This window comes from Macrococcus brunensis (genome assembly GCF_004359615.1).
Lineage (GTDB): Bacteria > Bacillota > Bacilli > Staphylococcales > Staphylococcaceae > Macrococcus > Macrococcus brunensis.
In genome coordinates, this window is the sequence record NZ_SCWA01000004.1 from 57,672 (window position 1) to 164,981 (window position 107,310).

A 107,310-nucleotide genomic window follows, 5' to 3' on the forward strand; every position below is an offset into this window, starting at 1 on the left:
CGTCTGTTTCTTTAGATAAAGCTACACTTGCTGTTTTTTCTGTCTCTTCAGTTGCCGGCTTCTCTTCTTTCGTTTCCTGTCCACATGCTGTCAGAAGCAGAGTGCCTGCTAAAACTGCGGGAAATAAAATCGATTTATTCATATGTATGCTCCTTGTGAATGATAATCATTTTCATTTAAAGTATTAAACGTTTCGTAAGCGTTGTCAATAGTAAATAAAATTTCAAGGCTATTTCACTTCATTAGGGGTATAGATAAGAGTTAATAATAAAGGAGGCAATAACATGACAGAATTATTCAATGCATCAGAACTGAGTCCGACTGAAAAAAGAGGGCCAGGAGTAGTAGGTATCATCGAATTCGCTGTAGGCGATCAAAAAGAATTCACAGGTGAATATATTCCGACTGATATGCGATTCTTTATGGTAGCAGATATGAACGGCCAGCCGTATCAGCGTGTGATCAGCTATGATGATATTAAAGGTGTAGAAGTAGAAGATAGTGCTTTGACAGTGAACTTTGATATGGGACCGATTCGAATTCGTGATATCGGTAACGGCACAGCACAAGTATTCGCGGATTTTGTCAATGAACAGCTGGATAAACGCAAATAAAAAAAGCCCCGTGGGGCTTTTTTTATTCGACGATTTCGAGTGCGATTTCCATCATTTTAGTAAATGATGTCTGGCGTTCTTCTGGCGTTGTTTCTTCATGTGTTAGTAAGTGGTCACTCACTGTGAAGATACCGAGCGCTTTAACATCTCCGCCTGCATAAGCAGCGTTCAAGTAAAGACCAGCAGATTCCATTTCTACTGCTAAGATACCCATAGAGCGCCATTTGTCTGTTGCCTGTTCGTTAGCATTGTAGAAAATATCTGATGATAAGACATTACCTACGTGATTCGGCACACCTTTTTCATCTGCTAATTGTTTCGCACGTGCAAGTAAGCTGTAGTCAGCGATAGGTGCGAAGTGACCTGGCAGACCGTATTGTGCGACGTAGTTAGAATCTGTAGATGCACCTTGTGCTATGATGACATCATAGACGTTGATACCTTCCTGCATCGCACCACATGAACCGACACGAATCAGGTTCTTCACGCCAAATGTGTGAATGAGTTCGTAAGAATAGATACCGATTGACGGGATACCCATACCTGTTCCCATAACAGAGATTTTTTTACCTTTATAAGTTCCTGTGTAGCCGAACATATTACGCACTTCATTGAACTGAACGACATCTTCTAAATAAGTGTCTGCAATGAATTTCGCGCGTAACGGGTCGCCGGGTAAGAGAATCGTTTCTGCGATTGGATTATTTTCTGGTTTGATATGAGGTGTAGATTTAGTCATAGCTCATTCTCCTTTAGTTAAGTTGTGTTCAACTTCAGTCTACCGATTGGTTATTCTTTTTTCAAGAGAAGACCTGATTCGTGTTTAATCCATCTGATACGTGCAATACTATTACATATAAGGAGTGATAGTAATGACAAATGAAAATCCATTAACTAAGCACTATAACGGTAAATTCGAGAAGCAGGAACAGCAGGCCCCTGGTCTACAGCAAAAAATGACACCAGTGCCGGACTGCGGTGAAACATCATATAAAGGGACAGGCAAGCTGACAGGTAAGAAAGCACTTGTAACAGGCGGTGATTCAGGTATTGGCCGTGCAGCTGCCATTGCCTACGCGAAGGAAGGCGCAGACGTCGCAATCAACTATCTGCCATTTGAAGAAGCAGATGCACAGGAAGTTAAAGCCGTCATTGAAGAAGCGGGACAGAAAGCTGTCTTGATTCCTGGCGACTTACGCGATGAAGCATTCAATAAAGAACTTGTCGAGCAGGCTGTCAAAGAACTTGGCGGTATCGATATTCTCTGCAGTGTGGCAGGTGAGCAGACAGCAGTGGATCACATCGAAGATTTATCGACTGAACAGTTACGTTCGACTTTTGAAACGAACGTATACTCTTTAGTCTGGCTCATCCAGGCAGCATTGCCTCATCTTAAAACAGGCGCTTCTATTATTACGACTTCTTCTGTACAGTCTTATAACCCAAGTAAAAACTTGGTTGACTATGCAGCAACGAAGAGCGCCATCGTTTCTATTACAAAATCACTGGCAACTCAGTTCGGCGAAAAAGGTATCCGTGTGAACTCTGTCGCACCAGGCCCTATCTGGACTGCGCTTCAGATTACAGGCGGACAGCCACAGGAAAAAATTCCTGAGTTCGGTCAGAAAGTGGATCTAAAGCGTGCCGGTCAGCCGGTTGAACTGTCTGATGTCTATGTATTTTTAGCATCTGACAGCGCAAGCTATGTGACAGGCCAGGTTTATGGTGTCACAGGTGGCGTACAGATCAACTAAACAAAAAGAAGCAGTTTTTAAACTGCTTCTTTTTTATGTGTTTTTTTGAGGTTCTGTATGATGAGCATGAGTATGAATGAGAAAACAATCATGAGCGCCACCCATAAACCGGCCAGGAACAGTTCGTTATTGTCGATCGCGATGTAGATGGCAGTCGCCATCGTCTGCGTGACACCTGGAATATTGCCGGCAAAAATTAATGTCGCACCGAATTCTCCCAGAGCACGTGCAAATGAAAAAAGTATCCCTGTTAATAATGCGCCTTTTGATAAAGGGAGAATAATCTTTTTAAATATAGTTAGATGACCTGCGCCGTCGACTTTGGCGGCATCCAGCACATCTGTTGAGACATTATCAATGCCGATTTTAAGCGATTGATACATGAGTGGAGTGGCGACGACTGTAGCTGCGATAATCGCCGCATAAATGGTAAAGACAGGGCTGAAACCCAGCTGTCCCAGTCCTTGTTTGCCAAACAAAAGTAACAGTAAAAAGCCGACAACAGTGGGCGGCAGTACCATCGGCAGCATAATGAGTGTTTCAACGACCGATTTCCCGGGGAATGGGCGAGCGGTCAGCAGAATGAACAGAATACTGATGATTAAGCTTCCTAGTGTAGCGATGAGAGAGACTTTAAGCGACGTCAGTATCGGTGACAGAAATGTCTCACTTAACAATAAATCCATATGATTGATAAACTTTCTTTGCTGCATCGGATTGAAGATAATCATAAAATGCATGCGATGATTGATTATCTTTTATGAGTGCGAGCGGATAAGTGATGGGACTATGTAGAGCGTCCTGGATGTCAGTTTGTTTCAGCTGAGTTCCTTTGGCATCTGTAGCATAGACGATTCCGGCATCTGTATTACCTGACTCAACATAAGTAAGTGCTTGCCTGACGTCTTTTGTGAAGACGATTTTTTTCTGTACATCCTGCCAGGTGTCTGCTTTTGTCAGCGCTTCTTTAGCATAAGCACCGGCAGGTACCGTTTCAGGCGTTCCGACAGCGATTTTTTTGATGGATGCCTGCTTAAGACTGTTTAAGTCTTTGACGTCTGACTTACTGACGATGACAAGTTTGTTTTCCAGGATGGTCTGCTGATTTTCTTTTTTAACAGTACCGGCTTTCACCAGATCATCCACTTTACTTTGTGCGGCAGAGAAGAAGAGGTCGACAGGGGCACCTGCTTTAATCTGATTGGCGAGTGAGCCTGAAGCCCCGTAATTGAATTTGATATCAACATCGTAATCTTTTTCATAGTTTTTTTCAATTACCGAAAGAGCATCTTTTAAACTGGCAGCGGCGGACACTGTAATCTCTGCTTTTTCTGCTGGTTTATCATTACTGCAGCCTGCAAGCAGTAAAAGTGAGAGTGCTAAAGTTGTTTTTTTCATGATGAACCTCCATTCATGTAATTGACCCTATTGTATCGCATATGGAAACCTTTAGGAATATACTTTTAAAGCATGCATTCTGAGTTTAATTGTCTGAAAGCGGGTATAAGGTAAAAGGTCAAAAAAATATAAAGAGGTGTCCAACTATGAAGGCAGTTACGTTCCAAGGCAAAAAGAAAATGGAAGTCAAACAAGTTAAAGATCCGATTATTGAAGCACCTACTGATGCGATTATTAAAATTACAGCGACAGGTATCTGTGGCTCTGACTTGCACTTATATCACCAAGGTGATCTGATGATGGATCCTGGATTCGTGATTGGTCACGAACCGATGGGTATCGTTGAAGAAGTCGGCAGCCAGGTCACTAAACTGAAAAAAGGGGACCGTGTTGTCATCCCGTTCAATATCGGCTGCGGTGAGTGCTACTACTGTACACACGATATGGAATCACAATGTGACAATTCAAATGAAGAACAAGCGAACTGGAAAATGGACAATGGTGGGTTGTTCGGTTTCGGTAAAATGCATGGTAACCACTGGGGTGGTCAGGCTGAGTATTTAAGAGTCCCATTTGCTGATTTCTCTTCATTTGTAGTGCCAGACAGCGATATGAAAGATGAACAGGTACTCTTCTTATCAGATGTCGTGCCGACTGCTTACTGGAGTGTTGAACATGCAGGCGTTAAAGCCGGAGACACAGTTATCGTTTTAGGCTGCGGTCCAATCGGTCTGATGGCTCAGAAATTTGCGAAACTGAAAGGTGCAAACCGTGTTATCGCTGTCGATAATGTAGAACATCGTTTAGAACATGCGAAGAAATACAACCAGGTTGAAGTCTATAACTTCGATAAAGAAAAAGAAATCGGTAAATTACTGCGTGAAGATACAAAAGGCGGCGCGGATGTCGTGATTGACTGTGTGGGTATGGACGGACAAGTGAAGTTAACTGAACGTGTCTCAAACTTAGTGACGCCACAGCGTGGTTCAATCAGCCCGATTGAAACAGCTGCTGAAGCAGTTCGCAAATTCGGTACGATTCAGATTACAGGTGTCTATGCGACTCCGGCAGCGAACTTCCCGTTACCGCTTATCTTCAACCGTAATGTTATCGTCAAAACAGGGCAGGCACCTGTTATCCACTTAATGCCTAAACTCTATGAGATGATTCGTGACGGCGTCTTTGATCCGACAGAAATCATTACACATAACATGTCATTAGACCAGGCATCAGAAGCTTATGAAATCTTTGATGAGAAGAAAGATAACAACATCAAAGTAGTACTTAAACCTTAAGATTTAAAAACCGACTTTTGAAGTCGGTTTTTTTGTTTGGGTGATTTTAACAGTGGTAGTATGTCTATGAGGTGATAAAAATGGATCGTGAGTTATTTGTAACAAACGATATTGAACAAGAGTGGATTAATAAAATCCGGCAGAACCGGGAATGGATCGAACAGACAGCGAGAGAAGCAGATACAGCGGGGAAGCTGAATCACAGGTTAATCGACTGGCTGATAACAGAAGGATACAGCAAGCTGTCTTTACCGGAAAAGTACGGTGGCTATGGCTTAAGTATCAAGTCTGTCATTTTACTGCAGGAAACGCTGGCCAGCTACGATGAGTCGACAGCTTTATCCATCGGCTGGCATCTGGGAATTGTCGGCGAAGTATTCCAGTTTAAGCTGTGGTCTGATGACATGATGACAGAGTTTGCAGAAGCAGTGCAAAATGGCGCACTGTCTAACCGTGTTGTTTCAGAGGCGCAGACTGGCAGTCCGACAAGAGGAGGTCGTCCTGCGACGCATGCAGTTCGTCAAGGAGAGGGCTGGCTATTAAATGGTGTTAAGACTTATACATCGATGAGCCACAGATTGACACATTATATCGTCGGTGCTTACGTGGAAGAAAAAGAAACACTATGCTTTTTCTATGTGCCGGCAGATAAAGAAGGCTGTCGCATTGAAGAAAGCTGGGACGTGACGGGTATGCGGGCGACCGAAAGTCATGATCTGATACTTGACGATGTCTATGTAGAAGACCGTTATTTAGTAGAAGCAGGGCGCGACAAAGTGGATAATCCATGGCTCATGCATATTCCGGCAGTCTATCTAGGTATCGCTCAAGGCGCAAGAGACGACGCAGCTATTTTTGCGCATAGTCATTCACCGAATTCAATTGAAGGGACGATAGCAGATATTCCGCACATCCAGTCGAAACTTGGTGAGATGGAATTGAAACTGATGACAGCGAGACACTTCCTTTATCATGCTGCTGATCTCCATCAATCAGGCGCGCGTGGTCTGGCGCCGACTTTCGGTGCAGCAAAACATATTGTCGTGAATAACGGCATCGACATCGTGGATATTGCGATGAGGATAATAGGTGGGAAGAGCCTGGAGAAAGCAGGCATCATCGAACGACGTCATAGAAGTATGCGTGCGGGACTTCATAATCCACCTATGGATGACGCTGTTATCCGTATGCTGGCAGCAGAGACACAGGACATCAGTCGATAATGTCTTAATTTTATTGTAGAATGAGGGTTCAAAACTGTAATAGAATTGAGGGTTTTTGATGTACAGCCGAAATATCGGTCGTTTGTGTTTTGTGTTATACCTGTTGATTTCGTTTCTTATTCCCACCCAATATTTATTTATGGTGCAGAATTTGATTCTGGCTTTTATCCCTTATGAAATCAGCCAATTGTTACCACTCTTTAAACCGAAAAGTAGAAGGGAATGGCCGCTTTTCCTGGTCGTTTCACTAGTGTTTGTACTGATGTCACCTAATATTTTTTATGTGGTGACAGACTTGATACACTTAAATCTCTATTCATTTGATTTTCTTAAGACATTAAATTTATCTGAGTGGATAGATTTTACTTACCTTTCAGCGGGTGTGATGTTAGCACTATATTATTATGTGCAGGTCATTTTAACGTTATACCATCTGGTTTCAGATCGATTACTTCAGCGAGTCGTTATTTTGATGTTCATGATTCTCTCGAGCGCGGGTATTTTTATTGGTCGCTTCCTACGCTTCCACTCTGTGCATATCTTAACGAACCCGTTGCAGGTCATTGTTGATTCTTTAAGCGCTTTAAATAGTGAGGCTATTTTATGGATGGCACTGATTACAGGACTTCAGTTCCTTCTGATGCTGTTAGTGAAAGGTGTGAGGAAAATATGATTGATATACAGACAGCGTTTCTTTCCATCATCATTCTCCTCTGCCAGTGCTATATAGGGTACACGATTTTTCATATTACTCATGAGAAAGTCGCGGCACTAATCGCCTCGGCATTACCACTTGGTTTGGGTTTATATTTCGTTCAAGTTGGACTGCTGGAGCGTATTTTTCCCGGCTGGCATCTTCCGGATAACGATAGATACTGGCTGCAGTGGAGTTATGCTTTCGTGATGATTCAATATATCGCAGCGGCTATCATATATATGGACTTTTTTACCTATAGCTAGTCTAAGAACACTGCCCCGAAGCAGTGTTCTTTTGATTAAATTCATAAAAATGTTGCACGAACGCAAGGATACAGGTATGATTAGCCTTGTATTATTAATGAGAATGAATCTCAATTGGAGGAAAACAATGAAGAAGTGGTTATTCGTTTTAGTAGCATGTTTAATGACGCTTGCTGCATGTGGCAACAATGCAGATAAAAAAGCTGAGGATACAGAAAAAAGCAGTACAGTTGATTACAAATTAGATAATGGCAAAACAATTAAGATTCCTTCTGAACCTAAACGCATTGTGTTAATGGGCGCAAGCTATACAGGTAACTTACTTGATTTAGGTGTCAAACCAGTAGGGGTTGACGAATATGCATTCCAGTCAGAAATTCTGGCTCCGAAACTTAAAGGCGTTGAAAAATTAGGCGCTGGTGATGTTGAGAAAGTTGCGACGTTAAAACCGGACTTAATCATCTCATTTGATACAGATAAAAATAACTCAAAATATGCTAAGATTGCACCGACAATTCCGGTTGCGTATGCCAAACATAACTACCTGCAGATTCATGAGGAACTCGGCAAAATCGTAGGTAAAGAAAAAGAAGCGAAAGTATTTGTAGATAAATGGAAAGAAGAAACAGCGAAAGACGGTAAAGAAATCAAAGCCAAGTTAGGCGATGATTTAACTTATACGATCTATCAATTCTTCCAAAAAGAGATATATGCATATGGCGATAACTGGGGACGCGGTTCTGAGATTATCTACCAGGCATTCGGACTGAAGATGCAGGAAGATGTTGTCAAAGACGTTAAACCGACAGGCTGGAAGAAGATTTCAGCGGAGGAAATCAGCAAGTATGCAGGTGATGTCGTACTTTATTCAAGCGATGCAGGTAAAGATGCGAACAGTGTTGTTAAATCAAATGTCTGGAAAAACATGGACGCTGTGAAAAATAATCGCGTCGTGCAATATGATGCAGAAGATTTTTGGTTCAATGATCCGATTTCACTGGAGCATCAACGTAAAGTACTGAAAGAAGAACTGCTGAAACTGAAATAATAGAAAGATGCACGGCAGTGCATCTTTTTTTATTTACAATGTAAACTTTATATTTTAATAGGTTAACAATTAAGTTATAATCAGTTTATTGTCGAAAGGAGATTGAAGATGAAAACGAAAGATTTAGTAATTATTGCGATGTTTACAGCACTTATTGCAGTGCTTGGTTTACTGCCAGCCATTAACTTAGGTATTGGTGTACCCTTTACTTTTCAGAACTTGGGCTATATCCTCGCAGGATGTCTGCTGGGAAGTAAGCGCGGCGGATTAAGTGTATTATTATTTGTTATTTTAGTTGCGCTCGGACTCCCACTCTTATCAGGCGGACATGGTGGCTTTGGATTGTTCTTTGGACCGACAGGTGGCTATATTTTATCATTCCCACTTGTTGCTTATCTGATTGGTTTACTTACTGAACGTCAGTTTCATCAAATGAGTGTCTGGCAGATTTTCCTGATCAATGGTCTGATCGGCGCATTACTCTGTAATTTGATTGGTGGAATTTTTATGGCCTTTAATTTACATATGCCGATTTTAAAAGCTTTAAAAACCGTTATCGTCTTTATACCAGGCGACCTTGTTAAAGGATTGATTGCAGCTATTCTGGCAGTTCGCCTGCGAAATATTCCATCCATCAAACGCTACTTAAATACGCTATAATTCTCTTAAAGGGGATGATAGGATGGTTTCATTTAAAGATACAAAACAAGTAGCAGAAGTATATAGTAAGAATACACGTTATACTCATTTCCATACACCAAGCCAGTTGATTCGTTACTACTCTAATTACTTTGAGTATCAGGTCATGCCGTCACTTGAAACATTTAAGGATGACGAGAAAATGCAGACTGATTTTCACGAGCAACGCGGGCAGAAGCATCTCTTATTTATCTTTCCTGAAAATGTACCGTTACCACAGGATATCAAGGACTATGCTGAAGACGCGGGCTATACAGTAGAGAAAATGGAACTTTATCAGACAGAACAGCTGACGCTCGGTAAGCGGGCAGGAGAAGTGAAGATAGTAGGGGACGATCAGACGTTTAGAGATTTTCTCTCTGTCTGTCGTGTCGGTGAGCTCGAATATGGTGAAGAATTTGCTGACCTCAAAATTGATATGCATACAGCTGACAGGGCTGATGATACAGTCATTCAGCTGGTGGCGTATGACAACGGACAGCCGGTCGGTAAATTAGAAGCGATATTAAACGGAGAGTTAATAGAGCTCGATGATTTTTACGTGCTAGAGACGTCCAGAGGAAAAGGGATAGGGACAGCCTTGCAGGAGAAGGTGCTTGATTATGGTCAGTCCCTTATCCTGATAGCAGATGGAAATGATACACCACGGGACATGTATGAACGCCAAGGTTATCGTAAAGTCAGTGAACGATATGAATTACTGAAAGTCAAAAGCTCGAGCTGAAATCGCTCGAGCTTTTTTTAGATGACACGCTCTGGATGGCTGTAAATATTAAATGTCTCGTTTCTGATGAATCCGACCGCTGTAATATTTAAGTCATCTGCAAGTTTGATTGCAAGGTCAGTCGGTGCTGATTTAGAGAGAATGATACCGACACCAATTTTAGATGCTTTAATCAGGATTTCCGAGGAAATACGGCCTGAGAAGATAAGGACTTTATCACGAATTGGAATACGCTTTTCAATACAGTAACCAAACAGTTTATCGAGTGCATTATGACGACCGATATCTGACCGGTGGATGTAGAAGTCTTTACCATCACTGATTGCTGCATTGTGAAGGCCGCCTGTCTGCTTAAAGTCTGTGCTTTGTTCCTGTAGGGCATCCATCATACTGAAGATTTCCTGTGCTGTGATCTTTGTCTCGGTCATAGAGACTTTAGAAGTCGCTGCATCATTAACGAAATAGAACTGGCGGCTTTTCCCGCAGCAAGAACTGATCATCCTTTTCGTATACTGGCCGTAATGTTGTTCAATTTCTCTGTTCAAAGTGATATGGCAGAATCCTTTGCTGTCGTCAAGATGAATGTTTTGAATATCTGCTCGTCTGAAAATAACACCTTCAGACGCTAAAAAACCAAGAACGAGTTCTTCCAGGTTTGTAGGACTGCAGACGATAGTCGCAAATTCCTGCTGATTGACATAGAGTGTCAGAGGAAATTCAGTTGCGATATCATCGCTTTGATCTATAAATGCACCGTTATGATACTTAATAATCGGCTGGTTGAAAGTAATATCTTCAGGCAAGTGACGCGCCCCCCTTTATATGATTATTATACATGAGGAGAAGAGAGAAAGTGTCGTGCTTTACGCAAAAAGTGCGACACTTTTCGATGATTTCAAGTTATTTCAGGTAGAAATGTCGTACTTTCTTTAGTTTTCACGACATTTTTAAGGCTGTAGCAATACTTTTCCTGTCTTTCGCAGTATTTTTGCATGAAACGTTCAATCGTTTTCCGGTTCAACCCAGTCCATTCAACTAGAGTTGTTATTTTCAATGGGCCCACTTTTAATATTTCGAGTTCATCAATTACTCTGAAAATAGTCGAGTCTAATTTTTCAGTGTAACCACAGTAGCAGGAAGTATAATGCATATTTTTTACATGACATAAGCTGAGTTTCCTGCATTTTGGACATCTCATTTCTTTCTTCATTTCTGTAACAGGATAATATTTAATTCGCTGATATTTATTATGTGTCCTATGCTGTTTGATCAGATACGCAGCTAACTCGTAATCTTCACGAGTGACCTCGCTATTCTTGAAATAATCAATCACTCCATCAAGCTGATGATGGAACAATACATTCGAATGTCCACGCCATCCTTCAACTCTGAAACTCGGATTTATAAATACAACCCGACTGATGACCTCATAACGAGTCGATCGGACGAGTTCTTTCAGCTTATAGTCTGCACGCATAAGCTGGGACAGTACATCTTTATATACATAGCCATGTTCACTGACTAAATTTCCGTGCATAAATGAATAATTCCCGCTAAAATTCTTGATTTCAAAGTGATAAATCCGGCCATCACTGATAAACAGAAAATCAAATTGCACAGACCCTTTCATTTCCACACTTACATCCCATAACTGCAGGCACGAAAGACTCTGAGTCATCTCATAAAAAAGCTGCTCTCCGTCCAGACCCTTCACATAATTTCTCAGTACGCGGTCATCATATTCATCCAGTAATATTCGTCCATCTGCTGCCAGAATATACTTTATATAAGTATCCTGCGCATGCTTTTTCAGAAACATCTCCCACCTCCCAACTTCATCCTAACCGGGACGCTTACACCAGGCAAAAAGCAGAAAATCCTCAATTCTCCTTCCAAACACCACTGTTTCTCATCAAAAAGTCACGTTTCATTAAATTCTGCATCATAATCCGTTCTTTTCAGCAAATTTATCATTTAAGGGAATCCCCCTATATCGATAGGTGTTTCCCCAATAGGTTTCGTTTGTGAATTCTTTCATAATGATGAGTAAGAGGACAAAACTGTCGATAAGGAGTTGGAAAAATGGCAATTGGAACTGGGTTACGTTTTTTTAAGCCAACAGAAAGATTCAACGGAAACTGGTCAGTACTTGAAGAGAAAAGTAGAGAGTGGGAAAAAGTTTACCGTCAGCGCTGGAGTCACGATAAAGTCGTCAGAACGACACACGGCGTGAACTGTACAGGATCATGTTCATGGAAAGTATTCGTCAAAAACGGCATCATTACTTGGGAGAATCAGCAGATTGATTATCCGTCCTGTGGACCTGATATGCCTGAATTTGAACCGCGTGGCTGTCCACGTGGCGCATCATTCTCCTGGTATGAATACAGCCCGCTGCGTATTAAGTTCCCTTATGTGCGCGGCGTTTTATGGCGTCTCTGGCAATCAGCACTTGAAGAATACGGTGACCCTGTCCGTGCCTGGCAGTCTATCGTAGAAGACGAAGAAAAAGCACGTAGCTACAAACAGGCGCGCGGTAAAGGGGGACATGTACGAGTGAGCTGGCAGCAAGTAACACAGCTCATTGCGGCACAGCTCATCTATACGATTAAGAAGTATGGTCCAGACCGTATCGCCGGTTTTACACCAATCCCTGCGATGAGTATGATCTCTTATGCGTCTGGCGCAAGATTTATATCTCTGTTAGGTGGCGAAATGCTGTCATTCTATGATTGGTATGCCGATCTTCCGCCTGCATCTCCGCAGATCTGGGGAGAACAGACAGATGTGCCGGAATCGAGTGACTGGTATAACGCTGGATACATCATTATGTGGGGCTCAAATGTCCCGCTCACTCGTACGCCTGATGCTCACTTCATGACTGAAGTTCGTTACAAAGGAACTAAAGTCGTCTCTGTTGCACCTGACTATGCTGAAAATGTGAAGTTCGCTGATAACTGGCTGGCACCGCATCCTGGGACTGACGCAGCTGTCGCTCAGGCAATGACACACGTTATTCTGGATGAATTCTATGAAAAACGTCAGGAACCGATGTTCTTAAATTATGCAAAACAATATACAGATATGCCATTCCTGATTCGTCTTGATCCGCACGAAGGTTCGCTAAAAGCAGGACGCTTCTTACGTTCAAGTGATTTTGGTGACACTTCAGAACATAGTGAATGGAAACCGGTTGTCTTTGATCATCTCTCCGACCAGATTGTGGTCCCGAATGGAACGATGGGGCAGCGCTGGGAGAAAGATGTGAAATGGAACTTAAAACTGGAAACACCGGACGGTACTCAAATTGACCCGGCATTATCGCTGAAAGAAAAAGATGCGCAAGTAGTCGAAATAGTATTCCCGTTCTTTGATAACGCAGGAAACGGCACATTCAAACGTCCGATTGCTGTCAAACAGCAAGTACTAGCTGACGGTGAAACAGTCTATTACACAACGATTTATGACTTGATGCTGGCACAGTACGGTGTTAACCGCTATAACACGGCACTTGAAGCAAAAGGTTACGATGATGCCGAGAGCATTTACACGCCTGCATGGCAGGAAGGTGTTGCAGGTGTCAAAGCTTCTATTATTACGCAGATTGCCCGTGAATTCGCACAGAATGCAATTGATACAGGAGGCCGCTCAATGATTATCATGGGAGCGGGTATCAACCACTGGTTCAACTCCGATACAATTTACCGTTCTGTTCTGAACTTAGTGACACTCTGTGCAACACAAGGTGTGAATGGCGGCGGATGGGCTCATTACGTCGGTCAGGAAAAATGTCGTCCGATAGAAGGCTGGTCAACAATCGCATTCGCGAAAGACTGGCAGGCACCTCCTCGTCAGCAGAACGCAACAAGCTGGTTCTATTTCGCGACTGACCAATGGAAATACGAAGAGTCAGGCGTGGATATGCTGACTTCACCACTTGCTGAAAATGTGAAACACCAGCATCCAGCTGACTATAATGTAACAGCTGCTCGTCTCGGCTGGTTACCTTCATATCCTCAGTTCGACCGTAACAGCTTACTGTTCGGTGAGGAAGCGCGTGATGCAGGAGAATTCGATAATGAAGCGATCTTAAAACGCGCTGTAAACAGTGTCGCTTCACGTGAAACAAAGTTCGCGGTCGAAGATCCGGATAACAAGAAAAACCATCCTAAGACACTCTTTGTCTGGCGCTCAAACTTGATTTCAAGTTCTGCAAAAGGTCAGGAATATTTCATGAAACATTTACTAGGTACTAAACATGGTCTTTTAGCTGAACCGAATGAAACAGAAAAGCCAGAAGAAATTGTCTGGCGCGAAGATACAGAAGGGAAGCTCGATTTACTGGTCGCACTCGATTTCCGTATGACCGCGACACCGTTGTATGCGGATGTAGTATTGCCTGCTGCTACGTGGTACGAGAAGCATGATATTTCATCTACTGACATGCATCCCTTCGTCCATCCATTCAATCCGGCAGTTGACCCGCTCTGGGAATCACGTAGTGACTGGGACATCTACAAAACAATTGCTAAGACATTCTCTGAAATGTCAGAACGCCATCTGCCAGGCACATTTAAAGATGTCGTGACAACACCGCTTGCACATGACTCAGTACAGGAGATTGCGACACCAATGGGTAAAGTACGCGACTGGACAAAGGGCGAAGTAGAACCGGTACCAGGTAAAACAATGCCAGGATTTGCTGTTGTAGATCGTACTTATACAGAAACTTATGACAAGTACATTTCTGTCGGCCCACTTCTTGAAAACAGCAAAGTCGGTGCACACGGTGTCTCCTTCAGTGTTAAAGAACAGTACAACGAACTGAAATCAATGGTCGGTACTTACTATGATGAGACCATTAAAAATGGTTTACCTAAAATAGATACAGCACGCCGCGTCGCTGATGTCATCCTCAATGTTTCATCTGCTACGAATGGTCGTGTATCACAGAAATCTTATGAGGTGCTCGAAGAACAGACAGGGATGTCACTGAAAGATATCTCAGCAGAACGTGCGGCAGAAAAAATCACATTCCAGAACATTACGGCTCAGCCACGTGAAGTCATTCCGACAGCTGTCTTCCCGGGTTCTAATAAAGACGGTCAGCGTTATTCTCCATTTACAACGAATATCGAACGTCTTGTACCATTCAGAACGTTAACAGGGCGCCAGAGTTACTATATCGACCATGAAGTGTTCCAGCAGTTCGGCGAAGCACTGCCTGTCTACAAACCGACATTACCGCCAATGGTCTTTGGTACTAAAGACAAACAGATTAAAGGTGGCGTCGATAGTTTAGTACTGCGTTACTTAACGCCGCATGGTAAATGGAATATCCACTCAACTTATCAGGATAATCTCCATATGCTGACATTATTCCGCGGGGGACCGACCGTCTGGATGAATAACGAGGATGCTGCTTCTAACGACATCAATGACAATGACTGGTTGGAAGTCTACAACAGAAACGGACTTGTAACCGCTCGTGCAGTTGTCTCACATCGTATGCCACGTGGCACGATGTTCATGTACCATGCACAGGATAAACATATTGAAACACCAGGTTCAGAAATTACAGATACACGCGGTGGCTCACATAACGCACCAACACGTATTCACTTAAAACCGACACAACTTGTCGGTGGATATGCACAAATCAGCTATGGTTTTAACTACTATGGACCGATCGGTAACCAGCGTGACGTCTATGTAGCAGTACGTAAGATGAAGGAGGTTGACTGGCTTGAAGATTAAAGCTCAAGTAGCAATGGTCATGAATTTAGACAAATGTATCGGCTGTCATACATGTAGTGTGACCTGTAAAAGTACCTGGACAAACCGTCCAGGTGCCGAATACATGTGGTTCAATAACGTAGAAACAAAACCAGGTATCGGATATCCGAAACGCTGGGAAGACCAGGAGCAATATAAAGGCGGCTGGCGTCTTGGCCGTAACGGTAAACTGGAACTGAAATCAGGTTCTAAACTTTCCAAAATTGCGCTAGGTAAAATTTTCTACAATCCGGATATGCCGGAAATGAAAGATTATTATGAGCCTTGGACCTATAACTATCGTCATTTGACGACAGCAAAAGAATCACAGCATTCACCTGTTGCGAAAGCAGAATCAATTATTACCGGTAAAAAGATGAACCTTGAATGGGGTCCTAACTGGGAAGATGATTTAGCAGGTGCACATATTACTGGACCGACAGATCCGAACATCCAGAAGATTGAAGAAGAGATCAAATTTAATTTTGAACAGTCATTCATGATGTATTTACCTCGTCTCTGTGAGCACTGCTTAAACCCAGCCTGTGTTGCGAGCTGTCCGTCTGGTGCGATGTATAAACGTGATGAAGACGGCATTGTTCTTGTCGACCAGGATGCATGTCGTGGCTGGAGATACTGTATGACTGGTTGTCCTTACAAAAAAGTCTACTTCAACTGGAAAACAAACAAAGCGGAAAAATGTACATTCTGTTTCCCACGTGTTGAAGCAGGTCTGCCAACTGTATGTTCTGAAACATGTACAGGCCGTATGCGTTATTTAGGTGTCATGCTGTATGATGCTGATAAAGTACTTGAAGCAGCTTCAGTAACAGACGAGAAAGATTTATACCAATCACAGCTTGATCTTTTCCTGGATCCAAACGACCCTGAAGTCATCGCACAGGCTGAACGTGACGGTATCGCGCAGGACTGGATTGAAGCGGCGCAGAACTCACCGGTCTATAAACTGGCGATTGAATATAAACTCGCATTCCCGCTTCATCCGGAATACCGTACGTTACCTATGGTGTGGTACTGCCCACCACTCAGCCCGATTATGAACTACTTTGAAGGTAAAGATTCAATCAAGAATCCGGACATGATCTTCCCAGCGATAGAAGAAATGCGTCTGCCTGTTCAGTACTTAGCGAACATGCTGACAGCAGGGGATACACAGACAGTGAAAGAAGCACTTCAACGTATGGCAATGATGCGCAGCTATATGCGTGCAGCGTCCAGCGGCAAAGAATTCGATCTGACAAAACTCGACCGTGTCGGTATGACTGCTGAACAGATCAAGATGATGTACCGTCTTCTTGCGATTGCAAAACACGAAGACCGATTTGTCATTCCGACTTCTCATAAAGAAGGTTACGTGAATACGTATAGCGCTCAAGGTGGCGAGGGCTATACGAGTGATAACTTTGGTGCAGACTGTGATGGCTGTGGCCCGGTTGCAGTCGGTAAGTCAGGTAAGGAAGTCTATGAAGATAACTTCTACGGAGGTATCTGGCGTGATTAATCTCGATAAACTCTATCAGTTTAAAAAATCATTTGGATTTTTTAGCCACCAGCTGATCTATCCTGAAAAACTGAACTTTCATCCCCGGGAATTTGAAGGTATCTTTACGCCTGAACATCCGGCATATGAAGCAGTGAATCAGTACTGGAAAGACATGCATGAAATCAGTCTGTCAGAAATTCAGGAAGTGTATACACATACGTTTGATTTTGAGCAGAAGACGACGCTTTATATGACATTTGTCAAGTTCGAAGATAAAAAAGAGAGAGGACAGATGCTGGCACGTCTGAAGGTCCTCTATGAAATGTTCGGTTTAGAGATGCCTTCTTCTGAACTCTCTGACTTTCTGCCGCTGATGTGCGAATTTATTTATGCGGCTGAATGGCGCGGAGATGACCGGGCAGAAGAAAGCATGAATTTAGTGCTGATGGTTATTGAGGATGGCACTTATAATCTGCTTCAATCTCTGGAAGCGATAGGAAGTCCTTACTACAATCTCGTCCTGGCGATACGTGAGACATGTAAAGCCTGTTTGAAAGAAGGAGTGGAGACACATGCTTGATCAATTTATCTGGGTCATCTTTCCTTATCTGTGCATTGCTATCTTTATCATTGGTCATATCTTCCGTTTTCGTTACGATCAGTTCTCCTGGACAGCAAAATCCAGTGAGTTCATAGAAAAGAAAAGTCTGATGTGGGGCAGTCTGCTCTTTCATTTAGGCATTATTCCAGTGATAGCAGGACATGTCATGGGACTCGGTGTTCCTGCTAACTGGTTACGTGCAATTGGCATCAGCGACCATATGTATCACATTGGCGCTGTTTATATCGGTAGTATCTTCGGTATAGTGACCTTGATCGGCATGCTTCTTTTGACAGCGCGCCGTATTACGAATGAAAGTGTTAGAAAGTTAAGCACATTATCTGATATACTCGTTAATATTCTATTACTTCTTATTGTATTTTTAGGTTGCTATTCTACAATCGTGACCAATGCGACGTTGCCAGACTTTGATTATCGTCAGACTATCTCTGTCTGGTTCCGCGGATTACTTGCGCTTCGTCCGGAAGCAAGCTACATGCTGGATGTGCCTTTGGCGTTTAAATTGCATGTACTGACTGGATTTTTAATAACCGCACTCTGGCCATTTACGCGACTTGTTCACGTATGGAGTGTACCTGTTAATTATGTGGGACGCAGTCATATTCTCTATCGTAAACATAAAGTCTAGATAGGAGGGGCTGAAGATGCCTTTCGATTTTCAATATCATTTAAACCAATTAAGAACTGAAATGAAAGTGGATTTCGCAGGCATCGCTATGCCGGCGGATTTAATCATGCAGAATGATATCCGCTGGCTCCATGTTTCGGGTGCGGATAATGAACGTTATCAGCGCATTCATCTGCAAAAAGGTAAAGGCATCGCAGGTATCGTCATGAAATCGGGCCGAAACTGGCTGGAACGAGAAATCAACAATCAAACCTTTACAGAGGACCTTTTCAACTATCCGATTATTCGCTCGGAGAAGCTGACCAGTTTTCTGGCAGTGCCGCTCTGGAAATATAACCGGGTAGCCGGCGTGCTTTTGATCGGCAACCGGACGCATCGTCATCTTGCAGAACAGATTGAAGATGACATGGAACACTATTTGGCAGAAGGCTTTGGTCCATTTTACGGAAAGGATGTTTTTAACAGTGAACAGCCCGTCCTTAAATAAATGGATGCTGCAGTTTTTTGAAGAGTCATCAGATCTCATCCTGTTTTTAAGTCAGTCCAATCAGATTCTGTATATGAATCAGGCGGCAAAAGAGGTACTGACGACTCAGGATAATATGCAGCAGATTATTGATGTCCTATGTTCTTATTGTCAGGGCTACACAAATGACGCGGAGATGATGACTTGTGTGAATTGCTTTGCGAAGCAGCACCAGGCTTCTTCTGAGACATTCCAGATTTATATGAAAGACAAATCACAGCATATTGTTCCTTATTCTGCTTCTTATGTTGAATTATCAGGTGATGATTCCGTCAAAGTGCTGAGTCTGCAGAATATCTCCCCGCAGTTAAAAACACAGGCGATTCATCATCAGAAAAACCTGACCCAGAAGATCATCAACGCGCAGGAAAGTGAACGTAAGAGAATATCACGGGAACTCCATGACAGCGTTGTACAGGAACTGCTGAATGTGGTCGTCGATTTCCGTCTTCTTAAATATAAAAAAGAAGAAGAGCTGTCGAAGCATATTCAACTGATGGGCGGTACGATGACGAGACTGATTGATGACATCCGAAATCTTTCTCTGGAACTTCGACCGTCAGCACTCGATGACTTCGGCCTTGAAGCGGCTTTTCGTTCTCATTTTAAACAGCTAGAGAAAAACTATGGTTTAGAAGTGGAGATGATGTCTGATTTAGATGGACATCGTTTCAGCAGCGAGATAGAAACTGTGGTCTACCGTGTCACGCAGGAGGCCATTCTGAACGCGCTGAAATATGCCGAGACTGATATCGTCTATGTCACACTTTCTCATGACGAGCATGAACTGACAGCTGAAATCGCTGATCAGGGCAAAGGTTTTGACATGGATGCACCGCCGCAGGGGACAGGTCTAGGTCTTTTTGGTATGCAGGAGCGTGCGGAGATTGTCGGAGGACATGTACAGATCAACAGTGAATCGGGCAGAGGCACACAGGTCATGCTGACGATTCCGGTAGGAGGACACTCATGAATATAGTGATAGCAGACGATCATGCAGTAGTAAGGACTGGATTTTCGATGATTCTCAACTATCAGGAAGATATGGAGGTCGTCGCGACAGCTGCAGACGGCATCGAGGCACATCAGATGGTAGCGAAACACCGCCCGGATGTCCTGATTCTGGATCTGAGCATGCCGCCTGGTGAGTCCGGCCTGATTGCGACAGGGAAAATCAAAGAAGATTTTCCTGAGACTAAAATTCTGATATTAACCATGTACGATGACGAAGAATATCTGTTCCACGTTCTTAGAAACGGCGCAAACGGCTATATCCTTAAAAATGCACCGGACGAAGAACTGCTGCAGGCCGTCAGAACAGTTAATGCAGGCGGTACTTACATCGACCCGAAGATGGCGACATCACTGGTCAACGAACTGATGACGCATGACAATGCTAATAACAAGAACGATCCATTCAAGATTCTCTCTAAACGCGAACTTGAAATACTGCCTTTAATCGCTAAAGGCTATGGCAATAAAGAAATTTCTGAAATGCTTTTTATCTCAGTCAAGACCGTTGAAGCCCATAAGGCACGGATCATGGATAAACTAGAACTTAAATCAAGACCTGAACTGGTTGAATATGCAATGAAGAAAAAACTACTGGATTTCTAAAGAAGGTATAGAATGTTCAATTCGAAAATGAAAGCTTTACGCATACTGGAAAATGAGCACCTATTAATCAGACATCTGATGCAGGAATGGTTTGAAGAACTTCAGGCAGCGACTCATGCGGAATCAGAGATGGTTGCGAGACTTCATATGAAGAAAATCAAGGATTTGCTGGTTGCATTTGCATCTGTTCTGACAAAACATCAGCAGAAAGAAGAGCGATTCTTCTTTCCGATTCTCGGTGCATACGTCGGCACTAATCAAGGGCCGGTTGTAACAATTGAAGCAGAGCATGATGAGATGAATCAGTATTTTGAGCACTTCATGTCTCATCCTTCAGTGGAGTTATCGCTTGAGCAGATGAAGCTGTTACTGAAAGACTTGAATGAAGGCTATGAAATCTTGATGGTCCATATGTATAAAGAGGAAAGTGTACTCTTTCCGATGGCTGAAAAAGTATTTAAGATCAAAGACGAAGAAACCTTGCTGGATGCCGTAAATACGAAAATCTATTAAAAAGAGAGTTTATCTGTTGAAGATAAACTCTCTTTTGACTTATAGGGAAATTATCCCGGTTATTGGGGCAGTTCCCTAATAGGAGAAAGCTGAGCTTAACCTTAAAATATATTTGTATAGTAAATCACAAACTTATAGAAAAGGTGAAGCATATGAACAGATCAACAGGTAAAATCCAGCTGCCACTTCAAACATTCAGTTTAATGGCAGGATTTATGGCATGGACGATCATTGCACCATTACTGCCATTTATGTCTCAGGACTTCTCAATTCCTGAAAGTGAAAAAGCAATGATTTTAGCAATTCCCGTTATTTTAGGTTCCGTTCTTCGTATTCCAATGGGCTATTTCGCTAACTTAATCGGTGCAAGAAAAGTCTATCTATTCAGTTTAGTATTCCTGCTCGTACCGATATTCTTTTTAAGTGAAGCATCCTCTACAACAGCATTGATGATTGCAGGCTTGTTTCTTGGGATCGGCGGCGCGATTTTCTCTGTCGGTGTCACCAGCGTTCCCAAATATTATCCGAAAGAAAAACACGGATTTGCTAATGGTGTTTACGGGATGGGGAACTTAGGGACAGCAGTATCAGCCTTCGCAGCGCCCGCTATTGCGGCAAATATCGGCTGGAGCAACACTGTAAAGTCTTATTTAGTCGTGATGATTATTTTTGCACTGCTTAACTTCTTTTTAGGTGACAAAGATGAGCCGAAAGTCAAACAACCGTTGATGCAGCAGATTAAAGGGGTGCTGCCAGACTATAAACTCTATTTACTCAGTTTCTGGTACTTCATTACCTTTGGTTCATTTGTCGCCTTCGGATTATTCCTGCCGAACTTCCTGGTCAATAACTTCCAGTTAGACAAAGTCGACGCGGGTATCCGTACAGGAACATTTATTGCACTTGCGACGTTCCTTCGTCCTGTTGGTGGGATGTTAGGAGACAAATTACGCGCGATGGATGCGCTGAAAGTGACTTTTATCGGTCTGATTATAGGCGCCGCGCTTTTATCTATCAACCATCAGATTTTCTTCTTTACAGCAGGCTGTCTGATTATCGCAGCATGTGCGGGTATCGGTAACGGGCTCATCTTCAAAATGGTTCCCTCATACTACACAACTGAAGTGGGGACAGTAAATGGTATTGTCTCAATGATGGGTGGTCTAGGTGGTTTCTTCCCGCCGCTGGTTATCGCAGCAGTAACAGCTGCATTTGGTACAAACAAGCTTGCTTTCTTCTTCCTCGCATTGTTTGGTATAATAGCTTTACTCACTATGATGTGGATGGATAAAAAAGAACAGAGGGTTTAACTATGAATCGCTATGACAGACAGGAAAAATTTAAAGGCATCGGCCAGCAAGGGCAGGCATTAATCAAGGAAAAGACGGTCGGTATTATCGGCATTGGGGCGCTCGGCACGCACACTGCGAACACACTGGCCCGAGCCGGTGTCAAGAAACTGATTCTCGTCGACCGGGATTATATAGAAGCATCGAATCTGCAGCGCCAGACACTTTTCAATGAACAGCATGCGGTGGATATGACGCCGAAAGTCATAGCGGCACGAGACGAGCTGCTGAAGATCAGATCAGACCTTCAAATAGAGACTTATATTGAACATTGCGATGCGCCGCTTTTAGAAGCGGCGTTTTCAGCATGTGATCTATTAATTGACGGCAGTGATAACTTCGATGTTCGTCAAATAATGAATGATTTCAGTTACCGCTATCAGATTCCGTGGATATACGGGGCTTGTGTGGAATCTACTTATGCGGCATGCCCATTTATCCCGGGACTGACGCCATGCTTTAACTGTGTCATGGGCATATTGCCGGTGATGAACCGGACATGTGATACTGTCGGGGTCATCGAACCTGCTGTAGGCCTGGCTACAAGCTATCAGGCGATGTATGCGCTGAAGATTCTGGCAGAAGAACCCATCGACCCGCGACTGATATTCGGTGATGTCTGGACGCTTGAACATAGCGCCATGAAGTACAGCAGGATGGGCGAGGCGAAGTGTCCGACATGCGGCGAGCGACCGACGTATCCACATCTGCAGAGTAGAACGATTCAGACGATGCTCTGTGGTCGTGACACTGTACAGTTTGCTTCACCTGTTACCGACATTACTCAATTGACTGAATTTCTATCAAAACTGAACATCCCATTTCAGGAGACACCTTACTTTGTGCGCTTCTTTGTCAATGATAAGCCGGTGATCTGGTTTAAAGGTGGCCGACTACTCGTTCATGAAGTGAAAACAGTCGCTGAAGGACAGAAGATCTATTATCAATTATTCGGATAGGGGGATTATGATGCATACCAATGATTATAGAGAGATAACAGCAGCCGTCATTACGGTCAGTGACACCCGTACAGAAGAGACGGATAAAGGAGGACAGGCTGTCATGGATCACCTGAAGGATAGCAAAATAGAAACAGCGGTCTATCAGATAGTGAAGGATGACTTTGAAGAGATTCAGTCCGCTGTCACCGCTGCACTTAAACAAGTGGACGTCGTCATCACAACGGGCGGTACAGGCGTCGCTAAGCGTGATGTGACGATAGAAGCGGTACGACCGCTGATGGACAAAGAAATGGAAGGCTTCGGAGAGATTTTTCGTTACTTAAGCTACACGGAAGACGTAGGGACGAGAGCGATACTGTCTCGTGCATTCTGTGGTACAAAAGACCAGACAGTCGTCTTTTCGATACCAGGCTCTGTCGGTGCAGTGAATCTGGCAATGAAAAAGCTCATTACACAAGAAGTCTTTCACATTGTGCATGAGCTGAATAAATAATTAGCGGCTGAAGTCACCGTTTTTACCGCCGGACTTGGACTGGAGGTAAGTCGGGCCGATGATCATCCCTTTATCGACTGCTTTTGTCATATCGTAGACTGTCAGTGCAGTAACAGAAGCACCGGTTAAGGCTTCCATCTCAACGCCTGTCAGTCCTTTTGTTTTGACGGTACAGGCAATCTGCAGAATGTAGCGGTCATCTGAGTTCTGCCAACTGAAGGAAATATCGATGCCGCTTAAGCTTAACGGATGACACATCGGTATAATGCGGGACGTGTCTTTCGCAGCCATAATACCGGCTACTTGCGCCACGGCGAGAACGTCACCTTTCTTAGCGGTATGATTCGTAATCTGCTGGTAGATGACTTCATTTACTTCAATTGAGCTGATGGCAGTTGCCGTTCTGGATGTCACTTCTTTATCAGAGACATCAACCATACGGGCACGTCCTTCGTCATTGAAATGTGTTAATTGATTCATTCGCTTCACCCTTTCGTTTATAATTATTATAGCTTATCAGTAAAGAAAGTGGGATGACTATGCTGGAAAAAAGAACGCCGCTCAATGTGCAGGAAGCCATTGAACGCTGTATAAATAAAAGTCAGAAAATGCTGATAGTAGATATTTCGATTGACGACAGTCTCGGCTATTATCTTGCGGAAGATATCATCGCGACATATGATATTCCGATGTTTGATAAGTCGCCGTATGATGGCTATGCCATCAGAAGTGCAGCTTCCAAAGGCGCAAGCGGAGATAACCGGCTGTCATTTAAAAAAATCGATCATATAGGTGCTGGAGCAGTCAGTGAATCTGTACTGTCAGACAATGAAGCAGTGCGCATTATGACAGGTGCACAGATTCCTGAGGGCGCAGATGCAGTCGTCATGCTTGAGCAGACAGTTGAGACAGACGATGGCTTCACGCTGCGTAAATCTTTTGAATCGGGCGAAAATATCTCAAAACAGGGCGAGGAATGTACAAAAGGTGAAGTTGTTCTGACAGCAGGCACAAAAATCACGCCAGGTGTTATTGCCGTCCTTGCTACTTTTTCCTATCAGTCGGTTAAAGTCAGACGAAAACCGACTGTTGCTTTAATCGCGACAGGGAGTGAACTGGCCGCACCGGATGAAGAACTGGCTCCCGGGAAAATACGCAATTCAAATGGACCGATGATAGCGGGTCTTCTGCATGATATGGCAATTGAAACGGAAAGTTACCGCGTAACAGAAGACCATTATGAGCATCTTCTGGCAATCGTTGAAGAAGCGCTCAGTCAGCATGATATTGTCATCACAACGGGCGGGGTTTCTGTCGGTGACTTCGACTTTATGCCAGCTATTTACAAGGCATTGTCAGCAGAAGTCCTGTTCAATAAAGTGGCCATGCGTCCGGGCAGTGTCACAACAGTTGCTGCGAAAGGCAGTCAGCTGCTGTTCGGCCTCTCTGGTAATCCGAGTGCCTGCTACTCCGGTTTTGAACTGTTTGCGAAGCCTGCGCTTAAAGAAATGATGGGCGCAGCAGACGTTCACGCTCCCGTCATCAAAGCACGACTTTCGTCTGACTTTACGAAAGCTAATCCTTTCACACGTTTTATCCGTGCAGAGCTGGATATCGTGAGCGGCACTGTGCGTCCTGCCGGCTTCAATAAAAGTAATGCAGTGATTGCGATTGCTCGAAGTAACAGTATGATTATTCTGCCGGGCGGAACAAGAGGATTTAAAGAAGGCGACTTAGTGGACGTCATGGTGACACGTCTGTCTGATGTGGGGTACACATGGTAAAAATACTGCAAGTCGTCGGCTATAAGAAAAGTGGTAAGACGACAGTGGTCAATCAGCTTATCTTAGCTGCCAAAGCACAAGGCATGACGGTCAGTGTCATTAAGCATCATGGTGATAAGTCCGGACAGGAAATCGATATTCCGCTGAAAAGAGATCATATTACCTTTATGACAAGCGGTGCGGATGAAAGTATTGTTGAAGGCTATGACTATGTTCATAAACTGTCGAAACCCAAGTCACTTGAACGTATCATTGCAGAAGATGTTACATCATCACCTGATCTGATTTTAATCGAAGGATACAAAGAGGCTGACTATGATAAACTAGTATTACTCAGAGATTCAGCAGATTATGAATTGCTGGAACTTAAGAATATCATATGCACCATTAAGACAGAGGACATTTCATTGACTGATTTCAGTCAATTTTTATAAAGGATGAAGCACATGAAGCAGTTTGAAGTAGTAGAATATGAATTGATTCCGGATGACTACCGGCTTTTTACAGTGAATCCTAAACAGGGTGCTGTCTGTTTATTTGTCGGTATCGTCCGCGAGTGGACAAAAGGTATCCGTACAGAATATCTGCACTACGAAGCATACGTGCCTATGGCGGAGAAGAAACTCGCTGAAATCGGAGACGAGATCAACGACAGATGGCCGGGCACAGTTGTCAGTATCGGACACCGCATCGGTGCGCTGGATATCTCTGATATTGCTGTCGTCATCGCTGTTTCGTCACCGCACAGAAAAGACAGCTATGCCGCAAATGAATATGCGATAGAACGTATTAAAGAGGTCGTGCCTATCTGGAAGAAAGAAATCTGGGAAGACGGCGAGGAATGGATAGGCGGCCAGCGGGGCTATCATTCTTCTTATAAGGAGGAACAATGATGAAAGTCTTATACTTTGCCCATACGAAAGAAATCGTTGACCGGAGAGAAGACCAGTTCACGTTTTCTGAACCGATCAGCGTCAAAGCATTTCGTGAACACCTGTACATGACGTACCCGAAACTGCAGAGTGAGAAGTTTCAGGTGGCTGTCAATGAGGAGTTCGTGAAAGAAACAGACCTTATTATGCCGTATGACACAGTAGCTCTCATTCCACCTGTGAGTGGTGGATGATTGGGGTCATACTCGCTGGCGGTGAATCGCGCAGATTCGGCAGCCAGAAGGCCTTGTACGAGCTGGAAGGCAAGCCGTTCTATCAGCATGTTTATGACACGCTTGTGGCCAGCAGTCAGTTCGAGCAGGTCGTCATCAATACAAATGCGCAGCTGAAAGATGCCTTCAAACAGGAGGTCATAGTGGATGACAGCCGCTATCAGGGTCTCGGCCCTATGGCAGGTATTTATACAGTGATGGCTGCAGTGCCGGATGACGCTTATTTTGTCGTTTCTGTTGATACGCCTTTTCTGACGACGGAAGCTGTGAATTATCTGATTGAACATTTCCAGGGGAATACGACTGTCTACCGGGATTATGAGCAGATTCACGCGACAATTGGTATTTATCCGCACAAATTAAAAAAGACGATTAAACAATATTTAGATCATAGAGACCTTAGACTGAGAGCATTGTTTGACGAAGAAACAACTTATATAGATGTAAGTGCAGTACCGGGTCATTGGTACCAAAACATCAACAGACCGGAGGATTTGAAAGGAGTGTGAAGGCATGACAGAACAAATAACAGATAAGCTGGGGCGGCCAATCAGGGACTTAAGAATCTCAGTAACAGACCGCTGTAACTTCCGCTGTACTTACTGTATGCCAAAAGAAATATTTGGTGATGATTATGTCTTTATGCCAAAAGATGAATTACTCTCCTTTGAAGAACTCATCAGAATTGCACGTCAGTATGCGGCTCTCGGCGTTAAGAAAATCAGACTGACTGGCGGTGAACCGCTGTTACGACGTGATTTACCACTGTTAATCCGGGAACTGAACGAGATTCCAGGTATTGAAGATATCGGACTGACAACGAATGGTCTTCTTCTGAAAAAACATGGACAGGCACTGTATGATGCAGGCCTCAGAAGGTTGAACGTCAGCCTGGATGCCCTTGATGAAACATTTGAAGCGGTGAACGGCCGGGGCATTAAAGCAGATACTATACTCGAACAGATTGATTACGCGAAAAGTCTCGGCTTTGATATTAAAGTCAACATGGTGATTCAAAAAGGAATGAATGAGCATCAGATGGCGCCGATGGTCGAGTATTTCAGAGACAAAGAAATTACACTGAGATTTATCGAGTTCATGGATGTCGGCAACGATAATGGCTGGAACTTCGATAAAGTCATTACGAAAGATGAAATGATTGACCAGCTGACAGAAACATTTGATATACAACCTGTGCCGCCTAAATATTTCGGGGAAGTCGCAAAATATTATCAGCATGTTAATGGCGCAAAACTTGGGTTCATCACCAGTGTCTCGGAATCATTCTGTTCCAGCTGTACACGGGTCAGACTCAGTTCAGACGGCAAGATTTTCGGCTGTCTGTTTGCGACAGGTGGCTTTGATCTGAAACAGTTTATCAGACAAGGTGTCACAGACGAAGCATTGCGCGAGCAACTGATTCAGTTGTGGTCAAAACGCAGTGACCGTTATTCAGATGAACGGACAGAAGAAACCGTTAAAAATAGACAGAAAAAGAAAATAAATATGAATTATATTGGAGGCTAAGGCCTCTTTTTTTATTATATTCATATAGTGACACCGAGTTTTAGAAGTTTAATTTATCTTAATTAAATATTTAATCTATATAATAATATAGTAAATAGTAGCTGTTATTAGTATCAGGTATAAATTACCTGTGCTATTCATGTCAAATGAGTGTATAATAGAGAAGTAATCTAGCTGATTTTATTTCTGTTATTTCCATCACAGTATCACGGTTTCATATTATTTTTTTGAGGTGAATTATGGAAAGAGAAAAAAAGTTACAGCTTAGAAAGTCAGTTAAGCCTTACGAACAGACCAGCCTTCAGATCAGTACGATTCAGATTCTGAATACATTGGTACCTTATATTCTACTGATTGTAATCGGATTCCTACTATATAATGTCCATCCTATTCTGTCAGTTCTGTGTGGTACGATCGGCGCTTTCTTTCTGGTCCGCAGTTTCATTATTTTTCACGACTGTACACATGGCTCGTTCTTCAAGAACAAGCAAGCCAACAAGATTCTTGGCAATATTACAGGTTTTCTGACGTTATTTCCATATGAGAAGTGGCGCAGGGAACATATCACGCATCACGCGACAAGCGGTAACCTTGATAAAAAAGGTACCGGCGACATCTGGATGATGACCATTGAAGAGTATAAGGAGGCAACGCCTGCTAAACGTCTGGCATACCGCCTTTATCGCCATCCATTTGTGATGTTTGTACTTGGGCCTATCTATCTGCTCTTCATCACTAATCGTGTCAATGTGAAAGATGCGAAGTCAGCAGAAAGACGGAATACACATCTTCATAATTTAGCGGTTATCGTTATCTATGGTCTGCTGATCTATTTACTCGGACCAGCGCGATTCTTCAGTGTGATGGGGCCTGTCCTGTTTATTGGAGGGATGCTCGGTATCTGGATGTTCTATATCCAGCATACATTTGAGGATTCATATTTTGAAGATGAAAGCCAGTGGGATTACGTTAAAGCAGCAGTAGAAGGCAGCTCATACTACCGACTCCCTAAACTGTTTCAATGGCTGACAGGGAATATCGGCTATCATCACGTACATCACTTAAGTCCGAGAATACCGAATTATATGCTTGAGAAAGCACATAATGAAGTGACACCTCTGCAGCATGCGACGACGATCGGTATCCGTAAAAGTTTCGAGTCTCTAAAATACAAACTGTATGATCCGGAACAGAAGCGTTTCATCACATTCAGTGAATATAAAAGATTCGCTAAATAACAAGAACCCTTACCAGCTGGTAAGGGTTCTTCGTTTATTGACGTTCAAATAATCTGGCATTACGTCCGTGCAGTAAGTAGTAGAGGATAAGACCGACAACAGCGAGAATAGCCATCAGCTGGTATAAACCATGCATACCGACTGAAGGAATCAGATAACCGAGTCCATAAGGGCCAAATCCAAGTGCGAAATCCAGAAAGATGAAATAAGTTGATGTAGCGAGCCCGATTTTATGCGCATCAGTCACTTTAATCGCAACAGCCTGTGCAATGGACTGAATATTACCGTAGCCGAGACCGATGAAGATAGCACTGAGGAGGAGCAGTAGGGCGCTATGGGTCACACTGAGAAGCAGCAGGCCAATAGCGAAACTGATAAATGCCGGAATCATGACAACATTAGTTCCTTTAGTATCCATCAGCCGACCTGTAATCGGACGTGAGATCAGTACAGCGATGGCATAGACTAAGAAGAAAAAGCTGCCGGCTGCGACTAATCCATTTTCTTTAGTGAAAAACGAGATAAAACTTAAAATACTGGAGTAGGCAGTTGCTGCTACGAGTACAACCACCGCAATCGGTAATGCATTCTTATCGATGAAGTCGCCGAGACGGAACCCTTTATCCGCTGAAGTCTGTGGCGTCAGGTTCTCATTTACTTTGACGAATGAGAGCATGAGTAATGCTGCTACTGCCAGCACGAAGCAGACGATAAAAAGCTGCGGGAACGAGATAAAACGTAGTAAAGTTAAGCCGAGAAACGGGCCGACAGCTGTAGATAACACTGTACTCATACTGAAATAACTGATGCCTTCACCACGACGGGTAACAGGTGTAATGGAAGCAGCGATAGTACCTGTTGCGGTAGATGCGACGCCACTACCGATTCCATTGACGAGTCGCATGACAAGCATCAATGTTAAGTTGCCGGAAAATAAGTATAGTCCTGTTGTAATCGTAAAGATAATCGTACCGATGACCAGAATTTTCTTCTGACCGAGGATATCGATATATTTACCCGCCCAGAAACGGCCGATCAAACTGCCGACGATAAATATCCCTGAGACGAGACCTGCAATGCTTTGGTTGACATGATATTCGTCGACCGCATAACCGCCGATGGTCACTAATAATAAATACATGGATAACATAATAATGAAATTGATAAGAGAAACTAAAATGAAGTTCTTTGTCCATAAGGGTTCTTTAATAGGGGTATGCAATTTATTCATCCTTTCCTTTTTGCAGGTGCTGATAGATAGTGGAGAGTTCATTTGTCACTAAATCAAGCTGTTCGACATCTGCCAATATTTCTGTCTGTTTTTGAATCACTTCATGCAGCATAGTGGTATAGTGTTCGCTGCCTGCTGTGGTCAGCGTCAATATTTTTTCGCGCTTATCTTTTCCTTCAGAAGTTTCAATCAGATTCAGTTCGATCAGACGACGAATGACTTTAGTAGCTGTGGGCTTTTCGATACGACGACTCCGCGCAACTTCAACAAGTGTAGTCGGTTGCTGCTTCGCGATTTCTTTAAAAACAAGCCATTGCGCTGAAGACAGCTGGTGCTTCGTCAGGACCTTATTCATGTCTTCTACATAAAGACGACGGACATCCAGTATTAAATCGAAGAATCGTTGAGATTGTTCCATAAAAATTCTCTCCTTTAATTAGTTAGCCTAACTAACTATATCAAAAAGATAAAAGATGTCAATAAAAAAAGATGGATACCGTAGTATCCATCACATCATGTTATTAGATGAAACGTGTATTGACGAATTTTTCAATGACATATTCTTTAATACCTAAGTGGCTGTTTTCACGGCCGAAACCGGAATGTTTAACGCCACCGAATGGTGTCTCTGGTTGTGAGATAGCAGTAGCATTGATACCTACTATTCCATATTCCAGGCGACGAGAAATTTCCTGAATCACTTTTGCTGAAGAAGCAAACGCATAAGAAGCGAGTCCGAACTCTGTATCGTTTGCCATTTCAATCACTTCATCAAGCTCTTTGTAGCTGATTAAAGGAACGACAGGGCCGAATGTTTCTTTATAGAAGATATCCATTGAGCGGTCGACACCGTCAAGAACAGTCGGTGCATAGAAAGTTCCCTTTGCATAGTCACCTTCAGTAAGACGTTCGCCGCCAAGAAGGATTTTAGCACCTTTAGAAGTGGCATCGTCCAACTGTTCCTGGATTTTATCAATAGCATCTTCACGAATCAATGGTCCAATGTCGCTGGATTCGTCCATCCCATTACCGACTTTAAGTGTTTTCACTTTTTCAACTAAACGTTCTGTAAATGTATCTTTAATACTCTCGTGGACAAAGATACGGTTAGGTGAGACACAGACCTGACCATTGTTACGGAATTTTGCCGATGTCAGTCCTTCAACAGCCGCATCGATATCTGCATCGCTATGCACGATAAACGGTGCATGACCGCCTAGTTCAAGAGAAATCTTCTTGAGCGTATCTGCAGATTGTTTATAGAGTTCTTTACCGATAGGTGTTGAACCTGTGAACGTGAGTTTACGTACTGTATCAGAATCTGTCATTGTTTTACCGATCACTTCTGAACTACCCATCACCAGGTTAACAACACCAGTCGGTAATCCAGCTGCTTCGAACTGTTCAAAGATAGCAAGAGCCGTCAACGGTGTGTCACCAGAAGGTTTGAGAACAATCGTGTTTCCGGCAGCAAGAGCAGGCGCCAGTTTACGTGTGACCATACCAGCCGGGAAGTTCCAAGGTGTAATGGCACCCACGACACCAATTGGCTGATAAACGATTTCAAATTTATGATCGTTTGGTGCAGGAATCAGTTCACCGTATAAGCGACGGGATTCTTCAGCGTTCCATCTGAATAAGTCTGCACCGCCTACAGATTCTACTTGTGATTCTTTAAACGGTTTACCTTGCTCAATCGTCATCACTTCAGCGATATAATCTGCATTTTCTTCAAGTAAGTCTGCTACTTTATTCAGCAGTTCGACTCTATCTTTCAGCTCCATATCACGCCACGCCGGGAATGCTTTTTCAGCAGCTTCTATTGCACGCTTAGTTTCTGCTTCACCTGCTTGTGCGACTTTGGCAATGACTTCGCCTGTTGCCGGGTTGATGACTTCTTTCGTTTCTTTGCTGTCACCCTCTACCCACTGACCATCTATAAATAACTGAGTGTGTACTTGTTCAATAACGTTACTCATGTAAGAAACCCTTCTTTCATAATAGTTATATTTTAGTAATTCCCGCTTCACCTGCCATTAAACGTTAAGGTATAATGCCTGTATGAATAAGAGGAGGCTCTCGATGGAAGAAGTAAAGAAAGTAAAATGGTCTTTAGTAATTGTACTTGGTCTCCTAGCAGCGTTCGGTCCGCTGTCCTTGGATATGTATTTGCCGGCATTACCGCAAGTAGCGGATGATCTATCAACGTCTGCCTCTACAGCACAGCTCAGCTTGACCGCATGTCTGATAGGACTGGCACTCGGGCAGGTACTTGTAGGTCCATTGAGCGATGTGATTGGTCGTAAAAAACCTTTAATTACCGTTTTAATTGTTTATGCGTTCGCATCTCTGCTCTGTGCTTTTGCGGATAATATTGTCTTTTTAGTTGTTCTAAGATTTATTCAAGGTGCGAGTGGTGGTGCAGGGGCTGTCATTTCCCGGGCTATTTCCAGTGATATGTATCAAGGTAAGGCACTCACGAAATTCTTAAGTATGCTGATGCTGGTGAATGGTCTTGCACCTATCTTAGCTCCGGTTATTGGCGGACTGATTCTCAGCTTCTCGACGTGGCACATGGTGTTCTATATTCTGGCAGCTTACGGTGCACTGATGGTCATATTGAGTCTGCCACTTGATGAATCGCTCCCACCTGCTGCCAGACGGGAAGGTGCGTTTTCTGTAATATTCAGCGACTTCAAAGCGCTATTTAAAAATAAACGTTTTGTCATTATGCTGCTCCTGCAGTCACTCACTTACGGCGTGTTATTCAGTTATATTTCAGCTTCACCTTTTATCACCCAGAAGATTTTCCATCTGAGCGCTCAGCAGTTCAGCTATATGTTTGCAGCGAACGGAGTCGGTCTGATTATCGCGAGTCAGCTGACGGCGAAACTGGTCGACCGCTATGATGAGTTCACTATACTCAAGTTCGGTCAGATTGTACAGCTTACTGGCATGCTGCTCACAGCTGCCGTTCTTCTCCTGCATCTGCCGGTCATGCTGCTCTTTGTTGCTTTCTTCTTGCTGATTGCACCAGTCAGCATGATTGGTACAACAGGCTTTTCAATCGCGATGCAAGTCCAGAAGCAGGGTGCTGGCAGTGCATCTTCAATACTCGGTTTAATGCAGTTTATGATGGGTGCCTTGTTGTCGCCGCTCGTCGGTGTGATGGGCGAAACATCTGTGATTCCGTTTATCGTTATCATCTTGATTTGTACAGTAAGCGCGCAGATTGTCCGAATGATGAACCGCAAATATTTTATGGATATTATTCAGGACTAGAGAACTAGGACAGTGTTTGTAGTCTGAATTGACCTGAAGCTACGTAAAGTCCTGCAAAAGCAGTTAGCGGGACTTTACTCTTCGTAAGGCATGATTCCATGCACATATTTAGTGAAAAAAAACAGCGCTCATCTCTAATGATATTCAGAGATGAGCGCTGTTTTAGTTTTCAAATGACCTGTGTCCTGTAATTTTAAATCAGGAGCTGCACCGCTGCATATAATGCAGCGAGATGAGCGCTTAGGAATAAGAGATAATAGATAAAAACAGGTAGACGGGTCATCTGACCTAATAAGGCGCCGTCCCATGTCTGATTACGGTCATGAAAATATAAAGCACTGATTGTAAATGACGTAAGGATGGTATCTGCCAGGAGCACTGCAAGGATCAGTTGATAGATGATATCGTTCAACAGCGTATACTGATACTGTGGATTAGCCATCATAAAATACATAAAGGTCCCCAATACAATTAAGACAATCAGTGGCAGCCATTTTCTCGAGGTTTTTATAAAATAGTAAGTGAATATCATGATGAGTGTCAGCCAGAAGATAACAGGTTGATGGTATTGTAAAGAGAGGATGCCTGTTAACAACATCATCGGTGGAAAAAGATAACCACCTATCATCGTCATAAATTGATTGAATGCATGTCTTGTGCGTGTGACTGCATAGCCTGCACGGCCTGTTGTTTTTCTCTCGTAGCGGTTCGTGACGATAATAATATCTTCTACTTTTCCGCCGGTCAGCTGGCAGAACAGAGCATGGCCGAATTCATGAAGTAAAGTCGGGATAATATGAATCCAGCGAAGTAAAAAATGCTGCTGGAATCTGATGTTGATCAGTGTATAGAAAATGGCGATGCCAATAATAAACCAAGGATATAAAGTAATAGGGGATAATAAGAAATCAAACATTAAATCGCTCCTTTAACAAAAATCTAACATATAAAAAGATGCATCTCATCGGTCGTGAGATGCATCTTTCAAATATTTATGATGTTTTTTTCTTCTTTGGCATGAAACTATAAATAAGTAATGCCAGACCTGAAAGAATAGAAAGAGTGGTTAAACCGATAATCCAGCCGAAATGATCTTTAAAAAACTTCTTCATGGCATAACGGTTATAATCTTCATAAGTGACTGTAGCGGGTTTATCATTACTGTCGACAAACTGCCGTTTATAATCATATTGAACGATACCATTTTCATATTTAAATGTGCCTTTTTGCTTCTTGTCTACAATATCGTAAAGGTCTTTTGCAACATAAACTTCCTGATCCCCAAACTGATGTTTACCTTTGGCCAGGACTTTCTGATAGGAATAGCGCCCGTAAATTTCATCCATGATGGCATTTGCCATAATATTGCGGTTAAATTCTGCAGGAGGATCATACCAGTCCATTACACCCATCATCGTCAGGATGATACGCATATTATTTTTATGACCCGTTATCGTAGTGTTAAATCCAGCCGTATCGCTTGATCCGGTCTTTAAGCCATCTACACCTTTATAACCGAGTTTAGCACCTTCCAGGGAATGATTGTATGTATGGAAAGTTTCTTCGTCCTGTGTGCCTTTTTTTATCGTCACTTCGACTTTTTTTGTGTATTTCAGAATATCAGGAAATTCACTGATTAGATGTTGTGTCAGAATAGCATAATCTTTCGCGCTTGAAATATTATCATCGTCTTCAGGATAACCTTTTGCTTTGTACTGCAGCAATAAGTTATTAGGCGCCCCGACAGGATTATAATAATGTGTATGTGTCATGCGCAGTGTTTTCGCCTTCTGATTCATTTTGTCGATAAATGCGGTATCATCTTTATCAACGAGTGAAGCAAGCATATAAGTCGCTACGTTTGATGAATCTGTTAAAGCGGTCTGCAGGAGTTCATCGACGGTATAAGACGCGCCAAGACGCATATGGTTGTTGCTGAGCATCGGTAATTGCGAAATCGCATAGAACTTATCATTGACTTTAACTTTAGTGTTTTTGCTGAACTTGCCTTGCTCCATTGCCTGATAGACGAGATAAATCGTCATCAGCTTAGACATTGAAGCAGGTGGCCACTTTATATTTGGCCGGTCTGCATAGAGAATCTGACCATTTCGTGCAGCGATGACCATAGTACCATGAGGTGCATACTGCTCGCCGATATAAACGCCTTGTTCGTTAGCGATTTCGACTGGGGATTTTGCGTAGGCTGAAGAACAGAATAAGGCAGTGATTATCATAAATGAAAGCAGTGTTTTGATATAGGTAGACATGATTAAACCTCGATTAGTATAGGGGATGTTTTAATCTTATCACATCTTGCAGTAAGCGTGAGCATTTATTCTCAACCCATGATATAGAGGATAGTAAGAGGAAAACCGACATTTATTATTCGATTTTCAAACGATTTCATGACATCTATAAAAAGCATCGTTCGTTTATTAATAAAAAAGATATATTCATACCCTAAAATCAATGCTATAATCTTTCTATCAAAATTAAAGGTGGAAAAAATGAATCTATACTTACTGCTTAATATTTTAGGTCTCTTTGTATTCATACTCGTTGCTTATCTTTTTTCACGCGACAGAAAAAATATCAACTGGAAAGCAGTGGCGATTATGCTTGTCGTCAACTTATTCCTGGCTTGGTTCTTCACACAGTTCCCTTGGGGACGTATTGCTGTAAAATGGGTAGCAGATGGCTTCAGCTGGATGCTGAATGCGGCTTACGTAGGTATCGGTATGCCATTTGGCAGCTGGACAGCGCCGGGTCCTGGCAAAATGGATATGGCTGTCTCTGCTTTACTGCCGATTCTCTTCATTGTGCCGCTCTTCGATATCCTCATGTATATCGGTGTTCTGCCATTTATCATTAAATGGTTCGGCTGGCTGATCTCTAAAGTGACAGGCCAACCAAAGTTCGAATCATTCTTCTCTGTAGAGATGATGGTATTAGGTAATACAGAAGCACTTGCTGTTTCTAATGCACAAGTACGTGAAATGAGTCAGGCGCGTGTACTGTCTATTGCCTTAATGTCGATGAGCTGTATTTCAGGTTCTATCGTCGGTGCTTATGTGACAATGGTTCCAGGTGAACTCGTTCTGACGGCTATTCCGCTGAACATCATCAATGCGATTATTATCGCAACGATCTTAAACCCTGTTCGTCTGACGCCGGAAGAAGATTATATCGTTGAAATCAAGGAAGAAAAACGTCAGCCATTCTTCTCATTCTTAGGAGATTCTGTGCTGGGTGCTGGTAAATTGATTTTAATCATCATCGCATTCTTGATCGCATTCGTATCACTTGCTCATTTCATTGATATGTTACTGTCATTACTTGACCGCTTCACAGGTATGGAAATTCGTTTAGCGACAATCCTTGGGCTGATCATGGCACCATTTGCCATGTTACTCGGCTTACCATGGGATCAGGCCTTAACAGTAGGTGGTCATATGGCGACTAAAATCGTAACGAACGAATTCGTTGTTATGATCGGTATCCAGGATGCACTGAAAACAATGCCTGAACATATGAAAGCAGTCCTTGTTACGTTCCTGATTTCGTTCGCCAACTTCTCAACAGTCGGTATGATTATCGGAACATTGAAAGGAATTGTCGATGTGAAAACTTCTGACTTTGTCAGCAAGTATGTACCGATGATGCTTTTAGCAGGTATTCTTGTTTCATTATTATCAGCTGGCTTTGTCGGATTATTCATCTGGTAATTTTACAACAACTTCATAAAGAATCAATAAGAGGTTAATAATCGGGATGTATACTTAAGGTGCTAGAGAAAATGAAAAAGGAGGCTTTTTCATGACTAACCGAGTGCTGAGAGACTTACGTCGCAGATTAAAACAATCCCTGATTCCTAAAATGCCGACGACTGCATAAATAGACTGACCATTTGGTCAGTCTATTTTTTGTATTTGAGGGTATGGGATAGTATTGATGAAGTAAAGGAGAGGCTTAGATGAATATCAGTGGCAATAAAGTAGTGTTAGTGGGGAACGGCGCAGTGGGCTCGAGCTATGCGTTCAGCATGATGAACCAAGGTCTCTGTGATGAATTTGTGATTATTGATCTGAATAAAGACAAAGTGACAGGCGATGTCATGGACTTGAATCACGGTGTACTCTATGCACCGAGTCCGACTAAGATTAAAGCGGGTGATTACAGTGATTGTCATGACGCGGCGATTGTCGTTCTATGTGCAGGGGCGGCTCAGAAGCCGGGTGAAACAAGACTAGACCTTGTGAACAAGAATCTGGCCATTTTTAAGTCAATTGTTGATGAGATCATGGCTTCTGGTTTTGATGGCATTTTTATTGTCGCGACTAACCCAGTAGATATTCTAACGTATGCAACCATGAAGTTTTCAGGGCTGCCGACTCATCAGGTAATGGGTTCAGGAACGATTCTTGATACCGCACGCTTCCGTTATTTACTGAGTGAACGGTTCAATGTAGCACCTGCCAGCATCCATGCCAATATCATCGGTGAACACGGCGATTCTGAACTTGCTGTCTGGAGTACGGCAAATATTGCCGGCATGTCTTTAAAGGATTATCTTGAAAAGCACCCGGAACATGACGGAGAATTAGAGACGATTGTGGATGATGTCAAAGAGGCAGCATATCGTATCATTAAAGCAAAAGGCGCTACTTTCTACGGGGTCGCGATGGGACTGATGCGTATTACTAAAGCGATATTGAATAATGAAGAAGCGGTACTGACCGTCTCTGCTTATTTAGACGGTGAGTATGGACATAAGGATATCTATATCGGTGTGCCTGCTATTATCAATCGTCATGGAATCAGACAAGTGATTGAATCCAGACTGAATGACGAAGAAAAAGAACAGCTTGATCAGTCTGTTGCGACGCTTGTCCAGTATCTGCCTCGCTGAACAAAACCTGTCCGGGTTGTTTAACAAGCGCCTGATAAGGTAAAGTAGTCATGGACTATAGTTAAAGGAAAGCGAGGATTTATATGAAGATTTCTCTGAAGACCGTATTAGTGGTCATGTTAGGTTCATTTCTTTTTTCAGTGGCAGTGAATATGTTTATTATTCCTGCCAATTTAGGTGAAGGCGGTGTGACAGGTATGTCACTCATCTTCTTATATGCATTCGGCTGGTCGCCCGCTATTACAACATTCGTCATGAATATGTTGCTGCTGGCAGTCGGCTATAAATTTTTATCAAAACGTTCAATGGTGCTGACGATTGTCTCGATTATCTCTTTATCCGTCTTTCTGAGACTGACAGAATCTTGGCAGCTGCACCTGGACGAAGTACTGGTCGCACCTATATTTGGCGGATTTATCATCGGTATTGGTATCGGTCTGATTGTTATGGTAGGCGGCACAACTGCCGGTACAACGATTTTAGCGCGTATCGCCCATAAGTATCTGGACGTCAGCACTTCATATGCGCTTTTATTCTTCGATTTAATCGTTGTTGCGATTTCACTTACAGTTATGCCGATTGAAAAAGCACTCTTAACAACGCTAAGTCTTTATATCGGTACAAAAGCGATGGACTTCATGATTGAAGGAACAAACCCGAAAAAAGCTGTCACGATTATTTCGCAGAATCCGGAACCGATTGCAAAAATGCTCGATGAAGATATCGGTCGCGGTGTGACACTCTTAAGTGGTAAAGGCTATTATACGAAACGTGAGACAGACGTACTTTACTGCGTCATCAACAAATTACAACTGACAAAGACAAAACGGATGATCAGAAAAATCGATCCAAATGCATTCGTTGTAGTCCACGATGTCAGAGATGTACTCGGTAACGGCTTTATTACAGAAGACTAAGGAGGCAGTCATGAAATTCATGAACTTAGGCAGTCGGGAAAATGCCAGTCGATATGTTGCAGTTGAAATGTTTAAGGAAATTCATTTTAATGAATGTACACTCTTAGGCTTGGCAACAGGCGGTACGATGGAAGAGATGTACCAGGAATTAGTAGAGCTCCTAAAGCGTCATCAGACGGATATCTCCTGTCTTGAGACATTTAATTTAGATGAGTACTTTAACCTTGATATCAGCCACCCGAATAGTTACATGAGTTACATGAAAAAGCACTTCTTTGATCCGATTGGGATGCAGAATTCTCAGTTCCATCTGCCGGACAATGATCTGTTTGATGTAGAAGAGGACAATCTGCGTTATGACGCAGCCATTCGTGATAAGGGACCTCTGCATATTCAGCTCCTCGGTATCGGTGTCAACGGTCATATCGGCTTTAATGAGCCGGGGACACCATTTGATAGTAAGACAAGGGTCGTTGAACTTTCACCGGAAACGATTGAAGCGAATGCCCGTTTCTTTGATAAGCAGGACGACGTACCTGTCCAGGCGGTGTCGATGGGGATAGAGACGATTCTCTATTCTAACCGCATTCTGCTCCTTGCGTTGGGTGATAAAAAAGCAGATATCATGGCTAAACTGTATCATATGACAGAACCGGATATCGCTGTTCCGGCGAGCAGTCTCCTGACGCATCCGAATGTAGAGATTATTATGGACGAAGCTGCTGCTCAGTATATTACGTTTAAATAAAAAGATTCCATTAAGCACATGCTTAATGGAATCTTTTTATTTAGAGCATATTTGACAGCAGTTCCTCATTCTTCTCTTTAAAAACTTCATTATGGCTGGAAACTGTGCCCGCCTCACTTGCTGTTGGATCAATATAAGTCTTTGCAAGGTTCGCAGCATTTGCCGCATCATGGAAACAGCCGGCCATCAGCTGAACTTTGCTATCGTGTGACAATATATCACCAACTGCGTAGACACCTGGAACCTGCGTCGAAGAATCTGCATGACCTTTAATATAGAAATTATCTTTACGTTCGAGCTTAATGTCACATTGATCGAGCAAATCGCTCTCCATATGGAAGCCATGGTTGATGATCACATCATCTACTGCGATTTCCCGAGGTTCACGTGTGCGGCAATGCTGGATGATAACAGATTCAATCGCATCACCTTCAGCCTGCAGAGAATGGATGGAGTGACTCATAATTTTTTCGACACCCCGGTCATCGAGCTTACGGACCATTTCTTCATGCCCCTTGAAATCATCTTTTCGGCATAGTATGGAGACGTGTGCAGCAAACGGTGCGATGGCATATGCCCAGTCGACTGCTGCATTGCCGCCGCCTGAAATAAGCACACGTCTGTCTTTAAAACGGCTGAGTGATGGTACAACATAATGGAGGTTCGCCACTTCATACCGTTCAGCACCTTCTATCGCCAGTTTCATCGGCGAGATAATACCACTGCCAATAGCGATGATAACTGATTTAGATAAGTAGGTGTTTTGATCAGTTGCTACTTCAAAGAGCTGTTCTTCTTTTTTCGTTATATTCATGACTTTCTCGCTCAGATGGACCTCTGGCTCAAAAGTCAGACCTTGTGTGATCATATCGTCTACAATCTCACCGGCTGGTTTGGGGGCAATGCCGCCGATGTCCCAGACAATTTTTTCCGGATAGAGATTGACTTTACCACCGAGTTTATCCTGGTATTCGATGATGCGGACTTTCATGCCACGTAATCCTGCATAAAAAGCAGTATACAGACCAGCCGGGCCACCACCGATAATCGTTATATCTAATAATTGACTCAAAATAAAGTCTCCTTACTGCGTTAAGTTGCGTTGTTCACCATTATACTATAAAATGAGTGCATTGATAATGATTATCACTTAAAAAGTGAAGGCGGTTTAAAATGGAAAGATTATCTGGAGAAAAAATAACAATCAGCTACGGCGAGCGCGACATCGTCAAAGAACTGTCAGTCCATATTCCTGACGGTAAAGTTACATCCATTATCGGACCTAACGGTTGCGGTAAATCCACCCTTTTAAAGGCGATGGCCCGCATTATCCCTGTTAAGGATGGGCGAGTTGTGCTTGACGGTAAAAACATACATCAGCAATCAACGAAAGAAGTAGCGAAAAACATTGCCATACTCCCGCAGTCACCTGAAGTAGCAGACGGACTGACAGCAGGCGAACTGGTCAGCTACGGGCGTTTTCCATATCAGAGCGGTTTCGGTCGACTGTCAAAAGAAGATAAAGAAGCCATCGACTGGGCGCTTCATGCGACAGGTACATATGAGTTCAAACATCGTGCTGTCAATGACTTAAGCGGTGGACAGCGTCAGCGTGTCTGGATTGCGATGGCACTTGCACAGAAGACAGATATCATGTTCCTCGATGAACCCACTACTTATCTGGATATCTCCCATCAGCTTGAAATACTTGATCTCGTGCAGACATTGAACCGTGAACAAGGGACAACGATTATTATGGTCTTACATGATATCAATCAGGCGATTCGTTTTTCGGATCATTTAATAGCCATGAAAAAAGGTGACATTATTCAGCAAGGTTCACCGGCAGAAGTCTTAACGCATGATGTACTGGAGGAAGTCTTCAATATAGATGCAGAGCTCAGCCAGGATCCTCGTACAGGAAAGCCTCTGCTCATTACTTACGACTTATTATGTAAACACTACACGAGGATTTAGTGATGAAGTTAACACTCAAACCTATTGTTCTCAGCTTTTCTATCTTTCTGGCGATTGCTGTGATGTTGATTATTTCGTTCTGTCTAGGTACTACGAACTACTCTGTGCAGCAAGTCTTTGATGCATTTTTTTCTTATCAGAACACTGAAAGCCAGAATATCATCAGGGATATCAGAGTGCCGCGTGAGTTAGGTGCACTGCTTGTCGGTGCAGCTCTGGCCTGCAGCGGAGCCATTATGCAAGGTGTGACGAAGAATGCACTCGCTGATCCGGCGCTACTTGGACTGAACGCAGGTGCTGCCATGATGATCAGTATAGCGATGGCCGTTTTCAAAGAGACCAACTTCCTGCTGCTCATGACAGCGGGCTTCTTAGGTGCGGTCATCGGCGGTACACTTGTCATGGTGATCGGCAGCTCTAGACGAGGTGGTTTCAATACGATGCGTATTGTTCTGGCAGGTGCGGCTATCTCGGCTTTACTAACCGCACTGGCTGAAGGTATCGCGTTATTCTTCAGATTGAATCAGAGTATTACATTCTGGTCAGCAGGTGGTGTAGCGGGAACAACCTGGCAGCAGCTCAAGTTTGCGGCACCCGTTATTCTCATTATTATCGTGATTGCTTCACTGACTGGCAGACAGCTGACGGCACTCAGTCTCGGTGAAGAGATGGCACAAGGCTTAGGTGTAAATACGCATCGTATCAGGGTGATTTTCTCTGTCATGACGATGCTTCTGGCAGGGGTGGCTGTATCACTAGTCGGTTCTCTGGCTTTTGTCGGGCTGATGGTCCCTCATATCGTCAGATTGCTTGTCGGAACAGACTATCGTCTCATACTGCCGTTCTCAGCGCTGGTCGGCGGACTGTCGATTGTAGCAGCTGACACTGTTGCACGTCTTGCAGGCGAATCGCCGCTCGGGGCTATTATTTCAATCATTGGTGTGCCGTTCTTTATTTATTTAGTAAGAAAGGACGGTAAACTCTTATGATAGAAACACATAAAAAACGCAGACAGCTGATTATTTTAGTGGTTCTTTGCATAGTGGCACTGTTAACGATGGCGTTCAGCATGACGACCGGAGACTTTAAAATGACGGTCCCGCAGTTCTTCCGTACATTGTTCGGTAACGGAGATGCGACAGATACGATGGTGCTGTTTGAGTTCAGAATGCCGCGTCTTGTCGTGACTATACTAAGCGGCATGGCACTAGCTGTCAGCGGAGCGCTGTTGCAGAGTATTACGAAGAACCCGCTGGCTGATCCGGGTATTATCGGCATCAATGCGGGTAGTGGCTTCTTTATTGTCCTTTTAATCATGTTTATGCCGGTCGACAGCAGTACATTCGTTTATATACTACCGTTATTCAGTATGATCGGCGGTTTGCTGACCGCTTTATTCATATTTATCCTGAGTTATAAGAAGAACGAAGGCATTCAACCGGTCAGAATGATTTTAATTGGTGTAGGGATGGCGACAGCTTTGAGTGGCGCCTCCATTATGATGACGTCGACCTTTAAAAGTGACCAGATGGAGTTCATCTCTGCCTGGTATGCAGGTTCTATCTGGGGCGATACATGGCCATTTGCCATCATGCTTGCAGTCGCAGTCTGTATACTGTTGCCGATTGTCTTTATGAAGGCTAATACACTTAATATCCTCAACACTCATGAACATATCTCGACTGGTGTTGGTGTCGGTGTGAACAGACAACGGATGATTCTCGTCTCTATCGCTGTATTTTTAAGTTCTTGTGCAGTCGCAGTCAGCGGAGGTATTGGCTTTATCGGTCTTCTTGGACCCCATATCGCACGCAGTTTAGTCGGACCCAGACACCAGATGTTTATGCCGATAGCGCTGCTGATCGGTGCTATTCTTCTGGCACTGTCCGATACACTGGGGCGAATTCTTCTGCAGCCGGCGGGTATCCCGGCAGGTATTATTGTGAGCATTATGGGCGCCCCTTATTTCCTCTATCTGATGAATAGAAGTGCGCAGAATGAATATTAGTGGTTATTTATTGGTATAGTAGAATTATAACTATACGTTAATGGAGTGATGAAGATGAAAAATCATCCTTTAGTCAAAGCATACAGAAAGTTTGTCGCGAACCGTACATCGCATGCGATCGGCTTTATCGGCCAGCCTGATGCCGGTAAGAGCAGTCTGATTAATCAGCTGCTGCCAAAGGCTAAAGCTTATACCGGTGTCCATACCGATGCGACGCTGACGGCACAGTCCTACCTGCATCCTGTCTACGGCGAACTCGTTGATTTCCCGGGCGTCGGTACGGAGGAAATTACGCTAGTACAATATAAGAAAATCATTAAAACAAGTGGTATTCAGCGTTTCTATTATATTTTAAGCAGCAAAATCAGAGAGACGGATATGGACCTCATCAAGTATTTGGCGAAAGAAGGAAAAGAGATTCATTTCGTCTATAACAAAGTCGATGCCTTGATTGATGTCAATCATTCAGAAAGCAGTGAGCTGCTGCGCCATACTAAAAATACGGAACTCAAAGTGATGCTGCGCGGTGTATTGAAAGAACAGAAAGACTATTTGTTCACGAGTGCTTTAACAGGCGAAGGCATAGAGACTTTAAGAGAACAGATTCATAAGCAGATGGAAGAGATGTACGAAACATATCTCAAGTACTACCAAAGTGAAGAGATGAAGGATAGCTATCTGAACTACAAAGTGAACTCAGTCTTCCCCAAACTTTTTACGCCTGCACTTAAAGAAGTCATCTCCCATCAGAACTATACGACACTCGAGCGAACGATTCGCAGCCACTTCAGAGTTGAAGCAGACGACGTCTATGACAAATTTCATCAATGGCCGTCTATAGAGAAGCATGTGAAGGAGATTGAACAGCAAGGGTCAACACTAACGAAGATGATGGACATGACAAAGATGGCTCAGATGGTCCGCAGTGCATTTAAATTAAAATCAATCAATCCTATTCAGGCTGTCTTCAGTTCCCTGGTCGAAGCGGGTATGGCACAGGCACTTCCTGCTGTGCAAGCTATGATTCATTATACGAATGATATGAGAGAGGTCGCAAAGTATATTTTAGATAAGTCGACGCCTCTTTACAGATAAAGATGCTCTTCGGAGCTTCTTTTTTTTATGATTTTATGCAATCGTTTGCAAAAAAAGTGTTGACGCTTAATTGATAGGGGTGCTAAGATGAATTTAATGATGAAAACGTTTTCTAATAATATATAGCTAAAGGAGATTAAGAGATGAAAAAATCGTCATTGTTAATACTTGTTCTATCTTTAATTTTTGCTTCAGTTCTCGCAGCCTGTGGTAACTCAGGTTCAGGTGGTGGTACTGCTAAGAAGGGTGACGGCGATCAGGTTACAGTCAATGTCTTCCAGTTCAAAGTAGAGTTCAAACAACAGTTTGAAGAAATGGCTAAGAAATATATGGCTGACCATCCAAACGTTAAAATCAACATTGAAACAGTCGGAGGCGGTAACGACTACGGTCAGGCATTAAAAGCTAAAATCGCTTCTAAAAACGAACCAGATATTTTCAATATCGGTGGTCCGGAAGATCTGAAAGTACACGCGAACCGTTTAGCAGATTTATCTGATATGAAATCAACTAAAGCGGTCATCGATGAAGCTTTACTTGCACCGGTTCAAAAAGACGGTAAAACTTATGGTATTCCAATGAACCAGGAAGGTTATGGCTTAATCTATAACAAAGAAATCTTCGAAAAAGCAGGCGTTAAAGCAGAAGATATCAAAACGTTAGACGATTTAGAAAAAGTAGCACAAACAATCGATTCTAAAAAAGATGAATTAAAATTAAGCGGCGTCTTTGCTTTACCAGCGAAAGAAAAATGGGTTTTAAGTGACCACGCAGCAAGCATGTTCTTAGCTAAAGATTTCGACAATGACATTCAGAAAACAGCAGAAGCTAAAACATTACCATTCACTCAAAAAGATCAGTTAAAACAATACTTAGATATCCAGAACAAATACTCTAAACAGCCTGTTGCCTCTCTTGATTACTCTCAACAAGTAGAAGAATTATTCTCTACTGGTAAAGTAGCGATGATTCAACAAGGTAACTGGGCTTATCCAACAATTGAAGGAGTTAACCCAGAAGTAGCTAAAAACGTCGGCATCATTGCTGTACCAACAGGTTCAGGTGAAGCGACAATTCCAGTAGGGGTTGCCAATAACTGGGCAGTCAACAAAAAATCAGATGAAAAAGTTCAAAAAGCAGCTAAAGAATTCTTAGACTGGTTATACACATCTGATGAAGGTAAAAATATTGTCATGGAAGACTTCAAGTTCATTCCAGCTTATAAAGACTACGATACTTCTAAAATTGCTGACCCATTATCAAAAGAAATCTACAAGTATTCAGAAGAAGGTAAAACATCTGCATGGGTATTCAAAGGTTATCCAACAGGTTACACTGACGATGCTTTAGGTGCTTACTTACAAGATTACTTAACAGGTAAAATTTCATTTGATGAAGCAATCAAAAAATCTCAAGATGCTTGGGAAAAAGCAAGAAAATAATAGTTTAAAAAGGGGGTCACATTGCGTGCACTCCCTTTTTAAAATCTGAGGTGAAAAAATGAAGACAAAAAGTTTTGCGTTCTGGCTGTTCCTCCTGCCTGTACTCGTCGCATTGTTAATGGTCATCATCGTCCCGTTTTTATATGGTATTTATTATTCATTTACCAACTGGAATGGTGATACATCGCAGGTGCCTGACTTTATCGGCTTTGATAACTACATCAACCTGCTCAGTGATGACACATTTAAAAACGCGCTCTGGTTTACGTTCAAATATTCTATAGCAGCCGTATTCATCATTAATATTATCGGTTTAGGACTGGCACTGTTAGTGACAAGTCGTATTAAATCAAGAAACTTCCTTCGTACGATTTTCTTCATGCCGAACTTGATCGGTGGATTGATCTTAGGTTTCATCTGGCAGTTCATCTTCACGAAAGTATTTGCTTCTATCGGTGAGGCAATTGGTTCTGAATGGATGCAGGGTTGGCTCAGTGATACGACGACCGGCTTCTGGGGTATGGTCATTCTGTCTACTTGGCAGATGGCAGGTTATATCATGATTATCTATATCGCTTATCTGGAGAATGTGCCAGCTGACTTACTTGAAGCAGCAGAAATAGACGGTGCGAATGCGTGGCAACGCTTCAAAAATATCACGTTCCCGCTTGTGGCCCCTGCTTTTACAGTCAGCATGTTCCTGACATTATCAGGTGCATTCAAGATTTACGACCAGAACTTATCACTGACGAACGGTGGTCCTGGTAACTCAACGAAAATGGTGGCGATGGATATTGTCGATACAGCGTTCAAAATGAACTTGATGGGTTCTGCCCAGGCGAAAGCGGTCATTTTCTTCCTGATCGTTACAGCTATCAGCTTAATCCAGGTTTACTACAATAAGAAAAGAGAGGTGGAGATGTAATGAAAGCAAAATGGTATATTCTTGAGGTTATTGCACTCGTTATCGGTCTTCTCTGGTTATCACCTTTCTACTTAATGATTGTCAATGCCTTTAAAACAAAGCTTGAGATTTTCGATAATACCCTTGCATTACCGAAAGAAAAGACTTTCCAGAACTTTATCGATGCATTCCAGCAGCTGAACTTTGCACAGACGTTCCTGAACTCTGTTCTTGTATCGGTTGCCAGTGTTGCGCTGATCATTATCTTCTCCAGCATGGCGGCCTATGCACTTAGCCGTAACAAAGGAAAAGCATCTAACTTTATTTTCTTCGTATTCGTAGCAGCGATGCTCGTACCGTTCCAGTCTGTAATGATTCCACTCGTTAAGATTTTCGGGGATCTGCAGAGCTTGAATATCTGGGGGCTGATGTTTATGTACCTCGGTTTCGGTGCAAGCTTATCTATCTTCCTGTATCACGGTTCACTGCAGGGGATTTCAAAATCGCTCGATGAAGCCGCAATGATTGATGGCGCGAGCAAATGGCAGATTTACTGGCATGTTATCTTCCCACTCTTAAAACCTATCTCAGTGACAGTCGGTATCCTGAACGTCATTTGGATCTGGAATGACTATCTGTTACCAAGTTTAGTGCTCGGTCCTGGTCAGGAAACAATTCCGCTGAAGTTATTCTTATTCTTCGGTCAGTATACGAAGCAGTGGCATTTCGCACTGGCAGGCTTAACGATTTCAATTATCCCTGTTATCATCGGTTACTTCTTTGCCCAGAAACAAATCATCAAAGGTGTTTCTGACGGCGCAGTGAAATAAGATGGTAACGATTAAAGATGTCGCGAAAAGAGCGAATGTCGCACCTTCCACTGTTTCCCGGGTCATCAGTAACAGTGATGCAATCAGTCAGAAGACGACTGAGAAAGTCCGGAGAATCATGGAAGAGATGGGCTACATCCCGAACGTTTCTGCAAGAAGACTTGTCACAAAGCAATCGAATACCATTGGTCTCCTGCTCAAATCATCTTCTAAAGAGATGCGGCAGAATCCATTTTTCACAGATGTACTGATGAGTATCTCGAAAGTCTGTAAAGACAACGGATATTCAACGGTCATCTCGACAAGTAAAGAAGAAGCTGAACTGCTGCACGAAGTAAAAGAAATGGTCAGCAGTAATGCAGTTGACGGCTTTATCGTCCTCTATTCAAAAGAAGAAGATGCAGTCCTGGATTATCTGCGCAAGCTGGATTGTCCTTATGTCATCATCGGTAAGAAGCTGAATCAATCCACAGATATTTTTATTGATAATAATAATGTCGAAGCATCGTTTAAACTGACACAGTATTTAATCGATCTGGGCCACGAAAAGATTGCCTTTATCGCAGAGAATAAGACATATGCAGTTAACATAGACCGTCTGACAGGTTACAAGCAGGCCTGTACGGATGCGGGTCTTGAGCTTTCTGTTTTTGAAGGCGCTGCAGGAACAGAAGATGTGAAGCATATCGTACAAAATATGCCCGAGGAAATAACAGCGATTATTACATCGGACAGCATGATGAATCTGAATGTCTTAAGTGAGCTTTATCTTTTAGGCAGACGCATTCCGGATGATATACAGACGGCTACTTTTAATGACTCCTATCTGAATGAAGCGGCATGCCCGCCTCAGACAGTGGTCGATATTTTTCCGGAGCGTCTTGGTCAGGAAGCAGCCAGCCGATTAATTGAATATTTATGTCATCGTGATATGCTGAAAGTGAGTAAAATGATTCCCACTCGTATTATTGAACGACAGTCTACAAAACGATTAAAGGAGAGAGACAAATGAAAGTGACAGTATGGAATGAATTCAGACATGAAAAAGAATCAGAGAAAGTCAGAAGCGTTTATCCAGAAGGTATTCATCAGCAGATAGCATCGTTTATAGAAGATGCTGAAGTCACAACAGCGACACTGGACGATCCGGAACATGGTCTGACAGAAGAAGTACTGAACCAGACAGATGTCTTGATCTGGTGGGGCCATAAAGCACATGACGAAGTGCAGGACGCGATCGTTGACCGTGTTCATAAGCGTGTTTTAGAAGGCATGGGACTGGTGGTCCTTCATTCCGGGCATTTCTCTAAAGTCTTCAAGAAGCTGATGGGCACTGGCTGTGACCTGAAGTGGCGTGAAGCAGGGGAAAAAGAACGAATCTGGACCGTGATGCCGAACCACCCGATTGCAGAAGGAATCGGTGAATATTTTGAGCTGGAACAGGAAGAAATGTACGGCGAGCATTTTGATATTCCGGCGCCGGAGGAACTCATATTCGTCAGCTGGTTCCAGGGCGGTGAAGTGTTCCGCTCAGGCGCAACCTTCAAACGAGGAAACGGTAAGATTTTCTATTTCCGTCCCGGTCACGAAACGTATCCGACTTATTACAATGAGAACGTACAGCGCGTCATCAATAACGCAGTGAAATGGGCACGTCCAACAACGAATGCGTATCCGACATACGGTAACTATCAGCCGCTTGAAGACTTGGGTAAAGGGGAGAAGACAGATGTTTAAAGTAGGAATCATCGGTTGCGGCAGTATCGCAACACATCGCCATATCCCCGAGTATCAGCAGAACAAGAACGCTGAGATTATCGCTTACTGTGACGTCGTCAAAGAACGCAGCGACGAGCTCGCGGCAGAATTTGGTGGCACAAGCTACAGTGATTATCATGAACTACTGCAGAATCCCGATGTCGAAGTCGTCAGTATCTGTACACCCAACTATCTGCATGCAGAGATGACAATAGCAGCACTTCATGCAGGCAAGCATGTTCTCTGTGAGAAACCGATGGCAACTTCACTTGAAGATGCAGATGCCATGATCAAAGCAGCAGAAGAAAACGGCAGAACATTGATGATCGGACATAACCAGCGTATCAACGAGGCGCATCAGCAGGCGAAAAAAGATATCGCTGCAGGCAAGCTCGGTAAACTCTATTCGTTCAAGACGACGTTCGGTCACCCGGGACCAGAGGACTGGAGTGTCGACGGACCTGATAGCTGGTTCTTTGACAAAAAACGTGCATTTATCGGGGCGATGGGAGACCTTGGTGTGCATAAAGCAGACTTAATGCGTTATATACTGGGGACCGAATTCACAGAAGTCGGTGCGATGATTGAGACATCTGCGAAAAAAGCAGATGTTGATGACAATGCAGTGCTAATTCTGAAGACAGCTGACGGTATTATCGGAACATTAAGTGCCTCATGGGCTTACAATGGTCAGGAAGACAACAGCACGATTATATACGGCGAAAAAGGTATTCTGAAATTGAACGCAGATGACGTCTATACTTATCAGTTCGTCAGCTCAGATGGTCAGATTGAAAAAGAACAGCTCGGTGAAATACAGACAAATGAAGAAGGCGGTCAGAAGAATTCCCATACGATTGATGCATTCATCAAAGCGCTGACAAATAATGAAGCACCGATCTGTGACGGATACGAAGGCCGTGCATCGTTGAACGTCATCATTAAAGCGATAGAATCAGCACAAACTAAATCGATTACACTTATTTAAGGAGCGTTTGTTATGACGAAAGTCAGACTAGGTATAGCAGGTGTCGGCGGTATTGCGACAGACAGACACATTCCGACATTCAGAAATTTTGAACAGGTTGAAATCACACATGTCTATGATATCAATACGGAGCGTGCAATGATTGTCGCCAACCAGTTTCAGATACCGCACGTCGCTTCCAGTTATGAAGAGATGCTTGACCATATTGATGCGGTCGTTATCACGACACCGAACAAGTTCCATGCGCCACTGACGATAGCAGCACTTGAAAAAAATATCTCCGTGATGTGCGAAAAACCGATGGCGACGACGCAGGCAGAAGCAGATGCCATGGTTAAAGCGGAAGAAAAGAGCGACGGTGTACTCCATATTGCTTACCATTATCGCTTTATGAAAGAAGCGATTGCAGCTAAGAAAATCATCGATAAGGGCATTATCGGTGAGCCGTTAGTCGTCCGGGTCAAAGCCATGCGTCGACGTAAAGTACCAGGCTGGGGCGTGTTCACGAACAAAGAACTACAAGGTGGGGGTGCCCTGATTGATTACGGCTGTCATTTACTGGATCTTGCGATGTGGCTGACAGGGAATCAGAAACCAGTCGAAGTATCAGCGCAGACTTACAATAGCCTGAGCCGTATGCCGAACCCAGTCAATGAGTGGGGAGTGTTCAATCCGGAGACGTTTGAAGTGGATGACCATGTGACAGCTTTCATCCGTTTTGAGAACAACGTGACAATGCTCTTTGAGACGAGCTGGGCTGCTAACGTCGAGAGTGACGAAGAGCATATCAGTATTTCCGGTACGAAAGGCGGTCTGAATGTCTTCGAAATGAAAGTCAACCAGGCAGACGATACATTGATGACGACGCTTAATATAGACTATATCCAGATTGATCATCCGTTCCAGCATCTGCAGGCAGAGAACTTCATTTCAGCGATTACTGACGGGACGCCTTTACGCGTGCAGTCAACAGAAGCAAAAGACGTCTCAAGTGTAATAGAAGCGATTTATTTAAGTGCACAAAAACAGCAGGCGATTCGAATAGAGGGGGAGTAATAATGAAACTAGGTGTATTTAATCCACTTTTCAATGACAAATCTTTCGAAGAGATGCTTGATTATGTTCAGGCATCAGGTGTAGAAGCAGTAGAAGTAGGCACTGGCGGCTATCCAGGCAGCAAACACATCGATGTTGACCAGTTACTCGAAGACGAAGCTGCACGTGAAGCTTATTTAAAAGCATTTGCAGAACATGGTCTTTTTATTTCATCATTCAGCTGTCACGGCAACCCGATTTCTCCGGATGCTGATTTCCGTAGAGAATCAGATGAGACGCTCCGAAAAACAATCAAACTGGCGGCGCTGATGAATGTGCCGGTCGTCAATACTTTCAGTGGAACAGCGGGCGAGTCAGAAGAGGCGAAGCAGCCGAACTGGCCGGTTGTCGCGTGGCCGACAGAATATGCAGATATCTATAACTGGCAGTGGGAGAACAAATTGATTCCGTACTGGCAGGACATCGCAGAAGTTGCGAAAGAAGCGAACGTCAAAATCGGTTTAGAGCTACACGGCGGTTTCCTTGTTCATTCGCCGTATACTTTACTTAAACTAAGAGAAGCAACGAATAAATTTATTGGGGCAAACCTTGATCCGAGCCATATGTGGTGGCAAGGAATTGACCCGGTGGCAGCGATTAAGATTTTAGGTAAAGAAAATGCGATTCATCACTTCCATGCGAAGGACACGTATCTCGATCAAGACAACATCAATATGTACGGTCTTTTAGATATGCAGCCTTACGGTGATGTTAAGACGCGCAGCTGGACGTTCAGAAGTGTCGGCTGTGGTCATGATATGACAGAATGGACACAGATGATGAGTGCGCTTAGAACATATAACTATGATTATGTAGTCAGTATAGAACATGAAGATCCGCTGATGTCGATTGAAGAAGGATTCCAGACAGCAGTCCGTAACTTAAAGCAAGTCATCATTAAAGAGACACCGACAGATATGTGGTGGGCTTAAGGAGGAAATTAAATGGCAGAACTTAAACTGGATCACATCCAGAAAACATACGACGGTGGTAATACAGTCGTCAAAGATTTTAATTTACACATTCAGGATAAAGAATTCATCGTCTTTGTCGGTCCGTCGGGTTGCGGTAAGTCGACCACACTGCGTATGATTGCGGGATTAGAAGACATCACAGGCGGTGACTTATTAATAGACGGCGTTCGCGTGAATGATGTACCCCCTAAAAACCGTGATATCGCGATGGTCTTCCAGAACTACGCACTTTATCCGCATATGACCGTATTTGATAACATGGCATTTGGTCTTAAATTACGTAAGATGCCAAAAGATGAAATTAAGACTCGTGTCCACGAGGCAGCAGAAATTTTAGGTTTGACGGAATACTTGAATCGTAAACCTAAAGCGCTGTCAGGTGGTCAGCGTCAGCGTGTGGCATTAGGACGTGCGATTGTCCGTGAAGCAAAAGTCTTCTTAATGGATGAACCGCTGTCAAACCTTGATGCGAAACTCCGTGTACAGATGCGTGCTGAAATCTCTAAACTGCATCATCGCCTGCAGACAACGACAATCTACGTCACCCATGATCAGACAGAAGCGCTGACAATGGCGACACGTATTGTTGTTCTTAATAAAGGGGATATCATGCAAGTCGGCACACCGAAAGAAGTCTATGATTACCCGGAAAATATCTTTGTTGCGGAATTTATCGGCTCACCGCCAATGAATATCTTCTCAGCACAGCTGCGAGGTAACCAGCTGCATATTGGTGAGTATTCATTCGATGTGCCGGAAAGCACACTTCGTACGTTAGAAGCAAAAGGCTACAAAGATAAGCCGGTTAAGTTCGGTATTCGTCCAGAAGACATCCATGATGAACCCGTCTTCATTCAGTCATCTGAAGGCACTTCATTTGAGACAAAAGTAACTGTCAGCGAACTACATGGTTCAGAAGTCATGGTGTACAGTACATTTGAAAATCAGGAGTTTATTTCTAAGCTGGATGCGCGTAATGACTATCAGCCGGGAGACATCATTCGTCTCGCGATGGATATGAATAAAGCACACTTCTTCGATGCTGAGACAGGTGAACGTATTCGCTTGGCAGCAGAAGAACGCAGACGCGAAGCGAAAGTTAAAGTCGACCAAGTTTAATGTTTGAAATGAGGATGAATAGCTGTTAACATGCATAAATGTTAATGGCTTTCTTTATGGCTGAATACAGGAGGATATAACAAAATGGAACGTATCTGGTGGAAAGAAGCGGTATGCTATCAAGTGTATCCACGTAGTTTTAAGGATTCAAATGGCGACGGAATTGGTGATATCAACGGTATCACAGAGAAACTGGACTATCTGCAGGATTTAGGAATCGATGTCATCTGGGTCAGCCCGATCTATAAGTCTCCAAATGATGATAACGGCTATGATATCAGTGACTACCAGGCTATTATGCGGGATTTCGGTACAATGGAAGATTTCGACCGCCTGCTTTTAGAAGTGCATTCACGGGGGATGAAACTGATCATGGATCTTGTCATCAACCATACAAGTGATGAGCATCCATGGTTCATTGAATCACGTATTTCAAAAGACAATCCGAAACGTGACTGGTACATCTGGCAGGACGCTAAAGACGGTAAGGAGCCGAATAACTGGGCGAGTATCTTTGAGGGTTCTGCCTGGGAGTATGATGTCACGACTGATCAATATTTCATGCATGTCTTCAGCCGTAAACAGCCCGATTTAAACTGGGAAAACAAAGAGATGCGCGAAACTATCTATAATATGGTCAACTGGTGGCTGGATAAAGGTATCGACGGATTTCGTGTTGATGCGATCAGCCATATCAGAAAATCATTTGACAAAGGGGATCTGCCGAATCCTCATAACCTGAATTATGTCGATTCATTTGAAGCGCATATGAACCAGCCGGGTATTCATCAGTATTTAGAAGAGCTGAAAGAAAAGACTTTCTCTAAATATGATATTATGACGGTCGGCGAAGCGAATGGTGTCACGACTGAAGATGCAGATGTATGGGTCGGTGAAAAAGAAGGTAAGTTCAATATGGTCTTCCAGTTTGAACACTTAAATCTCTGGGACCACAATATCGGAACAAGCTTTGACATTCTGGGTTACAAGAAAGTACTGGCGAACTGGCAGAAAGGACTTGAAAACAGAGGCTGGAATGCGCTTTTCATTGAAAACCATGACCGACCGCGTGTCTCTTCTACATGGGCAGATGACAAAGATCACTGGTATGAAAGTTCGACCAGCCATGCGACAGTGTATATGCTGCTGCAAGGCACACCGTTCATCTATCAGGGCCAGGAAATCGGTATGACGAACTATCCGTTCAAAGACATCACAGAATTTGATGATGTCCATGCGAAGAACATCTATAACAACGAGCTCATCAATGGCGCGTCTAAAGAAGAAGTGATAGAGATGCTGCAACGTATCAGCCGTGATAACTCACGGACACCGATGCAGTGGGATGCATCTGACAACGCAGGCTTTACGACAGGACATCCATGGATGAAAGTCAATCCGAACTATCCTTATTTAAACGTTGCACATCAGCTTGAGCGTGAAGATTCGATTCTTAACTTCTATAAAAAACTCATCAAGTTTAAAAAAGACAATCTGATTATGACATATGGGACGTTCGACCTGGTGTATCCGGAGCACGAAACGGTATTCGCGTATACAAGAACACTGGGAGACGAAAAAGTTCTTGTTATCGGTAACCTGGATAATCAGAAAGTAGAGCTTGATGACTCTGAAAACCTTGAATTCAATGCAAAGCAATTAATCATTTCGAACTACGATTACGGTTTTGACATTAAAACAAGCAACAGCATTCAGTTACAACCCTATGAAGTCCGCGTCTATCGCCTGGCGTAATATGATGACTCTCTTCTGCAGATGCAGAAAGAGGGTTTTTTACATATTTAATAATATGTTTACATTATCTACATATTCACTCCATATTCAATTGATAAAATAATAAAGCATTTAATCATAAGAAGAGGAGTAACGGGATGAAATCAACTTTCAAAGCATTTTTATCCATCATGATGGTTCTGTCACTTGTATTATCATTTGCAGGACAGCAGGCACAGGCAGCAGGGAAATTAATTATTTCAGAATACATAGAGGGTTCAGGCTACAATAAAGCGATTGAAATCTATAACCCGACGTCAGAAGCAGTCGACTTATCAACATATTCACTCGTTAATTTTGTTAACGGTGCGAGCGAAACAACAGGTACTGTAGCAGAACTTAAACTGAGCGGCACTTTAGCACCTGGTGACGTTTACGTCATCTCTCACCAGAGTGCAGCAGCAGAAATCTTAGCTCAGGCAGATTTAAAAACAGGTTCGACAGCTGTTAACTTTAACGGTGATGACACACTCGTTTTATTCGAAAACTACAATGCGACGACTAAGACAGGCGAAGTCAATGATTCTATCGGTCAAGTTGGTGTAGATCCAGGCACAGCATTTGGTACGACGACTTCAACTTTAGATATGACGTTAGTACGTACAGCGGCTAACCTCACAGGGGATACAGATATCCATAATGCTTATGACCCGGCAGCACAATTCACAGCTTTACCAAAAGATACGACTTCAGAACTTGGCACGTTCAGTGCACAAGTGACACCACCGGCACCAGAAGTCCCTCAAGCTGAATATCATGTCAATGTTGTACGTGTAGTCGATGGTGACACAATCAAGATTTCTCCAAGTATTATGGGTTCAGATACGATTCGTTATGTGAACATCGACACACCAGAAACGTATCATCTTACTTCTTATGATCCAGCTCTAATCGATACAGACTTAGACCAGAACCAGAAATATCACGGTGAACAAGCAAAGAAAGCATTAAATGAAATGCTGGCACCCGGTACACCGATTGCAGTTAAAGTAAACCCGGATAACATTACAGATGCATATGGCCGTATTTTAGGTCAGGTCATCAGAGAAAGTGATAATCTGAATACAAACTTAGAGCAAGTGAAACTGGGTATGGCTTCAACTTACTTCATCTGGCCAGTCGCTAATATGGATGACTACAATATGTTCCAGGCTGCCGTAGCAGAAGCACAGGCGAATCATTTAGGCATCTGGCAGACAGAGCATCCACTTAAAGAACTTGCATTTGAATTCCGTGCACGTTATGACAAAAAAGGTCTTCAACGCTACGTCGGAGATTCAGAAACTAAACTTTACTATGCACCAGAAGACTTTGCGAAAGTGCCCGTAGAACGTCGTATTTTCTTCGCACAGGAAGAAGCGATTGCACAAGGCTACAAAGTAGCACCAGATACAACTCTTCCTACTGAACCAACAGTAACACCAGCGAAAGAAATGACGATTCAGGAAGCAAGAACAGCGGGTAAAGGAACAAATGCAATTGTAACAGGAACAGTGACTGCGATCGATGGCTACAATATCTATATTCAAGATGAAACAGCAGGAATGGTTGTACGCAGCAAAACAGTTAAGCCGGCGATCGGTGATGTGATAACTGCAACAGGCACAACGACTGAATATTACGATTTATACCAAGTAGAAACAGAAGATGTGAAAGTGACTGGACAAAAAACAGTTCAACCCTCTGTTACAGCACTTGATCAAATCGGTGAAGACACAGAAGCAGAATATATTGCGATTGAAAAAGTGAAAGTAGAATCAGTGAATACGTATAATGAATATACAGTATCTGATGCTGCAGGCCATACTTTCCTTGTTAAAACAACACAACCACTTGAAATCGGTGCAACTTATGACCGCATCGAAGGTGTTGTGACTTACAGCTTCAATGCTTATAAATTACTGCCTACATCAATCACTAAAGTAACAGAAGTACCAACGACAGAAGTGCCAACAACAGAAGTACCGACAACAGAAGCACCAACAACGGAAGTACCGACGACAGAAGCACCAACGACAGAAGCACCAACAACAGAAGTACCTGCTGTTCAACATGATGTAAGAGGCTTTGTCTTCTTTGATCAAAACAGCAATGGTAAATTTGATAGACCAGACCGCAAGTTAAAGAATGTAAAAGTTGATATTTATCAGAATGGACAATTAGTGAAAACAGTTAAAACTGATAAAGATGGTCGCTATTCAGTTACTGTCAACGAAGGCACTTATGTCCTGAAGTTTGATGCGCCAGGTAATTTAGTGGAGACATTTGCTAATCAGACAAGTGACGATCTGGATTCTGATATTAAAGATGGTAAAGTAACTGTTAACGTAACGAAAGATATGGAAGACGTTACAGCTGGATTTGCGAAAAATATCGGTAAATTTTATAAATAAGAATTTTGTTGAGAAAACACCTTTTCAGGTGTTTTCTTTTGTTTTCTTCCTTACAATAGTTTTGAGGTGAAAGAGATGAAATTACAATGGGACCATATTATTCACTATATAGACGGACTTGATTCATTTGAGTTTCCAGACCAGCTCCTTGATATACATGAAGGTGGCAGACATGAACAATTGGGTACATTTAATTATTTGAGCTATACGGATTTAAGTTATATCGAGTTCATAGATGTATTTGATAAAGAACGTTTGAAGAAGTCTGTAACGGGGGAGCAGCGTCTGAGTTTTGCTGCCACGTTAGAGAGAACAGTCTACCAGGAAGGCTGGAAACGGCTCTGTTTTCGAACGGATGATATAGAAGCCTTGAATGATCATTTCATTTCATGCGGATTGTCGACGATTGGACCGAGTCAAATGTCCCGCACTAAACCAGATGGACAAGTCATCAGCTGGCAGCTTCTTTATATTGATGACGACAGAATGGACAGAGAGTTACCTTTCTTCATTCAATGGGGGGAAGAGGATGAGAGTAGACACGAACAACTGGCGCCTTTGTTTCAGCCGCTTCGTGTCGTGGATATCACCTTGATGACGCAAAATAAAAACCAGTTCATCCAAAACTGGACAGACTGGTTTAATGCAAAGTATGATGGTAATCAGCTGTTAATACCGGATGGGCCCATCTTCACGCTGATGGAAGGCGATAAAGAAAGTATTGAAGCCATCACAATTGCGGGAATAGATCATCCTTCTATAGAAGTACACGGTGCCACATATCATTTTCAGGCATAAACATAGTCGTAAATATGCAGAACGATAAGTGAAACATGAAAGGCTACGATTAAAAGTGTTATAATAGCGAACGTAAAGTTAAGTCGGCTTTTTCTGACGATGAGAAAGAGAATGCTGATAATCGCACCGAGTGCCGCGACAATGATATTGAGATCAATTCGGTCAACGGACTGGTGTCCCTGAATGATAAAAATAAAAATTAAGTTCAGAAGCGCAATAACTGCAAGTAATATATTTCTAAACATAATAGCCTCTTTTCTTTAGGATAGGGTTATTATAACAGAACGATAGTGAACATGCTTGAAACGTGAAAGGAAGAAACAAACAATGATCGAATATAGAACAATCAGCGATAAAGAGCACGATACATTTGTCAAAACTCATCCCCACGGCGACTTACTGCAACTATCAAAGTGGGCTGAAGTGAAAAAGTCGGCCGGCTGGTATAGTAAACGTATTTCAGTCAGTCGAAATAACAAAACAGTCGGTGTCGCCCAGCTGTTATTCAAAAAAGTACCTAGAATGCCGTATACACTGTGCTATATTTCAAGAGGTTTTGTCTGTGACTATCATGACCACGAAGTTGTGGAAGCCTTACTGGAACAGGCAGTTGAAGTGGCCCGTCGTGAACGTGCGTATGCTATCAAGATTGATCCGGACGTCGAAGTGACAGAAGCACAAGGTCTTGTCGAGTTTATGGAGTCTATCGGATTCAAGCATAAAGGGTTTGAAGATGGTCTGAGCAAACATTATATTCAACCGCGTATGACGATGATCACCAATATCGATCAAAGTGATGAAGATTTGATTAAGAGCTTTGAACGCAATAATCGCTCACGGGTGAAACTGAGTCAGAAAAAAGGAACAGAAGCCTATATCGCAGGACGTGATGAGCTGCAGACATTCGCAGATTTAATGCAGGAGACCGGTTCAAGAGATGGTTTCCTGACACGTGATGTTTCTTATTTTGAGAATATCTATGATGCGCTGAATCCAGATGGTGATGCGGAACTGGTACTTGTCAAACTAGTACCTGGTCACGTACTCCCTAAATTACGAGAAGAACTGGCACTGCGTAAAGAGAAAAAAGAACGACTCGTGACAAAAGAGAAGAACCAGAAAGTTGAGAATCAATTAAAGGATCTGGAAATCCAGATGGCTAAACTGGAGAAACAGATAGAAGAACTGACCGAGATGGAGAAAACAAATCCGGAAGGTAAAGTATTATCAGGTTCTATACTGACATTCGCCGGTCACAAAGCCTATTACCTTTATGGCGCATCAAGCAATGAGTACCGCGACTATCTGCCGAATTACAATATGCAGCTGACGATGATGCGTATTGCACGTGACAGAGGCGCGAAAACTTATGACTTCGGGGGGACAAGTAATCATCCGGATAAAGACTCTGAATACTTTGGTCTCTGGCAGTTCAAAAAAATGTGGGGGACAAGACTCAGTGCGAAAATCGGAGAATTTGATTATGTTCTGAATCCTTATGTGTATCAGCTTGTTGAACAAGTAAAACCACAGATCATGAATTTGAAACGTAAAATAGGTCGCAAATAAAAAAAGTCTTATCCAGCTGGATAAGACTTTTTTTATTTTATATCGAGATAAAGATAAGGATCGATAAATGTGATATATATAAGGAAAAGCAGACTTACAAATGCTGTAAGTGTCAATATAATCGCCAGGATGCGATACATTAAATCTTTTTCAGTTAGATTCACTTTACTGAAGTAATAACGTAAACCGATGAATATTGAGATGAGACTGAAAAGAATCCAGAAGTAACTCGTGAAGAAAATAATACCACTATTGATGAAATAACCGGCGATGAAAACAAAGTGCATCAGGATTGACAGAAGCATCAGTACTTTTTGCATAAAATCCCTCCACCTTTTATTTTAGTTGAAAATTAGTAATAAAGGAAACTGAAATTAGGACATTCCAACCATAAAGGAAAGAGTGGGGAATTTTGGTTTTATTATTAGTAAAGCCCATATATTTAAGTTATATTACTAAGTAGGACAATCATTATAGGAGGCAAGATGTGGTAAAGAAAATAATTGATTTCTCGTTACATAATAAACTGGCACTGTGGCTGATGACCTTACTCATTGCAGCAGCAGGTATTTACTCGGCTATGACTATGAAAGAGGAGATGCTCCCTAGTATTTCATCTCCTGTTCTTACGGTCACAACCCCTTATCCTGGTGCGACACCAGAAGCAGTACTCGACAACGTGACAGATCCGATAGAAAAGAAAGTGAAGAGTATGGAAGGTGTCGACACGGTTTCCAGTCAGTCGATGCAGAACGCTTCAGCTATTACCTTACAGTACGATTTTGGTACGGATATGGATAAGGCAGAGAAGAAAGTTCAGGAAGCAATTGATTCACTTGATCTGCCTGAAGAAGTTCAGGATACAACAATCGACCAAATCTCAATGTACACATTCCCAATCATCAGTTATTCGTTTTCAAACGACGAGAATGATATTAAAGGTCTGACGAAAAAGATTAAAGACGATTTAATTCCTCAAATTGAAGGGGTAGAAGGCGTTTCAAGCGTTTCGTTCTCCGGTCAGCAAGTTGAGCAGGTAGAACTTCAATTTGATGAAGATAAGATGAAGAAAAAAGGTCTGACTGAAGAGTCAGTGCTTCAGTTCATTAAAGGGGCGACAGCAAATGCGCCGCTTGGTCTCTATACGTTCGGTAATGACTTGAAATCTATCGTCGTAGATGGCCAGTTTACATCTGTAGATGCCCTTAAATCACTCAAAGTACCTGCCACAGGTGCTCAAGATGCCCAAGCTGGTCAAGGACAAGCTCAGCAGGGCGCACAAGCACAAGGCGCACAAGCACAGGGTGCTCAAGGTGCAGATGCACAAGCACAGATGTCACCTGAAGCTCAAAAAGCAATGGCTGAACAGATGAAAAGTGCGAAGATCCCGACTGTTAAGTTAGGCGATATCGCAACAATCAAAAATGTTGAAAGCCGTGAATCGATTTCAAAAACGAATGGTAAAGATTCTTTAAGTATCCAGCTCGTGAAATCTGACAACGCTAATACAGTCAGCGTGGCAAACGATGTTAAGAAAGTTGTAGATGACTACGTCAAAGAAAACAAAGACATCAACGCACTGTTGCTGATGGATCAGGCAAAACCTATTCAGGATTCAGTTAAGACGATGGTAGAAAAAGCTGTTATCGGAGCTATTTTTGCAGTCATCATGATTCTGATTTTCTTACGTAATATCCGTTCAACATTTATCGCTGTCGTGTCTATCCCGATGTCAATTCTGATTGCTCTTCTGATTCTGAAGCAGTTAGGTGTAACGTTAAACATCATGACACTGGGTGCGATGACAGTGGCAATCGGTCGTGTTATTGATGACTCAATTGTTGTTATCGAGAATATATTCCGTAGAATGTCGAGTAAGACTGAACCTCTCCGCGGAGCTGCATTAATCGCAGATGCGACTAAAGAGATGTTCATGCCGATCATGTCTTCAACAATGGTTACAATCGCAGTGTTTCTGCCACTCGGACTTGTTTCAGGTTCAATCGGTGAACTCTTCCGTCCGTTCGCACTCACTGTGGTATTTGCGCTTCTCGCATCATTATTAATCGCGATTACCATCGTGCCGATGCTCGGTCATATTTTCTTCAGAAATGGTATTAAAGGCCATCACGACGAGAAACCAGGCCGTATTGCTCACTTCTACCGCAACATTTTAGAATGGGCACTGAACCATAAGTGGATTGTCGGTATTTTAAGTACATTATTATTAATCGGTAGTTTGATGCTGACACCACTTGTAGGTACATCATTCATTTCTACGGGTGAAGATAAGTTACTTGCGTTAACTTATAAACCGGAGCCAGGTGAAACAGAAGAAGAAGTGGTTGATCATGCAGACGAGATTCAGAAAGAACTCGCAAAGAATAAAAACGTTTCAAATATTCAGTACTCAGTAGGTGGTAAAAATCCATTCAGCCCAGTTGCTTCTAATGATATGGCGATGATGGTTGAATATGATAAAGATACACCGAACTGGGATTCTGAAGCAGAGAAAGTACTGAACAAAATTGCAACTTTCGACCATCCAGGTTCATGGAAAAACCAGGACTTCGCAACAGGTGGGACTTCTAACAGTGTCTCTGTATCTGTTGTCGGACCAACGACAGAGGCTATCCGTGAAACTGTAAAAGACGTTGAAGATGTCATGAAGAAACAGAAAACTTTATCAAATGTGGATTCTTCTCTTTCTAAAAGTTACGAAGAATATACGATTAAAGTAGACCAGAACAAACTGGCTGAAAGTGGTCTGACAGCGGGACAAGTCGCGCTTGCCCTGAACCAGCGTTCACCTGAGACGGTCGTAACGAAAGTGGGCAAATCAGGTGATTCAACAGACGTGATTCTGACGAAAGATCAAGACACAAAATGGACTGAGTCTAAGCTTGAAAATACTAAACTCACTTCTCCACTTGGACGTGAAATTAAACTCAGCAGTGTCGCTGAGATTGAAAAAGGACAGTCATCAGATACCATCATGCGTAAAGATGGCGACGTTTCTGCTACTGTAGACGGTAAGATTAAAGCAGATGATGTCGGTAAAACAACAGCAGATGTATCAGAAGCTATCAGCAAGATTGATAAACCGGATAACGTTAAGATTAATGTCGGCGGTACAAGCGAAGATATCGGAGAAAGTTTCTCTCAACTCGGACTTGCGATGCTTGCAGCAATCGGTATCGTCTATCTGATTCTTGTACTGACATTTAAAGGGGGGCTTGCGCCACTTGCTATCCTCTTCTCATTACCATTTACGATTATCGGGGTGATAGTAGGACTGCTCCTGTCAGGTGAAACATTATCAGTGCCATCTATGATTGGGGTACTGATGTTGATCGGTATCGTGGTCACGAATGCCATTGTACTGATTGACCGTGTCATCCATATGGAAGCGAGCGGTTTACCAACACGAGAAGCTTTACTTGAAGCAGCTTCTACACGTGTGAGACCGATTCTGATGACAGCACTTGCGACTGTCGGAGCGTTATCACCGCTGCTCTTTGGTGGCGACGGATCAGTACTGATCAGTAAATCACTCGGTGTTACGGTTATCGGTGGTCTTGTATCATCTACTGTCCTGACACTGATTGTCGTACCAGTCGTGTATGAACTCCTGATGAAGCTAAAAAACAGACGAAAAAAAGTGACGACTGAAACAGTCGTCAGATAATAAAGAAACGGTTAGTCGACTAGACTAACCGTTTTTTTTATAGCATAAATGAAGTAATGATAATCATCACTGCAAGCATTGCAGTGAAAATATGCAGAATCTGCAGTGCCTTTAAATCACTGATTTTAAACTTGAAGGCTGTGATTTCAATATTGATGACAAGTGCAGCAACGAGTAAGATGACCCATAATGAACCGCTGTGGCCGATGAGCATGCTGGCAGCGAAAACGATTAATGCAGCACCGAATATCATGCGCGCAATATCTGTCAGTTTAGTGTTATAGAAATAGATGCTTAAGAATGCAATAAGTAAATAGATGACGATGAATAACGTCAGTAATAGAATCATGCTGTTTTTCCTTTCGAGAAGTATAGAGCGATTAAAATAAGTGCGATCAGACTTGTACCGGCGCCAATGAAGAACGGCAGACTCAAGCTGTATGATAAGAGTCCTGTGAATAACAGAGGTCCGATAATACGGCCGAGACTATCAAGCGAGTAACTGACACCTGTCAGTTTACCCATGTTCTGTGATGAGGTCGACTTCGTCAGTGTAGACGTGAGAAGTGTACGGACTAATGCATTGCCTGACATCAGAAGAACAAGGCAGATGCCAGCATAGTAGATGTTAATGGTAAACGGCAGCATCACAAAAGCGATCATGGTCACAATCTGACCGAGGACCATAATACCTCGTTCCTGACCATGCTTCACTTTACGCAGGAATCCTCCTTGCAGTAAGGCATTCACTAAGCCGCCGATCATAAACAATATGCCCATCTGCATCGGTGTGATGTCAATCCGTTCGATCTCAAGTAACTGGAACGAACTTTCCATACCACTCATCGTCATCGTCACAATAAATGTACTGATGAGGAGTATGATGATAGGGACCGTATAGTTCAGTCTGCCGCCAGTCTGTTTACCGGTCTCATGGAAGTGCGTCTCCGGTAATTTTGCAGCGACTGCGACTATAATGGCAAGCAGGATCGCAGAAGTAACGAAATATGGCAGCTGATAAGAATAACCAGCGAGCAGCCCACCGACTGCAGGCCCGAATATAAATCCGAAGCCAATCATCATACCCATTAAGCCCATATAGCGATTCCGTTCCTCTGAAGTCGTCACATCGGCTACAATACTTGTAGTTGTACTGAAGCAGGCCCCAGAGAACAGTCCGCCGATAATACGCGAGATATAAAGCATTGTCAGATTGTCGATGAACAGGCCGAATGTCAGGAAGCTGATCGCAAAGCCGGTCAGACCGATAAGTAGAATCTTCTTGCGCCCGATTTTATCTGACAACTGGCCCCAGAATGGTGCCGCGATAAAAGAAGCGATTGAATAAATCGATAACAGTAAGCCCATATGAAAGGCATTCAGGCCCATATCTTTAACGAGGGCCGGGATAACAGGAATAACGATACTGAAGCCAAAATAAATAAAAAACTGTATGGCCATCAATATGGAGAAGAATGATTTAAGTTCAGGCGTCGAGCTGCTCGCGGATCTCTCTGATTTCGTGTTCGAGTTCAATTAAGCGTTCCTCCAGTTTATCCGCTGAGTTTCCGGTTGATTGTACTTTCTCAATATCACCTTGAATGCGGACGTATTCATGTTTAAGTTCTGTAAGCTGATAATTTAAATCCATGATGAACTCCTTTAGTTCTAGTGTATAACTATTATAAGCTATAATGAAGAAGACTTAAAAGAGGTGGGATTGAAATGACGAAAAAACTGAAAACGAATGCAATCCGTAAACTGGATCAGCTGAAATTAGAGTATGACATGATCCATTATAACAGTGACGAAGCAGTGGACGGCATCAGTGTCGCTCAGCAGATCGGCGAAGACGCATCAGTCGTTTATAAGACACTGGTGACGCATGCGGGTGCAGATTTATATGTCTTCGTTATTCCGGTAGCAGGTGAACTGGATATGAAAAAAGCAGCACAGGCAGCTGGCGTCAAGAAGCTTGAGATGCTGCCGCTGAAAGAACTGCAGCCGAAGACAGGCTATGTGCGCGGTGGCTGTTCGCCTGTCGGCATGAAGAAATTATCCCCGACATTTATCGACCAGCCCGCTGCCGACCTGGAATATATGATAGTCAGTGCCGGACAACGGGGGACACAGATGAAACTCGGTCCTGCTGATTTACAACAAGCGGCACACGCCCAGTTCAGTGAGGTCTGCCGATGAAACTGAAAGATAAATTAGTCCGGCTATCTATACGAGGAAAAAGGACCATAGTGATTTCAGATATTCACGGTGAACTGGAATTATTTAAAAAGTTGCTTGAGCAAGTCGATTTCAGCAGAGACGATATACTCATCGTCAACGGAGATATACTGGATAAAGGCCGGAATAGTCTCGGCACGATGAAATATATCAGGCAGCTGACGGGAGCGGGGAACGTCTACGTGATAGAAGGCAACTGCGATCGCTTTTTCGATGAACTGGAAGAGGAGTGGCTCTATCCTTATATGGATTACCGCTATACAGTCGCGCATGAATTTCTGAAGGAAACCGGTACGACGCTGACCGATTACAAGACGCAGCACGATTTTGCAGAAGCGGTTCTCGACGTATACAGTGATTATCAGACATGGTTCAGAAACTTGCCGACTGCGATTGAGACAGAAGATTACCTCTTCGTGCATGCAGGGATAGAAGACGATTATCTCGAGACACCGCGTGAAGTGGCACTGACGATGCCTGAGTTCTATTTATCAAATCATCACTTAGATAAGAAAGTCGTTGTCGGACACTATCCGGCAGCCAATTTTGCAGAAGCAGGACTTTATAGTCACGGGATAAAGGTGAACGATGAGCGACGAATCATCGCACTGGACGGTGGCAATCAAGTGAAAGAATCCGGACAGCTGAATGCGCTGCTGATTGAAACAGATGGCACTCTTACTATGCAGGCAGTAGACGCACTTGAGTCTGCTCTTGTCATTCAGGACTTTGAAGTGACATTGCAGGAACCGCATACGTTCACATTTCCGGATTACAATATCCGAGTGATGGATGGGGATGACTATTTTACTTTTGCTGAACATGTATCGACGGGCACACAGTTTATGGTCAAGACAGAATGGATCATAGAAAAGGAAGGTCAGACTTATCTTAAAGATGACTACACGGATTACTTTGTAGATGTCAAAGCAGGAGAAGAAGTCAAAGTGGTCGGTCAATATGCCGGTTATACGTTGATCAAGAAAGAGAGCGTCGTCGGCTGGGTGCCGGAGGAAGTGCTGGACACTTCCTCTTAGTAAGGCGTCTGATATTTTTCGTTACGGTTATAGTAACGGTAACGTGTGATCAGCATGGTGCCTGCAGTGACGAGCAGAATCGGCAGGATGACTGTATAGAGCATCATGAGTCCTGACAGAATCAGCATGACAGCACTTGCGATGATATAACGCTTCATATAGAGGATACCAAGCAGATTAAGAAGAAGCGGAATGAAGATGATGACACCAAAAGGCAGCAGGACTTCTTTTAAAGCAGTCGTTGCTTCAGTCACATCATCTGTTCTTGCACTTAGAAAATCCTGTATGATAGCCTGATCGGCAAGAAGATAGATTGCTATGACACAGATGAAGATAAGGGTCTGGATGATAACACCGACAACAGCAAGTGTTCTAGGTAATTGAATAAACTCTTTCATAGTTACACCTCTTTATTTTCATCTATCATAACAAAAAACGCGCTGAATTGTTGAAATTCAGCGCGTTTTTTATTTTAGCCTTTACCGCCCATGAATGACGGATACTTTGTCATACCGCCATCGACGTAGATGGTTTCTCCTGTAATATAGCTGGCATTCTGACTGGCAAGGAATGTCGCAACAGTCGCAACTTGCTCAGGTTGACCGATCATACCCATAGGAATCATTTTCTCAGTCTGAGCGAGTGTCTCAGGATCTGTGAACTTGTCACGCGTATGTGCCGACATAATGGCACCAGGTGAGATATTATTGACGCGGATTCCTTTAGGCGCAAATTCCATACTCATCGTTTCCATCATCAGCTTCATACCGCCTTTACTTGCAGCATAATTGACGTAATTCGGCCACGGGATGATGTCATGAACGCTGGAGATATTGATGATATTTCCTTTGATATCATGCTCAATGAAGTATTTAGCAGCTTCCCGGCTGCCGATAAAAGCACCTGTCAAATTGATATCCATGACGCGTTTGAATTCTTCTGCTGTCATCTCAACAGTCGGAATCGCTTTTTCTGTGCCGGCGTTGTTGACCATGATATCCAGACTGCCAAATTCATCAATAGCGGTCTGAATAAGCGCGAGAATATCTTCTTCATTTGACACATCCGCTTGCTTAGTGACGGCCTGTCCACCATTTTGTTTGACTGTTTCAGCGACCCTCTCTGCTTCTTCTTGGCTGGAGTTATAATTGACGACCACTTTTGCTCCGTTTTTACCGAATTCTTCTGCCATCGCTTTACCGGTACCACTTGAAGCACCTGTAATGACGACGACTTTATCTTTTAAATCAGAATACATTGAATTTCCTCCTTATTATTCTTTTGCATAACCGAGTAAAAAGGCAGCGGCAATAATCAGGACAATACCGATAGCGATGCTGATGTACTGCTTCTTCGTTTTCTTTTCTTTGAGTAAAAAGATTCCGCCGAGCGTAGAAACAACGACGAGCATCTGTGAGAATGAGAAACTAGTGGCAACGCCTACACGAGGCTGTGAATAGAACATCGCCATGTTACCCAGCGCCCAGACGATACCCGGTAGAATGTTCTTCAGAACAGCTTTCTGTCCAGGGTTATGTTTGAAACTTAAGAGTAATCCGCCGAGTACCATACCGATAGCCTGCGGGAATAAAGCATCCCAGCCTTCGACCCCGAAGAACTGGCCGATGACGACATAAGTGATATAGCCGATACTTGAAATGAGCAGAATCGGAATCGCTTTGGCGAGTCCGCCTTTTTTATCTTCGTCGTCTTTATCGCCTTTCAGCGAAGTGAGAATAACTCCGCCAACTAGTAAGGCAAGTGCTGTAAGACCGAGTATAACGGACGTGGTACTACTCCATTCATTGAAGAAGAGGACCGAAATTAAAGTAGTGCCGACGAGCTGCATCCCTGTAGAAATGGGCATTGTACGGGAAACGCCGATCATATCGACACTCTTCAGCTGGTTACCCTGACCGAGTGCCCAGAAAGCACCAGAAACGGCACCGACCAGCAGTATCTTCCAGCTCAGCTCCGGCTGAACGAAGATATAGACGCCGATACCAATCAGAAAAGCACCGATAACTGTTCCCATAATCTGCTCATAAGGCGAGCCGCCGACTTTGACGTTGATGAGAACGACGCTTCCCCAGAGAAGCGCCGGTAATAATGCGATGAGAATATCCATTAAAAGCTCCTTTACTATGCTGTTAGTTTTTCATTCCCTTCATGACACCTGTAAAACATACGTGATACGCAAAAAAGACGACCTTAAAGGTCGCCCGAGTCAATCGTATATTTAAAGTGATGCATTTCGTCAGTCTTCTTGAAACCGAGTTTCTCGTAAAATTCAATCGCACGTTTTCGCTTATCTTCAACAACGAGCTGGATGGCTATCGCCTGATGTTCGTTAAACGCATGCTTCGCTGCATGTGCGACCAGTTTGTGACCGATACCTTGCTGGCGATAATGTTTATGTGTCTCTACATGATCGATATAGCAGACAGCCTGGTCATTCACTTCCAGAATAACATAGCCTTTGACGATTCCTTCACTGAGTAACAGGAAGAGTTCATAGTGATCATCAAGAGAATCAAGAATCTCTTTTTTCTTCTCAGAGACGTCAACATATAGGTTTTTCAGCAGTTCACAGAAACTCTTCTTATAGATAGGGCTGTATTTAATGACTTGTCTCGTATCGATGTCATCAGTCAGTTGTTCTGCTGTCATCGTGTACTGCGTACCTAAGTACTGGGTTTTCAATGATTTCATCGCCTGCTGACCGAACTGGTAGCGGTCATCAATATAGAATTCATATGTTTTGATATCCGGATGGCGATGAGTTAAAGTGCGCCACATGTCATAAATCGCATCCAAATTGAAATCAGTCGTCAGCGGGCCGATTACTTTCGCGGAATCTTCTTCTCTGATTATGCCGATAAATGTCTGATCTTTCATGATGATATCATCGTCAGCCAGGTTACTAAGTAACGTTTCGATCGCTTCAATAGACCGCGGAAGATAGCCCACGCGGTGCTCGGGTGTCTGATTCAATCTATGAATAAACTGAGCTGTCTTTTTAATATCCATATCACTCGCTCCTTCTTTCAAGAATAGAGAGGATGCCTTTGTTGTAAGGGAAGTCTGCATGTTTTAAATGTCGTTCTTTCGCTTCAGCTGTTGCGTTACTCACTAAATACCCATGTTTGACTGCATTTAGCATCTTAATATCATTGCCGCTGTCACCAAACGCATAAGTCTCGTCAAAGTCGATGTCATATTTCTGGATAAGATAACGCACGATGGCATCTTTACCCGCACTCTCCGGGAAAAAGTCCACATCGTAACAGTCAGCAGGGTCACCGATCAACGGATTGCATTTACTGATGTTGACGATTAAGTGCTGTGCTTCTGCCGTAGCGCGTATCTGCTGGAACCGGCGTTCGTCTTCCTCTCTATTTGTTTCACGATAATAATAATTACGTGAGAAAGGCGCATCTACAAAAAGTTCCTGTACCATCAGCTGGATGTCACGGTCTGCAAGTGATTTTTCAACATCCAGAATCGTCGACTTTGTAAAACCTTGCTGCATCAGCATCTTTTCGTAGTCAAGGTCATAAATTTCTTCGCCGTCTTTATAATAGTAGAGTTCTGTACCAGAATTACAGGCAATGAAGTGAGGATATTCCATCTCCATTTCGTCTAGACAGCCTTTAATCATATCAAGCGTGCTGGCGGAGACGATACCGAACAGCAGGTGGCGTTCTTTGTTCAGATAATCCATGAGTGCTTTAACGTCTTTAGCATTATTTCGGTCATGGGCGAAGTAAGTTTCATCAAAATCAGAGCAGACAAGTGTGCGGATTGATTCAGGAAACAGCATGCAGAAAACCTCCTTATTTTCAAATAGCATACAGTACTTAAGATGTGAACTCAACTGAAAGAATGCTATAATGATGCAATGACTTTACGAGAAGGAATGATAGGATGAAATCAGTCGTACTTGCTGAGAAGCCGTCTGTTGCGCGTGATATTGCACGTGTCCTCGGCTGCAATCAGAAAAAAGAAGGCTATATGGAAAACAACCGTTATATCGTCACATGGGCATTAGGTCATTTAGTGACGAATGCAGACCCGGAACAATACGACAATAAGTATAAGACATGGGACTTAAACGAACTGCCGATTCTGCCGAAGTATATGAAGACGGTCGTCATCGGTAAGACGCGTAAGCAGTTCAATACAGTGAAACATCAGATAGAGCGCAGTGATGTCAATGAAATCATCATCGCGACAGATGCCGGCCGCGAAGGAGAACTGGTGGCACGACTCATACTGGAGAAGTGTAAAGGGGAAAAACCTGTTAAACGTCTCTGGATCAGCTCGGTCACTGATAAAGCGATTAAAGATGGCTTCAATCAATTAAAAGACGGCCGCCAGTATCAGGGGCTGTACGATGCTGCTTTGGCACGAAGTGAGGCTGACTGGATTGTCGGTATCAATGCAACACGTGCACTGACGACTAAATATGATGCACAGTTATCTACAGGTCGCGTTCAGACGCCGACATTGCAGATGGTCAAGCTGCGTCAGGATGAAATCAATCAGTTTAAGGCGCGTAAATATTACGGACTTGAAGCAGTTATAAATGGTACGAAGTTCAGCGGGCCAAATCAGATTTTTGATGAAAGACAGATAGATGAGCTGCAGAAAAAGCTGCAGGGACTTGAAGCGGTCGTGAATGCTGTCGACAGTCAGGAGAAAAAGAAATATCCTGATAAACTGTATGACCTGACATCACTTCAGCAGGAAGCTTATAAACGCTACAAATACTCTGCTAAAGAAACGCTGAGTACGATGCAGAACTTATATGAAAGCCATAAACTGGTGACGTATCCCCGAACAGATGCCAACTATTTAACAGAAGATATGGTACCAACACTTCGTGACCGCGTCGCAGCACTCAGCGGCACGCAGTTCAGACCTGTTGTCGTTGAACTGATCAAGACACAGATTAAAGGCAGCAAACATTTTATTGATGATTCAAAAGTATCCGATCACCATGCGATTGTGCCGACAGAAGTCAAGGCGCGTCCGGGTGATCTGACGCTCCGCGAACGTCATATATATGAGCTGATTGCAGAACGGTTCCTGAGCGTACTCTTAAAACCTTATCGTTATGAACTGCAGACCGTGAAAGTGACGATCGGCGACACGGTCTTCACTGCGAAACACGAACGACCAGTCGAACTTGGTTTTAAAGCTTTATATGAACAGCTGACTGAAAGAGCTGCACTGGCATTCAAAAAAGGTGACCGCTTAAATGCAAAGCTAACGAAGACATACGGTGAAACAACACCGCCTCCATATTTCAATGAGGGAACGCTGCTGAAAGCGATGGAAAATCCTGCAGCTATCTTCAAGCTGGATAAAGAAAGTCGTTCAACCCTGAAAGAAACAGGGGGTATTGGTACCGTAGCGACAAGAGCAGATATTATAGAGAAGCTTTATAATCTGAATGCCATTGAATCGTCTGACGGCAAACTTCGCGTCACTAATAAAGGGAAACAGCTGCTGGAACTTGCGCCTGCTGAACTGAAATCGCCGGAACTGACAGCAGAGTGGGAACACAAACTGACGCTGATTGAACGCGGTAAATACAACCGAAAAGCGTTTATCGGTGAAATGAGAACATTTACGGAACAGCTGATTCAAGGAATCAAAGACAGTGAAGATAAATTCAAGCATGACAATCTGACGTCAACTGAATGTCCGACGTGTGGTAAGTTTATGCTCGAAATCAAGACGAAGAATACGAAGATGCTGGTCTGTCAGGATCCGCAGTGTAAGACGAAGAAAAATGTCCAGCGTAAGACGAATGCCCGCTGTCCGAACTGTAAGAAGAAGCTGACGCTCCATGGCAAAGGACCGAAGGCGATGTACAGCTGTACATGCGGATTCCATGAGACGCAGGAACAGATGGATAAGAGATTCAGTTCCAAGAAAACAGGAAAAGTATCACGTAATGACATCAAGAAGTATACGCAGAAAGAAGAACCAGTCAATAACCCGTTTGCCGATGCATTAAAAGGATTGAAATTATGAGACTGCCTATAGAGGTAGTCTTTTTTAGTTAAATAACGAACAAAAAAGGATTATTTATTATGAATGTTCGATTTCTTATTGCTTTTTACTGAGTCGCGTAATAGAATATACAAGTATTTTAAAAAAGAACGTAAGGAGTTAATATGAAGAATTATTTTAAATTCGATGAACTCGGCACTAACTATAAGCGCGAGATTCTCGGTGGTCTTACTACTTTCTTATCAATGGCCTATATTCTAGCTGTCAATCCAGCGATGTTATCACTTAAAGATGTGCCTGATCTGCCAGACGCAATGCGTATGGATGCAGGCGCAGTATTCGTTGCAACGATCCTTGCTTCAATCGTCGGCTGTCTCTTCATGGGACTTATCGCCAATTATCCGATCGCACTCGCACCAGGTATGGGACTGAATGCATTCTTCGCGTTCACAGTTGTTCTGACATACGGTATCCCGTGGCAGATTGGTCTGACAGGTGTTCTCTTCTCAGGACTGATTTTTGCGCTTTTAACCATGAGCGGCTGGCGTGAAACGATCATCAACGCCATACCGTTCGAACTGAAGATGGCCGTCTCAGCAGGTATCGGTCTCTTTATTACTTTTGTCGGATTAAAAGGTGCAGGCATTGTCGCGCCAAGTAAAGCGACATTGGTAACAATCGGTAACATCCACGACCCGCATGTCCTACTTGCAGTCGGGGGTATCGTCATTACTGTCATTTTAATGGCACGTAAAGTACCAGGCAGTATCTTTATCGGGATGATGCTGACAGCTATCTTCGGTATGATATTTGGTCTGATTGATCCGCCAAAACAGATCATCAGCCAGGTTCCAAGTGTTGAACCGACATTCGGTAAAGCATTTGAAGCGTTTCAGGATCCTGGCCAGTTACTGACATGGCATTTCGTTGCAGTCGTACTGACATTCCTTTTCATCGATTTCTTTGATACAGCAGGGACATTAGTGGCTGTAGCGAACCAGGCAGGGTTTGTTAAAGACAATAAATTACCACGTGCTGGCCGTGCACTCTTTGCGGATTCACTCGCGACAATGACTGGTGCAGTCTTCGGTACTTCAACAACAACTTCTTACATTGAATCATCAGCAGGTGTAGCAGTCGGTGCACGTACAGGTTTTGCCAGTGTAATCACAGCACTTTGCTTTGCATTAGCCTTATTCTTCTCGCCACTGATGGCGGTCGTGACGAGTGCTGTAACAGCACCGGCACTCGTGATTGTTGGTGTACTTATGGTCTCTAACTTAAGTAAAATCGAATGGGACCGTTTTGAAATCGCGGTACCGGCATTCCTGACGATGATCATGATGCCGCTGACATATTCAATCGCAACAGGTATCGCCTGTGGATTTATCTTCTATCCGATTACAATGATTATGGCAGGCAGAAGAAAAGAGATTCATCCTATTATGTATGTACTCTTTATCGTGTTTGTTCTTTACTTCATATTTGTACAACATTCATAAGAATGGCTGCGGCCATTCTTTTTTTGTTTTGGTGCGAGATAGGGGTGGGGGGCATGTCGAGTTACCAGCGATAAACGGCAAATATCGCTGATAACTCAGGATAAAGAGACTGAACCAGGGAGTTACCAGCGATAAACGGTAAATATCACCAATAACTCAGGATAAAGAGGCTGAACCAGGGAGTTACCAGCGATAAACGGTAAATATCACCAATAACTCAGGATAAAGAGGCTGAACCAAGGAGTTACCAGCGATAAACGGCAAATATCGCTGATAACTCAGGATAAAGAGGCTGAACCAAGGAGTTACCAGCGATAAACGGTAAATATCACCAATAACTCAGGATAAAGAGGCTGAACCAAGGAGTTACCAGCGATAAACGGTAAATATCGCTGATAACTCAGGATAAAGAGGCTGAACCAAGGAGTTACCAGCGATAAACGGTAAATATCACCAATAACTCAGGATAAAGAGGCTGAACCAGGGAGTTACCAGCGATAAACGGTAAATAACGCTGATAACTCCAGTCTTTGCATAAATATCCCCGCAAAAAAATCGACCGCCCTTAGTTAAGGACAGTCGATTTTTCTATTCATATCTTCTATTCACTGTTTTATCTGTATCCCCACCGTAGTAGACGTGTGTGTTACCGACTTGTTTCGGGAATGACATGACGCGGATGATGAAGTAAATCATAATAAATGTCATCACCCAGTGAAGAATCATTGCAACGATAGGAACGAATGATATGAGACTGAAAACAATCCCTACAATCGGTACCCATAAAAGTTCTTTAGAACGTCCATATTGATCAGCAAGCATCGCGGCAATCATAAGACCATAAATGATTAAACTAGTACCAATTGGAGCCCAGGCTGTAGATAACACATACAGGTCGCCGATAATCGGTAAGCCAAAAAATGCTTCACGCATCAATGCGATAATACCTAGTACTAAGAATAAAATACGAAATGAACTTTTCATTAAATAACCTCCTTGTTTGTCGTCTTCCATCCATACATGCTCTTTCTAATGGAAGATACTTCTATTATACTATCTTTGGCAAAATTCCTTAATTATAATGACTTGCACCCAGCACTGATAATCGGTAGAATATAAAAATACGGTTTGAAAATAAAATCAACATTTCTAGTGTAAAGTGTTGATTTTTACAGTGAAGTCCTGTATTATATCTACTGTTGGACTTTTAAAAGCGATGAAGCGAGAGGTTACTGACACACCCGGCCGCTTTGCCATGGCGATGTGTGAGACAATTTTCGTGGAGAAGTCTATCAAACCAAAATAGACGATATCAAGAGGAGGTAAAATAATGGCAAAACAAAAAATTCGTATTCGTTTGAAAGCTTATGATCACCGTGTGATCGATCAATCAGCTGAGAAGATTGTAGAAGTAGCGAAACGTTCAGGTGCTGAAGTATCTGGTCCGATTCCGTTACCAACTGAAAAAACAGTTTATACAATCATCCGTGCCGTGCACAAATACAAAGACTCACGTGAGCAATTTGAGCAACGCACACACAAACGTCTTATCGACATTGTTAACCCTACACCTAAAACAGTTGATGCTCTTATGGGCTTAAACTTACCGTCAGGCGTAGACATCGAAATCAAATTATAATTTAAAGTAGGAGGTGCGACTTTCGATGACCAAAGGAATCTTAGGAAGAAAAGTGGGAATGACTCAAGTATTCGCTGAAAACGGTGAGTTAATTCCAGTAACTGTAGTAGAAGCAGCACAAAACGTTGTATTACAAAAGAAAACTGACGAAGTTGATGGTTACTCATCAATTCAAATCGGTTTCGAAGACAAACAAGCATACAAAAAAGACCGTAAGTCTAATAAATATGCAACTAAGCCAGCTGAAGGCCATGCTAAAAAAGCAGGCACAGCGCCTAAGCGCTTCATTCGTGAATTCAGAAACGTAGATGCTTCTGAATACGAAGTAGGTCAAGAAGTCACTGTGGATACATTCCAAGCTGGTGACATCGTTGACGTGACAGGAACTTCAAAAGGTAAAGGTTTCCAAGGCGCAATCAAACGCCACGGACAGTCACGTGGACCAATGAGTCACGGTTCTCGTTACCACAGACGCCCAGGTTCAATGGGTATGGCATCTGACGCTTCTAAAGTATTTAAAGGTAAAGCATTACCAGGCCGTATGGGCGGTAATACTGTTACTATGCAAAACTTAGAAATCGTTAAAGTTGATGTTGAAAACAACGTTATCTTAGTTAAAGGTAATGTTCCAGGACCTAAAAAAGGATTAGTTAAAATCCAGACTTCAATTAAAAAAGGCAATAAATAATAGCTGAAAGGAGGACATAACATAATGGCTAATTATGATGTATTAAAAGTAGATGGATCTAAAGCAGGTTCAATCGAATTAAACGACAACGTATTCGGTATCGAACCTAATCAACATGTATTATTCGAAGCAATCAATCTTCAACGTGCTTCACTTCGTCAAGGTACGCACTCAGTAAAAAACCGTTCAGCAGTACGCGGTGGTGGACGTAAACCTTGGAAACAAAAAGGAACTGGCCGTGCTCGTCAAGGTACAATCCGTGCGCCACAATGGCGTGGTGGTGGTATCGTATTCGGACCAACACCAAGAAGCTACTCTTACAAAATGCCTAAGAAGATGCGCCGCTTAGCGCTTCGTTCAGCATTATCAGCTAAAGTAAGAGACAACGAATTCACAGTTCTTGATGCATTAACATTCAATGCTCCAAAAACAAAAGAATTCAAATCAATGGCAACGACACTTGAATTGCCTAAAAAAGTACTTTTCGTTATTGACGCTGAAGACATTAACGTGTTCTTATCAGCTCGTAACATCCCTGGTGTGACAGTTGTAACTGCATCTGGTCTGAACGTTTTAGATATCGTTCATGCTAACCAAGTAGTGATGACTCAAGCAGCAGTTCAAAAAGTAGAGGAGGTGCTCGGTTAATGGAAGCTCGCGATATCATTAAGCGCCCCGTAATCACTGAACGTTCATCTGAGCAGATGGCTGACGAGAAGTATACATTCGATGTAGACACTCGCGCTAACAAAACTCAAATCAAAATTGCGATTGAAGAAATCTTCAACGTTAAAGTTGATAAAGTGAACGTAATGAACTACAAAGCGAAAAAGAAACGTGTAGGTCGCTACACTGGCTACACAAACAAACGTAGAAAAGCAATCGTTACATTAAAAGAAGGATCAATCGATTTCTTCAACTAAAAATAAACATTTACCATTAAGGAGGTAAAACGACAATGGCAATTAAACATTATAAGCCAATAACAAACGGTCGTCGTAATATGACAGGTTCAGATTTCGCTGAAATTACGTCAACGTCACCTGAAAAGTCATTACTTGAGCCCCTTCCGAGAAAAGCGGGTCGTAACAACCAAGGTAAATTGACTGTACGTCACAGAGGTGGCGGTCATAAACGTCAGTACCGTGTTATTGATTTCAAACGTAATAAAGATGGTATTCCAGGTAAAGTCGCTACTATCGAGTACGATCCAAACCGTTCAGCGAATATCGCATTAATCCACTACTTAGATGGTGAAAAACGTTATATCATCGCGCCTAAAGGCTTAGTTGTTGGTCAAGAAATCAACAACGGTCCAGAAGCAGATATTAAAGTAGGTAACGCATTACCACTTATCAACATCCCAGTCGGTACAGTTATCCACAATATCGAGTTAAAACCAGGCAAAGGTGGTCAGTTAGTACGTTCAGCTGGTACATCTGCTCAAGTACTTGGTAAAGAAGGTAAATACGTTCTTGTTCGTCTTAAATCTGGTGAAGTTCGTATGATCCTTTCAACTTGCCGTGCTACAATCGGTCAAGTAGGTAACGAACAACACGAACTTATCAACATCGGTAAAGCCGGTCGTTCTAGATGGAAAGGCAAACGCCCAACTGTTCGTGGTTCTGTAATGAACCCTAACGATCACCCACACGGTGGTGGTGAAGGACGTACTTCAATCGGACGTAAATCTCCAATGTCTCCATGGGGTAAACCAACCCTTGGTAAGAAAACTCGTAAAAAGAAAAACCGTTCTAACAAACTTATCGTTCGTGGACGTAAGAAATAATAAAATCAACTTGCTGACTGCGGCATAAGCCGCAGTGTACAGCAGGATAAGAGGGAGGCGCCACAATGGCTCGTAGTCTTAAAAAAGGACCTTTCGTTGACGATCACTTAATGAAAAAAGTTGAAGCAATGGAAGCAAACACTAAAAAATCAGTAATTAAAACTTGGTCTCGTCGCTCTACTATTTTCCCTAACTTCATCGGCCACACTATCGCAGTATACGATGGACGTAAACACGTGCCTGTATTCGTAACTGAAGATATGGTTGGACACAAATTAGGCGAATTCGCACCTACACGTACTTACAAAGGTCACGGTGCAGACGACAAGAAAACTAAACGCTAATTTCATATTTAAGGAGGAGAAACCATGGAAGCAAAAGCGGTAGCAAGAACAATCCGTATCGCACCTCGTAAAGTGAGATTAGTTTTAGATCTTATCCGAGGTAAAGAAGTTGGCGAAGCAATTGCCATCTTAAAATTAACAAATAAAGCATCTTCACCAGTAGTGGAAAAATTATTAATGTCAGCTTTAGCAAACGCTGAGCATAACTACGAAATGAACATCGACACTTTAGTGGTTAAAGAAGCATATGCTAACGAAGGTCCGACTTTAAAACGTTTCCGCCCACGTGCACAAGGCCGTGCGAGCGCGATCAACAAACGTACTAGTCATATCACTATCGTAGTAGCAGATAAAGAAGCTAAATAATTAATATCTCATTAAGGAGGGAATACAGTGGGTCAAAAAATTAATCCTATCGGACTTCGTGTCGGTATCATCCGTGACTGGGATGCGAAATGGTATGCAGAAAAAGATTTCGCTACTCTGTTACACGAAGACTTAAAAATTCGTAAATATATCGCAGAAAACTTAAAAGACGCTTCTGTTTCTCGTGTAGAAATCGAACGTGCAGCTAATCGCGTTAATATCGCTATCCACACTGGTAAACCTGGTATGGTTATCGGTAAAGGCGGTTCTGAAATCGAAAAATTACGTAACAACTTAAACGGTTTAACTGGCAAACGCGTACACATCAACGTTGTTGAAATCAAGAAAGTTGATATGGATGCAACACTTGTTGCTGAAAACATCGCTCGTCAATTAGAAAACCGTGCATCATTCCGTCGCGCTCAGAAACAAGCAATTCAACGTGCTATGAAACTTGGTGCTAAAGGTATCAAAACTCAAGTATCAGGTCGTTTAGGTGGTGCGGATATCGCACGTGCTGAGCAATATTCTGAAGGAACTGTTCCACTTCATACATTACGTGCTGACATCGATTACGCACATGCTGAAGCAGACACTACTTATGGTAAATTAGGTGTTAAAGTATGGATCTACCGTGGAGAAGTTCTTCCTACTAAGAAGTCTAGTGAAGGAGGAAAATAATAATGTTATTACCGAAACGTGTAAAATACCGTCGTCAACATAGACCTAAAACAACTGGTCGTTCAAAAGGCGGAAATGAAGTAACATTTGGTGAATATGGTTTACAAGCAACAACAACTGCTTGGATCACATCACGTCAAATCGAATCTGCCCGTATCGCAATGACTCGTTACATGAAACGTGGCGGGAAAGTTTGGATCAAAATCTTCCCACATACACCTTACACTAAAAAACCTTTAGAAGTACGTATGGGTTCTGGTAAAGGTGCCGTTGAAGGATGGGTAGCAGTAGTAAAACCTGGACGTATTATGTTTGAAATCGCTGGTGTTCCAGAAGAAACAGCTCGTGAAGCATTACGTTTAGCATCTCACAAACTTCCAGTGAAAACTAAGTTTGTAAAACGTGAAGAATTGGGTGGTGACACAAATGAAAGCTAAGGAAATTAGAGATTTAACCACTTCTGAAATTGAATCAAAAGTAAAAGCGCTTAAAGAGGAACTTTTCAACCTACGCTTTCAGTTAGCTACAGGTCAACTTGAAAATACAGCACGTATTCGTGAAGTAAAGAAATCAATCGCGCGAATGAAAACTGTTGTACGTGCAAGAGAAATTGAGCAACAAAAAACTGAACAAAAATAATTGAAAAGAGGAGGACACTCTAGTGAGCGAAAGAAATTACCGCAAAGTTTACACTGGTAAAGTTGTATCTGACAAAATGGATAAAACAATTACAGTGTCAGTAGAAACTTACAAAACACATTCTTTATACGGCAAACGTATCAAGTATACGAAAAAATATAAAGCACATGATGAAAACAATACAGCTAAAATGGGCGATATCGTAAGAATTATGGAAACACGTCCTTTATCAGCTACAAAACGCTTCCGTTTAGTTGAAGTAGTTGAAGAATCAATCATTATTTAATCAATATAAGATAAAGGAGGTAACTCAGAATGATCCAACAGGAATCACGCTTAAAAGTAGCAGACAACTCTGGTGCCCGTGAAGTATTAACTATTAAAGTATTAGGCGGATCTGGCCGTAAAACAGCTAACATTGGTGACGTTATTGTATGTACTGTTAAAAATGCTACACCAGGTGGCGTTGTTAAAAAAGGTGACGTTGTTAAAGCAGTAATCGTTCGTACTAAATCTGGTGTACGCCGTAACGACGGTTCTTACATCAAATTCGATGAGAACGCTTGTGTTATCATCCGTGACGACAAAGGTCCTCGTGGAACACGTATCTTCGGACCAGTTGCTCGTGAATTACGTGACGGCAACTTCATGAAAATCGTTTCATTAGCACCTGAAGTATTATAATAACCACTAAAAATTGAGGAGGTGTCTCGACATGCACGTAAAAAAAGGCGACAAAGTTATCGTTATCACAGGTAAAGATAAAGGTAAAACAGGAACTGTAATTGAAGCACTTCCTAAAAAAGATCGCGTTGTAGTTGAAGGTGTTAACATCATCAAAAAACACCAAAAACCAACACAAATGAATCCTGAAGGCGGAATCGAAGAGCGCGAAGCTGCGATTCATGTATCAAACGTTATGTTACTGGATCCTAAAACAAACAAACCAACACGTGTCGGCTACAAAGTAGAAGACGGTAAAAAAGTTCGTGTTGCGAAGAAGTCTGGAGAAATCATTTAATAATCTTGGAAGGAGGTTCTCACTTTGACTCGTTTAAAAGAAAAGTTCAATAATGAAATTACACCTGAATTGATGAAAAAGTTTAACTACGCATCAGTAATGGAAGTACCAAGAATCGAAAAAATCGTTGTGAATATGGGTATCGGTGATGCTGTTCAAAACTCTAAAGTATTAGATACTGCAGTTGAAGAACTTCAAGCAATCACTGGTCAAAAACCAATGGTTACTAAAGCTAAAAAATCAATCGCAACATTCCGTTTACGTGAAGGAATGCCTATCGGTGCGAAAGTAACGTTACGTGGCGAAAGAATGTACGAATTCTTCGACAAATTAGTAAACGTTTCACTTCCTCGTGTACGTGACTTCCGTGGTATCTCAAACAAAGCGTTTGACGGCCGTGGTAACTACACTTTAGGTGTTAAAGAACAACTCATTTTCCCTGAAATTGACTATGATAAAGTAAGTAAAGTACGAGGAATGGATATCGTTATCGTTACAACGGCTAACACTGACGAGGAAGCTCGTGAATTGTTAACTCAATTCGGTATGCCATTTCAAAAGTAATCTCTAATCTAATAGGAGGCTAAAACTTAATGGCTAAAAAATCAATGATCGTTAAACAACAACGTGAACCTAAATTCAAAGTTCAAGCTTATACAAGATGTGAACGTTGTGGACGTCCACATTCAGTTATCCGCAAATTTAAACTTTGCCGTATTTGTTTCCGTGAATTAGCTTACAAAGGTCAGATTCCTGGCGTTAAAAAAGCAAGCTGGTAAAATCAAAGAGTTGAAAGGAGGAAATTTTAATGACTATGTCAGATCCAATCGCAGATATGCTAACACGTGTGCGTAACGCAAACATGGTGCGTCACGAAAAATTAGAATTACCTGCATCAAACATTAAAAAAGAAATCGCTGAAATCCTTAAACGTGAAGGATTCGTTAAAAGCGTAGAATATATCGAAGATGACAAACAAGGTGTTATCCGTATGTTCCTTAAATACGGTTCAAACAACGAACGTGTTATCACTGGTTTAAAACGTATCTCTAAACCTGGTTTACGTGTATACGCAAAAGCTGATGAACTTCCTAAAGTATTAAATGGTTTAGGTATCGCATTAGTTTCAACTTCTGAAGGTGTTTTAACTGATAAAGAAGCGCGTCAACGTAATATCGGTGGAGAAGTATTAGCTTACATCTGGTAAGAATTATTAAAGAAGGAGGTGCCGACAGATGAGTCGTGTTGGTAAGAAAATTATTGACATCCCAGCTGGTGTAGAAATCAAAATTGATGGACACACACTGACAGTTAAGGGTCCTAAAGGTGAATTGACAAGAACATTTAACGAAGAAATGACTTATAACTTAGAAGACAACACTTTAGAAGTTGTTCGTCCTTCTGATTCTAAAGCACATAAAACAATCCATGGTACAACGCGTGCATTAATCGCTAACATGGTTGAAGGTGTGTCTAAAGGTTTCGAAAAGAAACTTGAATTAATCGGGGTTGGTTACCGTGCGCAAATGCAAGGTAAAAACTTAATCCTTAACGTTGGATACTCTCACCCAGTTGAAATCGTAGCAGAAGACGGTATCACATTATCTGTTGAGAAAAATACTAGCGTAAAAGTTGAAGGTATTTCTAAAGAGCGCGTTGGTGCGATCGCATCAAACATCCGTGCTACTCGTCCACCTGAACCTTATAAAGGTAAAGGTATCCGTTACGAAGGCGAATACGTTCGTCGTAAAGAAGGTAAAACTGGTAAGTAATTAACTTAAAGAAAGGAGTATTCACATGATCTCTAAAATCGATAAGAATAAAGTACGTTTAAAAAGACATGCCCGTGTTCGTGCGAAACTTGCAGGTACAACTGAGCGTCCACGTTTAAACGTATACCGTTCTAACAAACACATTTATGCTCAAGTAATTGATGACGCTCAAGGTGTTACAATTGCTCAAGCATCTACTCAAACTTTAGACTTAGATGCAACATCAAACGTTGAAGCAGCTAAAAAAGTAGGCGAAGCAGTCGCAAAAGCAGCAGTTGAAAAAGGTATCACTGCAGTTGTCTTTGACCGCGGAGGGTATTTATACCACGGCCGTGTTCAAGCTTTAGCTGAAGCAGCTCGTGAAAACGGACTTCAATTTTAATAAAAGGAGGGACACTTAATGCGTCGTGAAAGAGAAGTAAAAGAATTTGAAGAACGCGTAGTTACGATTAACCGTGTTTCTAAAGTAGTTAAGGGTGGACGTCGTATGCGTTTCACTGCACTTGTAGTCGTTGGAGATAAAAACGGTCGCGTAGGTTTCGGTACTGGTAAAGCTCAAGAAGTACCAGAAGCGATCAAAAAAGCAATCGAAGATGCGAAGAAAAACTTAATCACTGTTCCTCGTGTAGAGGGTACTACTCCTCACCAAGTAACAGGTCGTTTCGGTGCTGGTAGCGTATTAATCAAACCAGCTGCACCTGGTACAGGGGTTATCGCTGGTGGTCCAGTGCGTGCCGTACTTGAATTAGCAGGTATCACTGACATCTTATCTAAATCTTTAGGTTCAAACACACCAATCAACATGGTCCGCGCGACTGTTGAAGGTTTAAAAGAACTTAAAGTGGCTGAAGAAGTAGCACAATTACGTGGAAAAACAGTCGAAGAACTATTAAATTAAGGAGGGCATACAAATGGCTAAATTACAAATTTCCCTCACTCGTAGTATCATCGGTCGTCCTGAAACACAACGTAAAACTGTTGCTGCTTTAGGTCTCAAAAAAATGCATCAGACAGTTGAAGTTGATGACAACCCTGCGATTCGTGGGCAAATCAATAAAGTAAGTCACTTAGTGACAGTTAAAGAAATTTAATTTCTATTATTAATTAAGGAGGTGCCGTAATGAAATTACATGAGATGAAACCTGTTGAAGGTGCTCGTAAAGAACGTAACCGTGTAGGCCGTGGTATGGCTTCAGGTAACGGTAAAACAAGTGGCCGTGGACACAAAGGTCAGAAAGCTCGTTCAGGTGGTGGCGTACGTTTAGGCTTCGAAGGTGGTCAATTACCATTATTCCGTCGTCTTCCAAAACGTGGTTTCACTAACATCAACCGTAAAGAATATGCTATCGTTAACGTAAGCGAATTAGATCGTTTCGAAGAAGGTACTGAAGTAACTCCAGCTTTATTACTTGAAACTGGTGTTGTAAGTGCTGAAAAATCAGGAATCAAAATTCTTGGTAACGGTGAACTGTCTAAAAAGCTTACAGTCAAAGCTCATAAATTCTCAGCTTCAGCGATTGAAGCAATTGAAAGTAAGGGCGGAACTCACGAGGTGATCTAATGTTTGAGACACTCAAGAATTTCTTCACAACAAAAGAAATTCGTAGCAAGATATTGTTTACACTCGCAATGTTATTAATCTTTAAGATCGGAACTTACATTCCGGTCCCGGGTGTTAACCCAAGTGCTTTTGATACACAAACAAACGCTGGTGTAACTGATTTATTCAACACATTCGGCGGGGGCGCACTAAAGAATTTCTCCATTCTTGCAATGGGGATCATGCCTTATATCACGGCGTCTATCGTTATGCAGCTTCTGCAGATGGATGTTGTACCGAAACTGACAGAATGGTCTAAGCAAGGTGAAGTAGGACGTAAGAAGATTAATCAGGTTACGCGTTACTTCACAATTATCTTAGCGTTTATTCAAGGTTTAGGAATGAGTTATAGCTTTAACAACATGCTTGGAGGCCAGTTGATTCAGAATACATCGATCTGGAGCTTCCTGCTGATTGCACTTGTTTTAACTGCTGGTACTGCATTTTTAGTGTGGTTAGGCGAACAGATTACACAGTACGGTGTAGGTAATGGTATTTCTATTATTATCTTCGCTGGTATCCTGTCTTCTATTCCGACAGCGCTTGGACAGTTCTATCAGCAGAGTTTCGTAGGTGCTGAAGATACGACTATGGCAATCCTGAAAGCAGTTGGCTTACTTATTGGTATGATTCTTTTAACAGCGGGTGCGGTATTTGTACTGCAGGCAGTACGTAAAATTCCGATTCAATATGCTAAACGTCAAACAGGCAATCGTCTTGCACCACAAGCAACATTCCTTCCAATGAAAGTGAATGCTGCCGGTGTTATTCCAGTTATCTTCGCTATGGCATTCTTCATGTTACCGAAGACACTGACAATGTTCTTCCCGACTCAAGATTGGGCTCAGAACATTGCGACTTATGCAGACCCTACACATGGTGTCGGCATGGTAATCTATATTATTCTGATCATCGCGTTCTCTTACTTCTATGCATTTGTACAGGTTAATCCTGAACAGATGGCAGAGAATTTAAGAAAACAAGGTAGTTATGTACCAGGGATTCGTCCTGGTAAATCAACGCAAGACTATATTACACGCGTATTATATCGCTTAACTTTTGTCGGTTCATTATTCCTTGCAGGTATTTCGATTCTGCCGCTTATTGCGACAACGTTTATGAACTTGCCCCAGTCACTTCGTATTGGTGGTACAAGTTTACTGATCGTTATTGGTGTAGCACTTGAAACAATGGCTCAATTAAAAGCACAGCTTAATCAACGTGAATATAGAGGATTTAGAAGACGTTAGTAGGAGGGAAAATTAATGAACATCATTTTAATGGGTTTACCTGGTGCAGGTAAAGGAACTCAAGCGAGTGAGATTATTAAGAAATACCCTATCCCACATATTTCAACTGGTGACATGTTCCGCGCTGCTATCAAGAATGGCACTCCGCTCGGTAACGAAGCGAAGTCATTCATGGATAAAGGCGAACTTGTTCCAGATGAAGTGACTATTGGTATAGTGAAAGAACGTTTAGCAGAAGAAGATGCTAAAAAAGGATTCTTACTTGATGGTTTCCCACGTACAGTTGAACAGGCCGCGGCACTGAATACAATGCTTGAAGAGTCAGGTCGTAAGATCGAAGCTGTTATCAACATTGAAGTTCAGGAAGAAGAACTGATGAACCGTTTAACGGGTCGTCGTATCTGTGAGACTTGTGGAACAACTTATCATCTCGTATTCAATCCGCCTAAAGTAGAAGGTATTTGTGACCTTGATGGTGGTAAATTATATCAACGTGAGGATGACAATCCTGAAACTGTTGCTAATCGCTTAAGCGTTAATATTAAACAGACTAAACCTTTACTCGACTTTTACAGCGAGCAGGGCATTCTGAAGAATATCGACGGTTCTAGAGAGATTCAAGACGTGACAGCTGACGTTGAAGGTATTTTAACTAACCTTTAATTCACATTACCGTTTCGCCTCCGGGTGAAGATACTTTTTATGTTCCAAATCGATCTTTGTGATATGACGTTATCCTCACCTAAAGTCCAAACAAGCTCGTAGATTTATTGCACCAAATCATTTATAATAGATGAGTTGACAATGTATCTCGACTTTCTTGAAACTTAAAAAAAGGGGGCAAATGATAATGGCTAAGCAAGATGTTATTGAACTAGAAGGTACAGTACTTGATACTTTACCGAATGCAATGTTCAAAGTAGAACTGGAAAATGGTCATGAGATCTTAGCACACGTTAGTGGTAAAATCCGTATGAACTATATCCGTATTCTGCCAGGTGACAAAGTAACAGTGGAAATGAGTCCATACGACTTAACGCGTGGACGCATCACGTATCGTTTCAAATAAACGAACTCCATCATAAATAGGAGGTTATAAACATGAAAGTAAGACCATCAGTTAAACCTATGTGCGAAAAATGTAAAGTTATTCGTCGTAAAGGTAAAGTAATGGTAATTTGTGAGAACCCAAAACACAAACAAAAACAAGGATAAAAATGGAGGTGCACTATAAATGGCACGTATCGCAGGTGTAGATATCCCTCGTGAGAAACGCGTTGTTATCGCGTTAACTTACATTTATGGTATCGGTAAAACTTCCGCACAAAAGATCCTTTCAGAAGCAGGTATTTCTGAAGATACTCGTGTGCGCGACTTAACAGAAGATGAATTAAACAAAATCCGTGAAACGGTTGACGGTTACAAAGTAGAAGGTGACCTTCGTCGTGAAACAAACTTAAACATCAAACGTCTGATGGAGATTTCTTCTTACAGAGGTATTCGTCACCGTCGTGGTTTACCAGTTCGTGGTCAAAACACAAAAAACAATGCACGTACTCGTAAAGGTCCCGTTAAAACGGTCGCTAACAAAAAGAAATAATAAGTAAAGGAGTGAAACATAAATGGCTCGTAAACAAGTATCTCGTAAACGTAGAGTTAAAAAGAATATTGAAAATGGTGTAGCTCACATCCGTTCAACATTCAATAATACAATCGTCACAATTACTGATGAATTCGGTAACGCTTTATCTTGGTCATCAGCTGGTGCGTTAGGTTTCAGAGGTTCTCGTAAATCTACTCCATTCGCAGCGCAAATGGCTTCAGAAACTGCTTCTAAAGCAGCGATGGAACATGGCTTAAAAACAGTTGAAGTAACAGTTAAAGGTCCAGGTGCAGGTCGTGAAGCAGCTATCCGTGCTTTACAATCAGCAGGTCTTGAAATCACAGCGATCAAAGACGTTACACCTGTTCCTCACAACGGTTGTCGTCCACCAAAACGTCGTCGCGTATAATTTTATTTAGTACTTCCGTTCATTTACAATAGCAGTAGCACTAAAAATTATTCGACGTTGTTGAAGGAGGATAAATAAATGATTGAAATCGAAAAGCCTAGAATTGAGACAGTTGAAATCAGTGAAGATTCTAAATTCGGTAAATTCGTTGTTGAACCGTTGGAACGTGGTTATGGGACAACTTTAGGTAACTCCTTACGTCGTATCCTACTCTCTTCATTACCTGGTGCGGCTGTTAAAAACATCGAAATCGAAGGCGTTCTGCACGAATTCTCTACTGTAGAGAACGTGGTAGAAGACGTGACAACTATGATCATGAACATCAAAGGTATTGCGCTTAAAATCTACTCTGATGAAGATAAAGTGCTTGAAATTGATGTGAAAGATGAAGGTATCGTCACTGCCAAAGATATCATGCATGACAGCGATGTTGAGATTTTAAACCCAGATTTAAAAATCGCAACAGTATCTAAAGGTGGACACCTGAAAATGCGTTTAATCGCTAATGCAGGTCGTGGCTATGCTTTAGCTGAAGATAACAATACGAGTGATTTACCAATTGGTGTGATTCCAGTGGACTCACTTTATACACCAGTGGAGCGTGTGAACTACACAGTTGAAAATACACGTGTAGGTCAAAGTACGAACTTTGATAAATTAACTTTAGATGTCTGGACAGACGGATCATTAACACCACAGGAAGCTGTATCGCTTGGTGCGAAAATCATGACTGAACACTTAAACATCTTCGTTAACTTAACAGATGAAGCACAGAACGCTGAAATCATGATTGAAAAAGAAGAAGATCACAAAGAAAAAGTACTTGAAATGTCTATCGAAGAATTAGACTTATCAGTACGTTCTTACAACTGCTTAAAACGTGCAGGAATTAACTCTGTACAGGAACTTGCAGATAAATCTGAGGCGGACATGATGAAAGTTCGTAACTTAGGCCGCAAGTCACTTGAAGAAGTTAAGTTTAAACTCGAAGACTTAGGTCTTGGATTAAGAAAAGAAGACTAGTAAAAGGAGGTACGATTCATGGGTTACAGAAAATTAGGCCGCACTTCAGATCAACGTAAAGCGATGTTACGCGATTTAGCTACATCTTTAATCGTGAACGAACGTATCGAAACAACTGAAGCTCGTGCGAAAGAATTACGTAGAATTGTTGAAAAATTAATCACTTTAGGTAAACGCGGTGACTTACATGCTCGTCGTCAGGCAGCTGAAGTCTTACGTCGTGTTGAAATCACTAACGAAGATGACACTACTCAATTCGCAGTACAAAAATTATTCAATGAAGTAGCACCACGTTACAACGAACGTCAAGGTGGCTACACTCGTATCATGAAAGTTGGACCACGTCGCGGAGACGGTTCAGAAATGGTTATCATTGAATTAGTATAATTCAAGTTTATAGGGATCACTTATCTTACACACACACTATAAGCAAATGAGTGCAACGATAATGTTTACCACACATAGATATTGTCTAGCTCAGAGTATTCTGCCACAATTGAACAACTATATGCGTGAACTCCTGTGGCAGAGTGCGCGCTTTTTTCATTCTTAATCCTTTTAGCAGATGCTAAAAGGTTTTTTTGTTTCACCGATGTATAATAGGTCTAAAAAGGAGAGGTGCAGTATGAAGGTTCTGCTGATTGAGGACAACGCGACTTTAGGGGGCTTTCTGACAGACATACTGACCCTGAAGAACTATACGGTTGAATGGCTAAAAGATGGCATAGATGTCGTCTACTATTTTGATAACAGTCGTTATGATATTGTACTAGTAGATTGGATGCTGCCCTCCGTTTCAGGCATTGAGATCATCAGACAGCTGCGAGATGCACGGATTCAGGTACCGATTATTATGTTGACCGCCAAGTCAGAGACTTCAGATAAGGTTGAAGGACTCCTGACGGGTGCCGATGATTACTTGACGAAGCCCTTCGAGATGGAGGAGCTGGAAGCCCGTATGCTTGCTGTTATCAAACGTTATCAGCTAATTGATCATAACGAGAAGGTAAAAGGCAGTGTGACCTTTAATTTTAACCGCCATTCATTCAGCATCCATGGAACTGAAATTAATCTGACCCATAAGGAATATACGCTGTTAGAGCTCTTATTTCTGAACCATATCGTGACGCGGGAGATGATTCTTGGCACCGTATGGTCAACTGAGCAGATAGTCGGTGACAATAATATAGACGCGCTTGTGCGTCTCCTGAAGAAAAAGCTGAAGCAATATGAAGCAGGGCTTGAAATTAAGAGTATCAGAAATATCGGTTATAAGCTGGAAGATATGCGATGAATTATGACTTTAAAAAGGTTTTTCTCAGATATGTTCTCCTCCTGTCACTATTAATCGGTATTTTATATGTCGGCATCATCACTATATTTTCGTGGCAAGTGAATAAGGAAATTCAGGAATCATCAATGGCTGAACTAAAAGAAGTAAGGTCAATCCTTGCAACAGGTAGACCCATCGGCCAGGAACAGTACTATATGGAAGTGGAGAAGGGACAGATCATCACGAACCATACACCGCTGTCTGCTTCTTTACTTAAACAGCAAGTGCTTGATCAGCAGCCCGGGTTTGTCATTAAAAACGGTAAGGATCGTTACCATGTTGAAGGAGAGGAAGGGCTATATATTCTGAATGATATTACTGATTACGAGGAAACAAAGCTGCTTCTCTTCAGACTCTTACTCATTTTATTAGTGATGACGGCCGTGCTGATATTGGGTGCAGCCTACTATATCGCAATCAAACCCATTAAGACTTACGAAAAGATGCTGCAGCAGCATAAAGAGTTCATTCAGAATGCATCTCATGAACTGAAGACACCGATTGCCGCCATCTCGCTCGGGACAGACTATATCATTGCGCTTGATCAATCTAAGTTGTCGCCGAAAAGTCTGGAGTCGCTCAAGAAAATCAAACGTGAAATTAAATATATGCAGCGTATTATTCATCAGTCCCTTAACCTGGAAAGTGACTATGAAAATAAAGAACAGATTAAACTTGCGCCTGTGCTGGATGAAGTCATTGAGCAGCAGCTTACACTGAATGATGGGGTCATTATCCGTCAGTATAAAGACGATATCGTGACGAAACTGTCAGCTGATCAGCTTAAGCAGATGCTGACGATTCTGCTGGATAATGCGATTAAACATAATGATGATGTCATTGTAACGGTAGCGGCGCGTCAGCATCATCATCTGCTGCAGATTGAAGTGAGTGATAATGGACGCGGCATCTCGCCTCAGCATATCGATCATATATTTGACCGCTATGCACGCGGTGATACACAAGCTGAGGGCAGTGGCATCGGTCTTGCACTGCTGAAGGAACAGGTCACTCAGCTGCAGGGCGAAATCAAAGTGATATCAGAACTGAATAAAAAAACCAGTTTTATACTGGAATTTCCGGAATAAGGCGGTCTTTTTCAGTTTCATTTCAGTTTTCTCCTTTATAGTGAACCTATCAACTTAAAGGAGTGATTCAAATGAACCGACAGTTATTGAACAAAGTTCCGCAGATTACCGTCTTTTTCTGGTTAATTAAAATTTTATGTACAACAGTAGGTGAGACATTCGCTGATTTCATCAACTTCAATCTGGGTATTGGATTAACAGCTACTACAATCTTAATGGGTGTCGCACTTGCCGTGTCGCTATTCTTCCAGTTCCGTGCCCATGGCTACAGACCTTTTACTTACTGGCTGACAGTGGTGCTCTTAAGCGTCTTTGGTACGCTGGTCACTGATAATATGACAGACAACATGGGTGTACCGCTCGAAGTGTCGACTGCTATCTTCTCAGTACTCTTAGCACTGACGTTCGGCATGTGGTATATAAGTGAACGAACACTGTCTATTCACTCTATCTATACAGTGCGCCGTGAGGTTTTCTACTGGCTGACCATTCTTTTTACTTTCGCACTCGGTACAGCAGTCGGTGACCTCTATTCAGAGCAGCTTGGTTTTGGCTACCTCTATACAGGTATTGGTGTAGCAGCCATCATCGCACTGATCTATATGGCTTATCGTTACCTGAAACTGAACGGCATCCTTGCTTTCTGGGCGGCTTATATCTTAACGCGTCCGCTCGGTGCCTCACTCGGCGATCTGTTGTCACAGCCTGCAAAGAACGGTGGACTTGGCCTGGGTACAACTGTTACAAGCATCATCTTCCTGGTCCTTATATTAGGTATCATCATCTATCTCGCTAAAACAAAGGTCGACCATACAGATGAAAATGTCGCAATGACGGAAGTTTCAAGTAACAAAGGTGCAAAATGGCAGACAGTGGCACTCCTCGCGATCTTCCTGATCGTAGGAATCGGGACTTACCAGCTCCGCATGCAGACCATTGCGCCGCATACAACGACACTAAAAGGACAGCTGACTGCATTTATCAAGACAGAAGAGAAGATTAAAAACGCAAAAGATAAGCTTGTGATGAAACAGGGTGCTGACCAGCTGGAACATGACTGGGATCAGCAGGAACCTGCACTTCGGGCCATTGGTGCGAAGAAATGGACATCAGTCGATACAACGATAGACGGTGTGTTATCAGCTGTCAGACAGTCCGGAGACCAGACAAAAGTCCAGCAGGCAGTCACACAATCTGAACAGGTGATGCAGTCGATCAACTAGCTGACTTTTCATAACTAACAGGAGGAATCATCATGTATTCAATATCAAAACGCGCCGTTACGTTCTCGGCGATTATCGGCCTTATCACATTTTTACTGGTAGCTCTCGGTCTGACATTTAAAGTGAAAGCACTGCATTTAGTCGATTTACTGACATTCAATTGGTGGATGACAAACTACGGGGAGCCGCAGATGACGTTCACAGGGTTCTATGAATCGTACTTCACGATATTTGCCAAATATTTTGATGTGCCGACTGTTGTTATTGCCATTCTGATACTCGCTGCATACCTGGCAGTCAAAAAATATTACTCGCTAGCTCTCTGGGTGATGTATGTTGTGGCATCAGGTGGCTTAATTGGTCTGATGTTAAAACGTCTCTTCCACCGAGCACGGCCTTATGACCACTTGCTTGCAGACGGAGGATTCTCATTCCCAAGCGGCCATACACTATCCAGTAGTGTGCTCTTTATGATAGTGATTATCACCCTGACACCTAAGCTGAAAAATCGCTATGTACGCTGTATTGTCTATACGCTATCAGCAGTGATATGGGAGAGCGTCATGTTCAGTCGCATGTATTTCCATGCCCATTTCTTTACCGATGTGCTGGGTGGAATGGCATTCGGACTGTTCTGGGTGATGTTTAATCTGCTGTTATTCAATAGACTCGACCGACTTGTCTCACGTTTCCTGAAAAATAACCGGACTCTGATCTGGATGCAGTAAGGTACGAGCAGGATGTTTCTCTTTTTTTGTGTATTGAATTTGCTATACTAGTGATACATGAATGGGGGAGAAAGCATGCTGGACGTGAGGAATGTGAATTATCAATATGAAGAGCAGGAGACTGCTGCACTGACAGATGTCTCTTTCTCTGTTGAACGTGGTGAGTGGGTGTCTATCGTCGGACATAATGGTTCGGGTAAGTCGACGCTCGTCAAACTGCTCGGCGCGATTATGCCGCTGCAGCAAGGCAGTATCACAGTGGACGGTATGGCTGTAACTGAAGAGAACAGCTATGATATCCATGGTAAGGTCGGTATGGTCTTCCAGAACCCGGATAATCAGTTTGTCGGTGCGACAGTCGAGGATGACATCGCCTTCGGACTCGAGAACTACGGGGTGGACTACGACGAGATGCACAGACGGGTGGAAGAAGTGCTGGAGGCGGTCTCTATGTCTCATATGAAGACCCATGAGCCGCATCACCTGTCAGGCGGTCAGAAGCAGCGCGTGGCGATTGCAGGCGTTATTGCGCTCAGGCCTGACATCATTATATTAGACGAGGCGACCGCGATGCTGGACCCGGAAGGACGTCTTGGGGTGCTGGACGTCATCCGTCAGCTGCAGCGCGATTTGAATCTGACGGTTCTCGCGATCACGCATGATCTGGAGGAGACGATAGAGGCGGACCGGCTACTCGTCATGCATCAGGGCAGACTCGTGATGCAGGGGACGCCTGAGACGTTATTTGAACGCGGGAACGAACTTGAAGCGATCGGTCTGCCGTTACCTTTCTCAATGCGTATGTATCAGCTGATAACGGGCGAGTCTAAATTTGTACTGGATGAGGAGCTGCTGAACAACTTATGATCAATTTTGAGCGTGCAGGCTATGCTTATTCAAAAAGTACGCCGTTTGAAGTGCGTGCGTTATATGATATTACAACTGATTTTGAACTCGGTAAGTACTATGCAGTTATCGGCCATACGGGATCAGGGAAATCCACATTGATCCAGCATCTGAACGGACTACTGAAGCCGACTGAGGGGACGATTCAGTTTGATGACTTACTGATCACCTCGAAGACAAAGAACAAATATATGGCGCCCCTTAGACGTCGTGTGGGCGTCGTCTTTCAGTTTGCGGAGCAGCAGCTCTTTGAGGAGACGGTAATGAAGGACATTATCTTCGGTCCACTTAACTACGGTGTACCTGAAAAAGAGGCGAAAGAGAGAGCTTATGACCTGATGGAACGCCTTGACCTGGACCTGTCACTGCTCAGTCGCTCTCCGTTTGATCTGTCAGGCGGCCAGATGCGGCGTGTGGCGATCGCAGGCGTTCTCGCGATGGCGCCTGAGATACTGGTCTTAGACGAGCCGACAGCGGGACTGGATCCTAAAGGCCAGCAGGAGATTATGGCTTTATTTGACCGGATCCATCAGGAGACAGGCATGACGATTATCCTCGTGACCCATCAGATGGACCAGGCCGCGCGTGCGGATAATATCAAGGTGCTGCATCAGGGCACGGTTGTGCTTGAAGGGACACCGCATGACGTCTTCAGACAGGATCTGACGCCTTACGACCTGCTGCCGCCAAAAGTCGTGCAGCTGCAGTACGCGGTGGAAAAGAAACACGGTATTCAGTTTCCGGCGCTTGCGCTGACAGCAGAAGAATTCGCTCGTATGTATAAGGACTGGAGGAATCAGTATGCTCGATAAGATGGTGCTGGGACGCTACGTCCCCCTCGATTCCTTCGTCCATCACCTGGACCCGCGGATGAAGCTGATCTTCGTCTTTCTGATGACGATTGTCATCTTCCTGGCGAATAACATCCTGACGTATCTGCTGCTGATTGCTGTCATCCTGATGGCACTCTCTGCCTCTCGCCTCAAGCTGTCCTTCCTGATCGGTGGCCTGAAGCCGATTCTGCTGCTACTCGTCTTCACGTTCTTCATGCACATTCTCTGGACGAAGGGTGGCGGCACGTTATTCAGATTAGGCTTTCTGACTGTGGACCGTAACGGCGTGGAGCAGGGGATATTTATCACCTTACGCTTCCTGCTGATTATTATCCTGACGACGATTATGACGCTGTCAACGAGTCCGATCTCACTGACAGATGCCATTGAAACGCTCTTCAGACCGCTGAAGAAAATGAAAGTGCCGGTCCATGAACTCGCGCTCATGATGTCGATCGCCCTGAGATTCATACCAACCTTGATGGACGAGACGCAGAAAATCATGCGGGCACAAGTTTCGCGCGGCTCTGATATGACAGCAGGGAACCCGGTGAAGCGGCTGAAAGCGATCGTGCCACTTCTTGTGCCGCTCTTTGTCTCAGCATTCAAACGGGCAGAAGACCTGGCTGTCGCCATGGAAGTGCGTGGCTATAGAGGCGATGTCAACCGGACGAAGTACCGCAGACTGGACTGGCGCCTGGCCGACACACTGACATTACTGACCCTTATACCGATTACATTACTCATCCTGTATTTCAGGAACTAGAGGTGAACGATGCGAATTTTATTACAACTCACTTATAACGGTGCGAACTTTCAGGGCTTTCAGATCCAGAATGAAGGCCGCACCGTACAATATGAACTGGAGCGCATACTGAAGCGCATGCATAGAGACTTCGTGCGTATTCACCCGTCATCACGCACGGACAAGGGCGTGCATGCTCTGTGTCAGTATGTCCATTTTGATACACATCTGAACTTAACACCGTCCAAGTGGCAGCATGCCTTTAACTCAAGCCTGCCGGACGATATCTATATCACAGATGTCAGGGAGATCCCGGAGACGTTCCACAGCCGCTATGACTGCATCGGTAAAGCCTACCGCTATAAAATCTATCAGACGCCTTATAGAGACGTCATGAAGACAGGACTCGAGACATGGTATCCCTATGACCTGGATCTTGATAAGATGAACGAAGCTGCCAGGACCTTTCTCGGCACACACGACTTCACCTCCTTCTGTTCTGCGAAGACAGAGATCGAGAACAAAGAACGCACCATCTACAGCTTCACTGTCACGAAGACACCTGACGGCTACGACTTCCGTGTCATCGGTTCAGGCTTTCTCTACAACATGGTCAGAATCATGGTGCAGCACCTGATCGACATCGGCCAGGGCAGACGCGAGGACGATACAGAAGCCCTGCTTGCTGCACGTGACCGTAAGGAAGCGGGCAAGACAGCACCGGCAGAAGGACTGTATCTTGAGAAGATCTACCTGACGACAGAAGCACTCGAAAAGGACATCCCGGCAGGTACGAAAATAATTACTAAAAATACACCGAAGTCATTGACAACAGACCCCGGAATGTTATAAGATAGACAACGGTATTGTTTAATATCAACCACTACAATAAGCCCCGGAAACTTATTGTGTTACAGATATATAGACAGAAATCATGAGGGAACTTTTTTTATTTTAGGAGGAAAAACACATGCGTCAAACATTCATGGCAAACGAATCAAACATCGAACGCAAATGGTACGTTGTTGATGCAGAAGGACAAACATTAGGTCGTCTTTCTTCAGAAGTAGCATCTATCTTACGCGGTAAAAACAAACCAACATTCACACCACACGTTGACTGTGGCGATCACGTGATCATCATCAACGCTGAGAAAATTCACTTCACAGGTAACAAAGCACAAGACAAAATTTACTACCGTCACTCATTACACCCAGGTGGTTTAAAACAGATCTCTGCTGGTGAATTACGTGAGAAAAACCCAGTACGCTTACTTGAAACATCAATCAAAGGTATGTTACCTAAAGGTTCATTAGGCGATAAAATGGGCAAAAAATTACACGTATACGCTGGACCAGAACACAAAAACCAAGCACAACAACCTGTAAACTACGAGTTACGTGGTTAATTAAGAGGAGGACAATACATTGGCACAAGTTGAATACCAAGGCACAGGCCGTCGTAAACATTCAGTAGCACGTGTACGTTTAGTACCAGGCGAAGGTAACATCACAATCAACAAACGTGACGTACGTGACTACTTACCATTTGAATCATTAATCTTAGACTTAAACCAACCATTCGATATCACTGAAACTAAAGGTAACTACGACGTATTAGTAAATGTACGTGGTGGTGGTTTCACTGGACAAGCACAAGCAATCCGTCACGGAATCGCACGTGCATTAATCGAAGCAGATCCAGAATACCGTGGTTCATTAAAACGCGCGGGCATGTTAACACGTGACCCACGTATGAAAGAACGTAAAAAACCAGGTCTTAAAGGCGCTCGTCGTTCACCACAGTTCTCAAAACGTTAATATCGTTGTTATATCAACGTTCAAAGCACTTCTTGGAATTTTCCAGGAAGTGCTTTTTTATATGGTTTCGACATGGATGTTACCCCTTAACTACCCCTTGAGCATATTAAACAAGAAAATCGTCTTTTAAATCTGGGCTTTCAATAATCAGAGCAGTCATGCCATTATCACTTTTTGTTTCATGGAGTTCCCCCGCATTGAAGAAAATTACTTGATTTTTAGTGATTGGGATAAAAGGATTATTATCTGATTTAACCCATCCAGCACCACTTACAACGATTAACATTTGATTAACGGAAGCTTTGTGACTTCCTATAATTCCATTAGGTTCTAAATGGGCAAAGTTAATCATTACTTTAGAATCAATACTTGTTATTCTATTGATATAAAATCCAAGTGAGTTATAGTTATCAACTTTTATGGCATTTGTCTTATCTAAATCAAATATCTTCATAATAGCCTCCTAGAAGTTAATATGCTTTTGAAACTTATCAGCTAACTTTTCTCTAGATGTCTGTGTGATATGCGTATAGATGTCCATAGTGGTCTTTATATCGCTATGACCTAATCTAGATTGTACTTCTTTTAATGTTGCTCCAGCTTCAAATAGAAGGGAAGCATGGGTATGTCTGAAGCCATGTACGTGTATCCGATGTAAATCCTTATGCCTATTAAAGAAAGCTTCTAATTTGTCGTTAGGCGTTGATACACGCATGTACTTCATTTGATTAAGTCTAGTATGATAAGTTGCGAAAATTGGCTGATTTTTATCCTCAGACACGTCAAAACCATATTCTCTGTATTGATCAATTTGCTCTAGTTTCCACTTCTTTAATAATTGAATCGTTATATCATCAATATCCAACCATCTATAAGATTCTCTTGTTTTTGGAGGTTGGAGAATATGCTTATTATTAACTTTGGCTAGCGTCTTTTGAACATATAAATCTTTTGTTGTGAAATTAATATCAGACCAGTGTAAAGCTAATACTTCACCTTTACGCATGCCTGTAAAAGCGAGTAGGCGAAATAGACAAGTAGCTTGTAATTTATTTTCCTGATCCAGATACTGCATAAATAACTTAAGTTCGTCTTTGTTAAGAAAATTTCTTTCCTTTTCAATGAATATTTTATCCTCGTTACGACTAGGCAAAGTTATATATTCCATTGGGTTACTTTCGATTAATTTTAGTTTCATAGCATAGTTGAAAACAAGTCTTGCTTGTATAACATAGTCATTAAAAGCTTTCATTTCATTCGCCCATTCATTGACTACAGTTTGACAATAAACACGAGAAATCTCTTTGATAGGCATTCTCCCAAACTTGGGCAGAATACGTTTATTAAACTTACTTTCTTTACTTGCTAGTGTAGTACCTCTTATTTCATTCCTATGGTTTTCTAACCACAATAAATAAATGTCCTTATAAGTATATTTATTTATTGACTGAGTAGCTTTTTCTAAGCCCATTAATTGCAACTTTCGTAATTCTATTTGAGCTTCTCTCAACGTTTCATAACTTCTACTCGTTCTTTTCTTCTTACCAGTTACGCTGTCTAAACCTAAATAAACATTGAACTGATAACGGATATCTCCATTTTTTAATGTTACTTTTTTAATATTTGTCATTTTAATCCTTCCCTATTTGCTGGCCGGCAGTAAGGGGATTAATTACAGGCTGATAACTGTGGTAATTTCATTTGTTTTTTCATAATAAAATAATGTTGAAATGATATTTTTTTGAATTAATAAATCAAAATCAGGTATTAATTCAAAATACTTATTCAACGGTAAGTCATCATGATTTGTGTAACTAAATTCAATTCTTGGTTTAAGTTTAATAGTATCTAACTCTTCGAATTCAGGATAGCCAACATTTATTTCATCACTATTAAGCTCAAAATTTTTCTTGATACTATCAAATAGTTCCTTTTTATCTACGAATAAAGTATTTGTTGATTCCTGTGGTAATTTTATTAGGATGTTCTGTGCAATAAGATATGAAACAACTGTTAAGAAGTTTTCTTCTAAAGAAGTATCTAAGTTTTGTTCGTGTATTCCTTTTAGTTTGTAGAACTTTTCTATATTAAATTCATAAGGAATGGTTGAATAATCTAGTGATTTGATATTAATAAAAATCCTTAAGTAGTTCTTTCTTTTATAAATATCTAAATCAAAATAAAGATCAGTTTCAAAATACTCTTTATCTTTTGTTTCATATTCATATTCATTTTGAAATTCTTCAACACATTGAATTTTAAGAGTAGCTTTGTATTCATAGTCTTTAATGTTTTCTGTTTTTAGGTTTAATAAAAAGGATTTTTCTTTATTTACAATGATATCGCCAATTTCAATATTTAAAGCAATAGCAATTTTTTCTAAAGTCTTGTAATGAACACTTTCTGTTTTTTTATTTTGGAATAAGCTGAGCGTTTTAGCACTAATGCCGGTAATTTGACTCAATTCATTTAAAGTCATATTTCTTTCTTTTAATATTTCCTTTAACTTTACTTTTATCAATGATTAACCTCCTTTCAAGATTCATAATACTATAACATATTGTATAGGTAAATTATAAAATTACCTAAACGATAATATCATTTGACATTTTATTTATTTCATATACAATAATATTAACTTATGAGGAATTTATTAATTTACTTATAAGATAATTAGAAAGGAGGTGATTATAAATGGAAAAGAATTATATATTCCTTTAAAGATAGATGATCAATCAATCAAGGCTTTTGAGGAGATGTTTCTAAACATTGCAAAAAACTCACTTAATGAGTTTCAATCAAATGTTTCTCAAACAATTTACTTAAATAAAAAAGAAGCAGCAGAGTACATTGGAGTAAGCTTTAATACTCTTAAAAAGTTTATTGATGAAGGATTACCAATTATTGATGTAAGCGGTATTCAAATGATTAGAAGACAAGATATCGATGTCTTTTTAGAATCAAAAATAAAATAACTGGCCGGCAGTAAGGATGTTCAACTCTAAAGGTGATGATTAAAATGAAAAAGATTGAAATGTTAAGAAGTTGGATCAATTTAATTTCAGGAAATGATAATTATATATTAGTAAACAAATTTTATTTAGATTTTATGAAAGATATACAAGGTGCAGTATTTTTATCACAACTGACTTTTTGGGCTGACAAAGGAAGGAATAAAGAAGGATGGATATATAAAACCCAGGAGCAATGGTTTAGTGAGACAGGTATCAAAAAATATAAAATTTCACAAATAACTAAAGAATTAGAGGAAAGAAGAATAATAGAAACAAAAGTAATGAAAGTTAATGGTAATCCAGTTAAGCATTATCGATTGTTATATGACAATTATATAAAAGAAGTTGAAGTGGTATTAGAAAATAAAGACATGAAAATCGATATTCTGAATTCAGAAAAAGGGGAATTTGATAACGACAAAAGGATTAGCGAAAATCAGAAGAAGAAATCTATGAAAAAAGAAAAAGGAGATTCTAAAAACAGCATTTCTTCTATTACAGAAGATACTCTTTCAGAGAAAACAAATACAGAGAAAACTACAGAAGAAACAACGGAATCATATGTAATTACAGTTACATTCGTAATTATTAGCTATATAAATAAATTAACTGATAAATCATTTGATTATTACAGCAAAGCAAATATTAAAATGATTAATGATTTAATTATTAATAATTACAACATAATAGATTTAGCAGAAGTAGTTGAAAAAAAATTCTATGAATGGAGAAATGATGCAAAATTTAAAATGTATATTCGACCAGAGACTCTTTTTAAATTTGAAAATTTTAAAAAGTACTTAGAGCAAGAAAATGCAAATAGCATTGAAGTAACACCCAAATTTATAATAATTGAAACTAAAAAGAATCTTTGTTCGACAATTTTAAATTTAATAACTGATTTAGAAAAAGAAACTGAATTAAAAGAAGACTACGAATTCGATCGCCTAAAATCAGAAATTCATAGTCTATGTGCTGAGTTGTGAAATAACTCTATCTAAAATATTAACATAATAATTAATGGATTTGAAATTTGTGATTAAATCAATAGAATATTACTGTTTTATTGAATTTTAAGTACATGAGCATAAGGAAACCTGGTGCAACTCGCCCTTCGGGACGGGTTTCGGCATTGCCGAAACGTTGCAATGTCGGCAGTACCGACATAGGTTGCAAAAAAATGGTACGCACCGCATTATAGCACTTTTATGCATATATTACGTACATTTTTAGGATGCTTATGTATAAATAACATATATATTTACGCATATTTTACGTATGCATAAAATTTACGTAATTAATTTTCTAAAGAAAATATTACATCTTGCATAATGATTACCTAATAAAAAACAAATGTTAGTAATATTTGCATAAATCTTGCGTAATGAGAGGAGAAGAAATGGTAAGGAGAACAATAAGGAATATAGATGCTAGTACAAATGAGAAGTTAAAAGAAAAAGCAGAACAAAAAAAAATTAGTGTTAACGATCTGATTAATATTATTTTGGACAGAGCTGTAGTAAATAATGAAATTAAGACTTATGAAGAATCGATGAAAAATGAAATAAATAGATTTGTTTTATCAAATAATCAATTAATTGTATCAATAGAACGTCAAACTGAAGCAATAAATAATTATACCAAAGCAATAAATGAATTAATTAGATAGGAGATGAGTATATGGGAATAAGAAGAACTTGGTACTTAAATTCAACAGTCGATGAAATATTACATGAAATAAAGATAATGAATAATTTCTCGAACATGAGTGACACTTTGGAATACTTGATAAAAAACCAAAAAGAAAATATTCAACAAAAAGAGCTAGTCATTTCAGAAATAGATAAAAATATTCAAATGCTTTTAGAAATGGTTGCATGGCAATGTGACAAAACAGATACTATACCATCAATCAGTGTAGCAAAAGGATTTAGTGATGCCTATAATAATTCAAAAAAAATAGTCGATGAGAATATTGAAAGAAGTATGCGACTAAAAAGGCAGGGGTTATAATTAAACTTAAGGAGAAATTATCATGCTTAATTATGATATAAGTTCTATTAATAAATTATTAGAGTCAGAACATACAGATACTGAAGTTGGAGATCTCAGTGAATTAAGTCGTCACAAAATACATGACTTTCGAAAAAACGGATGGAATGAACAAGAATTGTCCTTTAGAACATTGGTGAAATTAACAATAGGATATAAGAGATTGATTGGAGAAATGAAAGAAGAAGAGATAAATATTGAGAAAAGAATTAAAAATGCTGAAGTAGCAATCGCTTTAAATGAAATAGATGGTCTTGCATTAAGTGATGAATATATAAATATGTTGATGAAAAAGGCAAGAGGAGAAATCAACGGAAGAGAAATGGACGAGTATATAGAAGGAAATTAAAAGTAAATATACTAGGGGTGATTGAAATGAAAATCATTAGAAGTATTGTTCAATGTAAAATCTGTGATGATGTTATAGAATCTAAATTCACTTATGATTACGTGACATGTAAATGTGGTGCCATTTTTCTTGATGGAGGAACAGAATATCAAAGATACGGATTGTGGCCAGAGAAAACGAACGGTAAGCCGAAAGAAAAAGTAATTGATTTTAGTTTAAGTGAATATGAAGGTGATTAGTAATAATTAAAATAAATTGTCTAATAGAGTCATAAAGAATCTATTGAGACAATTTATTTTATATAATCCTATAATTTAATTAATGCAGCTTTAAAAGTTAATTGCTATTATTCACTATTTCTAAATCTTTAGATGATAATTTATATATTTCTGCAGTAAGAATATTAATATTATCAAAATATGTGTTAACTTGATTTCTAATATCTTCAATATAATTAGCCGATATATTCTTCATTTTATAAATATCAACTATCAAAGGGGAGTCAATTAAATGCCCTTTATAATCTTTAATTAAGGAGTAAAGATTACTTATATCAGTCCCATTTGATGGAAATATAGTTATTGCATCATTTAATATTATTTTGTCAGACTCTTTCTCAATATTTTCTACAGTATAATCAATTACTAATGAATCTTCGAATTTGACCGACCAGTAATTAGTAGTATTTAAAATATTAGCTTTAATTATCTCGCCATTTTTACTATATAGATTATCTTCAACATATAGATATCTATTTCTTTCATACATTAACTCATGAACCTTCTTGCTTAAACTAATTATTTCATTTTTTAATGATAAATCAATCATGCGTAATTTTGGAATAATAATATCTTTATTACCTAAAGATCGGTACCTATAATAGAATTGAGTAACATTTGAGTTTATAATTCCACTTAATAAGTAAAGTTCATCGACGCTAATATCTTTCGAAGGTGAAATATACATAAACCTTCCGCCATGTTGAGGAACTAGTAATTCATCAGTTACACTAGTTACAATTTTTTCTTTGTCTCGACGTTCAAGTATTAATAACTTTTCCTTAGAAAATATTGGATTAGAATGTAGTGGAACTTTTCCATCTATTCTAGCACGCCATAATATATTTTTATCAAGGTAAGTGTAATAAACTTTATCATAAGTATAAGCTTGCATATCTTTTTGATATAAAAATTTTACTACTTTATCTTTATCAAAAATTGTATCAATATTATTTTTCGAGAATTGTGAAATTAAATGAGATTTTAAAGTTTTCTTTATTAAAGAAAAATCCTTATGAATAATAACTTTATTAAAGATAGTTTTTAAATTTTTTTCATTTTTTTGAACAAATATTAAATCTCCTACATCTACCCCCATAGAAGGTTTGTAGTTCGTAGATAATAATTCACCTTTAGAAGCTATTTTATCTAATATCATTTTTTCAGTATGTTCTTTTAAAGAAAAAGTATAGTTTTTATTAGTCAAAAAATCTTTTTGTGGTATATGTTTAAAGTTTATTTTCTCTAAAGGTTTGATTTTAAAATCCTTAATGTGATTTTTATTGACTTTACTATTAGTCTTTACCCAATTGATCTCGCTAAATGCTTCAAATTTATCTTTGATTTCAGTGTTCTTACTAAGGTCTAGTACATTAATAACATGATTTTTAGAAGGAGGAGTTTTACGCATAATAATAATATTTGTAGCTATACCAGCATCAGGAAAAAACATTGAGTTTGTTTTTTCAGAAACTTCATTAAAATTAATTAAATAGTCGATTGTATAATTCTGTAACAAGTATTTACGTAACCATTTATAAGTAGGTATTGTTAAATATGTATTCGATGTAATATAAGCTATAATGCCATTGTCTCTACATAGAGTATCTGATAAACCAAAAAAGTACGCATACAAATCATTGAGCTTTCCGATATTTTTTTCATGTTTAGGAACTTTACCCTTACTAGCACCTTTATGAAAATCAGTATTATTACCTTCTGCATCAAAGTTATGTTCGGGAAGTGCAAAAGGAATTAAAGTATTTTGTATATATGAATCTCCTTTTGTACTTCCATAAGGGGGATTTCCCACAATAATATCGTATTTCTGATTCTTTGCTTTTAATAAATTGTATTTATACATGCGAGAATTTCTTATCTCATCCTTTACAAACATTAATTTTTCTTCTATGTCATTATCAATTTTAAAGTTATTATTTATTTCTAAACTATTTGTACGATAAATATTGATTAAATCAATGTTTTCGCTATTTGTGTAATTACCATATGCTTGAATCATTGAAAAGAATAAGTTTATATCAGCGATACTTTTACTAAGTGGATTTAATTCTAAACCGAAAATACTGTCTTCAATTCTTTTTTCAGTTTTTCTATCTTTAATAAAGCCATACACTTTTCCATCTTGATTAATTTTTGTGCCGCTAGCAATTTCATTTATTTGTAAAATTGCCTCTGTGAGAAAAGTACCACTTCCACAAGCTGGATCAATTATTTTTAAGTAATCTTTATCACTAGTGTTGCATAAATAAATACAGAATTTTCTGAACTTTTATTTTCTACGAAAATTTAAAAATTGAAAACACCTAAACAGAGGTAGCGATCATCCATTTTTTTACTGATGTAATTACGTAATAA

127 protein-coding genes (1 of these 127 cut by a window edge) are annotated in these 107,310 nt (G+C 41.7%); 99 read left to right on the forward strand and 28 right to left on the reverse strand.

Features of this window, described 5'->3' with window-relative positions; all coding sequences use genetic code 11:
* Positions 1–142, reverse strand: the 5' end (the start) of a protein-coding gene (gene efeO / locus ERX27_RS02955) for an iron uptake system protein EfeO (RefSeq protein WP_133431351.1). Its footprint begins 710 nt before the window's first position; only the first 142 of its 852 coding nucleotides appear in the window; the start codon lies at positions 140–142; its stop codon lies beyond the left edge, outside the window.
* A 142-nt stretch (positions 143–284) separates the two neighbouring features.
* On the opposite strand from efeO, the gene ERX27_RS02960 reads away from it, so the two are divergent.
* Complete coding sequence (locus tag ERX27_RS02960; RefSeq protein WP_133431352.1) at positions 285–614, forward strand: hypothetical protein; 330 nt, start codon at positions 285–287, stop codon at positions 612–614.
* Between the two features lie 22 nt (positions 615–636).
* Here the strand turns inward: ERX27_RS02960 and deoD are convergent, their stop codons facing one another.
* Positions 637–1,353 (reverse strand): purine-nucleoside phosphorylase, encoded by a 717-nt coding sequence (gene deoD, locus ERX27_RS02965; RefSeq protein WP_133431353.1) that lies wholly within the window; start codon positions 1,351–1,353, stop codon positions 637–639.
* A gap of 133 nt (positions 1,354–1,486) precedes the next feature.
* Here deoD and ERX27_RS02970 point away from each other — a divergent pair, with 133 nt between their 5' ends.
* Positions 1,487–2,368 carry an SDR family oxidoreductase gene (locus ERX27_RS02970; protein WP_133431354.1) on the forward strand — a complete coding sequence of 294 codons (882 nt, stop codon included), beginning with the start codon at positions 1,487–1,489 and terminating at the stop codon, positions 2,366–2,368.
* Positions 2,369–2,385: 17 nt separating this feature from the next.
* Here the strand turns inward: ERX27_RS02970 and modB are convergent, their stop codons facing one another.
* Both modB and modA read right to left on the reverse strand, forming a co-directional pair.
* Positions 2,386–3,054, reverse strand: coding sequence for a molybdate ABC transporter permease subunit (modB, locus tag ERX27_RS02975; protein WP_133431465.1), 669 nt, complete (start codon positions 3,052–3,054; stop codon positions 2,386–2,388).
* A complete protein-coding gene (modA, locus tag ERX27_RS02980; RefSeq protein WP_133431355.1) occupies positions 3,035–3,766 on the reverse strand; it encodes a molybdate ABC transporter substrate-binding protein in 732 nt (243 codons plus the stop codon). The genes modB and modA overlap by 20 nt, the downstream gene beginning before the upstream one ends.
* 146 nt (positions 3,767–3,912) lie before the next feature.
* Between modA and ERX27_RS02985 the strand changes: the two genes are divergently transcribed.
* The 7 genes from ERX27_RS02985 to ERX27_RS03015 all read left to right on the forward strand — a co-directional run bounded on the left by ERX27_RS02985 (position 3,913) and on the right by ERX27_RS03015 (position 9,715).
* Complete coding sequence (locus ERX27_RS02985; protein ID WP_133431356.1) at positions 3,913–5,061, forward strand: zinc-dependent alcohol dehydrogenase; 1,149 nt, start codon at positions 3,913–3,915, stop codon at positions 5,059–5,061.
* An 80-nt stretch (positions 5,062–5,141) separates the two neighbouring features.
* Positions 5,142–6,284, forward strand: coding sequence for an acyl-CoA dehydrogenase family protein (locus tag ERX27_RS02990; RefSeq protein WP_133431357.1), 1,143 nt, complete (start codon positions 5,142–5,144; stop codon positions 6,282–6,284).
* Positions 6,285–6,342: 58 nt separating this feature from the next.
* Entirely contained in the window at positions 6,343–6,957 is a 615-nt protein-coding gene (locus tag ERX27_RS02995) for a DUF1361 domain-containing protein (RefSeq protein WP_133431358.1), read from the forward strand.
* A complete protein-coding gene (locus ERX27_RS03000) occupies positions 6,954–7,244 on the forward strand; it encodes a hypothetical protein (protein WP_133431359.1) in 291 nt (96 codons plus the stop codon). The genes ERX27_RS02995 and ERX27_RS03000 overlap by 4 nt, the downstream gene beginning before the upstream one ends.
* A 127-nt stretch (positions 7,245–7,371) precedes the next feature.
* Entirely contained in the window at positions 7,372–8,292 is a 921-nt protein-coding gene (locus ERX27_RS03005) for an ABC transporter substrate-binding protein (protein WP_133431360.1), read from the forward strand.
* A 108-nt stretch (positions 8,293–8,400) separates the two neighbouring features.
* On the forward strand, positions 8,401–8,952 hold the full coding sequence (locus ERX27_RS03010) for a biotin transporter BioY (RefSeq protein ID WP_133431361.1): 552 nt from the start codon (positions 8,401–8,403) through the stop codon (positions 8,950–8,952).
* Between the two features lie 22 nt (positions 8,953–8,974).
* Positions 8,975–9,715, forward strand: coding sequence for a GNAT family N-acetyltransferase (locus ERX27_RS03015; RefSeq protein ID WP_133431362.1), 741 nt, complete (start codon positions 8,975–8,977; stop codon positions 9,713–9,715).
* A gap of 17 nt (positions 9,716–9,732) precedes the next feature.
* Here ERX27_RS03015 and fdhD read toward each other — a convergent pair whose 3' ends face one another.
* A complete protein-coding gene (gene fdhD, locus ERX27_RS03020; protein WP_133431363.1) occupies positions 9,733–10,518 on the reverse strand; it encodes a formate dehydrogenase accessory sulfurtransferase FdhD in 786 nt (261 codons plus the stop codon).
* Positions 10,519–10,610: 92 nt separating this feature from the next.
* Entirely contained in the window at positions 10,611–11,534 is a 924-nt protein-coding gene (locus ERX27_RS03025) for a nuclease-related domain-containing protein (protein ID WP_133431364.1), read from the reverse strand.
* Between the two features lie 263 nt (positions 11,535–11,797).
* Between ERX27_RS03025 and ERX27_RS03030 the strand changes: the two genes are divergently transcribed.
* The 11 genes from ERX27_RS03030 to ERX27_RS03080 all read left to right on the forward strand — a co-directional run bounded on the left by ERX27_RS03030 (position 11,798) and on the right by ERX27_RS03080 (position 23,704).
* On the forward strand, positions 11,798–15,472 hold the full coding sequence (locus ERX27_RS03030; protein ID WP_133431365.1) for a nitrate reductase subunit alpha: 3,675 nt from the start codon (positions 11,798–11,800) through the stop codon (positions 15,470–15,472).
* Positions 15,462–17,012, forward strand: a complete 1,551-nt coding sequence (narH, locus tag ERX27_RS03035) for a nitrate reductase subunit beta (protein ID WP_133431366.1) — start codon at positions 15,462–15,464, stop codon at positions 17,010–17,012. Before ERX27_RS03030 ends, narH begins: the two co-directional genes overlap by 11 nt.
* Complete coding sequence (gene narJ / locus ERX27_RS03040) at positions 17,005–17,574, forward strand: nitrate reductase molybdenum cofactor assembly chaperone (RefSeq protein WP_133431367.1); 570 nt, start codon at positions 17,005–17,007, stop codon at positions 17,572–17,574. The genes narH and narJ overlap by 8 nt, the downstream gene beginning before the upstream one ends.
* Entirely contained in the window at positions 17,567–18,244 is a 678-nt protein-coding gene (gene narI, locus ERX27_RS03045) for a respiratory nitrate reductase subunit gamma (RefSeq protein WP_133431368.1), read from the forward strand. Before narJ ends, narI begins: the two co-directional genes overlap by 8 nt.
* 16 nt (positions 18,245–18,260) lie before the next feature.
* A complete protein-coding gene (locus ERX27_RS03050; RefSeq protein WP_133431369.1) occupies positions 18,261–18,731 on the forward strand; it encodes a GAF domain-containing protein in 471 nt (156 codons plus the stop codon).
* Positions 18,709–19,743: a sensor histidine kinase gene (locus ERX27_RS03055; protein ID WP_243715856.1), complete on the forward strand. Its 1,035-nt coding sequence runs from the start codon at positions 18,709–18,711 to the stop codon at positions 19,741–19,743. The genes ERX27_RS03050 and ERX27_RS03055 overlap by 23 nt, the downstream gene beginning before the upstream one ends.
* Complete coding sequence (gene nreC, locus ERX27_RS03060; RefSeq protein WP_133431370.1) at positions 19,740–20,387, forward strand: nitrate respiration regulation response regulator NreC; 648 nt, start codon at positions 19,740–19,742, stop codon at positions 20,385–20,387. Before ERX27_RS03055 ends, nreC begins: the two co-directional genes overlap by 4 nt.
* A gap of 12 nt (positions 20,388–20,399) precedes the next feature.
* Complete coding sequence (locus ERX27_RS03065; RefSeq protein ID WP_133431371.1) at positions 20,400–20,900, forward strand: hemerythrin domain-containing protein; 501 nt, start codon at positions 20,400–20,402, stop codon at positions 20,898–20,900.
* Positions 20,901–21,052: 152 nt separating this feature from the next.
* A complete protein-coding gene (locus ERX27_RS03070; RefSeq protein WP_133431372.1) occupies positions 21,053–22,210 on the forward strand; it encodes a nitrate/nitrite transporter in 1,158 nt (385 codons plus the stop codon).
* A 2-nt stretch (positions 22,211–22,212) separates the two neighbouring features.
* Positions 22,213–23,208, forward strand: a complete 996-nt coding sequence (locus tag ERX27_RS03075) for a ThiF family adenylyltransferase (RefSeq protein WP_133431373.1) — start codon at positions 22,213–22,215, stop codon at positions 23,206–23,208.
* 10 nt (positions 23,209–23,218) lie between these two features.
* Positions 23,219–23,704, forward strand: a complete 486-nt coding sequence (locus ERX27_RS03080) for a MogA/MoaB family molybdenum cofactor biosynthesis protein (protein ID WP_133431374.1) — start codon at positions 23,219–23,221, stop codon at positions 23,702–23,704.
* Here the strand turns inward: ERX27_RS03080 and moaC are convergent, their stop codons facing one another.
* Positions 23,705–24,184, reverse strand: a complete 480-nt coding sequence (gene moaC, locus ERX27_RS03085; RefSeq protein ID WP_133431375.1) for a cyclic pyranopterin monophosphate synthase MoaC — start codon at positions 24,182–24,184, stop codon at positions 23,705–23,707. It lies immediately after the preceding gene.
* Between the two features lie 59 nt (positions 24,185–24,243).
* On the opposite strand from moaC, the gene ERX27_RS03090 reads away from it, so the two are divergent.
* The 7 genes from ERX27_RS03090 (at position 24,244) to desA (ending at position 29,418) form a co-directional block, all read left to right on the forward strand.
* The gene (locus tag ERX27_RS03090; protein ID WP_133431376.1) at positions 24,244–25,488 is read left to right on the forward strand and encodes a molybdopterin molybdotransferase MoeA; all 1,245 of its coding nucleotides are present in this window, start codon (positions 24,244–24,246) and stop codon (positions 25,486–25,488) included.
* Positions 25,482–25,922, forward strand: a complete 441-nt coding sequence (mobB, locus tag ERX27_RS03095; protein WP_133431377.1) for a molybdopterin-guanine dinucleotide biosynthesis protein B — start codon at positions 25,482–25,484, stop codon at positions 25,920–25,922. Before ERX27_RS03090 ends, mobB begins: the two co-directional genes overlap by 7 nt.
* 12 nt (positions 25,923–25,934) lie before the next feature.
* Positions 25,935–26,381: a molybdenum cofactor biosynthesis protein MoaE gene (locus ERX27_RS03100; RefSeq protein WP_133431378.1), complete on the forward strand. Its 447-nt coding sequence runs from the start codon at positions 25,935–25,937 to the stop codon at positions 26,379–26,381.
* Positions 26,381–26,614: a MoaD/ThiS family protein gene (locus tag ERX27_RS03105; protein WP_133431467.1), complete on the forward strand. Its 234-nt coding sequence runs from the start codon at positions 26,381–26,383 to the stop codon at positions 26,612–26,614. The genes ERX27_RS03100 and ERX27_RS03105 overlap by 1 nt, the downstream gene beginning before the upstream one ends.
* Positions 26,611–27,162, forward strand: coding sequence for a molybdenum cofactor guanylyltransferase MobA (gene mobA / locus ERX27_RS03110; protein WP_133431379.1), 552 nt, complete (start codon positions 26,611–26,613; stop codon positions 27,160–27,162). Before ERX27_RS03105 ends, mobA begins: the two co-directional genes overlap by 4 nt.
* Positions 27,163–27,166: 4 nt before the next feature.
* Positions 27,167–28,180, forward strand: coding sequence for a GTP 3',8-cyclase MoaA (gene moaA, locus ERX27_RS03115; protein WP_133431380.1), 1,014 nt, complete (start codon positions 27,167–27,169; stop codon positions 28,178–28,180).
* 239 nt (positions 28,181–28,419) lie between these two features.
* The gene (desA, locus tag ERX27_RS03120) at positions 28,420–29,418 is read left to right on the forward strand and encodes a Delta(5) desaturase DesA (protein WP_133431381.1); all 999 of its coding nucleotides are present in this window, start codon (positions 28,420–28,422) and stop codon (positions 29,416–29,418) included.
* 34 nt (positions 29,419–29,452) lie between these two features.
* Here the strand turns inward: desA and ERX27_RS03125 are convergent, their stop codons facing one another.
* The 3 genes from ERX27_RS03125 to ERX27_RS03135 all read right to left on the reverse strand — a co-directional run bounded on the left by ERX27_RS03125 (position 29,453) and on the right by ERX27_RS03135 (position 32,628).
* Complete coding sequence (locus ERX27_RS03125; protein ID WP_208001745.1) at positions 29,453–30,649, reverse strand: MFS transporter; 1,197 nt, start codon at positions 30,647–30,649, stop codon at positions 29,453–29,455.
* Positions 30,642–31,067, reverse strand: a complete 426-nt coding sequence (locus ERX27_RS03130) for a MarR family winged helix-turn-helix transcriptional regulator (protein WP_133431382.1) — start codon at positions 31,065–31,067, stop codon at positions 30,642–30,644. Before ERX27_RS03130 ends, ERX27_RS03125 begins: the two co-directional genes overlap by 8 nt.
* 103 nt (positions 31,068–31,170) lie before the next feature.
* The gene (locus ERX27_RS03135) at positions 31,171–32,628 is read right to left on the reverse strand and encodes an NAD-dependent succinate-semialdehyde dehydrogenase (protein ID WP_133431383.1); all 1,458 of its coding nucleotides are present in this window, start codon (positions 32,626–32,628) and stop codon (positions 31,171–31,173) included.
* Positions 32,629–32,731: 103 nt separating this feature from the next.
* On the opposite strand from ERX27_RS03135, the gene ERX27_RS03140 reads away from it, so the two are divergent.
* The gene (locus ERX27_RS03140) at positions 32,732–33,931 is read left to right on the forward strand and encodes a putative multidrug effflux MFS transporter TcaB (protein ID WP_133431384.1); all 1,200 of its coding nucleotides are present in this window, start codon (positions 32,732–32,734) and stop codon (positions 33,929–33,931) included.
* 193 nt (positions 33,932–34,124) lie between these two features.
* Here ERX27_RS03140 and ERX27_RS03145 read toward each other — a convergent pair whose 3' ends face one another.
* On the reverse strand, positions 34,125–34,847 hold the full coding sequence (locus ERX27_RS03145; protein ID WP_133431385.1) for a M50 family metallopeptidase: 723 nt from the start codon (positions 34,845–34,847) through the stop codon (positions 34,125–34,127).
* Between the two features lie 76 nt (positions 34,848–34,923).
* Positions 34,924–36,201, reverse strand: coding sequence for a DUF1958 domain-containing protein (locus ERX27_RS03150; RefSeq protein WP_133431386.1), 1,278 nt, complete (start codon positions 36,199–36,201; stop codon positions 34,924–34,926).
* A 240-nt stretch (positions 36,202–36,441) separates the two neighbouring features.
* On the opposite strand from ERX27_RS03150, the gene ERX27_RS03155 reads away from it, so the two are divergent.
* From ERX27_RS03155 to ERX27_RS03170, 4 genes are all read left to right on the forward strand, one after another.
* Positions 36,442–37,659 carry a NupC/NupG family nucleoside CNT transporter gene (locus ERX27_RS03155; RefSeq protein ID WP_133431387.1) on the forward strand — a complete coding sequence of 406 codons (1,218 nt, stop codon included), beginning with the start codon at positions 36,442–36,444 and terminating at the stop codon, positions 37,657–37,659.
* 248 nt (positions 37,660–37,907) lie between these two features.
* A complete protein-coding gene (locus tag ERX27_RS03160; protein ID WP_133431388.1) occupies positions 37,908–38,843 on the forward strand; it encodes an L-lactate dehydrogenase in 936 nt (311 codons plus the stop codon).
* Positions 38,844–38,926: 83 nt separating this feature from the next.
* Positions 38,927–39,760 (forward strand): YitT family protein, encoded by an 834-nt coding sequence (locus ERX27_RS03165; protein ID WP_133431389.1) that lies wholly within the window; start codon positions 38,927–38,929, stop codon positions 39,758–39,760.
* A 10-nt stretch (positions 39,761–39,770) separates the two neighbouring features.
* A complete protein-coding gene (locus ERX27_RS03170; RefSeq protein ID WP_133431390.1) occupies positions 39,771–40,508 on the forward strand; it encodes a glucosamine-6-phosphate deaminase in 738 nt (245 codons plus the stop codon).
* Positions 40,509–40,548: 40 nt separating this feature from the next.
* On the opposite strand, the gene ERX27_RS03175 is transcribed toward ERX27_RS03170, so the two are convergent.
* Positions 40,549–41,580, reverse strand: a complete 1,032-nt coding sequence (locus ERX27_RS03175) for an NAD(P)/FAD-dependent oxidoreductase (RefSeq protein WP_243715857.1) — start codon at positions 41,578–41,580, stop codon at positions 40,549–40,551.
* A gap of 101 nt (positions 41,581–41,681) precedes the next feature.
* Between ERX27_RS03175 and ERX27_RS03180 the strand changes: the two genes are divergently transcribed.
* The 16 genes from ERX27_RS03180 (at position 41,682) to ERX27_RS03255 (ending at position 59,683) form a co-directional block, all read left to right on the forward strand.
* Positions 41,682–42,485 carry an ABC transporter ATP-binding protein gene (locus ERX27_RS03180; RefSeq protein WP_133431392.1) on the forward strand — a complete coding sequence of 268 codons (804 nt, stop codon included), beginning with the start codon at positions 41,682–41,684 and terminating at the stop codon, positions 42,483–42,485.
* A 2-nt stretch (positions 42,486–42,487) separates the two neighbouring features.
* On the forward strand, positions 42,488–43,474 hold the full coding sequence (locus ERX27_RS03185; RefSeq protein ID WP_133431393.1) for a FecCD family ABC transporter permease: 987 nt from the start codon (positions 42,488–42,490) through the stop codon (positions 43,472–43,474).
* Complete coding sequence (locus tag ERX27_RS03190) at positions 43,471–44,493, forward strand: FecCD family ABC transporter permease (protein ID WP_133431394.1); 1,023 nt, start codon at positions 43,471–43,473, stop codon at positions 44,491–44,493. Before ERX27_RS03185 ends, ERX27_RS03190 begins: the two co-directional genes overlap by 4 nt.
* 54 nt (positions 44,494–44,547) lie before the next feature.
* Positions 44,548–45,588 (forward strand): GTPase domain-containing protein, encoded by a 1,041-nt coding sequence (locus ERX27_RS03195; protein ID WP_165983067.1) that lies wholly within the window; start codon positions 44,548–44,550, stop codon positions 45,586–45,588.
* 143 nt (positions 45,589–45,731) lie between these two features.
* Positions 45,732–47,030, forward strand: coding sequence for an ABC transporter substrate-binding protein (locus tag ERX27_RS03200; protein ID WP_133431396.1), 1,299 nt, complete (start codon positions 45,732–45,734; stop codon positions 47,028–47,030).
* A 58-nt stretch (positions 47,031–47,088) separates the two neighbouring features.
* Positions 47,089–47,955 (forward strand): carbohydrate ABC transporter permease, encoded by an 867-nt coding sequence (locus ERX27_RS03205; RefSeq protein WP_133431397.1) that lies wholly within the window; start codon positions 47,089–47,091, stop codon positions 47,953–47,955.
* The gene (locus tag ERX27_RS03210) at positions 47,955–48,764 is read left to right on the forward strand and encodes a carbohydrate ABC transporter permease (protein WP_133431398.1); all 810 of its coding nucleotides are present in this window, start codon (positions 47,955–47,957) and stop codon (positions 48,762–48,764) included. The genes ERX27_RS03205 and ERX27_RS03210 overlap by 1 nt, the downstream gene beginning before the upstream one ends.
* Before the next feature lies 1 nt (position 48,765).
* Entirely contained in the window at positions 48,766–49,776 is a 1,011-nt protein-coding gene (locus tag ERX27_RS03215) for a LacI family DNA-binding transcriptional regulator (RefSeq protein ID WP_133431399.1), read from the forward strand.
* Positions 49,773–50,501, forward strand: a complete 729-nt coding sequence (locus tag ERX27_RS03220) for a ThuA domain-containing protein (RefSeq protein WP_133431400.1) — start codon at positions 49,773–49,775, stop codon at positions 50,499–50,501. The genes ERX27_RS03215 and ERX27_RS03220 overlap by 4 nt, the downstream gene beginning before the upstream one ends.
* Positions 50,494–51,510 carry a Gfo/Idh/MocA family protein gene (locus ERX27_RS03225; RefSeq protein ID WP_133431401.1) on the forward strand — a complete coding sequence of 339 codons (1,017 nt, stop codon included), beginning with the start codon at positions 50,494–50,496 and terminating at the stop codon, positions 51,508–51,510. Before ERX27_RS03220 ends, ERX27_RS03225 begins: the two co-directional genes overlap by 8 nt.
* A gap of 12 nt (positions 51,511–51,522) precedes the next feature.
* On the forward strand, positions 51,523–52,566 hold the full coding sequence (locus tag ERX27_RS03230; protein ID WP_133431402.1) for a Gfo/Idh/MocA family protein: 1,044 nt from the start codon (positions 51,523–51,525) through the stop codon (positions 52,564–52,566).
* A 2-nt stretch (positions 52,567–52,568) separates the two neighbouring features.
* Positions 52,569–53,537, forward strand: coding sequence for a sugar phosphate isomerase/epimerase family protein (locus ERX27_RS03235; protein WP_133431403.1), 969 nt, complete (start codon positions 52,569–52,571; stop codon positions 53,535–53,537).
* A 12-nt stretch (positions 53,538–53,549) separates the two neighbouring features.
* Positions 53,550–54,698, forward strand: a complete 1,149-nt coding sequence (locus ERX27_RS03240; protein WP_133431404.1) for an ABC transporter ATP-binding protein — start codon at positions 53,550–53,552, stop codon at positions 54,696–54,698.
* A gap of 84 nt (positions 54,699–54,782) precedes the next feature.
* Complete coding sequence (locus tag ERX27_RS03245) at positions 54,783–56,453, forward strand: glycoside hydrolase family 13 protein (protein ID WP_133431405.1); 1,671 nt, start codon at positions 54,783–54,785, stop codon at positions 56,451–56,453.
* Positions 56,454–56,590: 137 nt separating this feature from the next.
* Complete coding sequence (locus tag ERX27_RS03250) at positions 56,591–58,885, forward strand: thermonuclease family protein (RefSeq protein ID WP_133431406.1); 2,295 nt, start codon at positions 56,591–56,593, stop codon at positions 58,883–58,885.
* Between the two features lie 75 nt (positions 58,886–58,960).
* Positions 58,961–59,683, forward strand: coding sequence for a VOC family protein (locus ERX27_RS03255; protein WP_133431407.1), 723 nt, complete (start codon positions 58,961–58,963; stop codon positions 59,681–59,683).
* Here the strand turns inward: ERX27_RS03255 and ERX27_RS03260 are convergent.
* Entirely contained in the window at positions 59,674–59,928 is a 255-nt protein-coding gene (locus ERX27_RS03260) for a hypothetical protein (protein ID WP_133431408.1), read from the reverse strand. The two genes, ERX27_RS03255 and ERX27_RS03260, sit on opposite strands and share 10 nt — an antisense overlap.
* An 85-nt stretch (positions 59,929–60,013) precedes the next feature.
* Here ERX27_RS03260 and ERX27_RS03265 point away from each other — a divergent pair, with 85 nt between their 5' ends.
* Positions 60,014–61,252, forward strand: coding sequence for a lipid II:glycine glycyltransferase FemX (locus ERX27_RS03265; RefSeq protein WP_133431469.1), 1,239 nt, complete (start codon positions 60,014–60,016; stop codon positions 61,250–61,252).
* 32 nt (positions 61,253–61,284) lie between these two features.
* Here ERX27_RS03265 and ERX27_RS03270 read toward each other — a convergent pair whose 3' ends face one another.
* The gene (locus tag ERX27_RS03270) at positions 61,285–61,572 is read right to left on the reverse strand and encodes a hypothetical protein (protein WP_133431409.1); all 288 of its coding nucleotides are present in this window, start codon (positions 61,570–61,572) and stop codon (positions 61,285–61,287) included.
* A gap of 167 nt (positions 61,573–61,739) precedes the next feature.
* Between ERX27_RS03270 and ERX27_RS03275 the strand changes: the two genes are divergently transcribed.
* Positions 61,740–64,940: an efflux RND transporter permease subunit gene (locus ERX27_RS03275; RefSeq protein ID WP_133431410.1), complete on the forward strand. Its 3,201-nt coding sequence runs from the start codon at positions 61,740–61,742 to the stop codon at positions 64,938–64,940.
* 37 nt (positions 64,941–64,977) lie between these two features.
* Here ERX27_RS03275 and ERX27_RS03280 read toward each other — a convergent pair whose 3' ends face one another.
* Genes ERX27_RS03280 through ERX27_RS11360 form a run of 3 tightly spaced genes read right to left on the reverse strand, consistent with a single transcriptional unit; the run spans position 64,978 to position 66,591 of the window.
* Positions 64,978–65,289, reverse strand: coding sequence for a hypothetical protein (locus ERX27_RS03280; RefSeq protein WP_133431411.1), 312 nt, complete (start codon positions 65,287–65,289; stop codon positions 64,978–64,980).
* Positions 65,286–66,476 (reverse strand): MFS transporter, encoded by a 1,191-nt coding sequence (locus ERX27_RS03285; RefSeq protein ID WP_133431412.1) that lies wholly within the window; start codon positions 66,474–66,476, stop codon positions 65,286–65,288. The genes ERX27_RS03280 and ERX27_RS03285 overlap by 4 nt, the downstream gene beginning before the upstream one ends.
* Positions 66,427–66,591 (reverse strand): SE1832 family protein, encoded by a 165-nt coding sequence (locus ERX27_RS11360; RefSeq protein ID WP_165983068.1) that lies wholly within the window; start codon positions 66,589–66,591, stop codon positions 66,427–66,429. The genes ERX27_RS03285 and ERX27_RS11360 overlap by 50 nt, the downstream gene beginning before the upstream one ends.
* Positions 66,592–66,665: 74 nt before the next feature.
* On the opposite strand from ERX27_RS11360, the gene ybaK reads away from it, so the two are divergent.
* Positions 66,666–67,139, forward strand: a complete 474-nt coding sequence (gene ybaK, locus ERX27_RS03290) for a Cys-tRNA(Pro) deacylase (protein WP_133431413.1) — start codon at positions 66,666–66,668, stop codon at positions 67,137–67,139.
* On the forward strand, positions 67,136–68,215 hold the full coding sequence (locus ERX27_RS03295) for a metallophosphoesterase (RefSeq protein ID WP_133431414.1): 1,080 nt from the start codon (positions 67,136–67,138) through the stop codon (positions 68,213–68,215). The genes ybaK and ERX27_RS03295 overlap by 4 nt, the downstream gene beginning before the upstream one ends.
* Here the strand turns inward: ERX27_RS03295 and ERX27_RS03300 are convergent.
* The 5 genes from ERX27_RS03300 to ERX27_RS03320 all read right to left on the reverse strand — a co-directional run bounded on the left by ERX27_RS03300 (position 68,212) and on the right by ERX27_RS03320 (position 72,038).
* Complete coding sequence (locus ERX27_RS03300) at positions 68,212–68,613, reverse strand: DUF4064 domain-containing protein (protein WP_133431415.1); 402 nt, start codon at positions 68,611–68,613, stop codon at positions 68,212–68,214. The two genes, ERX27_RS03295 and ERX27_RS03300, sit on opposite strands and share 4 nt — an antisense overlap.
* Before the next feature lie 74 nt (positions 68,614–68,687).
* Positions 68,688–69,473: a glucose 1-dehydrogenase gene (locus ERX27_RS03305; RefSeq protein WP_133431416.1), complete on the reverse strand. Its 786-nt coding sequence runs from the start codon at positions 69,471–69,473 to the stop codon at positions 68,688–68,690.
* A gap of 15 nt (positions 69,474–69,488) precedes the next feature.
* The gene (locus tag ERX27_RS03310; RefSeq protein WP_133431417.1) at positions 69,489–70,343 is read right to left on the reverse strand and encodes a GRP family sugar transporter; all 855 of its coding nucleotides are present in this window, start codon (positions 70,341–70,343) and stop codon (positions 69,489–69,491) included.
* A gap of 83 nt (positions 70,344–70,426) precedes the next feature.
* Positions 70,427–71,245 (reverse strand): GNAT family N-acetyltransferase, encoded by an 819-nt coding sequence (locus ERX27_RS03315; protein ID WP_165983069.1) that lies wholly within the window; start codon positions 71,243–71,245, stop codon positions 70,427–70,429.
* Position 71,246: 1 nt separating this feature from the next.
* Positions 71,247–72,038 (reverse strand): HAD-IIB family hydrolase, encoded by a 792-nt coding sequence (locus ERX27_RS03320; protein WP_165983070.1) that lies wholly within the window; start codon positions 72,036–72,038, stop codon positions 71,247–71,249.
* Positions 72,039–72,142: 104 nt separating this feature from the next.
* Between ERX27_RS03320 and ERX27_RS03325 the strand changes: the two genes are divergently transcribed.
* Together ERX27_RS03325 and ERX27_RS03330 are read left to right on the forward strand one after the other, a co-directional pair.
* Positions 72,143–74,260 carry a DNA topoisomerase III gene (locus ERX27_RS03325; protein WP_133431420.1) on the forward strand — a complete coding sequence of 706 codons (2,118 nt, stop codon included), beginning with the start codon at positions 72,143–72,145 and terminating at the stop codon, positions 74,258–74,260.
* Positions 74,261–74,403: 143 nt separating this feature from the next.
* Positions 74,404–75,741 carry an NCS2 family permease gene (locus tag ERX27_RS03330; protein ID WP_133431421.1) on the forward strand — a complete coding sequence of 446 codons (1,338 nt, stop codon included), beginning with the start codon at positions 74,404–74,406 and terminating at the stop codon, positions 75,739–75,741.
* A gap of 588 nt (positions 75,742–76,329) precedes the next feature.
* Here the strand turns inward: ERX27_RS03330 and ERX27_RS03335 are convergent.
* Positions 76,330–76,725: a hypothetical protein gene (locus tag ERX27_RS03335; protein ID WP_133431422.1), complete on the reverse strand. Its 396-nt coding sequence runs from the start codon at positions 76,723–76,725 to the stop codon at positions 76,330–76,332.
* 346 nt (positions 76,726–77,071) lie between these two features.
* On the opposite strand from ERX27_RS03335, the gene rpsJ reads away from it, so the two are divergent.
* The 39 genes from rpsJ (at position 77,072) to rpsI (ending at position 99,241) form a co-directional block, all read left to right on the forward strand.
* Positions 77,072–77,380, forward strand: a complete 309-nt coding sequence (gene rpsJ / locus ERX27_RS03340) for a 30S ribosomal protein S10 (protein ID WP_133417834.1) — start codon at positions 77,072–77,074, stop codon at positions 77,378–77,380.
* A gap of 25 nt (positions 77,381–77,405) precedes the next feature.
* Positions 77,406–78,068, forward strand: a complete 663-nt coding sequence (rplC, locus tag ERX27_RS03345) for a 50S ribosomal protein L3 (protein WP_133431423.1) — start codon at positions 77,406–77,408, stop codon at positions 78,066–78,068.
* Positions 78,069–78,092: 24 nt separating this feature from the next.
* Positions 78,093–78,716: a 50S ribosomal protein L4 gene (gene rplD, locus ERX27_RS03350; RefSeq protein ID WP_133431424.1), complete on the forward strand. Its 624-nt coding sequence runs from the start codon at positions 78,093–78,095 to the stop codon at positions 78,714–78,716.
* Entirely contained in the window at positions 78,716–78,991 is a 276-nt protein-coding gene (gene rplW, locus ERX27_RS03355) for a 50S ribosomal protein L23 (RefSeq protein WP_133431425.1), read from the forward strand. The genes rplD and rplW overlap by 1 nt, the downstream gene beginning before the upstream one ends.
* Before the next feature lie 35 nt (positions 78,992–79,026).
* Complete coding sequence (gene rplB / locus ERX27_RS03360) at positions 79,027–79,857, forward strand: 50S ribosomal protein L2 (RefSeq protein WP_133431426.1); 831 nt, start codon at positions 79,027–79,029, stop codon at positions 79,855–79,857.
* Positions 79,858–79,922: 65 nt separating this feature from the next.
* Positions 79,923–80,201: a 30S ribosomal protein S19 gene (rpsS, locus tag ERX27_RS03365; RefSeq protein ID WP_133431427.1), complete on the forward strand. Its 279-nt coding sequence runs from the start codon at positions 79,923–79,925 to the stop codon at positions 80,199–80,201.
* 24 nt (positions 80,202–80,225) lie between these two features.
* On the forward strand, positions 80,226–80,567 hold the full coding sequence (gene rplV, locus ERX27_RS03370; RefSeq protein ID WP_133431428.1) for a 50S ribosomal protein L22: 342 nt from the start codon (positions 80,226–80,228) through the stop codon (positions 80,565–80,567).
* 27 nt (positions 80,568–80,594) lie between these two features.
* On the forward strand, positions 80,595–81,248 hold the full coding sequence (gene rpsC / locus ERX27_RS03375; protein ID WP_133431429.1) for a 30S ribosomal protein S3: 654 nt from the start codon (positions 80,595–80,597) through the stop codon (positions 81,246–81,248).
* Positions 81,249–81,250: 2 nt separating this feature from the next.
* The gene (rplP, locus tag ERX27_RS03380) at positions 81,251–81,685 is read left to right on the forward strand and encodes a 50S ribosomal protein L16 (protein WP_133431430.1); all 435 of its coding nucleotides are present in this window, start codon (positions 81,251–81,253) and stop codon (positions 81,683–81,685) included.
* Positions 81,675–81,887, forward strand: coding sequence for a 50S ribosomal protein L29 (rpmC, locus tag ERX27_RS03385; protein WP_133417843.1), 213 nt, complete (start codon positions 81,675–81,677; stop codon positions 81,885–81,887). The genes rplP and rpmC overlap by 11 nt, the downstream gene beginning before the upstream one ends.
* A gap of 22 nt (positions 81,888–81,909) precedes the next feature.
* Entirely contained in the window at positions 81,910–82,173 is a 264-nt protein-coding gene (gene rpsQ, locus ERX27_RS03390) for a 30S ribosomal protein S17 (protein WP_133431431.1), read from the forward strand.
* A 29-nt stretch (positions 82,174–82,202) separates the two neighbouring features.
* Complete coding sequence (gene rplN, locus ERX27_RS03395; protein WP_133429850.1) at positions 82,203–82,571, forward strand: 50S ribosomal protein L14; 369 nt, start codon at positions 82,203–82,205, stop codon at positions 82,569–82,571.
* A gap of 31 nt (positions 82,572–82,602) precedes the next feature.
* On the forward strand, positions 82,603–82,908 hold the full coding sequence (gene rplX / locus ERX27_RS03400) for a 50S ribosomal protein L24 (protein ID WP_133429849.1): 306 nt from the start codon (positions 82,603–82,605) through the stop codon (positions 82,906–82,908).
* 24 nt (positions 82,909–82,932) lie between these two features.
* Positions 82,933–83,472, forward strand: a complete 540-nt coding sequence (gene rplE / locus ERX27_RS03405) for a 50S ribosomal protein L5 (protein WP_133431432.1) — start codon at positions 82,933–82,935, stop codon at positions 83,470–83,472.
* A gap of 29 nt (positions 83,473–83,501) precedes the next feature.
* Entirely contained in the window at positions 83,502–83,687 is a 186-nt protein-coding gene (gene rpsN, locus ERX27_RS03410; protein WP_133417847.1) for a 30S ribosomal protein S14, read from the forward strand.
* A gap of 29 nt (positions 83,688–83,716) precedes the next feature.
* Positions 83,717–84,115, forward strand: coding sequence for a 30S ribosomal protein S8 (gene rpsH / locus ERX27_RS03415; RefSeq protein ID WP_096077492.1), 399 nt, complete (start codon positions 83,717–83,719; stop codon positions 84,113–84,115).
* Between the two features lie 28 nt (positions 84,116–84,143).
* Positions 84,144–84,680, forward strand: coding sequence for a 50S ribosomal protein L6 (gene rplF / locus ERX27_RS03420; protein ID WP_133431433.1), 537 nt, complete (start codon positions 84,144–84,146; stop codon positions 84,678–84,680).
* 25 nt (positions 84,681–84,705) lie between these two features.
* Complete coding sequence (gene rplR / locus ERX27_RS03425) at positions 84,706–85,062, forward strand: 50S ribosomal protein L18 (RefSeq protein ID WP_133431434.1); 357 nt, start codon at positions 84,706–84,708, stop codon at positions 85,060–85,062.
* Positions 85,063–85,080: 18 nt separating this feature from the next.
* A complete protein-coding gene (gene rpsE, locus ERX27_RS03430; RefSeq protein ID WP_133431435.1) occupies positions 85,081–85,578 on the forward strand; it encodes a 30S ribosomal protein S5 in 498 nt (165 codons plus the stop codon).
* A gap of 13 nt (positions 85,579–85,591) precedes the next feature.
* Positions 85,592–85,771, forward strand: a complete 180-nt coding sequence (gene rpmD / locus ERX27_RS03435; RefSeq protein ID WP_133431436.1) for a 50S ribosomal protein L30 — start codon at positions 85,592–85,594, stop codon at positions 85,769–85,771.
* A gap of 29 nt (positions 85,772–85,800) precedes the next feature.
* Complete coding sequence (gene rplO, locus ERX27_RS03440; protein ID WP_133431437.1) at positions 85,801–86,241, forward strand: 50S ribosomal protein L15; 441 nt, start codon at positions 85,801–85,803, stop codon at positions 86,239–86,241.
* Positions 86,241–87,530, forward strand: coding sequence for a preprotein translocase subunit SecY (secY, locus tag ERX27_RS03445; protein ID WP_133431438.1), 1,290 nt, complete (start codon positions 86,241–86,243; stop codon positions 87,528–87,530). The genes rplO and secY overlap by 1 nt, the downstream gene beginning before the upstream one ends.
* Before the next feature lie 15 nt (positions 87,531–87,545).
* Positions 87,546–88,193: an adenylate kinase gene (locus tag ERX27_RS03450; RefSeq protein WP_133431439.1), complete on the forward strand. Its 648-nt coding sequence runs from the start codon at positions 87,546–87,548 to the stop codon at positions 88,191–88,193.
* Between the two features lie 187 nt (positions 88,194–88,380).
* Positions 88,381–88,599: a translation initiation factor IF-1 gene (infA, locus tag ERX27_RS03455; RefSeq protein WP_133417855.1), complete on the forward strand. Its 219-nt coding sequence runs from the start codon at positions 88,381–88,383 to the stop codon at positions 88,597–88,599.
* 32 nt (positions 88,600–88,631) lie between these two features.
* On the forward strand, positions 88,632–88,745 hold the full coding sequence (gene rpmJ / locus ERX27_RS03460) for a 50S ribosomal protein L36 (protein WP_003720928.1): 114 nt from the start codon (positions 88,632–88,634) through the stop codon (positions 88,743–88,745).
* A 19-nt stretch (positions 88,746–88,764) separates the two neighbouring features.
* Positions 88,765–89,130 (forward strand): 30S ribosomal protein S13, encoded by a 366-nt coding sequence (rpsM, locus tag ERX27_RS03465; protein WP_133431440.1) that lies wholly within the window; start codon positions 88,765–88,767, stop codon positions 89,128–89,130.
* 22 nt (positions 89,131–89,152) lie between these two features.
* The gene (gene rpsK / locus ERX27_RS03470; RefSeq protein WP_133417857.1) at positions 89,153–89,542 is read left to right on the forward strand and encodes a 30S ribosomal protein S11; all 390 of its coding nucleotides are present in this window, start codon (positions 89,153–89,155) and stop codon (positions 89,540–89,542) included.
* Positions 89,543–89,620: 78 nt separating this feature from the next.
* Positions 89,621–90,565, forward strand: coding sequence for a DNA-directed RNA polymerase subunit alpha (locus ERX27_RS03475; protein WP_133431441.1), 945 nt, complete (start codon positions 89,621–89,623; stop codon positions 90,563–90,565).
* A gap of 18 nt (positions 90,566–90,583) precedes the next feature.
* Complete coding sequence (gene rplQ, locus ERX27_RS03480; RefSeq protein WP_133431442.1) at positions 90,584–90,952, forward strand: 50S ribosomal protein L17; 369 nt, start codon at positions 90,584–90,586, stop codon at positions 90,950–90,952.
* A gap of 238 nt (positions 90,953–91,190) precedes the next feature.
* Positions 91,191–91,859 (forward strand): response regulator transcription factor, encoded by a 669-nt coding sequence (locus ERX27_RS03485; protein ID WP_165983071.1) that lies wholly within the window; start codon positions 91,191–91,193, stop codon positions 91,857–91,859.
* Positions 91,856–92,986, forward strand: coding sequence for a sensor histidine kinase (locus ERX27_RS03490; protein ID WP_133431444.1), 1,131 nt, complete (start codon positions 91,856–91,858; stop codon positions 92,984–92,986). The genes ERX27_RS03485 and ERX27_RS03490 overlap by 4 nt, the downstream gene beginning before the upstream one ends.
* A gap of 71 nt (positions 92,987–93,057) precedes the next feature.
* Complete coding sequence (locus ERX27_RS03495) at positions 93,058–94,209, forward strand: COG4705 family protein (RefSeq protein ID WP_133431445.1); 1,152 nt, start codon at positions 93,058–93,060, stop codon at positions 94,207–94,209.
* Between the two features lie 32 nt (positions 94,210–94,241).
* Positions 94,242–94,937 (forward strand): phosphatase PAP2 family protein, encoded by a 696-nt coding sequence (locus ERX27_RS03500; RefSeq protein ID WP_133431446.1) that lies wholly within the window; start codon positions 94,242–94,244, stop codon positions 94,935–94,937.
* A 75-nt stretch (positions 94,938–95,012) separates the two neighbouring features.
* Positions 95,013–95,804 (forward strand): energy-coupling factor transporter ATPase, encoded by a 792-nt coding sequence (locus tag ERX27_RS03505; RefSeq protein ID WP_243715858.1) that lies wholly within the window; start codon positions 95,013–95,015, stop codon positions 95,802–95,804.
* The gene (locus tag ERX27_RS03510) at positions 95,801–96,655 is read left to right on the forward strand and encodes an energy-coupling factor transporter ATPase (protein WP_133431448.1); all 855 of its coding nucleotides are present in this window, start codon (positions 95,801–95,803) and stop codon (positions 96,653–96,655) included. Before ERX27_RS03505 ends, ERX27_RS03510 begins: the two co-directional genes overlap by 4 nt.
* The gene (locus tag ERX27_RS03515; RefSeq protein WP_133431449.1) at positions 96,645–97,442 is read left to right on the forward strand and encodes an energy-coupling factor transporter transmembrane component T family protein; all 798 of its coding nucleotides are present in this window, start codon (positions 96,645–96,647) and stop codon (positions 97,440–97,442) included. The genes ERX27_RS03510 and ERX27_RS03515 overlap by 11 nt, the downstream gene beginning before the upstream one ends.
* Positions 97,443–97,451: 9 nt before the next feature.
* A complete protein-coding gene (truA, locus tag ERX27_RS03520; RefSeq protein WP_133431450.1) occupies positions 97,452–98,273 on the forward strand; it encodes a tRNA pseudouridine(38-40) synthase TruA in 822 nt (273 codons plus the stop codon).
* Between the two features lie 118 nt (positions 98,274–98,391).
* Positions 98,392–98,829 (forward strand): 50S ribosomal protein L13, encoded by a 438-nt coding sequence (rplM, locus tag ERX27_RS03525; RefSeq protein ID WP_133431451.1) that lies wholly within the window; start codon positions 98,392–98,394, stop codon positions 98,827–98,829.
* A 19-nt stretch (positions 98,830–98,848) separates the two neighbouring features.
* The gene (rpsI, locus tag ERX27_RS03530) at positions 98,849–99,241 is read left to right on the forward strand and encodes a 30S ribosomal protein S9 (RefSeq protein ID WP_133431452.1); all 393 of its coding nucleotides are present in this window, start codon (positions 98,849–98,851) and stop codon (positions 99,239–99,241) included.
* Between the two features lie 106 nt (positions 99,242–99,347).
* Here the strand turns inward: rpsI and ERX27_RS03535 are convergent, their stop codons facing one another.
* Genes ERX27_RS03535 through ERX27_RS03545 form a run of 3 tightly spaced genes read right to left on the reverse strand, consistent with a single transcriptional unit; the run spans position 99,348 to position 101,762 of the window.
* On the reverse strand, positions 99,348–99,695 hold the full coding sequence (locus ERX27_RS03535) for a cupin domain-containing protein (RefSeq protein ID WP_133431453.1): 348 nt from the start codon (positions 99,693–99,695) through the stop codon (positions 99,348–99,350).
* A gap of 9 nt (positions 99,696–99,704) precedes the next feature.
* Positions 99,705–100,871, reverse strand: coding sequence for a tyrosine-type recombinase/integrase (locus ERX27_RS03540; protein WP_133431454.1), 1,167 nt, complete (start codon positions 100,869–100,871; stop codon positions 99,705–99,707).
* Between the two features lie 42 nt (positions 100,872–100,913).
* The gene (locus ERX27_RS03545) at positions 100,914–101,762 is read right to left on the reverse strand and encodes a helix-turn-helix domain-containing protein (RefSeq protein WP_133431455.1); all 849 of its coding nucleotides are present in this window, start codon (positions 101,760–101,762) and stop codon (positions 100,914–100,916) included.
* A 163-nt stretch (positions 101,763–101,925) separates the two neighbouring features.
* On the opposite strand from ERX27_RS03545, the gene ERX27_RS03550 reads away from it, so the two are divergent.
* The 6 genes from ERX27_RS03550 (at position 101,926) to ERX27_RS03575 (ending at position 104,895) form a co-directional block, all read left to right on the forward strand.
* The gene (locus tag ERX27_RS03550; protein WP_133431456.1) at positions 101,926–102,216 is read left to right on the forward strand and encodes a helix-turn-helix domain-containing protein; all 291 of its coding nucleotides are present in this window, start codon (positions 101,926–101,928) and stop codon (positions 102,214–102,216) included.
* 44 nt (positions 102,217–102,260) lie between these two features.
* Positions 102,261–103,241, forward strand: coding sequence for a conserved phage C-terminal domain-containing protein (locus ERX27_RS03555; RefSeq protein WP_165983072.1), 981 nt, complete (start codon positions 102,261–102,263; stop codon positions 103,239–103,241).
* 413 nt (positions 103,242–103,654) lie between these two features.
* A complete protein-coding gene (locus ERX27_RS03560; protein ID WP_133431458.1) occupies positions 103,655–103,924 on the forward strand; it encodes a FitA-like ribbon-helix-helix domain-containing protein in 270 nt (89 codons plus the stop codon).
* A gap of 11 nt (positions 103,925–103,935) precedes the next feature.
* The gene (locus ERX27_RS03565; protein WP_133431459.1) at positions 103,936–104,268 is read left to right on the forward strand and encodes a hypothetical protein; all 333 of its coding nucleotides are present in this window, start codon (positions 103,936–103,938) and stop codon (positions 104,266–104,268) included.
* A 22-nt stretch (positions 104,269–104,290) separates the two neighbouring features.
* Positions 104,291–104,656 carry a hypothetical protein gene (locus tag ERX27_RS03570; protein WP_133431460.1) on the forward strand — a complete coding sequence of 122 codons (366 nt, stop codon included), beginning with the start codon at positions 104,291–104,293 and terminating at the stop codon, positions 104,654–104,656.
* Positions 104,657–104,682: 26 nt separating this feature from the next.
* The gene (locus tag ERX27_RS03575; protein ID WP_133431461.1) at positions 104,683–104,895 is read left to right on the forward strand and encodes a DUF7695 domain-containing protein; all 213 of its coding nucleotides are present in this window, start codon (positions 104,683–104,685) and stop codon (positions 104,893–104,895) included.
* A gap of 97 nt (positions 104,896–104,992) precedes the next feature.
* Here ERX27_RS03575 and ERX27_RS03580 read toward each other — a convergent pair whose 3' ends face one another.
* A complete protein-coding gene (locus tag ERX27_RS03580) occupies positions 104,993–107,206 on the reverse strand; it encodes an Eco57I restriction-modification methylase domain-containing protein (RefSeq protein WP_133431462.1) in 2,214 nt (737 codons plus the stop codon).
* Positions 107,207–107,310: the final 104 nt, after the last annotated feature.

Coding starts and splice junctions, on each gene's coding strand:
- ERX27_RS02960 (WP_133431352.1), top strand. CDS start 285: ATGACAGAATTATTCAATGCATCAGAACTGAGTCCGACTGAAAAAAGA.
- deoD (WP_133431353.1), bottom strand. CDS start 1,353: ATGACTAAATCTACACCTCATATCAAACCAGAAAATAATCCAATCGCA.
- ERX27_RS02970 (WP_133431354.1), top strand. CDS start 1,487: ATGACAAATGAAAATCCATTAACTAAGCACTATAACGGTAAATTCGAG.
- modB (WP_133431465.1), bottom strand. CDS start 3,054: ATGGATTTATTGTTAAGTGAGACATTTCTGTCACCGATACTGACGTCG.
- modA (WP_133431355.1), bottom strand. CDS start 3,766: ATGAAAAAAACAACTTTAGCACTCTCACTTTTACTGCTTGCAGGCTGC.
- ERX27_RS02985 (WP_133431356.1), top strand. CDS start 3,913: ATGAAGGCAGTTACGTTCCAAGGCAAAAAGAAAATGGAAGTCAAACAA.
- ERX27_RS02990 (WP_133431357.1), top strand. CDS start 5,142: ATGGATCGTGAGTTATTTGTAACAAACGATATTGAACAAGAGTGGATT.
- ERX27_RS02995 (WP_133431358.1), top strand. CDS start 6,343: ATGTACAGCCGAAATATCGGTCGTTTGTGTTTTGTGTTATACCTGTTG.
- ERX27_RS03000 (WP_133431359.1), top strand. CDS start 6,954: ATGATTGATATACAGACAGCGTTTCTTTCCATCATCATTCTCCTCTGC.
- ERX27_RS03005 (WP_133431360.1), top strand. CDS start 7,372: ATGAAGAAGTGGTTATTCGTTTTAGTAGCATGTTTAATGACGCTTGCT.
- ERX27_RS03010 (WP_133431361.1), top strand. CDS start 8,401: ATGAAAACGAAAGATTTAGTAATTATTGCGATGTTTACAGCACTTATT.
- ERX27_RS03015 (WP_133431362.1), top strand. CDS start 8,975: ATGGTTTCATTTAAAGATACAAAACAAGTAGCAGAAGTATATAGTAAG.
- ERX27_RS03025 (WP_133431364.1), bottom strand. CDS start 11,534: ATGTTTCTGAAAAAGCATGCGCAGGATACTTATATAAAGTATATTCTG.
- ERX27_RS03030 (WP_133431365.1), top strand. CDS start 11,798: ATGGCAATTGGAACTGGGTTACGTTTTTTTAAGCCAACAGAAAGATTC.
- narI (WP_133431368.1), top strand. CDS start 17,567: ATGCTTGATCAATTTATCTGGGTCATCTTTCCTTATCTGTGCATTGCT.
- ERX27_RS03050 (WP_133431369.1), top strand. CDS start 18,261: ATGCCTTTCGATTTTCAATATCATTTAAACCAATTAAGAACTGAAATG.
- nreC (WP_133431370.1), top strand. CDS start 19,740: ATGAATATAGTGATAGCAGACGATCATGCAGTAGTAAGGACTGGATTT.
- ERX27_RS03065 (WP_133431371.1), top strand. CDS start 20,400: ATGTTCAATTCGAAAATGAAAGCTTTACGCATACTGGAAAATGAGCAC.
- ERX27_RS03070 (WP_133431372.1), top strand. CDS start 21,053: ATGAACAGATCAACAGGTAAAATCCAGCTGCCACTTCAAACATTCAGT.
- ERX27_RS03075 (WP_133431373.1), top strand. CDS start 22,213: ATGAATCGCTATGACAGACAGGAAAAATTTAAAGGCATCGGCCAGCAA.
- ERX27_RS03080 (WP_133431374.1), top strand. CDS start 23,219: ATGCATACCAATGATTATAGAGAGATAACAGCAGCCGTCATTACGGTC.
- moaC (WP_133431375.1), bottom strand. CDS start 24,184: ATGAATCAATTAACACATTTCAATGACGAAGGACGTGCCCGTATGGTT.
- ERX27_RS03090 (WP_133431376.1), top strand. CDS start 24,244: ATGCTGGAAAAAAGAACGCCGCTCAATGTGCAGGAAGCCATTGAACGC.
- mobB (WP_133431377.1), top strand. CDS start 25,482: ATGGTAAAAATACTGCAAGTCGTCGGCTATAAGAAAAGTGGTAAGACG.
- ERX27_RS03100 (WP_133431378.1), top strand. CDS start 25,935: ATGAAGCAGTTTGAAGTAGTAGAATATGAATTGATTCCGGATGACTAC.
- ERX27_RS03105 (WP_133431467.1), top strand. CDS start 26,381: ATGAAAGTCTTATACTTTGCCCATACGAAAGAAATCGTTGACCGGAGA.
- mobA (WP_133431379.1), top strand. CDS start 26,611: ATGATTGGGGTCATACTCGCTGGCGGTGAATCGCGCAGATTCGGCAGC.
- moaA (WP_133431380.1), top strand. CDS start 27,167: ATGACAGAACAAATAACAGATAAGCTGGGGCGGCCAATCAGGGACTTA.
- desA (WP_133431381.1), top strand. CDS start 28,420: ATGGAAAGAGAAAAAAAGTTACAGCTTAGAAAGTCAGTTAAGCCTTAC.
- ERX27_RS03125 (WP_208001745.1), bottom strand. CDS start 30,649: ATGAATAAATTGCATACCCCTATTAAAGAACCCTTATGGACAAAGAAC.
- ERX27_RS03130 (WP_133431382.1), bottom strand. CDS start 31,067: ATGGAACAATCTCAACGATTCTTCGATTTAATACTGGATGTCCGTCGT.
- ERX27_RS03135 (WP_133431383.1), bottom strand. CDS start 32,628: ATGAGTAACGTTATTGAACAAGTACACACTCAGTTATTTATAGATGGT.
- ERX27_RS03140 (WP_133431384.1), top strand. CDS start 32,732: ATGGAAGAAGTAAAGAAAGTAAAATGGTCTTTAGTAATTGTACTTGGT.
- ERX27_RS03145 (WP_133431385.1), bottom strand. CDS start 34,847: ATGTTTGATTTCTTATTATCCCCTATTACTTTATATCCTTGGTTTATT.
- ERX27_RS03150 (WP_133431386.1), bottom strand. CDS start 36,201: ATGTCTACCTATATCAAAACACTGCTTTCATTTATGATAATCACTGCC.
- ERX27_RS03155 (WP_133431387.1), top strand. CDS start 36,442: ATGAATCTATACTTACTGCTTAATATTTTAGGTCTCTTTGTATTCATA.
- ERX27_RS03160 (WP_133431388.1), top strand. CDS start 37,908: ATGAATATCAGTGGCAATAAAGTAGTGTTAGTGGGGAACGGCGCAGTG.
- ERX27_RS03165 (WP_133431389.1), top strand. CDS start 38,927: ATGAAGATTTCTCTGAAGACCGTATTAGTGGTCATGTTAGGTTCATTT.
- ERX27_RS03170 (WP_133431390.1), top strand. CDS start 39,771: ATGAAATTCATGAACTTAGGCAGTCGGGAAAATGCCAGTCGATATGTT.
- ERX27_RS03180 (WP_133431392.1), top strand. CDS start 41,682: ATGGAAAGATTATCTGGAGAAAAAATAACAATCAGCTACGGCGAGCGC.
- ERX27_RS03185 (WP_133431393.1), top strand. CDS start 42,488: ATGAAGTTAACACTCAAACCTATTGTTCTCAGCTTTTCTATCTTTCTG.
- ERX27_RS03190 (WP_133431394.1), top strand. CDS start 43,471: ATGATAGAAACACATAAAAAACGCAGACAGCTGATTATTTTAGTGGTT.
- ERX27_RS03195 (WP_165983067.1), top strand. CDS start 44,548: ATGAAAAATCATCCTTTAGTCAAAGCATACAGAAAGTTTGTCGCGAAC.
- ERX27_RS03200 (WP_133431396.1), top strand. CDS start 45,732: ATGAAAAAATCGTCATTGTTAATACTTGTTCTATCTTTAATTTTTGCT.
- ERX27_RS03205 (WP_133431397.1), top strand. CDS start 47,089: ATGAAGACAAAAAGTTTTGCGTTCTGGCTGTTCCTCCTGCCTGTACTC.
- ERX27_RS03210 (WP_133431398.1), top strand. CDS start 47,955: ATGAAAGCAAAATGGTATATTCTTGAGGTTATTGCACTCGTTATCGGT.
- ERX27_RS03215 (WP_133431399.1), top strand. CDS start 48,766: ATGGTAACGATTAAAGATGTCGCGAAAAGAGCGAATGTCGCACCTTCC.
- ERX27_RS03220 (WP_133431400.1), top strand. CDS start 49,773: ATGAAAGTGACAGTATGGAATGAATTCAGACATGAAAAAGAATCAGAG.
- ERX27_RS03225 (WP_133431401.1), top strand. CDS start 50,494: ATGTTTAAAGTAGGAATCATCGGTTGCGGCAGTATCGCAACACATCGC.
- ERX27_RS03230 (WP_133431402.1), top strand. CDS start 51,523: ATGACGAAAGTCAGACTAGGTATAGCAGGTGTCGGCGGTATTGCGACA.
- ERX27_RS03235 (WP_133431403.1), top strand. CDS start 52,569: ATGAAACTAGGTGTATTTAATCCACTTTTCAATGACAAATCTTTCGAA.
- ERX27_RS03240 (WP_133431404.1), top strand. CDS start 53,550: ATGGCAGAACTTAAACTGGATCACATCCAGAAAACATACGACGGTGGT.
- ERX27_RS03245 (WP_133431405.1), top strand. CDS start 54,783: ATGGAACGTATCTGGTGGAAAGAAGCGGTATGCTATCAAGTGTATCCA.
- ERX27_RS03250 (WP_133431406.1), top strand. CDS start 56,591: ATGAAATCAACTTTCAAAGCATTTTTATCCATCATGATGGTTCTGTCA.
- ERX27_RS03255 (WP_133431407.1), top strand. CDS start 58,961: ATGAAATTACAATGGGACCATATTATTCACTATATAGACGGACTTGAT.
- ERX27_RS03260 (WP_133431408.1), bottom strand. CDS start 59,928: ATGTTTAGAAATATATTACTTGCAGTTATTGCGCTTCTGAACTTAATT.
- ERX27_RS03270 (WP_133431409.1), bottom strand. CDS start 61,572: ATGCAAAAAGTACTGATGCTTCTGTCAATCCTGATGCACTTTGTTTTC.
- ERX27_RS03280 (WP_133431411.1), bottom strand. CDS start 65,289: ATGATTCTATTACTGACGTTATTCATCGTCATCTATTTACTTATTGCA.
- ERX27_RS11360 (WP_165983068.1), bottom strand. CDS start 66,591: ATGGATTTAAATTATCAGCTTACAGAACTTAAACATGAATACGTCCGC.
- ybaK (WP_133431413.1), top strand. CDS start 66,666: ATGACGAAAAAACTGAAAACGAATGCAATCCGTAAACTGGATCAGCTG.
- ERX27_RS03295 (WP_133431414.1), top strand. CDS start 67,136: ATGAAACTGAAAGATAAATTAGTCCGGCTATCTATACGAGGAAAAAGG.
- ERX27_RS03300 (WP_133431415.1), bottom strand. CDS start 68,613: ATGAAAGAGTTTATTCAATTACCTAGAACACTTGCTGTTGTCGGTGTT.
- ERX27_RS03305 (WP_133431416.1), bottom strand. CDS start 69,473: ATGTATTCTGATTTAAAAGATAAAGTCGTCGTCATTACAGGTGCTTCA.
- ERX27_RS03310 (WP_133431417.1), bottom strand. CDS start 70,343: ATGGATATTCTCATCGCATTATTACCGGCGCTTCTCTGGGGAAGCGTC.
- ERX27_RS03315 (WP_165983069.1), bottom strand. CDS start 71,245: ATGGATATTAAAAAGACAGCTCAGTTTATTCATAGATTGAATCAGACA.
- ERX27_RS03320 (WP_165983070.1), bottom strand. CDS start 72,038: ATGCTGTTTCCTGAATCAATCCGCACACTTGTCTGCTCTGATTTTGAT.
- ERX27_RS03325 (WP_133431420.1), top strand. CDS start 72,143: ATGAAATCAGTCGTACTTGCTGAGAAGCCGTCTGTTGCGCGTGATATT.
- ERX27_RS03330 (WP_133431421.1), top strand. CDS start 74,404: ATGAAGAATTATTTTAAATTCGATGAACTCGGCACTAACTATAAGCGC.
- ERX27_RS03335 (WP_133431422.1), bottom strand. CDS start 76,725: ATGAAAAGTTCATTTCGTATTTTATTCTTAGTACTAGGTATTATCGCA.
- rpsJ (WP_133417834.1), top strand. CDS start 77,072: ATGGCAAAACAAAAAATTCGTATTCGTTTGAAAGCTTATGATCACCGT.
- rplC (WP_133431423.1), top strand. CDS start 77,406: ATGACCAAAGGAATCTTAGGAAGAAAAGTGGGAATGACTCAAGTATTC.
- rplD (WP_133431424.1), top strand. CDS start 78,093: ATGGCTAATTATGATGTATTAAAAGTAGATGGATCTAAAGCAGGTTCA.
- rplW (WP_133431425.1), top strand. CDS start 78,716: ATGGAAGCTCGCGATATCATTAAGCGCCCCGTAATCACTGAACGTTCA.
- rplB (WP_133431426.1), top strand. CDS start 79,027: ATGGCAATTAAACATTATAAGCCAATAACAAACGGTCGTCGTAATATG.
- rpsS (WP_133431427.1), top strand. CDS start 79,923: ATGGCTCGTAGTCTTAAAAAAGGACCTTTCGTTGACGATCACTTAATG.
- rplV (WP_133431428.1), top strand. CDS start 80,226: ATGGAAGCAAAAGCGGTAGCAAGAACAATCCGTATCGCACCTCGTAAA.
- rplP (WP_133431430.1), top strand. CDS start 81,251: ATGTTATTACCGAAACGTGTAAAATACCGTCGTCAACATAGACCTAAA.
- rpmC (WP_133417843.1), top strand. CDS start 81,675: ATGAAAGCTAAGGAAATTAGAGATTTAACCACTTCTGAAATTGAATCA.
- rplN (WP_133429850.1), top strand. CDS start 82,203: ATGATCCAACAGGAATCACGCTTAAAAGTAGCAGACAACTCTGGTGCC.
- rplX (WP_133429849.1), top strand. CDS start 82,603: ATGCACGTAAAAAAAGGCGACAAAGTTATCGTTATCACAGGTAAAGAT.
- rpsN (WP_133417847.1), top strand. CDS start 83,502: ATGGCTAAAAAATCAATGATCGTTAAACAACAACGTGAACCTAAATTC.
- rpsH (WP_096077492.1), top strand. CDS start 83,717: ATGACTATGTCAGATCCAATCGCAGATATGCTAACACGTGTGCGTAAC.
- rplF (WP_133431433.1), top strand. CDS start 84,144: ATGAGTCGTGTTGGTAAGAAAATTATTGACATCCCAGCTGGTGTAGAA.
- rplR (WP_133431434.1), top strand. CDS start 84,706: ATGATCTCTAAAATCGATAAGAATAAAGTACGTTTAAAAAGACATGCC.
- rpsE (WP_133431435.1), top strand. CDS start 85,081: ATGCGTCGTGAAAGAGAAGTAAAAGAATTTGAAGAACGCGTAGTTACG.
- rpmD (WP_133431436.1), top strand. CDS start 85,592: ATGGCTAAATTACAAATTTCCCTCACTCGTAGTATCATCGGTCGTCCT.
- rplO (WP_133431437.1), top strand. CDS start 85,801: ATGAAATTACATGAGATGAAACCTGTTGAAGGTGCTCGTAAAGAACGT.
- secY (WP_133431438.1), top strand. CDS start 86,241: ATGTTTGAGACACTCAAGAATTTCTTCACAACAAAAGAAATTCGTAGC.
- ERX27_RS03450 (WP_133431439.1), top strand. CDS start 87,546: ATGAACATCATTTTAATGGGTTTACCTGGTGCAGGTAAAGGAACTCAA.
- infA (WP_133417855.1), top strand. CDS start 88,381: ATGGCTAAGCAAGATGTTATTGAACTAGAAGGTACAGTACTTGATACT.
- rpmJ (WP_003720928.1), top strand. CDS start 88,632: ATGAAAGTAAGACCATCAGTTAAACCTATGTGCGAAAAATGTAAAGTT.
- rpsM (WP_133431440.1), top strand. CDS start 88,765: ATGGCACGTATCGCAGGTGTAGATATCCCTCGTGAGAAACGCGTTGTT.
- rpsK (WP_133417857.1), top strand. CDS start 89,153: ATGGCTCGTAAACAAGTATCTCGTAAACGTAGAGTTAAAAAGAATATT.
- ERX27_RS03475 (WP_133431441.1), top strand. CDS start 89,621: ATGATTGAAATCGAAAAGCCTAGAATTGAGACAGTTGAAATCAGTGAA.
- rplQ (WP_133431442.1), top strand. CDS start 90,584: ATGGGTTACAGAAAATTAGGCCGCACTTCAGATCAACGTAAAGCGATG.
- ERX27_RS03485 (WP_165983071.1), top strand. CDS start 91,191: ATGAAGGTTCTGCTGATTGAGGACAACGCGACTTTAGGGGGCTTTCTG.
- ERX27_RS03490 (WP_133431444.1), top strand. CDS start 91,856: ATGAATTATGACTTTAAAAAGGTTTTTCTCAGATATGTTCTCCTCCTG.
- ERX27_RS03495 (WP_133431445.1), top strand. CDS start 93,058: ATGAACCGACAGTTATTGAACAAAGTTCCGCAGATTACCGTCTTTTTC.
- ERX27_RS03500 (WP_133431446.1), top strand. CDS start 94,242: ATGTATTCAATATCAAAACGCGCCGTTACGTTCTCGGCGATTATCGGC.
- ERX27_RS03505 (WP_243715858.1), top strand. CDS start 95,013: ATGCTGGACGTGAGGAATGTGAATTATCAATATGAAGAGCAGGAGACT.
- ERX27_RS03510 (WP_133431448.1), top strand. CDS start 95,801: ATGATCAATTTTGAGCGTGCAGGCTATGCTTATTCAAAAAGTACGCCG.
- ERX27_RS03515 (WP_133431449.1), top strand. CDS start 96,645: ATGCTCGATAAGATGGTGCTGGGACGCTACGTCCCCCTCGATTCCTTC.
- truA (WP_133431450.1), top strand. CDS start 97,452: ATGCGAATTTTATTACAACTCACTTATAACGGTGCGAACTTTCAGGGC.
- rplM (WP_133431451.1), top strand. CDS start 98,392: ATGCGTCAAACATTCATGGCAAACGAATCAAACATCGAACGCAAATGG.
- ERX27_RS03535 (WP_133431453.1), bottom strand. CDS start 99,695: ATGAAGATATTTGATTTAGATAAGACAAATGCCATAAAAGTTGATAAC.
- ERX27_RS03540 (WP_133431454.1), bottom strand. CDS start 100,871: ATGACAAATATTAAAAAAGTAACATTAAAAAATGGAGATATCCGTTAT.
- ERX27_RS03555 (WP_165983072.1), top strand. CDS start 102,261: ATGAAAAAGATTGAAATGTTAAGAAGTTGGATCAATTTAATTTCAGGA.
- ERX27_RS03560 (WP_133431458.1), top strand. CDS start 103,655: ATGGTAAGGAGAACAATAAGGAATATAGATGCTAGTACAAATGAGAAG.
- ERX27_RS03565 (WP_133431459.1), top strand. CDS start 103,936: ATGGGAATAAGAAGAACTTGGTACTTAAATTCAACAGTCGATGAAATA.
- ERX27_RS03570 (WP_133431460.1), top strand. CDS start 104,291: ATGCTTAATTATGATATAAGTTCTATTAATAAATTATTAGAGTCAGAA.
- ERX27_RS03575 (WP_133431461.1), top strand. CDS start 104,683: ATGAAAATCATTAGAAGTATTGTTCAATGTAAAATCTGTGATGATGTT.